Consider the following 112,893-nt stretch of genomic DNA (forward strand, 5'->3'; position numbering starts at 1 on the left):
TTTGGTAATCCATGAATCCACATTGTATGGCTTTCTAAGAATAAAATGCGCATAAGTACACTCCTTGCTCCTCTTAAGTTGGAAAAATCATTTTTAAAATATTAGTCTAGTAACATTGGTATCGTGACAATTTCATAACCTTCTCTTATTAACTTATCAATAATTTCAGGCAAAGCCTTTACGGATCCATCGAGCCTGCCTGGTGCACTTTTAAAGGAATGCTGTAATATAATTGCCCCTTCTGTTAAATCTCTATTTACAATCGACATAATCTCCTCATTTGTTAAACCAGACCAATCAAGTGTATCTACTGACCACATGATGATCTTATAACCTAATTCATTAATGATTTGAATATCCGAATTCGTAATAAAACCATATGGGGGACGAAGAAGTGTTGTTGATTTTCCTGTATGTGAACGAATTTCTGTTTCGGTGGATTTAATTTCATTTTTTAGCTCCGATGTTGATAGCTCTATAAAGTTTGGATGGCTCCAGCTATGATTACCGATTTCATGACCTTCTCGAAGAATTCTTTTAAAGACTTCAGGTTGCCACCTAACTTGTTGACCAACCACAAAGAAGGTTGCTTTGACTTTTTTTTCTTCAAGGATATCTAATATTTGAGGTGTATAGATTTCATCCGGTCCATCATCAAAGGTTAGAGCAGCCATTTTTTTATTTGCCGAACCTTTATAAAAAACTGCTCTAAGTGGTCTAGCCGAATGATTTGTCATCAGATTTATTTTATGGGGAGGAGAGTATTCTAAAATAGACATCCTTAGGTTTTGAACGACATATTGAAACGGTATAAAGATTTTCCCATCCAGATTCAAAGGTGCAACCGACAAAGTTTCATTTTTTATTAGACTATCATTTTGAACTAAAACTTCGTATTGATCTTTAAAGAAGGTGATGGTTGTGTTATTTTGTTTCAGTATTATAGTTTGCTGCTCCCTCTCGTAGTCTACTAAGACATTAGCATGCTTAAAGAATAAGGCTGAAATCATCATAACTCCATTACATTCATAAAAGTGGCTCTTCACCTGTTGACCGTCCAAATTAATATCAATTTGATGTACACTCATATTTTTTCACCAACTGTAAATTATTTTTAAGTCATTAGCAAACCTAAAAATATAGTATGTAAAAATTAGAAAGAGGGATGGGTTGATGTTCCACCATTGGAGGAATTGAGTTCACTTCTAAAAAATTAAAGAAGGTGACATATAATCCATGCATTTTGTTCTCGTTTACATATATTATATGAAACACGAAAATAAGGAGATAACCATATGAAAGATCAAAATACCTCGTTACCTATCTATCATGGTAATGAAACCATTCGGAATATTTCTTTTATGGTAAATGTAGCTTGGGGAAATGAGTATTTAATAGATTTATTAAAATTATTGAAAGAAAGAAATATCAATGTAACCTTTTTTCTCGAAGGAAGGTGGGTGGAGCAGTACCCAGAATACGCACTCATGATTAAAGATTCAAATCAGGAAATTGGAAATCACGCCTATTCACACAAGGATATGAGAACATTAACAGTAGAGGAAATTAATATGGAGATTACTAAAACGAATGAAAAAATTCATGAGGTATTAGGGGTTAAGCCTAAATACTTTACTCCACCATATGGATACTTCGATTCCAGAGTCCTTGAAATAGCTGAGAATCTTAAAATGGAGACTATCTTATGGTCACTGGATACGGTCGATTGGAAAATTGAAAATCCAAATGAGATTATTGATAAAATTGTCCCTAACATCAAAAATGGCTCAATCATTTTAATGCACCCAACTGAATCGTCTTTAACAGCACTTCCATCTATAATTGAAAAAGCTCTAGACCAAAATTATAAAATTAAAAAAATAAGTGAATTGTTAAACAATAACTGAAATCCATATTTTTGAATCTTAATTTATTGAGGGAGGCACTTATTATACTAGAAAGAGTTCAAACTATAAATTACCTGTAGAAAGAAAGGAGAGTATTTTTTATACAAATGAAAAAGTCAGAAAATAATAAATCCAAATTATATTATATTGTGAAACCCTCAGATACACTTTGGGGAATATCGAACAAATTCGGAGTCAGCATTAGGCAGCTAATGCAATTAAATAATCTCTCTTCTGATCAAATATTTGTTGATCAAGTTCTTAAAATCCAAGAAATTATCGAAGATGAACTATATTTGAGTGAAACCTTCAATGACATAATCCCTGATCAAGTTACAGAAGAAGACACCAAGCCCAAAAAATTCCAACTGCATATTGTGAGCCCATCAGATACACTTTGGGGAATATCGAACAAATTCGGAATCACCATTAGGCAGCTAATGCAATTAAATAATCTCTCTTCTGATCAAATATTTGTTGATCAAGTTCTTAAAATCCAAGAAATTATCGAAGATGAAATATATTTGAGTGAAACCTTCAATGAAATAATCCCTGCTCAACTTCCTGGAGGCATTCAAGCCAAAAGATGGGCAAAAGACATAATAGAAGCAGCTCAAAAACATGAAATTCCCAGTCAAATTCTCTACAGTATTATGGTAATTGAAAGCCGGGGAAATCCCAATAAAGTCTCTGCAGATGGTGGAATTGGATTAATGCAAATGCAAATTGAAACAGCAAATTTCCTTGACGTTAACCCGTGTATTCCAGAGGAATCTATTGACGGAGCTGCACGTTATTTGAAATTACTCTTTTGTGAATTTAATGATTGGACTCTTACAATAGCAGCCTACAATGCCGGTCCAGATAAAGTAAAAAAATATAATGGAATACCAACACTTGAGATAACTCAAGATTATGTAAAAAATGTACTTTCATATTGTAAAGCATTAAATTGGCTCGATAATAAATAAATTTAAAAAACATTTTGCAACACAAAATTAAGCACTAAAGCCATAAATCTATCTGACGAAGACCAATAGGTCCTGTTGGTCCTGTTGGTTTTTTACATTGGTAACATAGAAATAGTAATTTAATTAGGGAAACTAGTTAGTGAAAACAGGAATGGTAATCAAAACCTCATTTACTTATGATACGGTTCTCCTTGACAAATCTAAATGAGGTTTTTCCATTTTTATTTAGCTCATTTGCGGCTTATTTTTTTAATTTATATTTACTGGATGTATTTTGATCTTCTAAATTTTTATCCTGTTCTCTTAAATCCTTTATATTCTTTTACTTGTAGATGGTGATAATCCACGAAGCCTTTCGATTATTTTACGTGTTATATTTTCATTCTTTATTTCGGATGATTTCTCGCCCGTACCTGTCTAATCGTCAACTTCGAGCAAGAGGCTCATTGTAATCGTTCATAACGTCATGCACCAGCATAACGGATCACTTCCACCACAATGAGGGCAACACCCTCCTGTATAAGTAATTCTAATTTGATCTGAATGAAGTACATAATAATCAGTAATTGGTTCGACACCTGGGATCGCTATCCCGCCTGGAATCTCCGGCAATTTAACCTCCCGTACTGTCATGTCCGACCACTTTCCGCTCCAGCAACAATTACTGCACTTTAATATCTCTTCCGAAAAGTTTGGAGCATTTTGGATGACAATAATGCATTCCTTACTATAGGTATTACAATTAGGACAATCGTGTACTTTCATGAATCTCCACCTCTCATCAAATTTAAAACTTTTCACGTACCCCTAAAAACAATCTAATCAGAATGGGTCATATCCCAGCATAGCGGTCCGACGAAACTGCACACGATGGGGAATACAATATTCCACTAACAAATCTCTGCATAAATGGGTTCAATTTTAGGGTTCTGCTCAATAAATTAGCTTATAGAAAGGCAAAACTCGCCGCGGTAATTGGCGAGATTTTTGTTACTTATTCATTTTTATAATGAAGCATAGCGAGTTGACCTAACCTTTCAACAAACTGAACTTGTCGTGGAAATACCCGAACTCCTAAATTATTTATCAGACTATGTTATTTTAAGTACAGATTTCACAATCTCTTCTAAATTATAACCCAACAAATACAAATTTCATTTAAGATATTGCTCCACAATCTGGCCCTTATATGTAAAATAGCACTACCCTTGTTCAAGGATAGCGCCCGAAAACTGTTAGCCTTTTAATTTTACACTTCTATTTTAAATCGACGCTGTTGAAGAAACAGCTGCTTGATCAGCCTTCACACAATCAATTGCAACAACGAGTGCAATAATAATGGTTTCTATCTCTTCATCTATTATTTGAACCTTGTAGCTATCACCCCAAGTGAACCACTCTTTGCTCACTTTACCTACGATTTTACCATGATGTAAAACTTGGAAATCCATATCCCACCAATTACCCTGTACTTCAATACCTGCCGCATCAATTGTATACCGTGCTTTTAAGAAGGAAAATTCCTGCTTTATTGTTAATACCTCTCGACCATTTACATCAACCAAAAACTTTGGTAAAAAGCTGAACACCTTTTTCGTAATGAGTGCTACTTCATCTCCTGCTGTATTCATAATGGAGAAAGTCTTTGGGACTTGCATAAAACTTCCCTCTACATAATATATATCCTTCTCCTGATGATCCTTTACTGTATATTTCCCACTAAGACTCAATACCTTCTGCTTTATATAAAGCTGCCTCATACTTACGCCTCCTAGGTTAAATCTTTTACATTACTTACGTTTGAAATGGACATTGGTTCCAAACTTATGCATTAAATTAAAAATAATACTAAAAAACATTTCTATTTGTAATACGGTTCATCATCATTTATCCTTAGCTTATTTACCTTGTGTAAAGTCAGCAATTCTTCCTTCGCAATATGGCCCGATTGTTGAACAGAATGACTCTTTTTTTTAACAACTTTATTATTTTTAACCGACATATTATAAATTAAATAACTTTTTTGTCACTTAACATTAGTCTATTTCAGTGCAAGAGTTCCCAATCCATGATCTACTATTCTGCTCCGTTAGTTTAATAAAGAAAAAAAACGATCTTCTTTGTTGAGGGATTTCTCCCTTACTCTATATAGATTCTGTTCCTTTTTCCTTAAAGATACCCACCAATAACATAATAAGCCCTATGATGAAAATCACTGGAAACAAATACACCATAATCAATGCTGCCCATCCATTCCTAACTATAATTGCATAGGTTAAACCAATTGAAAAAGATAAGAATGGTGCAATTGCTATCATAGTAGTGATACCCCAAATGATATATTTTCTTTTTTTCGATTTATCTTTACTTAATAGGTATGCCGCAGCTGAACCCAGTATTGTAACCGCTAAAGCTACGATGATCGCCATTTCATACATCCCCTTTCTCTTCTGCTACAAAACTACACCTTAAGTAAACAACGTCTTCACTTTATTATAGAGATACCCCTTTTAGCATCCATGAAGCTCACTTCACCATAATATATGTAAGAACTACATTCGAAGAAGGAAAATCATCTATTTCTAGCAAATTCTCGTAATACAAATTTACGATGCCCGCTTCCTAATTGGGTATAAATAAATTCTTTTATTTCTTCTATACTAAATATTAGCTCATCCTGTTATTCAACTTACTTGAAAAAGTAAAAAGACGTTTCCATTTTAATGTAGAAACATCCCCGATAGATGATTAAGTATTTGTGCTTACCGAATGTAATGTTCCTTAAAAAACAGTTTAAAATTCGGCTTAAAGTCAATTTCAATCGTTTGTTGCGAATCTTCGTTTAGAACTGTTAACAGTACACTTGAAATGTCTTTTTTATCTGCTGTAATTTCAAATTTTTCGACCCGTTTTAAATCCAAAATTGATAACACTCTACTTGAAACACGTTGAGTTACTTTAATATTCACTTCACCGTAGGAGGGAGAAAGTGTAACAATAAAGTTTTCCTCTCCGTTAGAAAATTGATACGTTGCTTGATTATAATAAAATGGTAAACCTTCCGAAGTGGTATCAAATAATGTAGGTTCACACTCAAATAGCGAAAGAAAATCGTTTTCTTCTGGAAATATAGCCATTACCATCATCACCTTTCAATACTATTTTAACATTTCCTTGTTACTCTAAATTGCCTCGTTAGTACAATAAATTTAACGAAAAGAATATTAAATCCTTGTTGGATAGACGCTCCTTCATAGTTAAAAAGCGTTTCCACCTATTGTAGAAACGCCACCTTTAGTAATAAGAACTAATCCTTAATCACTACATATTTATGAAACCAAACTTTTTATTTCCATCTTATTTTATTTTGAAAAAATCGAGAATTTATAGGATTACACCTGAAAAATCCCCTTTTAAGACTTCTATCTCATTTTGATTTTTACATGAAAAAGAAGTATAAATAGAATTTCGATTTTTATCTTCTTGCCATTCGTATTTTTCTACTTTCACTTCACAAATAATTGTATCCCCAGTAAATACAGGTCTTAGAAATTCAAAATTCATATTGCGAGCAAGCACATTATTATCTCCACCTATTTTTGTTGGTAGAGTTGCCGTTAATAGTCCTTGAATAACAAGTCGCCCCTGCTCATCTAAGGTTCTATGGTGAATCCCTTCGTCACCTGAGATTTCTGTAAATATTTTTACATCACTTACTGTAAAAGTACGTTCAAACGAAATAATATCTCCTACTTTTAAGGACATATAAATCTCCCTCTCTTAAAGGTGTTATTTTCATTAAAAATCTGACAATTTTTATTTGTTAAGTGAATAAACCTTGAGTTTTCCAATCTTTTGGCATTATGTTTTTATCCAGCCATTCTTTTTGTGGTGCTTGGTATGGAGCGGTAGCGATTAAATGATTATTGTTCCAGCTTGCTGCTCCAGAACGAATCATTTCATCTAACAGGATTTGTATAAATTCTTCAGGCTGACACTGGAAGGAGTAGCGTGCAAAATCTTGGAACCAACCACAGTTTAGTAGGTAGTTATCTATTTCTTCTTTTGCCAATCCGTTTTTCATAATTAATGTGAATGCAAAAATCCTTTTTAGGGCATGCCATGAAACTTTTTCTGGAGTCTTAAGCCACTTTTCAAATCGTTTCCTTGCTGCATCAATAGAAGCAATAGGATTATCTATTTGAGGTCCATGTCCTGAATATGCTTTTTGAATCGGAAGCGTGGACAATCGATCTAAACTTTCTAGTGAACGTTGGATAGATGAAACACCCTCCCGGAAGATATTTAACCACCCGATATCACTTTTGTGAAAGAGATCTCCGCAAATTAAGATTTCCTCTTCAGGGTTATATAAAGAAATATGACCTAAAGTATGTCCTGGTGTGTGCAACACTTTCAAAGTTCTGCTTCCTGCATGAATCTCATCGTTATCTGATAGTTTTCTATCAACTCGATAAGGTTCTACAGGTTGATCTAACCATTCTGAACTACAAGATTCAGGGTCACAAGAATTAATTAATTCGGCGTCCCATTTATGAGCAGCAATCGGGACACCATAGTTTTTTTGAAGATAATAATTACCACCTACATGGTCACTATGATAGTGTGTGTTCACAATAAGATGTAATTCTTCGGGTGAAACGCCTTCATCTTTAACTAATTGCTCTGTATTTTTCACATCACTTCCAAAACCAGTATCAATAAGAATCGGGAACTGATCTTTAATAAGGATCATGTTTGCACTTGGAAATTGCCTTTCAAAGAAAATAATACTGGACTTTTTCATAAGCTATTCCTCCTAAAATGTTATGAACTATACAATATGATTGAACGTTCAATTATTAATTTTTTCTTTGTTTTTTATTTAGCTTTGTTAAATAGTTTTGTTGTTTTTCAGGTATAAAATATGGGAACTTCCGATTTGGACGGTCCCTCTCTTCCATTAAAGCGAACCCTATAATGGAATTACTGTAAAGCTAATGAAGCTTTTTTAAAAGCTGCGTTTCCCTGCCCAAGCTCCTTGCATTTTACTAAGGAATACAATTTGCCCAATATGATATGCGTCGTGCATTGCTAAACTCTTCAGTTCAAGCACTAATGAATTATCTTCACCTGGGACCTGTCTATACAAATCTTCATGTTCTGATTTTGCTAGTATTTTTTCAAGTTCACGATGAACATTAAAGTATTCTTGTTTTGTTTCCTTCCAATTTTCTAACGTCTCAGTTGGTAATCGAAATGTAGATTCATTATTTTCTGCCTGTGGTTCATTCGCTGTTTCACCAAGGAATCGCATCAGAAATCTCTTTTCATAGAAAAGTAAATGACAAACTAATTCCCAAATGGAATTCATTGCCCCATCAGCTGGTTTCCAAATTGCCTGTTCAAAAGTGATATTCTCTAGCACTTTTTCAAGTGGTGGAAACCAGTCTTCTTCATCTAAGCAGCTTGCCCATTGTTGTAACAAAAGTGTCTTTACATCCATTTTCTATTCCCTCCAATTTAATCCCATCACAAAACATTCCAATACATCCAATCCCTTGTTCAATTAAACTGTCCCTTAACGGATCAATAAACTTTCCGTTATTTTATATAAAACACCTTTGAACTCTAAATTTATGAATCTTCTTATTATTTTATCTTTAATTCGATATAGTAATTAATTAATCCTTCTTAATACAGATTGGTAAGCCTTTGTTGCTGCACAAATTGTTGCGGATATGTATGCATCTGAAATCAATCGAGTAAATTACAAAAATCAAGACGCAATTCAGTAATTAGGGTTAGGAAGGTTGTTTAATAAGGTGGATTCCGATGAAGAAGAATTTGAGGAATCATTTTGATCAAACTTTTTTTCAAAATGATTTCTTTTTATTTATTGTAAATATAGGCTAATAAGATGATGCTTCTTAAGCAAACACTCCCCTGCCCTATTAGTTTAACAAGCACCTTCTCCTATTACACATCATCTACGATATGTGCAGTAAGCTAATTCCTCCTCGTCTTTATGCTATAATCACAAGAAGCTAAATAATTTGTGACTTTATGTGAATAAAACATACTGGTGTGGAGGTATATAAAAATGAAAAAGAAAAAGGGAAAATATAAGTCTGAATACGTGCAAGTAATAAGCTATGAAGAAACAAGTAGTGATGAGTTTGACACTGAATCTGAAATAGTCGGAAATTCACCATGTCCTTGCTGTGGATTTATTACAATTCCGAATGATGCCATCGCTTACATCTGCCCAGTATGTTTATGGGAGATAGATGATTTTATTCAAAGTAATGATGAAGAAAGTGATCAAAACCATGGCTTAACACTGAATGAGGCAAGAAAAAATTATCAACAGTTCGGAAGTGTATTACCTAGGTTAAAAGGTAGGCCACCCAGAGAATATGAATATCCAACAAAATAAATAATAGGTAACTAAATGGCCCTATATTTTTAAAAATTTTAGGGCTATTTTTAATATTCATTGCTCAATTACTTATTGCACATCATCCTTCAACTGCGATATAAAAACTCCGTCTCTTCTTCAACTAACCTGCTCTCGTAGTTTAAGTACAATTCTTCACAATTTTTTTACCACTTTCAACATAAATATCCAATAAAAAAATCACCTCTAAGAAAAACTAAAGAGGTGATTTTTATCAAACTTTATTATAAAATTTCGTTCTTTCTATAAATGATCAATTTTTTTCAAAAGCTTCATCTTCTTTACAAACTGTATTTTTTATTTTCATAACAATTCGATAAAATAATCTAACACTTTATCAGCTTGTTTTAATTCTTCTTCCTGTGCAAAGTCAAAATTGACACAAATTGCAGTTAAACCATTTTCTTTTGCAGCCATGATATCTGATAATCGATCACCAATAACGGCGCCTGTAGTAATTTGATTTTCACTGACTATCATCTTAACCAAATCCGATTTTTGTCCTGAAGGAATCGATTGGATGCTATATACCTTTTTTATAAAACGATCCAAAGAATATGTATCAATAATCGACTTAAGATACTCTATTTGTCCATTACTTGCTATGTATAATTCATGATCCGCTCCTAGTTTTTCCAATACAAATTCCACATCTGGATACAAAGAGCCTCTTCTATTTTTTATTAATTCAATTAATTTCTTATGAAAAATCGCGTTACTCTTTTCGCGAACCTCCAATGAATGACTTGGACATAATGTTTCCCAAACTACTGGTAATGGTACCCCCATTATTTCTCTATACGTTTCGATTGGAGTATCTCCATCCCAAAGATTATTTTTTCTTAATACATCAAATGCTCCCTCTAATGCTTGTTCTAAAATTAAATTTGTTTGAAATAATGTACCATCCATGTCAAAGATTAATGCTTTCACCATACAAATTCCTCCTTTAGAAGCTTTATTATTAGTTGCCACCCTATCTCTTACGTTTTTCATTTTTTAATAAATGGAGATCGTCCGATTGGATACAATGAGCTGGAATGGATATTGGCTGAATTAAAAGAAGGAGCAATTGAATGCTCCTTTTTCAAGCTATTTCGTTTCGTATTAACTAAAAATTGCTCTCTATTATTATCGTTATTTCCATCTAGTTTACTTTTAAGATTTATACATTTTTTATCATCGTACTATTAATCACAAGTGCCAATAAAGCACATACAAGCATAACAATCGCCATCGGAAGTGCAGTAAGTTCCCCTGCAATCCCCACTAATGGAGATACGATCGAACCACCCAAGAATGGTAGTAAACCTAGCATTGCAGACGCACTTCCTGCATGTTGTCCTTGGTTTTGCATGCCTAGAGAAAACCCTGTTGGCGAGACAAGACCAACACTTGAGACAGTGATAAAGAAACCTAGCAAAATCATAAACAGTGGCAATTTAAAGATTGCAACCATGAGCAATAGTAAGCATCCAATCGTTGCTTGCCAAACTCCGAATTTTAAAATCGTTCGTTCATCATATTTCCCAACTAAGCGTCCTGTCAGTTGTGTCATCAGTACAATACCAAGGCCATTTAGCGCAAATGATGCTGAAAACCATTGAGGAGATAAGCCGTACATCTTTTGTAAGACAAATGGAGAAGCCGCTATGTATCCGAACATACACGTTAAAATAAAAGATTGGGTTAATGAATACCCCATGAATTCTTTATCTTTAATAATGATAGGAAATGCTTTAAAAGGTGTAAAAAAGTTTCCTTCTGTACGCTCCTGGACACGTAATGTTTCAGGAAGTTGCCAAAGTACACCAATCAGTAAAAGGGTACCTCCAAGTGAAAGTGAGTAGAAAATAAAATGCCAATCTCCAACTGCCAATAAGAATCCACCCAAAAGTGGTGCAACAATTGGTGCAATACCATTCACTAAACCAAGGATTGTCATAAATTTCGTCAGTTCTTTGCCACTATACAGATCTCGCGCAGCTGCTTTTGCAATCACAATTCCAGCAGCACCTGCGAAACCTTGCATAAATCGTAAAATAAGATGGATTATAATTGAACTGGTCAGGCCGCAAAGAAATGAAACAAGCGTGAACAAAATAAGTGCACTAATTAAAGGTTTTTTTCGTCCCGAAAGATCACTCAGTGGACCAAAAAACATTTGACCTATTGCAAGCCCAATAAAGCAAGCGGTCATACTAAATTGAGTAACTGATGTTGATGTATGTAAGTCATTAGCAACCATAGGTAAAGCGGGTAAGTATAAATCCATACAGAGTGGACCAAAGGCAGTTAATGAACCTAAAATGATCACAACCCAAAAAGTACTCTTTTTTTCTATCGCAATTGTGGTACTCATATAATCACCTTTCATTTTTTCATATATCCATAGTGTATAAATCTTAATGGATATTGTCTAGATGATTAAGATTATCAATCATATTAATTTCAAACTCATTAATCCTTTGATGCAAAATAATCTCGCTCAACTTTGGAAATTCTTACATGATAATTTTGATACCATTCTTCCTTTCCCCTTTTCTGAGCGATTTGATGTGATATATTATTTTTCCAATTCTTTATTGCCTCAAGTGAATCCCAATAGGAAACAGTAATTCCTAATTCATCATCCCTCGCACTTTCAATGCCTAGAAATCCTTCTTGTTTTAATGCCAGTTCTTCCATTCTTTTTGCCATTTCAGCATATCCATTGTCTGCTTCTGTACGCTGGGAAGTAAAAATAACCGCATAATAAGGTGGCTTCGGCGTTTTAGCTGTTAAATTCATAAATAACACTCCCTACTATTTAATGTAATTTAATTTCACTTGCTTTTATTTGGAACACCCTTTAATTATACGAAAATCCACATCCAAATAAAGGGAAATCATATTTGTAAATTTTTACATCCTAGAGAAAAAAATAAATAAAAAAAACTTAATAAAATTATTATGAAATAAATTCAATTCTCCTAATAATCATGTATAATTACTCGTAGTATATCGAAATGAGGCGAATGACAACATGCATAGTTTAGCAAAAGAATTAAATGAAACTATTCAACAAGAAAATCCTTATGTATATGACATGCTATCTGGTTTAGCAAAAGAATTGTATTTCCCGAAAGAGGGAATTTTAAGTCAATCAGCCGAAGCTGGGAAAAAAGCGAACAAGTACAACGCTACAATCGGCACAGCTTTAGAAAATGGTAAACCAATGCACTTAAAAGTAATTCAAGACACTTTATCTGCATATGAACCTTCTGATTTATACTTATATGCACCACCAGCGGGTAAACCTGCACTTCGTAAAGAATGGCGTAAAAAAATGCTTGCTGAAAGTCCTTCATTAGAAGGCAAAACTTTTAGTAATCCAATCGTTACAAATGCTTTAACTCATGGTTTAAGTATTGCAGCTGATTTGTTTGCAGATGAAGGTGACGCTTTAATCATTCCAGATAAGAACTGGGAAAACTATGACATGGTATTCGGTATCCGTCGACATGCGCATACTGTAACATATCCACTTTATAATGCTGATAACAAATTCAATGCAGAAGGTCTTCGTCAAGCCATCCTTAGTCAAAAAGACAAAGGAAAAGCTATTGTATTATTAAACTTCCCGAACAATCCAACTGGTTACACACCAGGTGCTGAAGAAGGTGCAGCAATCGTAAATGCGATTACTGATGCTGCTAATGCTGGAATCAATGTGGTGGCAATTACTGATGATGCTTACTACTCATTGTTCTTTGAAGATTCTTTACATGAATCATTATTCGGTGCATTAAGTAATGTTCACGAACGTGTACTTGCAGTGAAAGTCGATGGAGCAACAAAAGAAGAATATATTTGGGGATTCCGTGTTGGTTTCATCACTTATGGTAATACAAGTGAAGCGTTGTTAGCTGCTCTTGAAGAAAAGACAAAAGGTATTATCCGTGCAACGATCTCAAGTGGACCACATCCATCACAAACATTCTTACTACATGCACTTCAAAGTCCTGAATTTGAAGCACAAAAACTAGAAAAATTCAACATCATGAAAGGCCGTGCAAACAAAGTTAAAGCCGTTCTTGAAAACTCTGAATTCGAAAGTGCTTGGGATTACTACCCATTTAACTCAGGATACTTTATGTGCTTAAAACTAAAAACTGTTGATGCTGACAAATTACGTCTTCACCTTTTAGAAGAATATGGCGTTGGTACAATCGCACTAAGCGACACGGATCTACGTGTAGCCTTCTCTTGTATCGAAGAAGAAAGTATCGAAGAATTATTCGAATTAATTTATAAAGGTGTAAAAGATATCGAAGCGTAAGCTTATGAAACGAAGAAAGCTGGGTGGCAATTTAACTGCTATTCAGTTTTTTTATTTCATCGAAAACTTTACTGATTAAGTAGGCTCTTATAAGTGACTAACATTGAAAAAATAATTATATCGACGTATACTAAAATAAATAGCAACATAAATTAAAAAAAGACCGCCGATGTTAGTGCATCAAACGGCCAAATAGATAGTTGGTTCCCATAAGGGGATTGGCTGTAAAGGATAAGATAACCCACCCCGCAGAGCGCTCAACTCAAGGATGGGTTATTTTTTATGATTAAATGACAGAATTGTAATGACTAACGTTGCAAACGCAATTGCGAACATTAACGCTTCAAATACTGTCACGGCATCACCCCCCGGGCCCACACAATGTGGGTTATGCAAACGTTGCCGCAGTACGCGGCGATTTAAGTCTGCGAACCTATATTTGGAGTATGCCAACCACCCTCGAGTACCAACTATCTTATACATATTATACCAATTAATGATTCTATTTAAAACTCATGAGTTAGTAAAAGCAACAAGAACTTTCTAAGTATGTTTCAGTTACCTACTCATTGAGAATCAATTCTTTTAACGAATATCCACATATAGCTGTTTTCTCACCGAAACAAGAAGGTACTGGATCGTTTCGATATTTCTGAAAAATCTTGAATCATGACTTCATGAATAAGCTCTGAATTAGTTGATCCTTCATTAATAATGTTCATTCAGTTGACTAATTCTATTTCCAATCTCATATAACTGATCTTCAATTAGTTGTAATTCGTAAACTTGACTCACTGATTTCCAAGCAATGATAGATAGACTTACTGCTATAACAACTAAACACGCAACCTTAACGTATTCCAATTTGTCCTTTTTCATTACGCTATCTCCTTTTTTGTGAGTAGAATCTGATGAATTTTTCTATACATTCACTTTTCAGAACAATTACCTATTTTGAGTATATCATTCAATCGGATTTTTGGTTAAATTTTACAAACTTTGAATATTGATATTTGAGACCTGTTCGAAATACTTTTATAATGGTTTTAAGAATAAATATTTGGGAGGAAAAGGCATGAGTATAGCATTCCGCAACTTATTAAAGCATATTGACGCATTACCACATACGAAAAAAGAACAAGTGTATCAGTGTGTCAAACGCTATGTAGAGCCTTCTTCCTCTGTCGGGGGGTATGATTATGATTCAGGTAGTGATTGGCAAAGAAAATATAGACTGTATGGGGGGATTTATTGCCAAATATGCAGATGCGATTATGGCTCATATTAATCCAAGCAATTTACATAAACATGATATTGCCATTATCATTAAGGGTGATGGAACAATTTTTGGAAAAAGAGTAACTCAGCTAGACACAAATCAAAATCACGATGAATGGTTAGAAATTGCAAGGGATACTATAAAGCCCCAAAAAAGTCCGATTCTAAAAGAAGTATGCTTTTTCAAAATCAAAAAAGGCAACTTATATGGAACTTACATCATTTCAGAAGATTTCATTAAAAATGAACAATTTTCGGATGAACAATCTTATCTTAATTTCATCAAAAAATAAACTTATGGAAGTTAGTTATATTTTATTTAACGTTTTGTTATGGCTTATCACACTGGAGGGAACCACTGATTACGGTTCCCTCCAATTTTTATGCAATTATCAACAGCAAAGTTAAAAGTGCTATTTCTAATTAAAAGACCTGCCAACATTTTCATATTGTTGACAGGTCTTTTTTTGCTCATTTTTTTGAACTTCCTACTATTACTATCCCTAAGGCTATGATTTAGTATACTTTTTAATAGCAGGCATAATCTCTGTAGCGATTAATTCGATATTCTTCATAATTTTATCGAACGGTACGCCTCCAAAATCAATTTGTGCCATAAAACGTTGGTGACCATATAGCTCATACTGATATAGCATTTTTTCTATAATTTGTTGAGGACTACCTACCATCAATGCTTGGTGACGATCTGGTCCTTCTTCCACTTGCCATTTTGGATAGCCAGTTCCACGAATAAACTGCATTCCAGCATTTAGATGCGGATACATTTCTTCTACAGCATCTTGAGAATTCTCGGCTGTATAAAATAATGATGCCGTTGCAATTGGTAGTTCAGATGGATCATAACCACTACGTTCAGCCGCTTCTCGATAAGCATCAACAGAAACCTTAAATGTTTCTGCTGGACCACCTAAAGTCGTTAACATCATAGGAATACCAGCATAGCCTGCTTTAATAGCACTTCCTGGTGGCCCCCCTACTGCTCTCCAAATCGGAAGTGACCCTGTTTTTGTATGAGGCAGTATTTCTGCATTTTGTAGTGAAGGACGAAATTTGCCTTCCCAAGTAATATGACTATCTTTATTTAACTGTATTAGCAATTCAAGTTTTTCTTCAAATAATTCTTCATAGTTATTTAAATCGTATCCAAGCAAGTCGTATGCTCCAACACGTGAACCACGACCTGCAACAATTTCAGCTCGGCCATGTGAAATCAAATCAATTGTTGAAAAGTCTTCATATGTTCGAACTGGGTCTGCTACACTTATGACAGAGGCAGAACTAGCAATTTTAATATTTTTTGTTGCTTGAGCAATTGCCCCTAAAATGACAGTATGACCTTGTGAAGCAAAATATTTCTGATGACTCTCACCTACTGCAAATACATCGATACCTGCTTGGTCTGCTAATTTGCTAGCTTCAATGATTTCTTGAATACGTTGTTCTGCACTAAGATGTTCACCGTTTAAGGGATTCATCACGTGATCCCCTAATGTATATAAACCAAATTCCATTCCTTTTGAAGGATCGATACGATATTGTTCCATCATTTTACTCACTCCTTTTAATCAAGCGGTTCTAGTTTTGCTTCGATTAGTTCACGTTCGCCTTCTAAAAATGGCGGTAAATCTAATTTTTGCCCTAGTTCTTCTACTGCTGCATCTGCAGTAAAACCTGGTCCATCTGTTGCCAGCTCAAATAATATTCCATTTCTGTCACGTACATATAAACTTTGGAAGTAGAAACGGTCAATAATCCCAGATGTATGAAGCCCATAATCGATTAACTTATTGTTCCACATTTCAAGTTCCTCTTGATTTTCAACTCGAAGGGCTAAATGATGAATACTTCCACGACCTGGTTTTTCACTATCTGCTTCAAGCTCTTTCACGACAATTTCACCCGTACGTTCACCTTTAACAGATTGAAGACGAACAAAGTCAACTTCATTTTCAACAACTGTAAAGCCAAATAAATCTTTCAACAAATTAACTGTTTTATTTAAATAACGAACAGTAATGTCAATTGTGCCCATAGCGAAAATTTGATGCTCCTCTGGTACTTCTGATGAGGTAACAGGCTGCCATGTTGTCGGAATTCTAGCACCATTATTATTTAAAAGGACCATTCGCAAATCCTCATGATCTTCAAAGAACAATGCATCCTGCCCCATATATGTTGTAATATCACCGTGTTTTACATCTAGGTCTTCAAAGCGTTTTTTCCAATATTGTAAACTTTCATAGCTTGGTACTAATAAACCGATTTGTGTAATTGCATTCGTGCCTCGTTTCGTGCTTCCTGCAATTGGCATTTCAAAAAATGTAATATCAAGTCCAGGATTTCCTACTTCGTCTCCGTAAAATAGATGATACATCGATGGATCATCTTGGTTTACTGTTTTTTTCACGCGTCGTAATCCTAGAATATTTTGATAAAAATGATTATTCTTCTTTCCGTTTTTTGTTAGCATTGAAATATGGTGATGCCCTTTCATATAAATCGCTCCTTTTTCAGTTGATCAATCAAGTGATACCTTAAAAAAATTTACTCTGGTTGTAAATTTTTTTCATGTGTGTGTTTTTGTAACTTTGTTGTTAATTCATATAATTGCCTTAGCTCTTCTTCTGTTAATGCTTCATTGAAGAAGGAGGACTGGAATGCCACTTGCTCAGGTGTTGCAACTTTTAATATATCTTCACCTTTTTCGGTCAATGAAATCTTCTTTATCTTCCATTCCTGTTTACGCTCAATCAAGCCATCCTTTTCAAGTCGAGCTAACATTCGTGAAATTCCACCTTGTGTAACCGTTACTTTCTCTGCAAGTTCGGATTGTGTAATTGGCTGATAGGTTTGAATTTGAATCAGTACATCAAACTGCGCCACTGTTAAATCAAAGCGTTTTAAAAACTCATTCGATAACTGATTACTCTCTGTTACGAAGCGTGTCATTCGCATCCAAGTAAGTGATTCAAGTGTATTCTTTTTCAAATTGTTGTCCTCCTTTCTTTGTTCTTGTCATCACTTTACTACTCAAGTGATAAATTGTCAACTACTTAGAATGAAATTGCATAATAAAGATTTATGAATTTGTAGAATAAGTATCTATAACGAAAAAAGTTACCTCAGTTAAAAAAAATTACATTACATATTGATAAAGTGAATCCTTTACTTCTGGTATCCGTAAATAATTATAAGGAAAAGGAGGCTGATTCATATGTTATTTTTATTAATTGTAATCCATTTACCATTCTACGGATTAGCGATATGGGGATTATATGAACCAGAAGAAGCGATTTTATTTTTGGAAAAATGGCGTTATAAAGAAGAACCAGTGTTCTCTGATAAAGAAATGAAGTTATTTAAGTTTAGGAATATCTTAGCAATTGTATTGATGACATTAATTATTATTGTCTATGCTGTATGATACATTTACACAAATTCCTTTTAAGTTTTGCCCATTCTTATTAAACTGATGTACTAAATTCATTTAATAAGATATTTTTTAGATTTTGTGAATTTTCTTTATCCAATCTTCCAAATCCTTCTTTCTCATTATTGCTGATAATTATTGCAGTTTCATTTTTATTAAACCAAATTCTATATTCATAAATTTTCTCAGGTATATTTTTATCAATCATGTAGAATAGAGTTGCTAATATATCCTCTTTTCTTGCCATTTCAACTTTTGTTTTAGGTTCCCAACTCACATTTTCTAAATAGTTACTTATTAAATCTACCTTTTGTTGGTCCGTAATCATGAAAACATCTTCATAATTTCCTTCTTCGTTAACTTTTTGAACATCCACTCTTGTTAACAGTTCTTCTTTTTCAGAACAAGCTGCAAGTATAATTCCAAAAGCGAATAAAAAAATCACATACATAATTCTTTTCATTTATAAACACCCCCAAGCATTTATACAATGAACAGCTATACATTGAAATTTTACAAATAGTAATTGCTAAATGATTCTTTCATTTCAACCAAATTTAACGCTACCGTCCCAAAATCAACAGTCTTTCACAACAATATGTTTAGGATAATGAGTGATATCTTTAATTTCTGTTTTTATAAATTCAGGATATAGATCGACTTCATCAAGTTGAGCGATTGGGACCCATTTATATATCAAGCTTTCGCCTTCAATTCCGTAAAATTGGTTTGAATTAATCTCATAATCCTTATCTGTTGAGACTTGATAATAGAATCCTATTTCATGAAAGTTATCTTCATTGTATTTAAAGAAATTTTCTACTGACCATAGTAATCTCTCTATTTGAACATCAATGCCAAGCTCTTCTTGAAGTTCCCTTTGCAATCCGTTCTGAGCTTGTTCTAATATTTTTACCCTACCACCTGGTAGCGACCAATTAGAATCATTGACAGATTTATGTATTAAAATATGACCCTCTTTTACCAAAACTCCAACTACCCTATAATTGAAAATTCCTTGTTCTGTTTTAAATACGGCATCCATTTTAAATTACTCCCCTCATGTTTAAAGATTACTTTAGTTTATCGATACCCTTTTTAAGTATTAACTTTCTTCAACATCGACAACAATATCTCCGAATAATTGATCATCAATGTAAACCTTTAGCTTCCATAACCCCGCAGTGGGAAACTCCATTAAAGAAGGTACGTGTGTAGTTGCACCATTATTAGGACTTATACCAACACCTGGATAAGACCAAACTTTACTATCACCATCCGTTAATATCTTATGCTTCTCGCCTTTTTCATTGATGCCTACTACTTTTAAAGGTCCATCAAACTCGTCTTTATTTCCCCAAAAATGCCACATATACTTGTTTCCTTTTCCTTCAATAATTGGATCAATTGCAACATGATCCCCACTACCTGATCCAATTAAGAATCCCATTCTCCCTTCTTTTCCAATCAATACATATTTTCCTTTCTTACCATCACCGAAATTTACGGGAATATCGAAAGTTGGACTCACTTCCCATTTTGTTGAATGTACTTCCCCTTTTCCCTGAGTCGTTTGTTCTGAACATCCAACTAATAATACTACTAATAATAATGCACCCAGTAGCTTTTTCATAAAACCCTCCCTTTATAAATGTTGAATTGATAACGGATTGACCCGCTATTTTTAGTGAAGAAAAAATACACTTTCAAACAATGGATGCCGGGTAGTTTACGAGCAGACTTATGAACAAATACATCTGAGAATTTTTAAAACAAACGAAAAGAATCAGTAACGGAAGGCTATGACAAAGTGGATCGTATCAATGTACAAGTGGTTCAAAGGAAATTAAAATACACAAAATATTCCAAAAAAATAAAATCCAATTAATCTATATTTCTGAAATCTACTCATTTATATCCATTACTAACGTATCAAACAAATGATGATCAATATAAACTAACAGTGCCCATTTTCCGGATTCCGGTAAGACAACGTTTGAAGGCATACTCGCATCAGCCCCATTAATTTTGCCACCACCGAGTACATTCTTTGTCCAAACTGCATCGCTAAAAACAGGAGTGATTTTTGCAGTATCTTTGTTATAACCAATGACTGTTATTTCCCCTTTATCAATTCCCCAAAAATGCCATAACCACTTTTGCACTTGATTGGCCTTTAATTCTGGTCCTATGAATCCGATTTTATCTTTGTTACCAACCATATCGCTTCTTGATTCTGTATCAAATTGAGTAATTTTTTTGTCCCAATTTATTTTTTCAAAATCCTTATCCTTCACAAATTTTGGTATATCATGTGGCAAACTCACATTATTTGCACTTTGTTCATCTTGATTCTTTGCCAAATTGCATCCACTCACAACAAATAAACATAATAATAACAGTGCTATCAATTTAGTCTTAGAATTCAACTCCATCCCCCTTTAACATATTTCATTTTGTTTAATTTTAACATATTAAACCATTTATTATATAAAATTATATTTAGTGCAATTATATACAGTATAATGAAAATAAATCGATGTTAAGAATATAGAAAAAAGATTCAACAGTTATATATTTTCATAGGAGTGATGATATTGAATGAAATGCAGAAATTTTGGAACGGTGCAGCTGCCATCATTATGTCAGATAACAAATTACTAATGGTTAGAGGAAAAGATACTTCAAGCTGGAGTGTTCCTTCTGGAGGCATTGAAAATGGCGAAACTGCAGAAGAAGCATGTGTAAGAGAAGTGTGGGAGGAAACTGGTTATAATGTAGGGATAAATAAATTGTTACAGATCAAAAAAGCATTAATCGGAAATTATCATGTCACCACATCTTATTTTCTTTGCAACGTGATTGATGGCCAAATTACATACCACGATCCAGATGAAATAATTGAAGAAATTTCTTGGAAAACATTTAATGATTTTAAAAAAATTCAACACGATTATCCAGAAAATAGAGAAATGTTACTATCCTATTTCAATGATTAGAAGCATTGATAAAAAATCCAATGCTTCTTCTATTATTTCAATGTTTTTTCAGCTTATGTTTGTAGCACTTATTCTTTAGGGGGAGGCAAGAATAATGATGAAATTTTATTCTGCTTTAGTTTTTACGGTAACTTTAGTGATTTTAGCATTCGTTTATTGGGATTATACAGAAAGTACAATGAAGGGAAACTCTGAAAATGGAATATGGAAAGCAATGTATAAAGAACAAAAAATCGGCGGTAGCTCAATAGGGTGGTTAGCTTCCATTAAACAAAAAAACAAAGAAAAAATTACTGTAAAGAAAATCAAATTTTTAGAAGAAGATAAAGTATTAGTAGAGAGAACAGAGTTTTATGAAGGAAGAGATGATATTGATGGAACAGTATACTCCCTACATCCCTTTTCATATCCTGATATATATTTAGGAGATGCTCCTAAAGAAGGAAATTCATATCAGATTCAAATTATATGGGAAGATAGTAGCGGGAAAGAACATAATGATAATATTAAACTGGAGTAATATAAGATTAGGATTATTTACGTTTTTGGAATATTACTCCTTCTTTCCTTATCGAAAAAAAACGCACCCGATTAAATGAAGGTACGTTCTCTCTCTATAGTTCTTTCAATTTCCTTTTCGCTTCTTCATCCCCCTGCAAAGCAGCTTTTTGATACCAATACTTCGCTTTTTTCATGTTGATCGGGGTTCCGGTACCAGATTCATAGCAGAAGCCCAGATTGAATTCACCGTCAACATCTTGTTTGTCAGCAGCCATTTGGTACCAGTGAATCGCTTCTTCACCTCGATCATTCTGGAAGGCTTCATGGCCAAGACGATTGGCGGCAAACACATCGCCTGCTAATGCTGATTGTGTGAACCAATGGTTTGATTTTTCTAGGTCTTTTTCAATACCTACTCCATTTTCGTACATATACCCTAGTGTATACATAGATTCTGCCACACCTCGTTCTGCAGCAATTGAAAACAGTTCGTATGCACGCTTGTCATCCTTTTCTACATACTCACCGCGAAAATACATATCTGCGTAATTATTCATCGCATCCGCATGCCCTTTTAACGCTGCTTCCTTATAGCACTCAAATGTCTTCTCCCAATTTTCTTCTACAATCGTCCCATCATAATAGTAATTACCGAGCCAGTAGATCGCATCGAGATTCCCTTGATTTGCTGCTGCTTCATACCAAACAAATGCCCAATCATTATGTCCTATGAATTTATAAAATTCCCCAAGTTCTAATTGAGCATCGAAATCACAGTTCATCGCATTTTGATACATCATTTTGGCTTCTTGTAATTCATCATCTTCCATGAAAATGGTTACTAATTCATCAGATGGATTGATGATTTCTTGTATGATCGTTTGCAAGTCATGTAGTAAAATGTCATGATATTTTGGGTCGTACGTTGAGATACTTTTCACTTGTGTATAGAGGATACCTATATCATCAGAAAAGTCGATTGCTGAAGTATGACAATACTCAAACACTTTGGAAATATTTGATATAACTTCATTCCCTGTCTCAATTAATGGAATAAGATTTGCAGCCATAACATATCCATTTTCAGCAAGTTGTTGCTGCAGCTGTTGTAATTTCATGATGGTACACTTCCTTAATACGTTACTTAAAAATCATATTTTTTATTCTTAACTTCGTATTATTTTAAAATAAATCAAACACTGCGTATAGAGTAAAAACAAACTTTTTAAAACAAGTTATTTCCAAGTTTCATCTAATTTATTTGCATAAAATTCAATTGCATTCTTATAATCTAAAATATTGTGATCTTGTGATGTCTCAGCAATACAGTGTAAGAGAAGTTCCATTGCTTCGTGGTGTTGTTTTAGATTATATAATGTCATGGCGTAAAACACTTGAAGGGCCTTATTGTTTGGAAAGCATTCGATCGCTTTTAGAAGTGTCTTTTTCGCATTTCCATATTGACCAAGCGTTCTATATGTACTTCCTAATCCTAGTAATGCACCTTCAAGATCTTTATCAGCTAAGCCAAGTTGTATAGCTTTTTCATAATAAGGAACTGCTTTCGCTTCCTCCCCTAATGCATCATAGCTCCATGCACAATGGTAATTAATTAGAGCTTCATCTGGACATTCGCTAACTAATTCTAATAATAGTGAATTTGATTCAATTAATAGACCTTTTTCTCTTAAATTGATCGCTTTTTGTAACTGTCCATCCAATTTATTATAGCCCCCCTTAGGATTCCCTAATTATTTTTCTATTAAATTTCATCCCATGCATACGTTAATAAATTGGCTTGTCCTCCTGCAATTTGGATAGTACATTGATCAATCAGTTTTGCACCTAATTTTTCATAAAAGTAACGACTATTATTTTCTTCCAGTACTTTGACAATGGCGTTTTTAAAACCCTTTTGTTTAAATTTCTCAAGCAAATAACTAAGCAATTCCTTACCATATCCTTTTCCCTGATATTCTTCATAAAAATAAATGGATGTGACATCACCATCGTATAAGGGATACTCCTCCTCTTTCACTTTTGCCCCACATGAAAAACCAATTATTTTGTCATCGACTATTGCAACAATCACTATATCTTCAACACGTTGAATATTGCTTTTCCATAGGTCTGTCCTTTTTTCAACTGATAGATTTTGTAAAAACTCATCACTCATAATCCCTTTATATGTCGTTTGCCAGCTCCGAACATGAACTTTTGCAATTTCCTTAGCATCTTCTATTTTTGCTTCTCGAATCATCATTGTCATGATTTTCCCCCTTCACTATCCTTCATTCCGCTTATCATAGACATACATAAAACCACCGTTTGCAAGAAAAAAATAGTATAAAATATTATATTTGTCGCGCCTTATCGGGAATTGCTATGCTCGTTGTGACTCCCGGAAATAATTTGTTTTTGGGCTTTTTTTGTTAACTTTTCAAAAACTAAATTATAAGAATGTAGTATTAGATTTTCTATTAAGTCAGTGGGTAAACTTGAATCAATATAGATAGAGTTCCAGTGGGTTTTGTTCATATAATAGCCAGGGACAATACTTTCATAAGCCTCTCTTAACTCTTCAGCGTGAGTAGGTTCACATTTTAGAGTTATAATAGGTTTTCTTTCAGAATCTCCCCCCATCATCGCAAACATCTTTCCACCAATATGATAACGATCCGCTTGCCAATCTTCTTGATAATCATGTGTTGCCCCAAGTAGGTTTAAACAAAATGAGTGTAGTTTTACTTTTTCCATTAAAATCCCTCCTTTTTGATATTCCACTTCTATTCAACAACCGATACAAGGTAATTATTTGTACATTTTACCATTAAAAGATATAAATGTATGCAACGAACCCTTTTGCTAATACTCCATAGGATAAGGAATGAAACCAACAGTTTGTTATCAGAGCTTGTACTAGGTAAATCGGGAAAAGCTTATTTCCTCCCAATTATCAAAAAATGCCTCCTTTTACATCGTAGAAAAGAAGGCACTTTTTTATTAAATTATCTAAAACACTGATAATGTAATATATTACGTCTATTTACTACACGGAAACTCCATCTTCTATTTCGGCTACTCCAGCGATAACCAAATATTTGATCCCTTGTTACTGCGATTGGGAAAAACCAAAAATTAGCTCCATCGAATGTCCAGATATACGTATTAGAGAATAAGCAAGAGTGTATGCCAGTAGACCCTTGTTGTTGCCATGTAGGCATAAATGGTATTGCTTCTGGCGGTGCTGCTGTTGGCATTTGACCTGATGGTGGGCCTCCTCCCGGGAATCCTGATGGTGGGCCTCCCGGGAATCCTGATGGTGGACCTCCTGGGAATCCTGATGGTGGACCTCCTGGGAATCCTGATGGTGGACCTCCCGGGAATCCTGATGGTGGGCCTCCCGGGAATCCTGATGGTGGGCCTCCTGGGAATCCTGGTGGTGTTCCCATTGGTGGGAAGTTCTGTCCTCCTGGAAATTGTGGTAAATTCATTTGAAATCCTCCTTTCTTCATAACGTAATATATGAAGAAATAGATTTTTGCCCTCAACAATAGCCCGCTTTATTAACGAATATTAAATGAAATTTTCTAAATACTATCCTCCCCTATCCCTATCACGTACTGTTAAAAACTTAATAATAGCAGTTCCTGTCACTATGCCAAACTTTACTACTTGCCCTATTAATATTTTGATTAGCGTCACAAGAAACATGAAAAGGCAACGCCTACATGTACAAAGTCAGTGTGTTATTCGAACACTAATAGCTGTGTAGGTTCTATGAAAAAAAGTTGATAAGATCATTGAGATTAATAAAATGGCCAATAAATATTGAGTGAGTGCTCAATATTTATTGGCTCCAGGCAAGGATTTTCTATCCTTGTTTTCCACTTGCTTCTACAATTTGATCAAGAAACTGTTCAACCTCTTCCTGACTTTTTCCAAGTTTACTTACAAAGCGGTTCAGTTCCTTCCCTTCTTGAAAAACAATAAAGCTCGGGATTCCGTACACATCCAGCTTCTCTAATACCTCTGGAAAATCTTCTCGATTTACTGCAATTATGTCTACTTTTTCTTTATACGCTTCTTCCAAGATGGGCATAAATAAATCGGTATGCTGACAGTCTGGGCAATATTCGGCATAGAATTTGGCCATAACTGGTTTTGTTGATAAAATCGCCTCTTCAAACTCTTGTTTTGTTTTAATCTCTTTCATATTAAAACCCTCCCTATATTTGGTTATTTATGATAGATTGATTGTTTTCACTACATAATTCAATAGCATCAAGATATTTTTCACAATCCAGAGCAGCCATACACCCACTTCCTGCTGCCGTAATGGCTTGGCGGTATTTATGATCTTGAACATCCCCACAGGCAAAAACACCTGGAATATTCGTTTCGGTTGTACCAGGATTCACCTTGATATATCCCAAATCGTCCGTTTTGATTTGATTGTCTAAAAACGCTGTGTTCGGTTTATGGCCGATGGTAACGAAAACCCCATCTGTTTCCAGAACTTCCACTTTTCCCGTTTCGCTGTTTTTTACTTTCAAACCAGTAACGTGTCGATCCCCTGCAATCACTTCTTCAGGAATAGAATTTAATCTCCACGTAATTTTTGGATTCTTTTTGGCACGATCTTGCATAATTTGGGAAGCACGAAGCTCCTTTCGGCGGTGGACAACCCGAACCTCCGAAGCAAACTTCGTTAAAAAATTTGCCTCTTCCATAGCAGAATCTCCGCCACCAACAACGATAATTTTCTTTCCTTTAAAGAAAAATCCATCGCATGTTGCACAGGTGCTTACCCCACGTCCAATATTTTCTCTTTCCCCTGGAATCTCCAAAAGTTTCGCCGAAGCTCCCGTTGAAATGATTAAAGATTGCGTTTTAAGCTCCCCTATTCCTTCCACCGTTAAAGTAAAAGGGTTATCGGATAAGTCGACTTTTTTTACCCAGCCTCTTTTAAACTTTGCTCCAAAAACCTCAGCTTGCTTTCGCATGTTCTGCATCAACTCTCGTCCCAAAATCCCTTCTGGAAAACCAGGGAAATTCTCGACATCTGTTGTCAATGTCAATTGCCCCCCTGGTTCAGGCCCTTCAATAACTAAAGGACTTATGTTTGCACGTGCTAAATAGATGGCTGCGGTTAACCCAGCAGGCCCAGTCCCTAGAATAACGGCTTTATACATCACTTACCTCCTTTTCTCTTAGTCATAAATATATATTTGCAATATTCGTGCCAATCTTTAATTCCTTGTAAAATCACTATTTTTTCTGCCTCTTATAGGTTCATCATTCCTATTTCCTATCACGTTTGAGAAAAATTTCTTCAAGACTAAGAAAACATGTACCCACTCAAATTTCAAAACGTTTGATTAAAAGCCAAGAAAGTTTAAAAGGAAAGAAACAAGATAGTTGTTGTAACTACTTGAACAATAATTAGGAATTTATTTAATTCTTTCTAGGTAAAACAATATAAACTTCTTTACATGGAGCTACTTAAATGAGGATTTTTTTGAAAATTAATAAGTCATTATTTTGGAGAGTTATGAAAGAGTTTGAATGAGGCTAAATATTTAATTATTCCAAAGGAGGTTACATATCAAGATGTGACAGCCCTTCGCACAATCGAACCTGCCCCCCTATCCTTTACACTGGTCACCGATCGGATAGTAAACAGGTTTCTTCATATGAAAAGGCGATTCCTATAAATGTTATCAGGAATCGCCTATATAAAAACTCTCATTACTTAGATTGCTTTAGGTGTTATTTCAACATCCTCAAGCTTCTCATGCTTCTCAGGCTTTTCATGCTTCTCAGGCTTTAACTTCTTTATTGCAAATCCAGTGGCACCATAAACTAAATCGAATAATGGGACAAAGAAGGCTAGGAAGACATATGGGAAATAGGCATATGGTGATACCCCCAACATCTGAGAACAATAGATTGCGTTAGAATTCCACGGAATAACTGGTGCTCCCATCGTACCAACATCCTCGATATTACGCGAAAGATTTTCTGGTGCCAAATTATTATTTTTAAAGACATTTTTCATAAGTGAACCCGCTACAATTGCAGTTAATAACATCGATGAGCCAATCATATTTGTGATTAATGCGATTAACATTGTAGCTAGTGTTATTCTAAAAGTAGAGCCGTGGGTTCGTTGGACTAATGGCTCCACTAAAGAACTCAAAATCCCAGATTGCTCCAGCATTCCCGTTACACACATGGCTAAAAGGACAACAAGAAATGAGCTCATTAAACTGTAGAGCCCGCCTCTGCTTAGAATGGGGTCAACTAACGTACTGCCGCTTTTAATCACAAATCCATTGGTCATGATATCAAACATTTTTGTTAAATTATATCCCTGAGTAAAAACAGCGACTGCCATGCCGCTAAACACTCCCATTAATAGCGAGAGAATAGATGGAATACCCTTTATGAGCATCACTAGTACAACCAGAAGAGGAATCAATGAAATCCAGGATAAATTGAAATGCTTTGATATTACACCAGTGATTTGTTGAATCTCCTCCATATTCGATCCGTTTTTTCCATACTTTAAGCCTAACATGATAAATATAATTGCTGTTAGAATATACGCCGGGACAGTTGACCATAACATATGTTTTACGTGTGACATTACATTAGAGCCGGCAACCGTAGCTGCTAAAATTGTACTATCAGACAATGGCGACAACTTATCTCCGAAGAAGGAACCACAAATAATGGCACCTGCTGTCATTGCTTGGGGAACTCCAAGTGCATTACCCACTGTCATTAAAGCTAAACCCACTGTACCCAATGTCCCCCATGAGGTTCCGGTTGCAAGGGATGTCGCTGATGTAAGGAGCAAGGCCGTGATTAAAAAGTATTGCGGCGAAATGAATTCTAAGCCCCAATACATAATATAAGGGATTGTACCAGAAGCCATCCAGGTAGCAATCATGACGCCAACTACTAAAATAATCGTATTCGGCTCAAAAGATTGTTTCCCCGACTCCCAAGCCATATTTTGAACCTCATTATATTTGTATCCCAGTTTCATTACAAGCAATGCCACGACAATCCATAACAACAAGAACATTAATTCTAGGGATGCACCAAAAGCAAGTGTTCCCGTAAGCAGCAATCCGAAAAAGATTAAAACAGAAATCACTGCATATTTAAATGACACCGGAAATTTATAAGATTTTTCTTCCCATTCAGAAGGTGCTTTTCCCTGATTTTCAGGTTTGTTCCCCATACGCAAAACCTCACAGTTCAATTAGTTTTTAAAAACCATTTTTGTCATAGTTTAACTTAATCTGTTTCAATGCGCGCTCTAGTAAAGACCTTGTACAAGCAATATTTACTCTTACAAAGTTCCCACTATCTTTTCCATATGAACTCCCATCATTGACTCTAACCCCTGCGTCTGTAAAAAATTCAGCCAATTCCGTACCGGTGAGGCCCAGCCCATCACAGTCAATCCATAACAAATAGGAACAATCAGGATGCTGAACTTTTAACTTCGGTAAATGTTTATGGATATAATCAATCGAAAAATCAATATTGCTTCGTAAATAAGCATTTAATTCATCCACATAATAATCGCATTTATTATAAGCAGTGATTAAAGCCTCGACTCCTAAATAGTTATAATCAAAGTGATATTTTGCGTAAATATCATCAAATGCTTTCTTCATATTTTTATTTTTTATAATTACATAAGCACTAAAAAAAGATGCTAGATTAAAGGTTTTACTTGGGGAGTTCATCACTACAACATGTTGATCCTCTTCCTCACAAATCTCTAAAAAGGAGTGAAAAGGGAGCTCTTTATGAATCATGCCGCTATGAATTTCATCACTGATTATCATCACGTTATTCCTGCGACATAAATCATACATTTTCTTCATTTCCTCTATTGTCCATACCCTCCCAATTGGATTGGCAGGATTACATACAAGGAGTATTTTCACATCGGGCATCTTTAGTTTGGCTTCTAAATCTTCAAAATCAATCTGATAACCATCTCCATCGTGGTAAATTAATCGATTATCGATTGCTTTTCTATTAAAATTCTCAATTACCTTTTTAAAGGTGGCATAGACAGGAGGCTGTATCACTACTTTGTCTCCCGGATTGGTATAAGCATCTAAAAACATCCATAACGCCCCTGTCATTAATCCAGGCGCATAACTAATTTCGTCTTTTCTTATATCAATTTTATGATGGCGGCCATACCAACCTTTAATAGCATCAGTAAATCGATCACTAGGAAAATATCCATAACCAAATACGCCAAAATCCACCTTTTCCTTTACAGCATCTAATACTTCACGTGGTGCCTTGTAATCGGTATCGGCAATGCCCAGCGGAATTAATTTGCCGCCTTTCCCTTCATTGTCCCATTTATCAGAATCAGAACCTATTCGATTAATCGTTTCATCAAAGTTGTGAATCATGCATATCCCTCATTTTCCTAAAAATCGTATTGAATACGCTTACATTTCAAGTAGGCCATTATTTTTCCATTACCGCAACAACTTCTATTTCAACTAAGGCGTTTTTAGGAAGTTTTTCAACCGCAACAGCTGTTCTTGCAGGATAGGGAAAACTAAAAAATTCTTTATATACTTCATTCATGGCATTGAAATCATTCATATCATTTAGAAAAACGGTTGTTTTTAATATATCATCCATCGACGTGCCATTTTCTTTGAGAATTGCTTTTACATTTAATAGAGATTGTCTTGTTTGATCTTCAATTTTATTGCTGGGAAATTCGTTTGTTTCTGGGTCAATTGGAAGCTGCCCAGACGTATAAATCATATTACTTATTTTTCGGTATACCGAATAAGGACCAATCGCTTCAGGGTATTTTTCCATTAAAAACACACTCCTTAATAATTTTTTATTATCATGATAATATTATAATATTCTGACAATACAATTACAATAAAATTTTATAATGTTGAGAAAATTTTTTAAATTATATGTATATCTTAAATGATTTGGAGAAAATATAGCTATAATCACCGAACTATACTATTATTCATATAAGAATCCCCGGTATTATTTTATTGAATATCATTCTTCATCTGGAAAATTCATTTAAATATTGTTAAGCTTGTAAGATAAATAGATTTAGTTTCATACCTGTTTCCTTTTGATTTTTTAAGGACAATTATACAAATCGATTATTGTTAATGAGGAGTAATAATATGAATAAAAAAGTTAATAAAAAGGAAATTATTGATCACTATAAAAAACTGGTGGAATTTTTGGGTAAAGTCCTTGGAGAAAACTATGAAGTGATTTTACACATTATTGAGAAAGGCAATTCTTATGTTGGAGCTATCGCTAATAATCATATTAGCGGCCGAACAGTCAATGCGCCATTAACAGGACTTGCTCTTAAAATGATGAAAGACAAAACATATCTAGATAAGGACTATGTAACAAACTATAGAGGGTTTACAAAATTAGGTGCAGAAATTCGAGGTTCTACTTATTTTATCAAAGATGAAAATAATGAATTAATTGGAATGCTTTGTATCAATTTTGATTCTAGTAAACATAAGAAAATTACCAATGATATTTTAGATTTAGTTCAAACTCAACTAAACATGATTAGCCCAATAGTAGATGAAACAGCTATTTCAAATAAAGAAGAAATAGAAGAACTCCATGATCATGAAATTATCGAATATTTTTCAGACTCTATTAAAGAGGTTGTACACTCAATCGTCGACCCATCACTTTTAAATCCAAACATTGCCCTAAAGCAGGAGCAAAAAATAGAGATCATAAAACAGTTATACAAAAAGGGAATATTCCAGTTAAAAGGTGCCGTATCCGAAGTCGCTGAGTTACTGAATATATCTGAACCTAGTGTATACAGATATTTAAAAATGATTGATAAGGATAAAAAGTGAATAAGTAAATGATTTGGGGCATTACATGAGCATTGAAAAAAAACGTTTGATAGAGACTTCAAAGAAATTTGATACTTTGTCAGTTCAAACTAAAATTAACGTTAAAACGACAGCAAAATCGCTGTCGTTTTCTAGTATCATTCGAAGGCTATTTGTGATGTTTACTTCCCCTTTTACGGATAAAAAACCGAAAGGAATCATTGTTTTTTATCTTGACCACTATGTTCATGAGTCCGGAACGTCTATGTGACAGACCGGACCACACTATCACAATTTAATTGATTCTAAGCAGGTGAGTATTCAACCTGCTTTTCTTCTGCAAGATATAGTCCTTCTTCGTCTAAAGGAGAGAATACCCGAAATTTTCTCAATTGCTTTCCATAAACATGTATCGTAATAGCAGGTTGATCGCCTACCCCTTCAAGGATATGACAGTCTGCGGGAGGCAATAACTTTCCTGTATTCTGCTCGTTTACAACGATGGAATCCGTATGCTGTAACTTAACAATTTTCCCCCCTGATAATTCCTCTAATCGTATATAATTCGTCACTTTAACCTGTCCCGCGACAACTCCTTCTACTCCCCATGTTTCATCATGATCATGAAGAGTGGTCTTCTGGCCGGGCTTCCAGACTAGTGCGATCACTTCGAAGCGATCCTCTGGATCACAATACAGCGGATGCCGAGAGTATCCCTCATCACTTGGTCTTCTTTTCTCAGCAGGAAGCCATGATTGGGATTGAATTAATTTACCAATTAACTTTTCCGCTTCTACAACACATTCGTTTTCATTCTGACTCTGTTCCACCATAACCGTCATATCATGAACAAAATTTTTGAAATCATATTCATTCGTGTAATCCATCCTAATTCCTCCTCAATATTCTGATGCTTTACTTTCCAGTAGGGGAAAGTTGCTTAACCGCTTGTTCTAACTGAAGCAGAGCTTTTTCCATAGTAGCGCGGGGACATGCAATATTCATTCTCATAAAGCCTTCTCCCCCTGGACCAAAAATGTGACCTTCATTCAAGGCCAATCTTGCTTTTTGCAGCATAAACTGATCTAATTCTTCCATATTAAATCCAAGTTCCCGGAAATCCAGCCATAACAGGTAAGTCCCCTCTGGTTCGATAAGTTTGATTTGTGGGATATTATTTTTCAAATACGATTCAACAAAATCAACATTTCCTTTTAAATAATCCATCAGCTGATCCAGCCATTCTTCCCCGAATCGATAGGCACTTTCCAAAGCTGCTATGCCAAACGGGGTTGCCGATCCAATGCCTATACTGTTGATTTCACGATTATAACGTTCTCTCAAATCACGATTTGGAATAATGACAACAGCGGTTTGTACTCCCCAAATATTAAAAGTCTTACTTGGCGAAAAACATGTAATGGTCTGTTGTGCCAGCGCTTCTGAAATCGAAGCGATTGGTATTTGTTTATACTCTTTGTAGACGAGATCAAAATGAATTTCGTCCGAAACAATCAAAATATTATTTTTAAGACAGATTTCTCCAAGACGCATAAGCTCTTCTTGTCTCCATACCCTTCCCACGGGATTATGCGGGCTGCAAAGGATTAACATTTTAACCGAAGGATCAAGCTGAGCCTCTAAATCTGCAAAATCCATCGTGTATCGTCCATCCTTAAAGGAAAGAGGGTTATTCACAACCGTACGTCCTTGTGATTCAATCACTCGGAAAAACTGGTGGTAGACCGGTGATTGAACGATGATCTTATCACCCGGCTGAGTTAATGAACGCAGGAGTAATGCCAAAGCCGGAATAACGCCAGGGCTATGGGTGATCCATTCCTTTTTAATCGACCATTGATGCCTTCGTGACACCCAATCAACAATGGTTTCAAAATACGAGCTCGGGTGATAGGTGTAACCATATATACCGTGTTCTACCCTTTCCATTAAGGCCTCAATAACAGCAGGTGGTGCCATAAAGTCCATGTCGGCCACCCACATGGGCAGGACATCATTCACACCAAAGCGTTTCTCAAGGCCATCCCACTTATCGCAAGCCGTTTTCATCCGGTTAATTTCCTGATCGAAGTTGTATTTCATTTCGCTCCCCCTAACTAGTAACTCTTACACCAAACTATTATGCAAATATCATGCCAAAATAAAAACTTCCCTTAATCAACCAAGAATGGTGAAATTTTTGTTGATACAACACTGTTTGATTATTTTCATTTATGGGAATAACCCATTACTTTTGCTGAAATCTTAGCAAAAGTGAAAAAATTCATCTCACATTCGAAAAAAAATCCTTCCTTGTACATAAAAGTTAAGGAAGAATTTCCAGAGAATATTCAAAAAAAAGATTGCAAATGTGATTTGCAATCCTAGGGCCTTACCTATGAACAAAGTTTATTGAGAAATTGTAATGTCCGTTCATTCCCTGTATGTTCAAAAATTTGTTGAGGTGTTCCTTCTTCAACGATTACACCTTTATCAATAAATACAACTTTATCCGCTGCTTCTCGCGCAAAATTCATTTCATGTGTCACTACAACCATGGTCATTCCTTCTTTTGCAAGTTCCTTCATGACCTTTAGAACCTCACCTACTAACTCAGGATCTAACGCGGAAGTAGGTTCATCAAAAAGGAGGACTTCAGGTTCCATTGCCATCGCACGTGCGATTCCTACACGTTGCTGTTGTCCACCGGATAGTTGGGATGGATAGTGGTTTGCCCTTTCCGATAATCCTACCTTTTCCAGCAATTGAAGAGCCTTCGTACGAGAGGCTTCCTTGTCTTGTTTACGAACGTAAACAAGACCTTCCATAACATTTTCAAGTGCAGTCATATGAGGGAACAAATTGTAACCTTGGAAAACCATACCTGTTTGTTGACGGAACTTAATCACTTGATCTTTTGGAACTGGTTTTTTTTCCTGAAAATCCATAGAAAACTTTCCGAGCTTAATAGTCCCTTTTGTAGGCGCTTCCAATAAATTCAGACAACGTAACAAAGTTGTTTTCCCTGAACCTGATGGCCCAATTATACAAACTGTATTGCCTTCCTCAATTTTTAGATCGATTCCCTTTAAAACCTCTGTTTGTCCAAATTGTTTATGAAGGTTCTTTATTTCAATCATGTAATATTCCCCCTATCAAATTAGCCCACCACATAACGATCAAGTCTTTTTTCCATACGTCCTTGAGCGTTAGAAAGAACGGTACTGAAAATCAAATAAATAAATCCTGCTAGACAATAGAGTACCAATGGTTCATAGGTTGTTGCGGTAATTTGCTGAGCAACTCTAAACATTTCAGTCACCGTAATGGCAGCGGCCAAAGATGTATCCTTTACCAAGCTAATAAAACTGTTTGACAAAGGCGGGACAGATACCCTTGTTGCCTGAGGGAGAATAATTCTTTTTAATGCCTGCGGATAGCTCATCCCAATAGAATAAGCTGCCTCCCATTGACCTTTGGGAATGGAGAGTATAGCCGCACGAATAATCTCTGAATTATAGGCGCCAACACTAATCGTAAAACCGATAATCGCTGCAGGAAGGGGGCTAATCGTGATGCCTATACTCGGAAGGCCATAGAAAATGATAAACAACTGAACAAGCAGCGGTGTTCCTCTAATCACCCACACATAAAATCTTGCAATACCGTCTAGAAGTTTAATTCCCGAGATTCGGGCTAATGCCGTAAGTAAAGCAAGAAGGAGTCCCAGAAAAAAGGATACTAATGTCAAGGGAACTGTAAATGCAACCCCAGCTTTTAACATCGGTAAAAAGGAATTTACAATGATGTCAACAATTCGGACCATTCTTTCATCAGCAAACATGTAGACCCCTCCCTATTTTGAAACATCTTTTCCAAAGTATTTTTGTGAAATACTTAAATATTTTCCATCTTTCATCATGTCGGAAAGCGCTTTATTTATGCCCTCTACCATTTCTTTATTCCCTTTTCTCATCATGATTCCCATTTTTGCCGGATCATCAAGTTCTGCTACAGACTTAATCGGTGCATCAGGTTTTTGCTTTTTGAAATCTAGGTAGGATAGTCCGTCATTTACAACCGCATCCGCACGTTTTGAAAGTAATAAATCAATGGATTGATTAAAACCTTCTACTCCAACGATCTCAGCACCATAAGATGCTGCTATATCTTTATAGTTACTAGTTAATGTCTGACCTGATTTTTTTCCTTTCAAATCTTCAAATTTTTTAATCGTATTATTGTCCTTGTGAACAATTAAGAAAGGTTTTGACAAAATATATGGCTCGGAAAAATCGTATTTTTTTTGGCGGTCAGGAGTAATTCCTACGTTATTGGCAATAATATCGAACCGCTTTGAATCGAGCCCTGCGAACATACCGTCCCATTGGGTTTCAATGAATTCCGCTTTTACACCAAGTCTTTTTGCAACTTCCTCCGCTATTTCAACATCAAAACCGGTTAACTTCCCTGAAGAATCATGGTAGCTAAAAGGTGCAAAGGTTCCTTCTGTTCCAATTTTAATGGTCCCACTCGATTTAATTTGCTCTAGCAAATTCTTACTCTCATCTGCCTGTTTGCCTGATTGACTTGCTGTCTGCTTTTCGGTATTTCCGCATGCAGATAATACAAATGCTACCAGTATCGAAAAAGCGATGATGATAAAACTCTTTTTCATAAATAATTTCCCCCTAAACTTTTTAATAGAATGGATGATTTGTAAAATTCCAATTTCATTTTTCTATATAGTTTTAATATTCAGAAAACTTTACCTATATTCCTCCTCCTTTTCGTTTTCTTAATATGCAAGAGTTGTGCCAAAATTAAATCCTTGTTAATTCAACATTCTTACGATTGAACGAGTTGAGAAATTCCCATTTCCGCGAAGAATATAGTAAAGACCTACCGCTCTGCACTGTTTTTCGGTTCCCAAATTCGAAAAAATATTTCTAATTATTAGAAACATTCCACGTAAATACGAAAAAAGATTGCAAATTAAATTTGCAATCTTTGATAAAGTAATCAAACTTTTAGATTGTATCGTTCTAGCTTACGATAAAGTGTCGATAAACTAATTTTCAATTCTTCCGATACTTTTTCTTTTTCTTTTCTATCTTGACCACCTAGAAAGAAACTTTGGATAATGGATTTTTCATATTCGGCCACCATCTCATCTAAACTTAACCCGCCGGTATGAATAGGTGATTGAAATTGGTACAAATAATCCGGAAGATCATGAAAGCCAAGTACATCCGACTCCGCCATATTCACCATATACTCCACAACATTTTCCAGCTGTCTAATATTCCCGGGCCAATCATATTGGATTAGCCATTGTTCTAATTGTGGATCCATCGTTAAGTACGGTCGATTTAAGTTCGAACCATACTTACAAATGAAGTACTGGAGAAAGAAGGGAATGTCTTCCCTCCTCTCCTTCAATAACTTTGTATGCAGCGGGATCACATTGATTCGATAATATAAATCCTCACGGAAAGTACCGTTTTGAACCATTTCTTCTAAATTGCGATGTGTTGCCGTTATCAAACGAACATTTACAGGCAGTGGTTTGATTCCTCCCACTCTTTCAATCTGTCTTTCCTGTAATACCCTGAGAAGTTTAGGCTGCATGGAAAGAGGAAGATCTCCTATTTCATCAAGAAAGAGGGTTCCATTATTTGCCACCTCAAATTTCCCTGCTTTTCCTTCACGGTTTGCCCCGGTAAAAGCCCCGCCTACATAGCCAAATAATTCACTTTCTAGTAAACTCTCCGGTATTGCGGCACAATTAACCGCAACAAAGGGGTGGATATTCCGATTCCCTTCATAATGAATGGCCTTTGCCAATACTTCTTTCCCCGTTCCCGTTCCACCTCTAATTAAAACATTTGCCGTACTATTTACGATACGCTTGGCTTTACGTATCACATCTTTCATACCCTCATTTTTGCTGCTTAAGTTTTCAAAGGTAATGACTTTATTTGAATTTAAAGCATCTTCGTATAAATTGCATTTTCCTTGGAATCTACCATTCTGCGAGATTAACGGGGATTCAACTACAAGACTTAGATGTTGGAGAAATTCCTTGAGTGATTCAGCATTTTCGATCATCTTTTCTTTTTGTTCTATAGAAAAGCCCATGAGCCCTATGGCTCCTAATGTTTCACTTCCCTTGACGATTGGAAAACCAATGGTTGCTGTCTCTTTACATTCCTTAAAAAATTTACAGTTCATACAGTGGGAATCATTTTTAATGACATCATAGGTCATATCGGGTCTGCCAGTCTTCATTACAGCCCGCAATAAGGAGCCATCAGGTGCGGGTTTGCCAATTTGATGTTGATAACTTCCTGTTCCACTAACCCGATTACCGTTTCGATCAAGTATGGTTATATCAAAACCAAGTACCGCTGTAAGATTTTCTGAAAATATTTGAATAAATTCCTGATTTCGAGTGATCCCTCTCACGTTTTCTCCTCCTACGAGCTTCAAGTGCTTTTAAATTTTTCCTTGTGATATTTCTCTATGCAATTTTCAAGCCAACTTTAAATCCCCAAAAACATTATAAGAAAAAAAGAAAAACACCTATTATTTTGCCAATTTTTCTGTTTTTCCGTTATATTCGTTATATAAGAGATTATACTAAATTCCCAATAATGAAAATACTTTTCCGGAAGTTGATAAAATTTTCAGACGTTTGAGTAACTAAAACATCACTGAAAGAGCGAAGTTTTTGCATATAACGCTGGGGATCCTCCAGAATGCACAAATAGGATATTATCTTCCGGCTTAAAGAAGCCTTTTTGGATTAAATCAATGAGTCCCGCCGCAGCTTTACCAGTATAGACCGGATCCAGCAATATCCCTTCCGTTCTTGCCATGAGCTTGACCGCCTCCACCATTTCAGGCGTAGGTAAAGCATAGCCTGGTCCAACATACTCATCAAAACACATAATAGCCTCACGAGGGATTGAACTTGGGATGCCAATGTGTGCTGAAGTTTCTTTAACAAGCTGACAAACTTTCTCTTCTTGTTCTTCCTTACCTCTGCTTACGTTTATTCCAATTACCGGTATATTACTTCGGTTTCCATAAAAGCCCGTCACCAAACCTGCATGCATTCCTCCACTGCCGCTTACACAAACAACAGCATTCATGGAGACTCCTTGATCAAAGGTCTGTGCCAAAATCTCCTGAGCGCACGCAGCATATCCTGTTGCCCCAATACGATTCGATCCCCCAACCGGAATGATATATGGTGTATGTCCTTCTTCCGTTACCTCTTCCGCTACTTTCTGCATTTCTTTCATCAAGTCTGTCCCATTCGGTACAACCTTGACTTTTTCAGCGCCCAATAAATGATAAAGAAAATAGTTCCCATTAAAATCCGGATCAGTATCGGATAAAAGCCCCTCTTCCAATACAAGAATGCACTTCATTTTCTCTTTTACCGATGCAGCCAGCGTCAAACGGCAATGATTGGATTGAATGCCTCCACAGGTAATTAACGTATCCGCACCTTTTTCCTTTGCATCTGCAACAAGGAACTCCAGCTTTCTTGTTTTATTTCCACCAGCCGTGAGCCCAAGTAAATCATCCCGTTTCATATAGATGGAAGGACCTCCAAGAACCTCAGAGAAATGGGATAATTTTTCAATGGGTGTATAGGTGGTTGTATATCGCTTTCTAGGGAATTGTGCTAAATTCATATAAAATTTCCTCCTGTAGCCTCTGTTGAATGCTAATTATATTTAAATGAACGAAAAGAGTGATGGAAAACCGTCTGATATATCAAAGCTTTATATAACATTGATTCAATTCTTTACAAGACTGATAGATAAGTTCAAAAAGACAGTCTAGATCCTTTAATTCAACACAGGAAAATGCAATACGAAGGTCTGTTTTGGCAAGGGAGATGGTACCCACGCCGTACTGATTGAGCAAGTGGATCCTTAATGTTTCAGCATCGGAATGCTTTATACGAAGGCATACGAAATATCCAGAGTTGAATGGATAAGGTTCAAATTCATCCGCATATTTCCCGTCCGCTAAGATCTCTTTGACTCGTTTAGCCCTGTCTTCCATTACATTATTTCTCTCCTTGCGCTGCATATCAAATTCAGGATGTAACAAGGCATTCAAAATGATTGTTTGGGAAAGGTGCGGACTGCATGAGATGGTACTTCGAATGGAACCCATCGTCTTTTTCTCCAACGCTTCTAAAACCAGAGGATCCTGAACTCCAAATGTGAGAAATCCAACACGAAAACCCCAAGCATACTCTTCTTTCGTTGCCCCATCAATTTTAATGGGGAGGACACGCGGGTGTAATCCTACTAAACGAGCGAATATAGATTCCTTGATTGAATCTTCGTAATATAATCCAAAATAAGCATCGTCCATAACAGCAACAATATTAACCCCAAGATCCGCTGCCTGCTTGATGGCATCAAGAATTCCTTCTGCCTCTTTCTCCGTAGGTGTATACCCGGTAGGATTATGCGGAAAATTAAGCACAAGAATCGCTTTACCATTTTTGCAGGATAAAAGGGCATCCAGCAACCCTTCTACATTAAATTTGTTTGCTTTCGTAAATAAAGGATAGGTCACGGTCCCACAGTCGTGTCGGATGTTGAAAAGTATATGATAGTTATCCCAATACTTATCCGGCAGAATTATCGAATCGCCTTTTTCCACAAACAAGTCGGATACGATACTCAAGCCATGGGTCAGTCCATTCGTCACAATCGGGTTTCCAAATTCCTTTCCTTCAAGGGATGGATTATCCTTTAGAAGCTTTTTTCTCCAAACCTCACGCAACTCCGGTTTTCCCGCGGGTGGTGCATACGGATACAGGTCTTCCGGATTATATGAGGAAAGGTTTTTATGAATTACGTCTATATAAATGGGATGTCCACCCTCTGTAGCCATCCCGATTGTTGCATTGAATCGGTCCGCTTTCCCCCTTGCCTCTCCAGCTTGGCTGACAATCCCTTTTGGGAAATACAAGGATTTTCCTAACAATGAAAACATCTCATATACTGGTTTATTTCGTTCTTCAATTACGTGATTTAATTCTAATGCCAATGGGTTTAGCATTGTACACACCCTCTTTATCTAGTTAGATTTTTCTAGATCATATTTAACCTTAACACTCAACAAATTCCACAAGCCTCACCGCTATTCTAATGCCATTTCAAGATCCTTCCATATATCTTCTACATCTTCAATTCCAACCGAAAAACGAACGAGTCCATCATAGAGACCTGCTTTTTCTCTTTCTTCTTTAGGGATGATCGCATGTGTCATCGAAGCTGGATGTTGAATTAATGTACCTACATCACCAAGGGAAACTGCTAAAGTACACAGTTTCACTGAATTCATAAGTTTAACACCTGTTTCGTATCCCCCCTTCAAGACAAAAGAAATCATTGCTCCAGGACCTTTCATTTGTTTCTCCATGATATTTTTGTCTTCAAAACTTGCTAATCCTGGAAAATAAACCTTCTCTATAGCCTTATGTTTTTCCAAGCGTTCAGCCAAAATTTGAGCATTTTCTTGTGATCGATCCATACGAATGTGCAATGTACGTATCCCTTGACAGAGAAGCCAGGCATCCATAGGGGCCAAATTAGCTCCCATAGTCTTCTGCACTTCTTTTCTCATCGGATCAATAATTTCCTTGCTGGAAATCACTAGTCCACCGATAAGATATCCATGACCCGACAAATATTTTGTTGCACTGTGGACGACAATATCAATGCCGCACAGAATAGGATTTTGTAAATATGGAGATAAAAATGTATTATCAACAACAGTCAAGATCCCCTTTTGTTTAGCAATCGACGCTACACTCTTCATATCTACTAAGGAAAGCGTAGGATTGGAAGGAGTTTCAAAATATACCGCTTTCGTTTTATCTGTAATGTGTGGTTCAAGCTCATCCCCTGTCTTAAACGGTACAAATGTTACATCAATTCCAAATTTCTTTACCGTTTTGGTTAGAAAGGCGTGTGTCGCCCCATACAACGCTGTATGTGCAACAACGTGATCTCCTGCCTGCAAAATACCCAAAAGGCAACCAGTTATTGCAGCCATTCCAGATGAGAAAGCCAAACAGCCTTCACCAAATTCCAATGCCGCTACCTTCTCTTCCAGTTCTCTTACATTTGGATTTCCCAGACGTGAATACATAAATCCTGGATCTTCTCCTGCGAAGCGTTGTGCTCCTACTTCTGCATTATCAAAAACAAATGTTGAAGTCATATAAACAGGGGAGATATGTGAGCCATGACCTGGATCTTTATTTACTTTTACTAGTTTTGATGAATAGTTCATTTTTATTAACCTCCTAATATTAGTATTCTGAAATATTACATTTTTTATTTCTTCCTAATAGTTGTATATAAATCTTTACTTGCAAAATTCATGCCAACTCTGTAAACCTTATAAAATCTACAGTTTCTTTATTAAAATTCTTTAATTATTTTCATTTTTGCAAAGGTGCACTGCAAAACATAGTAATGTTCGAACTTACCACTTTAGCAATATTGATAATACTTTTCCAAAATTGGAGAGAATTTAGCTACCCTTCTAACTTCTTGGTATTTCATTTTGCTGGCAAGTCACTGTTCCTTCTCCTGCACTTCCCTATAAGATCACCAATCAATACCTTTGAAGCTATTAACTTAAAAGAGAATACTATTAAAATTTACCGTCAATGGCGCTATAAAGAAGATGGTGGATTTGGTCCGTTGGTTGATTAAAAGTGTTATCTGAAACCATATTATGTCCCACTAAGCGAAACCATAACAACGACAAAAATTAAGGAGGAAGCTAGTTAGTAATTCAAATTAGGGAATACCCAAATCAGAACGCAATTATGATCATCGTAAGGGAATTGCATGTATATATTAATGTAATTAAACTGCATATTAAAAATCATAATTTGAATAAACAAATAATTGTGAATATACTAATAATTACAAATTCACATTAATGAGCTTTCTTGTGTAAACGCTATCAATGTCGAATTTCAAAACTAACATTGGAAGAGGGGATTTTTAATGAGTAATGTAAAAGCTTTAGAAGTATATGATGCAGGTAATATCTGTCCAGATGATTTACCGTGGGTTCCTTATTTTGGGGTGGCTCATTTTAAGTTACTTAAGTGTAATCCAGTAACAGGCCAAACTATTACCCTTTTAAAAGTTCCTGCGGGGACACAGCTTCCTACCCATTTCCATCCGGGAACGGTTATTGTGTATACCATTAATGGCTCTTGGAGATATATGGAGAATGATTGGGTTTCTAACGCTGGGGACGTAGTTTATGAGCCTGCTGGATCCCAACACACACCTGAATCTCTAGGAGATGAAGAGGTTATTACGTTAAACATTGTTGAGGCAACATTAGACTACGTTAATGAGAATGGAGAAATTATTGCTAGAGATAATTGGCAGTCATTATTGCAAAAATACCACGATCATTGTGCGGCTGAAGGAATTACACCTATAGATGTGACTCAATTTTAATAGTTAAATTGAAAAAAGAGAAGCCCTTCCATAAGATGAAGTGGCAACTCTTTTTTTCTTATAATTTCGTAATTTCAGATTTTAGATAATGAATATACTTGTTTAGTAAAATAGATAAATGTTTATCTTCAGATAAAACTAATCCAAAAGAAATATTGAGACCACTATGATTTACCAAATCAACGGGAATGATATCTCCATTTATAACGGGAGGATAATTTTTCATTATAAAATCAGGAGCGAATGTAATAGCCAAACTTTCAATGATAGCCTGGAGAATGCCGTCCGAATTATTTGAGGTAAATAGGATTTTCATGGGCTGGTTTTTGTTAAAGAACTCATGAACAAAGTATTGCATAAATTCACCGTGATATGTAACGAGCGTTTGATCTAGTATCTCATGTGAAGATATGGCATCTGTAAACGCTAAGGGAGAATGTTTAGAAACATAAACTTTCTGCTTCCCTTCAAATAGTGATTCAAAAGCTATTCCTTCCATGTTTATGTTCCAATCTGGTGAATAGGCGATCAGTCCGATGTCGGTCTTTTGCTGGCGAACGTCTTCAATCACAGAAGAACCACTTTTTTCATTTATTTCTATATTTACTTGTGGATAATCTTGTTTAAAAGCAGCAAAAGCCTTTACTAGAACAGTCGTCAATCCTGGTATGGAAGATACTTTTAGTTCTCCTCCTACCATGGAATTAAGTGAGTGCGCTGTCTCCTTGATTTCCTCAAATTTTCTTAACACTTCGTAAGCTTGTTTTAGAATGATTTTACCTTCCTCTGTTGGTACAGCACCGTGTCCCCTTGAGCGATGTAAAATTTTAAGCCCCAATTCCTTTTCTAAACTAGTAATAGATTGGCTAATAGCAGATTGAGTCATATAAAGATTTTGTGCCGCTATAGAGAGGGAATTGTATTTTGCGACTTCAACAATATATTTTAATTGTTCAAAGTTCATAGTTTTTCTCCTTGTCTATTAAAAAATGCTTATCAAACTAACTATTGTGTTAGATTGGAAATGAGAACCAGTAACATATACAAGCTTTAAGGTATACCATCTTTGGCTATACCTCTTTTATGTATGAACTCGTAACACTAGGCTGTTTAGATAGTAGCTATACTCAAGTTAATTTCAGAATTTAGAGCCCTTGCTTCTATAAGCTTAAAATAACAAGAAAATAGAGCACTTCCCCAAATCCTGTAAAATGAGAGTTACGATACAAACATAAACAGACTAGAGAAATGCTCTATTCCTATTATACGACAAGAAAGTCTATTTGATATGCAAATTTTATATAATTTGGAACCTACCAACATATTCTGATCCCTATTCCCATAGTTCCTCTTGTAGTTTATCTGATAAAGAGAATTTATCTATATCAAGATTTACACCACAATCTTGACACCAAATTGGTCTGCCACAAAATCAGCATCGAATTTAAATGAAGTTTTTGCATTTTCTTTTTAGATTCCAAATCATGATTTATTCTCCGTTTCAAAATTTATTACTGTGAAATTACATATGTACCTATTTACTTACTATCGAATAAATAAGCCATTTTCTTTAACAATCTCCTTACACACCTTGAAACCTGCTTCTGTTTTACAATAAACAGGAAAACACAAATCCCAATTTCCGATTATCACTGTATCAATAGAAGGAAAGAAAAAATTTGCAAAATAACGTTCATTCACGGAAAGGTTTATTAAAAAGATAAGGGTTTCTACGTCTTCTATTCTGTAAATTCCCTTGCTGTCTGAAAATAACTTTCGAAAAAAATTAGCCTCTATTCGATTTAAAGTGCTTAATATATATCTGAATTCTTCTTTTCCTATTCCTTTTTTATTTAAGTGTACATACGCTTCCTTTTCTTCTATACGAAAAAGTTCCATAAATGTATTAATAAATTTTGCACTGTACTTTAAATTACGACTTCTCCCCACTAACTCACTTGCCTCTTCTTCTGTAAGAACACGATTATATACATCCATAATACCGATATGATTGTATAACATACTTGGTTCTTCAAGAAGATGGATATTAAATTTTTTAAACTTCGAATATAATATATTAATCTCTTCATTTGTTGCCAATGTTAACTTCATAATTTTACCTCGTTTGTTGATTTGTTCTCATAATATTTTATCATCATGTTACATTACCTGCCCCAGTGATGGAGAATTTTTATAAAAAAAGCCTATTAATTTGATTGCCTTCTTCACTCTTTAAATCAAACCAATAAAAAAGCACAATCCAATAAAAATTGGATCATGCTTTAGTTAAATTTCATGGTCGAATGTTTCAGTATCCGACTTTATTATCATTCGATACCGAATTGTTCAAAGACAAGATAGTCTGGAACAATGGAGTTCAGTCACCTTTGTTATTTTCTTTGTATTTTTCTTTTTGCTTTACTTTCCAACTAATACAAAGACATTTTCATCAGGTGCCTCCATTACAGCAACATGACCAGATTCAGTTGCAAATGGTGTTCTAATCCATTGGATTTCTTCGTTTTTGCTCAGTTCGGCATATACTTGTTTCACATCATCAACAAGTATTTCAATTTCTATAAAATTATTTTCTGGATGATTACTTAGAACAAGTTCAGAACTGTCTTTTTGAGGAAATTTTAAGCCGATCAAAGTCCAATTAACCCCGTTTTCTAAGACTCTTTCTATCTTCCAATTTTCCGTTAACCCCATTGAAGTATAAAATGAAATTGACTTTTCAATATCTTTTGTATGAATACAAACACACTCTAATTTCTTAAACATTTGACACATCTCCCATCGTTTTTAAAAGAAAGAACAAATGTTCTCTATATATAATTCTACTATTTACCATTTTAAAAAGCAACATTATGCAAGAAAAGTTCCTTTATCAATTGATTCCATTTAATAACTATGAATCACGCCCTAAGTAACAATTAGCATTTAGTAATGCATTCTAAGGAAATGGTGGTTCAGGAGTAAATGTATCAATTGCAACTACGATAAGAAATATGGTCCAAAAAATCATTGCAACTACACTTCCAATTCTAATTAATTTGATTTGGATTTCTGATAGCTCAGGAATTTCTTTGTATCTCCATTTTTCAAAATAAAAATAACTTTCTTCTGGGTCATAGAAACTCCAAATACCAAACAAGTAAATCGGAATCGAAAATACGATGCTTATAAATAACATTTCACGACCTCCATTGAACATTTAAAATATTTACGTATGTAATTCCTAATTAGATTCATTAAGCTATTCTTTTTTATCTAAGGTACCTTTTTCTTTTATAATACGAATATCCCAAATAGGATAATTATCTAATTAAAAAACCACTTTGAAAATCAATTCAAAATGGTTTCTTTTGGTTATTTTTATTTTGTGTACGATAATCCATTGCTAGTTATCTTGATTTTTCTCGACATATTCCTTAAGTGCAAGTATCTTTTCATCCCAATATTGTTCAAAAAAGATTAACCAATCTTTAATTTCAGTTAATGGTTGTGGATTTAGCTTATAACGATTTTCTCGCCCAACTCTTTGATTGCTTACAAGTCCTGCATCTAAAAGAACTTTTAGATGTTTATTTACAGCAGTTCGACTTATTGGGAATTGTTTTGTAATTGCAGAAATAGGAAGTTCATTGTTTGCAAGTAATTGTAGCAATTTACGACGAGTAGGGTCTCCAATTGCTTGAAAGACGTCATGTCGATCTTGCGATGAGTCCAATTTATGCCTCGATATACTTTGGTAGGCTGATATTTACTATTTTCTCCCAGCCGCCATCCATTATTCCGCGAATCATTGTATGCGGTTGTCCAAACTCGGTATTTTTTTCTTCATCCCAACCAGAGTGAATTAATGTGAATTCTGTTTTTCCTACTTCTAATTCTTTTAATTCCATTGTCAAATGCCAATCTTTGCCCCAGTCAAATCCCACTTTGTTAGGAGGATCTAGTTCCGTTACTTTACATGGGGAATCTCCAAATTGACTTGTATGAAGAGTGAAGTCACGACCTAATTCTGCTTCAAAAGTATTTGGCATCCACCATGCACCAATTCCTTCTGATGTTGCAATTGCTTTCCATACTTTTTCAATTGGTGCGTTCAATATAATTGTTTTTTTTATTTCAGGTAATGTATTTGCCATTTTAATTATGACCTCCGATATCAAATATAACACCTTTTAGTGTTACAATTATTATAACACCTTTTAGTGTTATTTTGCACACTAAAATTGAATTTATACATCCTTATTAGCTTTGAACTTTTAGTTGGCCTAAAGATATGACTTCTAAATAATTCACATATAAAGCTTTCAGTTTTTCAAATGCAGCTTCAAAATCTAATGAGATTACTGAAATTTGAGTTAATTGATGCTTTTTCAAATAGATACTTTCATCGTGCAAAAGTAAACCATTCAGTTTTGCATCATCACTAAAATATTCAAATTCCAATGGCAGTTTCATAGAAATAATCATTGGATAAGTGGATGTTTGAGCAATTCTAAATGTTGAAAATGACGATTTCAATACTTGCTCCATTCTTGCATGTAGTAATTCAAATCGCTTGGGATATTCTTGTAGTGCGAAAAGTAAATTTGCAACCAAATAGGCTGGCATTGTTGATGGAAGCGGATGATTATAATAATGCGCTAAATTGATATAAAGAGGTGCATCATTTTTTTGAGGTATTTCATTTGAAAATACAAATGCTAATCCACTCAATGCACCAATTGATTTTCCACTCAGAGCTGTTGCTAAATGTAACTGCTCCATTGAAAAAGAAAAAGAGCCAAATGAACTTATGCAATCCGCACACACTTTAACATTATATTTTTTGGCTAACTCGAGCATCGGTTCAAAATCGTTGCAAATTCCCGTCGATGTTTCACCGTGGACAAAGCAAATCCAATGGTAATTCCCCGTCCATAAACTTTGTTCAATCTCCATTAAATTAAAAGATTCTCCCCATTTAAAAGAGCAAATATCAAAGTTCAATTGCCAATTCTTTGCTTGTCGTATCAATCGTTCGCCAAATTCCCCATTCGAGATCACTAACCCTTTTGAGTCTTTAAATTCTGCTTTCATTTGACCAAGCATTACATCGTTTGCTAAAGTTCCTGTGCCTACAAATGTTGTGACATATTTTGCATTTGAAAGTTCTAGTAGTTGACTATTCATCTCATTATATAGAGAAAAAAATGCTGTAGAACGATGGGATGTTCCTGTATGTGTAAGTGGTTGTTCTTGTTCCACCGGTCCAGGAAAAAAAGTATGCTGTTTAAATCGTATACGCTCACTCATTGTGGATCCATTTCTTCTCGTTAATATCATGGGCAAAAATTTTGCATCCTCAGTACCAACTTCTTCTGCAAACTGCTGGAAACCTATTTGATTATAAAGCCTTTTTTCTCTCTTTATGCCTGAAATAACTGCCGCAGAGTAACCTCTATCATAAACATAAGAATAGATAGCTTTAGCTAGTTGACTAAATACTCGTCCATTTCGATATTCTTTCTTCACAGCTAAAAGTCGTATTTCACAAAGTTTTTCGCAAGCATCTTTCTCTAAGAACAACTCTACTTTTCCTATTTTTTCATCTAATGAGAATGGGCGCTGATCTCGAAAAGCAAGCATACCAACCATTTCAATGTCTTTGTATACAAGCAAATATGTATTTTCAGAATGGAATCGATCAATTAACCTTTTTTGTTCATTCGGTTGATGTTGTGCTATTTCCTCGACAAATGTTTCATAATTTAATTTTGCAATCTCATCATATTCCTTTTCAGTTCTAGCAATTTTGCACCAATACATATTCAAACCCCTCTATTCGTTAAGTTTTCTCGATGTTTCCAAGTAATCAATAAGAAACTAATCATGATTGGACTGTACATGGGTAGATGAAGTAAATAGATAGCAATACTACATGCTATAAAACCGAAAACCATACTAAATGTTAAGCTCTTGGTAAACGGTAATGTGAATACGGTTCCGCAAAAGAGTATTAAAAGCAAATATGGATTTAAGCACAATAATCCACCAATCATTGTTGCTACTCCCTTTCCACCCTTTAGACGCAACCAAAATGGAAAAAGATGCCCTAAAATACAAATAAATACTCCAAATGAAACCATCAACTCATCAAACGCCAGTAACCTACCTATATAAACAGTAATCGCACCTTTTAGAGCATCAAACAATAATGTTATGCAAAACGCCCCTTTTCCTAATGTCCTCCCTGCATTGCGAGCACCTAGGTTTCCACTGTTTTCCTTCTCTAATGCAACACCGTACCATTTTCCAACGAACCAAGCAGACATAAAAGTACCAATGAGGTAACATAACAAAAAGTAAAAAAATTTCTCCAATCAATCACCTACTTTCAGGAGTGTGAGTGTACAATTCCAAATGAGGAATAATTAATAATTCTCTACTATTTCCATTTTAGCCATTAATATCATTGTAGAACATATTTACCGATATGATAAATATCATTTTTCATATTAATTCTGTTCAACCTAATTTTTTTCTTCAAATTAAAAAGAATATTCGAGTTTTAGTTTTGAACACCCTTTTTCATTCCCATCTTCTTGACTATCCACGGAAAAAACGGTTCAATCCGCGAATCCATGAAAAAATGGATTTATAAATTTGATTCAACTAAATATCATTTGCAAAGTCGTTGCATATGCTACTATTGACGACTAATTTGAAGGTGGCGGTTCTTTGTTTATTTATGTCGTAAAGTATGGTGATTCAATCTTCTCTATTGCCAATAAGTTTCGAGTTACGATGGATAGTATAAGAATAATGAATGGTTTATCATCCGACTCGATCGTACCTGGTCAGGATTTACTAATCCCTACTGATCAATATATTGTCCAACCCGGTGATTCATTATTTTCAATTTCTCAAATGGCTATGATTCCTATTTCAACCATTCAAGCGTACAACGGTCTACAATCCACTACTTTGACTGTGGGAATGCGGCTTTATCTTCCACCTCGTAAAAAATATAGTGCTTATAGTTTTGGCTATATAACTGTTACAACCCCTGAAAACGATCAACTTCTCGTACAAAATTACGCACCATACAATACTTATTATGGTATTTTCGAACATCATATTAATAATGACGGAAGTTTAAGTGAGTTGGATGATCAGCAAATCATTCGAAATTCTAGACAATACTTTGTAGCACCAATAGCAGTTATCACCAATCTAACACCTACTGGGTTTAGCTCCCAATTAGTGAGGCAAGTCCTTTCTTCAGCTGCAGTAAGGCAACGGTTAATCGATAACATTTATAATTTGGTAAAAAGCAAAAACTATGCAGGGGTTAATATTGATTTTGAACTAGTCCCTGCTGAAGAAAGAGATAATTTTACAACCTTCTTGCGGGAGTTGAGCAGTCGATTAAGGCCTGAAGGATTATCCACTTCTGTAGCAGTACCTTACAAAACAGGTGACAATGAGCCTCCATACAATAGTGGCTTTGATTACGGCGGAATCGGTGCAGCGGTGGATTTTGTTTTCCTTATGGCATACGACTGGCATGAGTTGAGTAGCGAACCTGGTCCAGTAGCGCCAATTGGTGATGTGATCAAGACGGTAAATTATGCAATTGAAAAAATGGGACGAAACAAAATACTTCTTGGCGTTCCCCGCTATGGCTATGATTGGACATTATCGGATAGTGGCGATGTCATAACCGCTAAAGCACTTTCTGTGGCTGATGCTTATAAAACGGCGATGAGCCATAATGTACCGATTCAATATTCTACTCAGTATCAGCAACCTTTCTTCTATTATTACGATACAACTGGTAGAAGACATGTTGTTTGGTTTGAAGATGCTCGAGCACTCTCTAAAAAACTCCAACTTATTGTTGATCGCCGTTTAAGAGGTGTCGGATCATGGCAACTTGGTTTACCATTTACACAATCTGCTGTTTTATTTAATGAATTCTTTAGAATAAGAAAAATCCTATAAAAAGTAAAAATTAATTCTACACAAATAATACTAACTTACATATAAAAATCGGATGCTTATGCTAATATACAAAACAAATTTATCATTTTCATACAAAGAAAAGCCCGTTCAAATTATTGAACGGGCTTTTCAAATTGTCGGCAAATTGTTCGAGTGGACAACTTTCCAATACCTTTTTTTATATTTTTATTATAGCTTTGTAATAATTTTTGATGAATTTATCCTAACTTTTCATTAATAATTGCATTATCACTTGTATCGGCATCTTGATTATAAATCACTCGATTATAAAACGTAGCCTTTGCTGTTGAGACGTATGGTACTAGCCATAAAAATCCTATTCCTAAAGTAAATAGACAGAGAATTTCCCAACCAATAAAGCTAAGTTGCAATAAAAAATATTTCCATTTATACCCATGCATTTTTCTTCTACTCTCTGATATTGCTTCAAGAATAGTATATTCCGGATGATCACGTAGTATGTAAAATGTTTGTGAGTAAGCTAAGCCTTTTATAATTCCTGGAATAAATAATAATAAGGCCCATAAAAACACAAAAATACCTTGTAAAATAGTTGCTGCAATTAATTTTATTGGTGTTTTTCCGTTTTGATAGACTGAAAATACATTAGAAATCTGAGGGTTGTTTTTCCTTACTAAGGATAAATAGAACCAAAATACACCAATTGATAAAGGAATTAGTAAAATATGAAAAATTATATTTATAATTCCTACTCCTAGGTTTATCTCCTCTTGGTTAGACCAGGCATTAAGCCCACCAGTTAAAATAATATTAACCATAAAGAATAAAAAATAATTCAATATAAACATTATAAAAGTAAGTAATACAGCTAGTCCCCAATTTCCTTTTAAAGAATGTAAAGATTCTCTTTTAATTTCAGTAATTCTAATATTCAATAATATCCCTCTTTTGTAATATAATTTAAAACTTTAATTAAATCTTAAATGAATCAATTTATAAATCCATTCTCGTTTTTGAATACAATATTTCAACAAAATAAATCAATAATAGATACACTTCTACATTTAATATCATCTCCTCCAATTTTATCTTATTGTACGCATGTAAATAGAATATTGTACCTATGTAAAAATATTGTATAATAAACAAAAAGCCCTAAATCATATATATTGTATTTAATAAGAAGCACAGGATAAATTCCCTAGTTAGTAGAAGGAAGTAACCTAATTAATTGATAAATCGTAGCTGTTTTATTTGTGTTTTAATTCTGTCCAATCTTTTCCTGAATCTATTTCTGTTGTCATCGAGTAAAGGAATATCTAACATGGATGCAATTGTTTCCGCTACACTTTCAACAGTCATATTATCGGTTTCTATTCGATGTTTAAATGTATCATTTGATAACCCTTGAATACATCGATCTATTTGTTTTGCACCCCATGAATTTTTACCCTCCCCTCTGCTTCGTAACCTCTTTTGTAGTGTTCCCTTAGAGGCCCAAAGTACAAAATGATTGACTATCATTCCATCATCTCTTAGTTTTCCTACTAATTCTTCAAAATACTGTGGGTTTACTATGGTCATTGGAACAATAATAACTCCGTCATGTTCACTATCTATGTATTTTAAAGTAGTGTAATTTAACTCTCGCCAAATACTATAATCTTGGAAATCTCCTTTACTAATATCTTTGGGTATATTTTTGTTAATAAAAGAGCCCATATTTTCTGGATCATAGACAAAGGAATTAGGAATCCTTCTATTTAATTCGTATGAAGTCTGAGTTTTCCCAGAACCAAATGCCCCATTTATCCAAATAATCATTGAATCAACCCTCCAGGTATTACCAAAAGTAGTTTTAGCATAAATTTTCTCCTTTTCACATTATTTGTATTAAGATGTTTATTGTACCGTTTTATCAAATTGAATAATATAATGTATTTGTTTTTATTGGAAATTTTACAAATGATAGGGTGAATATATTGGCTAACAAATTCATATTTTTTTGATTACTACATTTTTTCTGCTTTCTGCCTGTAATAATGCTGACAAAGATAACCAAAAAAGCAAAGATAAATATGATACTTCAATTAATCAAGTTATTACCTTAGAAAATGAAAAATTAAAAAAAGAAAATAAAATGGAGATTAATAGAGAAGAAATAGGAATTGTTGTTTATTCTGATGGAGAACTAATTAATCTTATGTATGACTACAATAAGATAAAAATTAATTCTATATATCAAAAGAAAAAAGATGAATATGTTCTCTTACCAAACAATCAAACTACTTATACTAAAATAGATGAAGCTGGCGATAGTAATTATATTGAAAACTTAGGGACAAAATAAATAAGATCGAACCCAGTAAGCTACGTAGGATATTACATTGAAAAGCTTAATTCCAGTGGGAGTTTAACGATATCTTTAGGGATGTCTAATACGTTTCACAGTTACGACTATAAAAATTAAATTCAAAAGAATGAGAGTTCATAATTACATTGCCAAAATTTTATCTTAACAAATGTTATTGTATATTAGAAAAATTAGCCAAATCCTCTGTTTTTCCAATCAAAACCAATATATCTTTTTGGTGTATAACTTCATCTGCAGGTGGTGAAATAAGGATATTCTCATCTCTAATAAGAGCTATTGCAGTCACATTATATTGAGCTCGAATATCTAGTTCCTTGAGCGTTTTTTCAGCCAAATTAGAAGGTATCATAATTTCTTCTATATTATATTCTTTTGACAGCTCAATATAATTCAACATATTTGGTGATAGGAGTTGATTTGCAACTCTTTCCCCCATATCCCGCTCAGGAAATATAATCCAATCGGCACCTATTTTATCTAAGAGTTTTCCATGACGCTTTCCTAAAGCTTTTGCAATCAATTTCTTCACTCCAAGATCTTTGAGAAGCATTGCGGTTAATATATTTGACTGCAAATCATTGCCAATGGCTAAAATTACACAATCAAAGTTACTAATGCTAAGGGATGTTAGTGCTTTCTCTTCTGTTGCATCAGCTACTACAGCATGCGTTACGAATGATTCTGCTTCCTCTACCCTCTCTTCATCGACATCTATTCCAAGTACTTCTTGACCAGCCTCGACTAATCTTCTTGCTAAACTTATCCCAAATCTTCCTAATCCAATCACAGCATATTGACCCAATGAGGACACTCCTTTACTTTTAGTTATCCAATCATAATATTTCCCTTTGGATGTTGGTAAGCTTGCTGTTTTCGCTTCTTGGAAATAGCAAACCCAATCGTTAGAGGACCTAATCTCCCTGCAAACATTGTGATAATAATTATTATTCGACCAATAGTAGAAAGTTCTGGTGTTAACCCCATAGAAAGTCCTACGGTTCCAAAAGCAGAAGTTGCTTCGAATAGATAGACAATAAAGTCGTGTTTCTTTTCTGTAATACTAAGTATAAAAGTAACGAATACAACGATTGCTAATCCACTCATTGCAACACTTAGTGCTTTTAAGATTGTTTCCACTACTATACGGCGTCTAAATAATACAACATCTTCTTTTCCTTTCATTTGAGACCAAACAGTAGCTACTAAAACAGCAAACGTTGTAATTTTAATACCACCAGCAGTTGAACCTGAACCTGCTCCTATATACATAAGGAAAATGGTCAAAAATAAGGTAGCGTGTGTTAATTCGTTTAGTTGTAATGTATTAGCTCCTGCCGTTCTAGGAGTAATCGCCTGAAATATTGCACCTAACCCTTTTCCCTGTAGAGATAAGGGACCTAGTGTTTTCTCATTACCATATTCAAATAGCATAATTAGAAGAGTTGCACCTATTGTTAAAATAATAGTTGTCGTCAATACCACTTTCGTATGCATTGTCAATCGGTGTGTTTGATGATACTCATACAATTCATTGATCACAATAAAACCTAGACCACCTATTGTAATAAGAAAACAAATGGTTAAAACGACAATTGGATCATTTACATATGGAGTCAAACTTCGAAAATTCCCCATTAAATCGAAACCGGCATTATTAAAATTGGAAATTGCGTGAAAAAAACCATAATAGATGGCTTTGCCAATCGACATATCAAAAGAAAATCGAATAGATAAAATAATCCCACCTAAGATCTCAGCTATTGCAGTGAAAAGCAATATTCTTTTTACGAGTACTCCAGACTCTTCAAGAGTGATAACGTTAATTGATTCTTTTAATAATAACCGTTCTTTAAGTGTTATTTTTTTGCCTAACAACATAAATAAAAAGGTTCCGAATGTCATAAATCCTAAGCCGCCCACTTGAATTAGTATTAATATGACCAACTCACCAAACGTTGAAAATGTATCAGCTGTATCTACTACAATAAGTCCGGTCACGCAGGTTGCAGATGTAGCAGTAAACAAAGCATTTAAGAATGTGAGTCCCGTTCCATCTTCAGTTGCAATAGGAAGCCTTAATAAAAATGTACCTATTAGAATGAGAACTGCAAAACCCACTACAAGAATTTTAGAAGGATTGAGTTTATCTTTTACTTTTTTCATCTTTTTCTCATTATTGAGAGGATGATCTTTCATTTAACTCACTCCATTTAAAGGTCATATTTCACTTCAAAAATGACTAGTTTTTGCTAAGATTTGTCCATTATTTAATGTGTGAAAAATAGACCGCATTATACTCTTATCAATAAATTTTGTAATGAATACATCCTAACATTATTCTCCGTTTAACTTTTCTGTTGATTTTATATTTTTCAAAACCAAATGTAACATCATTTTTTTATTTCTATACCACATCTCTCTTTAACAAAGGCTCTTTTAGTATAGATAGTTGCTTTCATCTTTAAGAAAATAGTATATAAAAAAGAGCTTGGTAAATTACCAGGCTCTTTACGCTCTTTAGTTAATTCAATTTTTCACAGGTGGGATTACACCGTAAATAAGTAGTATAAAAAATACTAATCCAATTAAACAGAAAATCACAGAAGCATTAAATATGGGTCCTCTTTTAAAAACGAAAGATTCTCTTTTTTGAATGATTCCTGTTTGAGCGCTCACTTGAGATGATTGGAATCCTGAAATTGATCCACCACTACTTGTAAAGAAAAGTATACCCAAAGCAAAAATTAGACCAGCAAAAAACATTATTTCAATAAACCTTATGGAAAATAATGAGGCAATAGAATACGTAGTGATTGCTTCTATAGTAAACGCCACAATCATAATGATTAAATTTTTTTTACGAATTATTTTCCCCTCCCCTATGTTCAAAACAATATTTTTCCTTTATTATACCAAACTAACGTAATTTCCCAAAATTGAGTATTATAAAAAATTCAACTAGAGGAAACAGGTATACCAAAGTGGAATTTTAAATTTCATCACTAAATTGAATGAATATCTGAAACAAAATGTACAGTAAGCAACGAGGGAAAAATTAGAGGATAAGGAATAATAACATGAGATGTGGTTAAATATGTCGTAACTTCAATTGTGACAAAGCCTAAAGCAATATGGTCACATAAAAATAAGGCCTATCTCTCAATAAAGATATAGGCTGGAGAATTCTTAATCAATCTATTTTTAATAGCGAATACATATTGATGTCAATAAAGTTACCTTTAGATTTTTCGTACTGTCTAAGAGTTCCTTCAAATGTAAAATTAAGTTTTTGTAAAACCTTGATAGAATTCACATTCGCAGGTTCTACCTTTGCTTCGATTCTATTTAGTTTCAAAGTTTCGAAAGCATAATTAAGTAATGCATTGATACCTTCTGGAGCATACCCCATGCCCCAATAGGCTTTAGCGATATCATAACCAATTTCTGCCTTAGCATTTTCAAAGTCTAGAGAATTGAATCCACAAGTACCTATTATTTCGTTGGATTTTTGTTCAATCATGCTGAACCGAATAGCTTCACTAGCTTGAGCCAACTCCTCAAGAAGCTCAATCATTCCTTTAGCTTGTTCTTCTCGTGTAAAGCTAGAGATGTTCATGAATTTAGTTACATCTGGATCAGACCAAATTTTAAACAAGCTATGTGAGTCTGAAACTTCCATTCTTCTTAAATGCAATCTTTGGGTGTTTAGTTCTTTTATCAATACTTTTACCTCCAATATTTTTAATCAGTTAGATAAAAAATATTGCCATCTGCGCATAGTTCAGTCCCTTCAAGGTTGTATGGTCTAATGATACCAAGAGTAACAAAATAAAGGAAAATGTTCGAATACTCCGTTCATCCGTATCATCTGCAATGTATCAATCCAATTATAGATATATTTCCTAATTATCATAGTATTTCCACCTTTGTGTCAATAGTTTGACTTATAGATAAAATCAGTTACTTATATGACAAATATCACTATCTCTCATTCCCCCTCTATTGTAGGCTTAACGAAAATAGAAAGCGTTTTCAAAAAAAGTAGATGTAATATTTATTTTTATAGAAATGTTTTGAAGGGAAAACTTATACAATGACAAAGAAAATTGCTTGGGTTACAGATACAGCAGCATTATTAGATGAGGATTTTATCAAAGAGCATAACATTCACGTTCTACCATTAAGTGTGGTGTTTGAGGATGGCGCACTTAGAGAAACTGTGGATATGACCCAAGATGAATTTTATAACAAATTACGAAAAACAAAAGTACATCCCAAAACATCACAGCCTGCAATCGGCGAGATGGTAAGTTTATACGAAAAATTAAAAGAAGATGGATATAGTTGCGCAATCGCAGTACATACCTCTAGCCAGCTATCAGGAACATATCAGTCATCGATTGCAGCTGGTGAAATGGCCAATTTTAAAGTATATTCGATTGATTCAAAAATCGGCTCATACCCGATGATGAAAATGATTGAATACGGACAAAAGCTGATAAAAGAAGGTCAAGATGTGGAATCCGTCGTAAAAAAAATACAAGATGCTACAGATCAAACTGCATTATCTTTTATCCCTTCAAGTCTTTCTCAGCTTCATAAAAGTGGCCGCGTCACTGGTACTCAAGCATTATTAAGCAATCTATTATGTATTAAACTAGTTATTTCATTTGATAATGGGAAAGTTGAAATGAAAGAAAAAGTACGTACGTTTGGTAAAGCAAAAAAATACGTTACAGATCAATTCCTTCAAGAAATGCAAAAGAATCCGATGAAGGAAGTAGCAATCATTCATTGTAACAATGAAAAAGATGCCACATGCTGGCAAGCTGATTTACAAGAAGAATTTCCAAACTTAAATATTTTAATATTACCTTTAAGTGCAGCTGTTGGAGTCCATGCAGGTGAAGGCACGACAGGTTTAAGTTGGGTGACTTTTTAAAAGCTATGCGGGAATACTACATTACTTTCCTATCAAAAGAATAACGATAATCAATATCCATATTAGTCCATTTTCACCAAAATATCTTCTTTGCTTCACACCTTTACAATCGACTATTATATATATAAAGACATACATATAATTTTAATTATATATTGCAAAGAAGATGATTAATGGGAGAAGAAAAAATGAAAAAACTTATAAAGGACTTGTTGATTACTGCAATCGTTATAGGTGGCTGTGTATATGGATTCAAACATATTGATTACACACAATTAACTGAAAAAATTGTTACTGCCGAAAAAGAAATACAAAAAGAAACGTTGCAAAAAATAGAAAACCTCCAAGCGAAGCAAGAGGCTTCTAAAGAACAAATCAATGAAATAAAAGTGGATGAATTAGGAATTCCTAAAACAACGAGTGCTCCCAAAATGACCGTAGCAAGTGAATATAATAAAGATTGGAAAGTATATGAAGATCATTATAAAAACTTCACATTATCATTCTCAGATAAAAGCGGCGGATATGTTGCAGGAAATGGTCGTACAATATTTGATGCTACCATTGGCAAAACAACTTATAACGAAATAAAGCAAAAACTAGGTACACCCTTATCACAAATTCAAAAAGGGAACGTAATCTATCAGCTTTCAGGTAGTCAAGGTAAAGAACAATTAGTATATAACATTGATGGATACTATGTAACATACTTTATTGATAATCACAATAAAAACAAGCTCCGTTCAGTTCAATATATTAAAAAGAACGTAGAAATGCAGAAAAATGGTTATTATGGTCAAGGTACTACGAAATTAAGATCAGGATACGAAAAACTAATGGTTGAACTTATCAATGAGAGTCGTGTCGAATTTGGCTTAAAACCACTAATCTATGATCATGGGATAACTGCGCAAGCAAGAAACCATAGCCAAGATATGATAAACAATCATTACTTCTCTCATACTGGAAGTGATGGTAGCCAACCACAAAGTAGGATGAAAGCAGCTGGATATAACGAACATCTATATGCAGAAAATATAGCATCTGGACAGTTCAGTAGTATTTACGCACATGAAGCATTAATGAACAGTCTTGGTCATAGAGAAAATATTCTCAATACAGAACTTACACATGTAGGCGTAGGTGTGGCATTTGATTCAAAAAATGTACCTTATTATACAATTAATTTCTATACACCCTTCTAGTTTGTTACTATATAAATCTGTTCTGACTAGAAAATAAGACGTTAGTTGTATTAACTAACGTCTTTAAAATGCGAAGATTATTCTTAGTCTTATTGAATAATGCCTAGTTTCTCAATAATCAAAAATTCTATCTATTTATCGGACAACATTTTCCGTTTTAATCCCATACCATGCACACCCATTTTTATAAAGGATTTTTTCTACAATATCCGGTTCAAAACATTGTTTTACAATTTCAATATCATTCGGATGAAAGGGTCTCTTAGCTCGTGATGAGGGTAAATCGGTACCAAACATTAAAGCCTCTGAATTGATATCAATGATTTTCTTCATTGTATCGATCACATCAAGATGAACCCGCCCAAAGCCAGTTGCTTTCACTTTTATTCCTTTCTCTACTAACCTTAGTAAAGTAGGTACACCCTCCTGAGATAAGCCAAGATGATCAATCGATACTTTAGGTAATTTAGCAATAACTTGCTCCAACTCCCCTATTTCCTTTGCATCAATATACAATTCTGTATGCCATTCCGCTAACTCAAAAACACGCTTTGCTAACGTTTCAAGATTTGAAATCCCCTCTGAACCTCCCCTTTTTACATTAAAACGTATTGCACGTACTCCAATTTTGTCTAATCGTAATATTTCTTCGTCACTTGTGTCAAATGGTAATTGTGTAACACCTACATAATTTGGTCCTAACTTTTTTAAAGCATTCTCTAAATAACTTTGATCAAATTTTTGAAAAGAACCAGAAACTATTGCACCACCTTTAATATTTAAACTTGAAGTTACATTAAGATAATCCGTAACTGTAAATATAGGTGGCATATAACCGTTATTTTGGTAAATTGGAAAAGCATCATCGATTATATGAAAATGTGAATCAAAAATCATCATTATTACATCCCCTTTCAAATTCTATCGTAAACGAAATTGCACGATTATAGAATTTTAAATATTTTAAGTATTGCCATAATATTTTCTTATATAAAAAAACTCGACATTTCCTTTTCAGAAAATGTCGAGCATTTTAACGTTAATGTAATTTTAAAAATAGACCAACGATTGAATAAATAATAACCGTTGAAAAAAGGATGGTCATATGGAACAGTGAATAGACAAATAGTAATGTCGCCCACTTCTTCGGTTCCTTTTTATGATATCCATAAATATTCATCACTAGCCATGCAATACTCAATAGTAATGCAACTAACATTAAACCTTTACTTAAAGTTCCAAGTAAAAAACAGCTAGCAATTAACAGGATTAGGTAGATATTTGTTGTAATGTATGTCCGTTTCATCCCTTTTGCTACTGGTAACATCGGAACATTTGCTGCACGGTAATCGTCTTGTTTACGTATAGCAATTGCATAAAAATGTGGCATTTGCCAAATAAGCGTAATAACGAATAATCCTAAAATCGCAGGATGCATAATGTCTGGATGAATAGCAGCCCAGCCGATTAGTGGAGGCATTGCACCTGAAATACTACCGATTTCTGTATTGTATACAGTATGGCGTTTTGTCCATATTGTATAGGGAAAAACATAGAAGAATAGACCGGTAAATCCAAGTAATGCAGCTAGAGGTGTTGCGATATAAAGAGCCAACAGACCTAATATCGTAAACCCAATACCAATTGTCCATACATATTTTAATTTGATATCACCTGTTACAGTTGGACGCTTTTTCGTTCGCTGCATAATGGCATCGATATCTCTGTCATATATATTATTAAAGGCACCTGCAGCAGCTATAATTAGCGCTGAGCCAATAATAGCACAAATAATATCAAGTATTTTATCCAGCGGGTTTATTTCATACGTATAAAGTGCGAGTGTTAAACCAGCTATCATTGGAATAAGATTTGATTTTATAATACCTGTTTTAACCGTTTGAGCTAAAATATTTGATATAGATGGCTTTGATACAGTGACAGCTGTATCTTGTGTTGCCTGATCTCGTTTTGTGTCACTACCCATTATATTATTTTTCATTCCTTTTCATAGCAAGAGCGCCACTATATTATACCAACTATTTTGTAAAATTTCATAGTTGGTGATTTAAAATTGTTCTTCCTTTTAAAATAGCAAACAATACTACAATCATACCAAAATTTTATGAAAATATATATCATTCTATATGAATTCACAATAATGACATGATTCCATCCATACTAATATAAAAATTAGCTCTATTTTCTTGATTTCCTCATAATTTGTGTGCTTACCCATATACTTTTTTGTTATGAGCTTGCTTTGCTTTTACTGCAAAAATAGTAGGGTTCTATCCACGAAACTAAGCTTCCAATCCACGAAAAAATGGATTGTATCCACGAAACAGACAACTTAAGTCTTCAATATAGAAAATCTGAAATAGGAAATTTTATTGAAATGTTAACAACCATTAACACCGGAGCCTAGATATCTATATATGTTTACATTTTTCTTATAAGATGAAATATTACACAAAACCACAATTTCGTCTTATACTTAACATTGTTTGATTATTGTAATTCGTTAGGAGTGTACATCAATTGAAATATGGTTTTATCGGGCTTGGCAGTATGTCCACAGCCATTATTAAAGGAATGATTCAAAGTAAGCAATTTAATGCGAATGATATATTAGGATATAATCGTTCTTTAAATAAAACTGAGAAATTAGTAAATGATTATCAAATAACTGGCTGCACAACATTAGAAGAAGTGATGGAAGCAGATGTTATTATTCTGGGAGTTCAACCCCAATCTTTTCCTACTTTACTTCCAAAGGTAAATGAGTTATTAACAGAAGGACAAGTGGTCATCTCTATTGCTGCTGGAAAATCCATTGAATATTTGGAATCTGTCTTACCGAAAGCAACATCTATTATTCGAGTAATGCCGAACATCAATGCCATTGTAGGTGCTTCAACTACATGCTTTACTGCGTCTTCAAATACAACAGATGCAGATAAACAAATGGTCACTACTCTTTTTGAAACAATCGGTTCAATGATTGAATTACCTGAAGAACAATTCACTGTGTTCTCTGCAATCGCCGGTGCTTCTCCTGCATTTAGTTATCTTTATATTGATTCATTAGCACGTGCTGCTGTTCGTGCTGGGATGGATAAAAAACTAGCACTTGAAATTGCCTCTAGTGCCGTATTTGGAAGTGCAAAAATGGTAATTGAAAGCACTGAACATCCATGGGAACTAGTCGACCAAGTTTGCTCACCAGGTGGCACAACAATTGAAGGCGTAACTTCTTTACAAAATGATCACTTTGCTAGCACCATTTATGATGCTGTTAATGCCGTTATTGAAAAGGATCAAAAACTTTCATAATCATATTTAAAATAATTAAATAAAAAATCCATTCCAATATGCTATGTTAATTGGAATGGATTTTTTCATTTGCTTTTATCATTGTATTGTGCAATTTCCTTTGCGACAATTTTACATTGATTCATAAATTTCTTATAATCTCCTTCAATTGTTTCATTCGTATCCAAATTGGCATGAATTAATGCCTTTTCTAAAGCTAATGCATTTTGTTTATCCGCTTTCTTCCATTCAGCTAAAGTCTGACTAGTATTTTGAGGTAATGTTTGAAGTATTTGATTTATTTCGCGTAAATTTGATTTTTCTTCTTCTTTTAATTTTGAATGAGCAAAATGACGTTCCTGTAAGACAGCTCTGATAGCATTTTGAATTTTATCGGCTTGAAAGGACACTAATTCTGGATCTTTCCAATTATTCTCCTGTTGATTCCGAATCATACCTTGTAACACAACAAGAGGCTCCTGAATTTCCTCTATAAAGTAATTATTTTGTTGAAAATCCTTGTTAATAAACGAATATGCAAGAAAACAGAGTGTCAATAAATTTGAAATAATTAAAAAGGCAATGAGCTGTTTGATTTTCGACATAATAACCCCCTCACCTATTATTATACTTATCTTCATTATAATAAAACTAGATTTTCAAATATTTACAAATCCTTAAAAGTAAACGCTTTCATTTCAATCCAAAATCTGTTATCTTTACAATACATCAATCACTTAGAAAAAATGGAGGCGGTTTACCATGGAAATGAAATCAATTACTTCTTCTAAATTATCTTCAGTTGGCTATCAACCAAACGCTCTAATTTTGCGTATTGAATTTATTAAAGATGGTGTCTACGAATACTATGGTGTTCCCGAAATGTATTATCATGGATTAATGGAAGCTGACTCTCCAGGACTTTATTTTAAAAAATTTATCAAAGACAAATATCGCTATGTACGTTTGCAAAATCAATCGTAATTTTATTAACTGAATCAATATCATAAAGAGTCAACGAAAAACAATTTGATTTCGTTGACTTTTCTAATTTAGTAAAGGTACCGATCACTTAAACAATTCTGGAAATAGATTACTAAGTAATTCCTTAGTTCCTTTTATAGGAAGCAGTTGTTCGTTTGTTTTGTTACCAACTAAACTAAGCGTTAAATAAAATATTCTTTACTCTACAAAGTTAAACTATGAATTTACTTCTTCTTTCCAATATTATTGTATCTTGCCATTCACCATCAAGTTGAGCAATTTTCTCTCTAGTACCAACAACCCGAAACTCAAGTTTTTTGTGAAGGGCTATACTTGATTTGTTCTTTTTAAACACAGACGATTGTAATGTCCAGAAACCTTCATTCTCACTTTCTTGAATCATTTTTTCCATTAGTAATGTTCCTATACCCATTCCTCGAGATGAACCACTAATATATATACTAATTTCACCTACACCTCGATACACTTCTCGGGAAGATATTTGTGTTAAAGCAATCCATCCTACGACTTTTTGATCTAATTCTGCAACAAACCTTAAGTTTTTATGATGAGCCTTATCCCATTCTTCTATTGATGGGATAGCTGTTTCAAATGTCGCCATTTTCGTTTGCAACCCTTCACTGTAAATGTGAAGGACATTTTCTAAATCAAATTCTTGCATGCTACGTATCAATCCTATTTCCTCCTTCATAAGAAATAAGACTGTTAGTGAAAACTAACAGTCTTTAATTTAACAACAGCCACCTAAGCCACTATTGCAAACACCTGTCTCAGGTAGTTTTAATTCCAAATTGTTAGCACTTTCTATATCTCCTGACAAAAATGCAATTATAGATCGAACTTGCTCATATCCTGTTGCCATTAAAAATGTTGGTGCACGTCCATAGCTTTTAGCGCCTACAATATAGAAGCCTTGTTCTGGTTGTCGTAAAAGTTCCTCTCCATGCGCCTTTACAGTTCCACAACTATGTTCATTTGGATCAATTAGAGTCGCTAAGGCTGGTACACTTTCTGTAGTGGCATCAATATTCAGACGTAATTCTCTGTTTATAGAAAAATCAGGTCTGCTGCCTGTATTAACAATTAACCGATCAAAGCCTTTTAAAACTTTCTCCCCAGATTTATGCTTACCAATGATTTCGATTTTCTCAGTTCCTTTTAGAGATGAAACATAGAATGCTGTTACAACTTTAATTTCCCCTTCTTCAACAAGCTGGCGAATCCGTGTACCGAGCGCTCCTCGTGTAGCAAGCTCATCATTTTGTTCCCCACCATAAGCAATTTCAATATTTTCTTTTCGTAAAATCCATGTAATATCTGTATTAGGATTTTTTTCTTTTAGTTTAGCTAGATTTAATAACGAATTAATTGCTGAGTGACCTCCACCAATAACCGCAACCTTCTTATTTGCATAGAGGTTAGGTGAAGCTTCTATATTTGGTATATGATAATCAATTTTTTTATTTAATGCTTTTTCATCAGGAAGCCATACACTATTTCCCTGTGCAGGGTTTGGATTACCCCAAGTACCAGTTGCGTCAATAACCGCACTTGCCTCAAATTGTTTCACTGCTCCATTTGACTCTACATAAAGGATGAATGATTGTTGATTACGATTTGTAGTTTTCATTTTGTCGTTATTTTTACGTGTAATGGCAATTACTTTGTGATTTGTATAAATAAATGGTTTCATATCTTCAATTTCTGCTAAAGGTTGTAGATATTGGTCAATTAATTCATTGCCTGTAGGAATATCCTCATCATTTGGCTCTTGCCATTTGGTTTGTTTTAATAATTCTCTAGCCGTTGAATCGATATTAAATTGCCATGGAGAAAATAATCTAACATGTCCCCAATTACGTATGTTTGAACCTATTTCATTTCCTTGTTCAAAGAGTATAAAAGACTGGTTTCTCGAAATTGAGTGTGCACCTGCTGCTAATCCAATAGGACCTGCCCCAATGATCGCAATCGGCAACTTAGATTCAGAAGTACAGCAGCCCGTTGTTGGATTACAACAACTAGGTTGGTTTAAAATTTTAAATGTTGTTTTCATAAAAGTTCCCTCCATAAATAAGAATTTGCTTATATATCTATTAAATAAATAAGTAGCATTCGGCTACTTACTACTTATTTATTTTTTTCTACTTATTTAAAAATTAGGCTTTTAACAACTAGTCGGTGTATAACCAACTAATAGTAAACCCATTTCGCCGTTTTCTTCCTCTGCATGAATCGTTACGCCTTCTAGCTGAGAGCTGATAATTGGATCAATTGCTACTGTAATACCATCTATTGTTATTACTTCATCATTTAATTGTGCCTCATCTAAGCCGACACCTAAGTTAACATTACAACAGCCTGGAATTCCATAAAATCGAAGTGTTTTGACTTCTAAGTTTTCTATTACTTGTTTTAAATAATTTTTACCTTCAGTTGAAATATCCATTAGTCTAGCCCCTTTACAAATTGTTCTATACGAGATCCTATAGCATCTCGTACTTCTTTAAATACTTGCCATTTTTCTTCTTCTGTACCTGGTGCTTTAGCTGGATCTTCAAATCCCCAATGTTCACGTTTAACTTGTGGTGGAGTCATCGGACATTTATCGGCTGCGTCGCCACAAAGTGTTACAACCAATGTAGCGCTGTTCAATGTTTCCATATCGATTACATCAGAAGTATGATTAGATATATCGATTCCTACTTCCTTCATTGCTTTTATTGCTAAGGGATTCACTCCGTGCGCTTCAATACCAGCGCTTTTGACAACCCAATCATGAGGAAGTAATTTTCTTCCCCAGCCTTCTGCAATTTGGCTACGGCATGAATTACCTGTACAAAGGAAATAAAGTATTTTTGACATTGGATATCTCCTTATAACTTAATAGTCTTAAAATATTTTTTCTGCCATCGTAGAGCGACACCTACAAGCCCAATTAGTACTGGCACTTCTACAAGAGGACCTATGACAGCTGCAAATGCTGCTCCTGAATGTAAACCAAATACGGCAATCGCGACAGCAATGGCTAATTCAAAATTATTACTTGCTGCTGTGAAGGAAAGAGCTGCTGTTACGGGATATCCAGCACCTGCTTTTCTAGATGCAAAGAACGATACAATAAACATAATCAAGAAGTAGATTAATAATGGTACTGCAATACGTAGTACATCTAACGGTAATTCTACAATCTTGTCACCTTTTAACGCGAACATCATAACAATCGTAAACAATAATGCAACAAGGGTTAGTGGAGAAATTTTTGGTAAAAATTTTTCTACATAAGCTTCCTTCCCCATTATTTTGATTCCGATTAACCGTGTAAGTATCCCAGCTACAAATGGAATTCCTAGATAAATCAGTACACTTTTTGTAATTTCCCAAATAGAAATCGACACATTGAATGTATCGAGTCCGAACCACCCTGGCAAAACATTTAAAAACAACCATGCAAATACGGGATACATGATAATTTGAAAAATAGAGTTAAATGCAACTAAACCAGCCACGTATTCGGGGTCACCTTTAGCCAAGTCATTCCATACAATAACCATCGCTATACAACGTGCCAAGCCAATCATGATTAATCCTGCCATATATTCAGGATAATTATGTAAAAATATGATGGCTAAGAAAAACATTAAAAACGGCCCAAGTATCCAGTTTTGGAATAAGGATAACGCTAAAACTTTTACATCTTTGAAGACACGCCACATTTCTTCATATTTTACTTTAGCAAGTGGTGGATACAGCATAATAATTAATCCTATCGCAATTGGAATACTTGTTGTACCGACACTTGCCGCATCTAATACTTCTTTAAAATTAGGAATAAGTAAACTAATTCCAATCCCAATTGCCATTGCTACAAAAATCCAGAGAGTTAAATATCGATCTAAAAAAGAAAGTTGTTTTGTTAATGATTGTCTGTTCATGCTTCAACCCCACAAGTTCCACATTGGCAAGTTGGTTTATCATCTAATTCTTCAAGAACTTTTTGAATTATAGGTGATTGCTCTTCAACCAGTCGATAATGCTTCCACGTACCGACTTTTCGAGCTGTAATAATCCCCGCCTCTTCTAATTTTTTTAGTTGTTGGCTTACTGCAGGCTGTGATAACCCTAGAACATCTACTAGATCACAAACACAAACTTCACCAGACTTTAAACAGCTTAAAAGTGTTAAACGATTTGCATCAGCAACTGCTTTTAATTGCTTTTCTAAGTATTGAATATCCATAATTCACCTCTGTAAATTAATATATAAGAATATACTTATATTAAACTTCAATTTTTTATTTTTCAAGAGTAAAAATGCAATTCATTTCAAAAAGTACATCATACTTGCCGTCAGTTCTAAATTAGTAAATTGATTAATAAGAAATACTACTTAACTGGAATTATGTGAAAATGGCAAATAATATCGATTAAGTCGTATTTATGTTTTCTCTTTTGATGCAATCAAATGGCAGGAGAATTCTAACTGAATTGAAAAAATTATATCTGTTACCCATATTCCATTGGCATTCTACTATTCCTTGCTTAAGTCGCATATGTTTCAATCATATCCACCATTAACTCATCCAATTTTTTGCTTAATCTGTTATACAAATAGCCATATAGATTATGGATTGAGAATTTTTTTGTTTTTTGAATGATTTCTTTAAAGGTCATGAAACCAATATCTTCTAGTTTCTTTTTATGAGATTTCCAGACATCCCATTCTAGTAATGGATTTAGTTGCTTTTGGATTACGTCTACGAATCTCTTAGTCTCTTTTGGATTATCAGTAGTTGCTGCAAGATGATGGTATATACGATTTCTTAATGATGAATTTAAGATTGGATACGTATGTTTTTCATAATGATGTTTTTGATTAAGAGAATAAGATGGTTCCTTTTGAAATTTTGTTGGTTCTTCCCTACTCTCACAATCGTTATCAGCTTTTTCTTGATGTGACACGCTCGATGTGTCATGACTAGTTAAAATTGAAATAATGTTAGCACCTTTAATACCATTCATCTTTTTCGTATGAATGCGTTGAATGATTTCAAGTTCTTCTAGATGTTTTAAACATCGAAAAACTGTTCTTAACGAAATATCCAGTACCTCGGCAATCGTTTTCGCTTTTAAATGACATACCCCAGGATAATCAAGTGCATGTGATGCGATTTTATATAGAACTACTTTATCTGACTCTGTTAAATTATAAAAATGTTTTCGGATGTGACATTCCACATGCTCATCCATTTCTTGTACGGATTCAAATGTTACATGAGATGCTAAATAGTCAAAACGCGCCATAATCTCCCTGCTTTCTACTCTTTTATTAATTAAATAGAAAGTAAATGAACAAACAGGGACAATTCGCTAAAAAAAATTTATATAGCCACGAGGAGGCTTCTTATGAGAAAGATATTACAATGGCGCTGGGCCATATTTGCTGTCTGGATTGTCTCTGCAGTTTTGCTCACAGTTTTCCAACCGGATATCAATGCAATCTTAAAACAAAGAGGACAGGGACAACTAAGCGCTGACACCCCCTCCAAAATAGCGGAATCGATTTTAAATAAGATGCGCACAACAAAGGGGAATGAGGAACTGATTGTCTTCTATGACAAGAATAAATTGTCGGATGATGACATGAAGCAAATCCAGACGGGAATTCAAGAGATTCAGAAGAGTAAGACAGAGCTTGGCGTGGGTGACATCATTGATCCCTTTAGTAAACCAGACGCAAAAAGCTCCCTGCTTTCTAAGGATGGAACGACTTTATTGGTTTCTTTCAAGCTGGATGTAAAAGGTCGCGATATTGACAACATTCAAAAAGCATTGGACAAAAAGTTAAAGGATGTAAAAGTCACCTACTATCTCACAGGAACAGATTTTATCAACAATGATTATGCAAAATTATCCATCTCAGGTGTTGAAAAGAGTGGAGTTTTAACTGTTGGCTTCATTTTAGTCATCCTGGTAATCATGTTCCGTTCGGTCGTGACCCCACTGGCTTCTTTGCTAGCAGTTGGTCTTTCCTACCTCTGCTCTATGGGAATTGCAGCACAGCTCATTGAAAAGCTTGATTTTCCCGTTACAAGCCTGACACAGCTTCTGCTCATTTTGATTTTGTTTGGTGTCGGCACTGATTATAACATCCTGCTCTTCAACCGATTCCGGGAAGAAATGAGTCACGGTCATTCTGTAGACGATGCCATTATCATCACGTATAAAACAGCAGGTAAAACCATTTTTTACAGTATCCTCACAGTCTTTATCGCGTTTGTGAGTCTGGTCTTCGCGAAGTTTGACATTTATCAATCGGGAACTGTAGTGGCAATTGGTACAGCAATCTTCCTTTTGCAGATTTTAACGTTTACTTCTGTTTTAATGAAGGTTTTTGGCAACAAGTTGTTTTGGCCGTCAAAGACTTCTTCTGGACATAGAGAGAACAAATTCTGGGATAAAATCACCTCGGTTTCTGTGAAGTATCCTTTGATTGCTATATTGCTTATATTGGGACTCACGGCTCCTGTGATTTATTTTAATAAACAAAATATTTCCTTTGACTCGCTGAAGGAATTGGGGGCTTCATCTCCAGCCGCAAAGGGTTTTAACCTTGTATCGGAGCATTTTGGCAAAGGGCAGGCCATGCCGACTATAATTGCGATTGAAAACGACGAAGCACTCGATAACAATGAGGCTATGGCTGTTCTTGACAAACTAACAGAAGACATAAAAGACATTGCCGGTGTTGAAAAAGTTTCGAGTGTTACACAGCCGGCTGCTGAGCCGATTAAAGACTTCTATATCAGCAGTCAAACAGAAACAACTACCAAAGGTATGGATGCAACAAAGGATGGCGTGAACAGGATTAGTGATGGTCTAAATCAAATGAGCAGCAAATTAAACACTCCGGATTTTTCAAGTGTTAATGATCTTATTAATGGTACGGGTGGTATCGAAACTGGATTGGGCAGCATTACAGACGGTTTGTCACAAATTGACAATGGAATAGAACAAGGGGCAAGCGGTGCTGCCGGCCTCAGTGACGGCATTGGAAAAGTCAAGACTGGGCTGAGTACCATCAGTAGTAAAACCTCTGAAGTCGCAAATGGCTTGTCTAGTCTGCAAGGCGGATACGTGAAAGTGCGAAACGGTTATAAGAGCATCGAACAGCAGCTTCCCGCTATACAGCAGGGTCTAGGGGGTATGAATCAGTTAATTGGAGCATTAGGCAAAAAATATCCGGAACAGTTAGCCTCTGATGAGCAATATCTGACTCTAAAACAAACAGGTGCTTCGCTTGCCTCTGGATTAGCCCAATTAAACGGCGGCATTGTGGAATTAGGTAAAAACTATGACACCCTGAATTCTAATTTCCTGACGACAAATAAGGGCTTGAAACAACTCGCTGCCGCGCAAAAGAAAATGGTAAGTGGACTGGATGAGCTGCAAAAAGGAGCAGTAACGCTTTCCGATGGACTGAAGAAAGGGAGTGCCGGTCAGAAAACAATCATTACCAACATGGCAAAATTGAAATCGGGAGTATCCAAAATAAAAGATGGACAGCAGCAGTTGTCTGACGGTTTGTCAAAACTATCTGGCGGAATGGGCCATTTGAAGGACGGAATCAATAAAAGCAGCAATGGTCTTGGTGATATCTCAGATGGTTTAGAGAAAACAAACAAGTATCTCATACAACTAAAGGACTCCAAAACCTTCTTTATTCCGAAAGAAGCGTTAACCAGTGATGATTTTAAGAAAGCTATAAACAACTATATGTCCGCTGACAGAAAAATTACAAAAATCACGGTGGTGTTAAAGGACGATCCTTACTCTACGAATGCTCTCAAGACAGCCGAAAAAATCAATGATGTAGTCGTAAACGGACTAAAAGGAACAGCTCTTGCCGACGCCAAATTCGGTACAGGAGGGCCAAGTTCTTCATCCAATGATATGAGTAAGGTACTCAAGGATGATTTGAATCGTATGAGAGTTATTATTCTTGTTAGTGTGTTCATTGTACTTGTTCTTACTATCAGAAGTATCTCCATTCCAATCTATATCGTTGGGTCCATAATTGGCGCATATTACATTGGCATGACTGTAGCTAACTTCGTTGCCTATGATGTACTGAAATTAGATGGTGTGTCTTCCTATATGCCTTTCTTCACGTTCATTGTGATTGTCTCCATGGGAGTGGACTACAGTATCTTCCTGATGATGCGCTTTAAGGAATATCCTGATCTTTCTCCTAAGGAAGCCATCGTGCAAGCCTCCAAGCATATCGGTGGCGTTATCATGTCTGCCGGTATCATACTAGCGGGTACCTTTGCTACACTGATACCATCAGGTTTGGCGCTTCTGATTGAAATGGGGACTGCAGTGATTGTAGGTATTGTAGCATTGTGCATTATTTTTTTACCGATATTCGTTCCGGCACTGATTGCACTTCCTGATTTCATAAAACGCTTTACAAAGTGATTCAGTAGTTAAAACAAAAATAGCAGTTTAAAAACACAAAAATAAAAGGCTTAGAGTTGAAGTTCTCTAAGTCTTTTATTTATAAAATGAAGAATATTAGGTTGTAATAAATAGCCTATTCTAGGGTACTCTTGCTTTGTATATACTTATTTTCTAATGGTATTCCATATATTTCACAACCCAAGTTTATGCCAAATACTTTAGTTTCATTTGCTTATTTTTAGTATCTATCTGTAATAACTCCTATTGACGTTGCTTTAATAAATGGTAGACCTTTTAATTGGGATAGTGTTTTAGCGTTTCCTGTTACAATTGCACCGTAGTAATGTAAATCATCTTCTGTTAACTGACCGTCTTTCCCACTTAACGTCTCATCTAAGCGTTTAAATTCCCCTTGCCATCGCGTTTTATATTGTTTCCCTGACTCTATTGCACTAATAAAACTATTAACAGGCTCTTCTTTTGTATCGCCATTTTCATTGAGTAAGGATATCCCATAGACGGTCTTTTCCGAACGAAGAGCATTTTCTAATCCGATTTCTTTATTATTTTCATCAAACTTTGTAAATTTAAAATTATCTTTATCTTCATTGACATCATCCACCCAAAGCCAAGTGAGCGTCATTTTGCTTGGTATTAAAGACTGTATCTCTTTGAATGTATAACCTCGGTCAAAAGAAAGGGCGATTTCCATTACCTTATCTTTCCCAATATGATCAAGCGACGCTAAATCATTACGATATGTTTTATATTGTAAAAAAGGATAGAAAAAAACCATTTCACGTTGGCCTAGTTCGTTATAGTGCTGTTTTTGTAAATCCTTTTCAGAATAAGTATCACCAATAATGCTAGGTGACTCTATAGATATTCGATTTAAGTATTCATCACGAAAAAGTCCAAACCCGTACCTATCTTGTCCTGTATAAACGACTTTTCCTTCAATCATTTTATAAGTTGTATAATGATTTTCCCCTCCTAATATTCCTTGGTAACGTTCAAGTTTTCCAATAAATTCATTTGGTGCTGATATTTCATGAAAGTCATCAGAAGATATTAATACTGGCGTTTCTAACCAATAGTTAATTTCCCTATTTCCAATTAAACCTACGACTGCGACGACAATTAGAACTATAAGCGTAATTAATACAGTTTTCCAATTGGCACGTCGCTTTGCTCTTTTAATGGTTTTTTCCATTTTAGTTATATCAAAAACTTCATCTATCTTATCTTTGCTCATATCCTTTATCCTCCCAAATCTTTTTGAAACTTTTGCGAGCACGTTGTAAATAAGTCTTTACATGCGTTTCTTTGACACCAAGAATCTCACCAATTTCTTTATACGACAGTTCCATATAATACTTTAAAATGAGTAGTTGCTGATAGGTCTGCTGAAGTTCCTGTAGTACTTCAGCCAATTCGTTCGCCTTCTCTTTTGTCAATAAGTCACTCTCTACCTGATCAAGAATAGGACTTAAAAGTTCTAAATCATCATCTTCTAACTTAACAACTAATTTACTTTTGTTATAAAGAGAATAATAACGATGAATCGCCACCTTAAACATCCAAGCCCGCATTTTATCCGCTTTAATTTGTTGGAGACATTCAATTGCTTTTATAATCGTTTCTTGCGTAACATCTTCTGCATCTTCTTTAGCAGCCCCTATTTTAATCAAATATTTAAAAATAATTTTTGCATGTTCAAGAAGTAATTGTTCCCATTCATATTTCAAAACTTCACCAACTTTTGGATATCCATTTTTATAATTAGTGATCACTCACCTATATAACAATTTTACTGTAAAAAAGTATACAGCTTTTGAAATATTTTCTTCTTAAATAAAAAAACCGCATATAATCCAATGCGATTCCATGGTTCTACAAATTAACTACATAATAGTCAAGGCAAATATTGCTGTTTTTAATAAAGAACTTTAATAACTTTTAAAAGTAAAAGGAAAAGGCTTAGAGTAGAAACTTCTCTAAGCCTTTTACAATTAATTTATTTGATCATATTGGATTTACTTAACACCAAAAATTATAATTTCCGCATTTTCTTACCTGATTTCATGATAATATTTACCCCCATTGCATTACCACCTGTTATGTGATTCTTTATCTTTGATACATCTATATTTGTCTCAATCTTCTCAGTTTTTCTCTGATTCCCCTTTAACACCACTTCATAAGGACCATTGATGTTCATAAGTGTTGTAATTTGTACGCTATCATCATATTTCTCATAAAACTCAATACTGAATTTGACATCATTATTACTATAATTTTTGAAAGGAAGCTTACATTCTCCATGTAAAGTTTTTTTATTGACCATTTCGAAATCACAACTACTTGATGTATGTTCAAAGGATACTGCGTAAATACCTGTAGCAAATGTTTTTTGGTATATACCGATTATCATTGACGGTGCAAAAATAGCGGCCATAATTACAATCACGATTGTACGAAAATGATATTTATTAATCGAATTGTTAAGGAGAAATAAGCTTGCCATCAATAAGGTGAATGAAGTAATTCCCACATATAGAAGTCCATCGGTAGATTTAACGGGAATATTCAAAACTACTGCAACTGTCTCACCTAACGGACTCTCGTTTGGAAAAGGCAAGTTCAATATTAATGATGTAACAAAAAGAATAATTGCAGTATAGAACATTTTTTTATTTTTTATCATATGTATTACATCCTTTTTGATCCTATAAATTTTAGTGTTTCACATCAACTTTGACAATATCATGGTTCCATTACAACTGCACCATATATCGTGATTGTTTACACTTACTTGGTATTCTCTTTATCTCATTTTAAATCACTTTGAATCGCCGTAATTTCTTTACAAAATTTTGAAAATACTTTTTAAATTAATTATAGCAAAGTATTTAAACCTATATAATTCTAATTTATGAAAAAATATGTGATATATACTTATCGAATTTGAGGTTTTATACGAATATAAATTTTTTGCAATAAAAGATGAGCGCCCCTTTCGCTTTAATAGAAAATGGTTGTCCAACCAAATTCAAAAGCAAAAGGAGCGCTCTATCTATTTCCACTCTATATAATTTATTTTCAAACTAGTTAATGAAAAATCTATTATTAACTATCTATATAAAAAAATCACATTGATTCTTTTGTTTGAGAAGATTCTTTTAACATTGGTAATTCTTCGTACCACCAAAGAGCTTCTTCTGGATCCTGTTTCATGACTTCACGAACTTCTTTTTTCGTTTCGACTGTAGGGTAAGAACCTTTTAAAGCACGACCTGAAGTTTGAACGAATAATAGACTAAAGACGATTAAGCCGATAACACTTATAGCAGCTAAATAATAAGCTGGTGCTAGTGGATCGCCAGTGATGTGCACCAAATAAGAAGCTACAAGTGGTGTTGTACCACCGAAAATTGAGACAGAAACATTAAATGTTAAAGCTAGGGCACGATAACGAACGTCTGAAAAGAACAGACTTGGTAATAGAGAAGGAAGTGTCCCTTCATAGAAACTTAATAAGAAACCAAGTAAGAAGACACCAGCAAAAATAAAACCAATGTGTTCATTCCCCATTAACATAAAGGCTGGAATTGATAAGAATGTTAAACCAATTAAGCCGATTTGAACGATTCGCTTGTTACCATGTTTGTCAGAAAGACGACCAGCAAACAATGCTAACGGAATCATTAGTGCCATAATAATCAATAGAATTATTAAGCTTGTTGTATTATCTACACCTAATACTTCTGTTAAGTAAGTTGGCATATAAGACAATACCATATAGTTTGTAATATTAAAGAACGCGACGATTACAACACTTAAAAGTAAATCTTTTTTATAATGTTTTAAGATTTCTTTAAATGTAAGTGGTTCTTCCTCACCTTCTTGTTGCGCCTGTTCCATTTCTTCAAAAACAGGAGATTCATCTAAATGGCGACGTAGATATAGGCCAACAAGACCAATTGGTGCAGCGATTAGGAATGGAATACGCCAGCCCCAAGCGTGCATTTGTGCATCAGATAATGCAAAAGTTAAAATCGTTACTAAACCAGAAGCGGCAATGAAACCAGCTAATGTACCAATTTCTAAACCACTACCAAGTGTACCACGTTTCTTGTCGGGAGAAGATTCAGCGATATAAACCATCGCACCTGAATATTCACCACCCGTTGAGAATCCTTGAATCAAACGAGCAGCCAATAATAGAATTGGTGCCCAAACGCCAATTTGTTGGTACGTTGGAAGTAAACCAATTAATAAAGTTGAAACAGCCATCAAAATGATCGTTGTACTTAACACAATTTTTCGACCGTATTTATCACCAATTTTAGCAAAGAATATACCACCAAGAGGTCTTACTATGAAGGCGGCAGCAAACGTACCGAATGTAAAGACTAATTGAAGTCCACTGTTATCAACGCCAGCAAAGAATAGCTTACTTAGAATAACAGCTAAATATGCATATAGACCAAAGTCAAACCATTCCATCGCATTACCAATCCCTGTTGCGACGACAGCCTTACGCGCTTTCTTGGAACTCACGATATTAATATCTTGCGGTTCAATTTCTAAATTGTTTTGTTGCATACTCTAGAACAGCTCCTTTTATGGTTTGCTATTTTCGAGGACTGCAAAAGATTTAAAAAACATTGTTGGATAAAAAAATAGCGGAAAAAACAACAATTTAATCTTTTAAAAGCCCAAATTATTTTGTTGTCGACGTATTGATTACCTGAGGTTTTTTAATGTGGAGTAAAAATTTTTACACTCTAAGTATAGTAAGTTTGGTTGTATTATGTCAACTAATTAACATAGAACCACAAATTTTTAGTATAAGGTGAAGCCTTTCGCCGAGAAAAACATCTTAAAATAAACGTGTTATTCACTAATATATTTTAAGTATTATTGATTCATTTTTATTTAATATTTTTGATTCATATTACTATTCTATTTTTGGAATGAAGAGTTTTCTTAAATCAATAACTTCTATTATCAAATAAATCTTCTTCTACACAGAATACAATCAATTTCTTGCCTGAATTCTTGCAATTAAAAACAATTGAACTACAATTATCTTTATGAACAAATGACAGGACTACTATGAGTAGAGTGGTAAGCGATTGCAAAGAACAATACTACCTACACCATCATTATTTTATTGGATTAAGCAGATCGTTCTGTAATGTATCCATACTTGAATTGGATTAATCGAAAGGAGTAAGAATTGAATGCAGGATAAACAAAATAACATACCAGATCATACCGCTGTGCGTGTTGCTTTATGGAGAGCTTTACATGTACAGATAGATATTCACTACCTCATGTGCTTGAAGACGAGGTTGGTTTAAAGCTAGTTGCTCCAGAAGATGAATGGCATAAGCGCCCTGATATGGACCCGAAATTTACAAGTGGCTTCCGAGCATCCATCGTTGCACGTGCTCGCTTCATAGAGGATCTGGTCACTGAACAACTTGACAAAGGCGTTAATCAATATGTGATACTCGGTGCCGGTCTCGACACCTTTGCAGAACGTCGTCCGAAGATTGCATCTCGTATAAAGGTTTTCGAGGTTGATCAGTCAGAAACACAAAACTGGAAGAAAAAACGCTTAATTGAGCTCGGCTACGGTATCCCTGAATGGCTACAACTTGTGCCAGTTGACTTCGAAGCTGGCTCATCTTGGTGGGAGAAACTGAAGGCTGCAGGATTTGATGCAAACCGTCCAGCAGTAGTGGCATCCACAGGCGTCTCTCAATATCTCACAAAAGAGGCGATATTGGCGACACTTCGCCAAGTAGCACAGCTCGCTCCCGGCTCCATTCTAGCCATGACGTTCTTGCTGCCATTTGAACAAACTGAATCCAAAATTAAAAATGAAGTTAAAGAGGCAGAAAAAGGTGCGAAATCAAGTGGTACACCATTCATTAGTCTCTTCACATCAGATGAAATGATCGAACTTTCACGCGTTGCAGGTATCCGAGAAGCAAGACATGTATCATCCGCTGAACTTAACCAACGCTATTTTAGTGGCCGAACAGATGGTCTTTCGTTACCAAAAGGTGAGGAATTCTTAATTGCGACTACTTAGACACTCACAAAATGGTGTAAGCCCCTTAAACATTCGATTCCTGCATAAAAACATCAGTAGCCGTTTAGACTACTGATGTTTTTTATTGCTTTTCTTCATTCATCCTCAAAATCCCCCTAATCATTCCAATCAAATGAATAATATATATCATAGATTGAATCATAATATACCCAACCAATTCCTCCAGATTCTCCAACAATAGCATAAAGGAGATCTTTAAAAGTATTAAAAGCAACCTATATTTATATTGCATTCAATTGCAACCTTGCCATACATTTTCGCCAGTCGTTAACGTTCAATATACTCGGTAACCAAAGTCATCTTCCTTGCATCATCTAATGTTAAAATCTTCATTTCAATGGTAATCCTTGATACAATAAATCCATGAAACAATTAATTGGAAAATTTGTATATTTCCAGTTAATGAAACTATCAGTAATTATGGAGTGCACTATAGATTGAAAAAAGGAGTAATGTTGTTGAAGATTTTAAAAGACTCTACTGCTGTGACTTTATTTATCTTTATTTTTAATATTGTTATTAAACTTATTTTTAATCCTGGTTCTATAATAGAAACGTTCGAGGAAGGAGTTTGGATGGGATTAGGAATATATCTAACTTCTTTGGTAATGTTATTTGTTATTGTTTTTCTAATAATTTTTACAAGAAGATTTATTTTTAAACCTAAAAACTCTTAGAATAACTTAACTCAAAGTATGAAACAAATATGTTTTCATTTCTGTAAAAAAATTTATGATTATGGTGTACTTTGTAGCATATAAACGGTTATAAAACCCATTATCATTGGAATTTGAATAATAATGCCTATTAAACTAAAAACTAACCCAGTAATTCTAATCCCCTGCCCTTTTTCTTTTCGAGAAATAATTTCTTTATTACTGATATTTGAAAATATTACTCCTAATACACCTAATATTAGACCCAAAATCGGTACAAATATTGAAAGTATTCCTAGGATTAAAGTAATTATCGCTTTTCTATTTGTTGAATTATTATCTATCATCAAATCACTCCCTTAATATAAAACTATTTATTTATTCATACTTAACACTTATATAAAATATTCATTATTTACATAAAAATTAGGAAAATATTAACACATTTCCTTTTTACATTATAACTAGTAGATAATTCAATCAACACGTATACTAAAGTTATTAAAATATAAATAGCAAAGACTTAAAAAGGAGTTAATCATATGTATATGAAATATTCAATCATATCTTTATTATTTGGAGTATCATCCATTTTTTTTATTCAAGTTTTAAATGAATTCAAAAAAATTATGCTAACAATTACTGTAGTGGATACTGATGATTCTATTTTACCAGATTCTTATTTTTCAACTTCTCTAATTTTTATGCCAATCATATTTTTTGTTCTTAGCGGGATTTTTTTCTTTATGCATACAAAAAGAAACAATAAAGAATAGTTTCTTTTTGTATGCTCACTGGGCTTGTACCCATGTATTAAATCCATCTTGTTTTCTTACAGTAATAACTCTAGTTCCGTCAAATTCTCCCTGTATTCCAATCCATATATTTTCGTTTTTGAGTAACTTTCCATTTTAGTTGCCAAACGGTCCACACTCCACACTCTCCGAATGCATATAAATATTATTTTCTGTACTTCCTGACCAGCTTATTTGAATGACTCTCCCATCAATTACATTGTAGAAGTATTTGGCTTTTGGTTCATCGTTAAAGACTACTTGTACAGTCCATTCATTCTTATAGGGTAACCAAATACCTGAGAGTGTGTGTTTGACAGTAATACTTTCCATATCACTTTCGTAATACTCTCGATCGTTCATTAAATAATCTAATGTATCTTCGTATTTTTCTATTTTTTTATAATGAAAATAAATTGGGGTTGCGATTACGATTAATAGGACAATAGCTGTTATGATCTTTATTTTTCTTTTTATCGCCATATGTCCACCTTCCAATTTTAAAAATTGTAAATAGATATTATAAAAAGATGATGTTTGATTACATTTTTTCTTCATTTAAGAATTTTTAAACAAACTTATATTTCCTCCCTATTTTTTCTGAAAGTACTGTAAATTCTATCAATAATAGTGTATTCTTATTAGAATATAATTTTTACAAGAGGTGATTTTTTGAATACGCCTACGGAAACTGTCGATAAAATCCGGTTCCATGAGGAGGATTCTTTTCTACAGGGTATTAAAGATTGTATACCAACTTTATTAGGGTACATAAGTATTGGATTAGCATTTGGTGTTGTTGGCTCAGCATCTGGATTAAGCCTTTTTGAAATTGCACTTTTAACAGTGCTAGTCTATGCTGGCTCTGCACAATTTATTTTTTGTGCGTTAATTATTGCTGGTACTCCCCCATCCGCAATCATATTCACCATTTTCATCGTTAATTTAAGACATTTCTTGATGAGTTTAACCATTGCACCGCATTTCACAAAGTACTCTTTGATGAGAAATATTGGTTTTGGTACTTTACTAACTGATGAGACCTTTGGAGTTGCAGTTACTAAATTAATGCAAACGAAAAAGTTAAGTGGTAAGTGGATGGATGGATTAAACTTAACTGCTTATTTAGTGTGGATTGCTGCATGTGTTGCTGGAGCTTTTTTAGGTCAATGGGTAGCAAATCCGGAAAAATGGGGTCTCGATTTCGCCTTAACTGCCATGTTTGTTGCATTACTTGTCTTACAGTTGCAAAGTGTTGGAAAAACAAAACTTGCAAATAATTTAGTGCTTATCGGATTAATCGCTTTATGTATGTATGTTTTTTCATACTTTATGCCTTCACATTTAGCAGTGCTTTTTTCAACGGTTATTGTAGCAACAGTTGGGGTGGTGATTGATCGATGAACATGACGACTATTATTTGGATTATTATTGGATGCGCAATTGTGACGTGGCTTCCGAGGATCGTTCCTTTTATATTTGTCCGTAGCGTTAAGTTGCCAGATGTCGTCTTAAAATGGCTTTCATTTATTCCTATTTGTATACTAACTGCATTAGTTGTCGAAAATTTACTAAATACAGAAGGATCATTCGTAACACTCGATTGGCCAGTTTTTGCTGCATTTATTCCTACCTTGATTATTGCAATTTGGACTAAAAGTTTATCGACTACAGTTGTGGTTGGCGTCATTTCAATGGCTGCTATTCGACATTTTTTATGATGATACTTGAGTAGAATGCAAGAAGTTAAAAAACGCATAGAAAAGGGGTTATCTCATAAGTGGTTGACTAGCTTATGAAATAGCCCCTTTAATTTTATCCAATGTAATGGCTAATGAAGATCAGAAGAGCAACGGTTAGTAGCATGAATATCATTTCAATGAAACTTAGATCTTTCTCTTTTTTGTTGCGCATTTGCTCTCGATAAAGCTTCTGAATTTGTTTCTTATTTCCAAACTTCATCTATTTCCCCCCTGTACATTTGGACAGAAGAATATTTGTATTAAATTATTTAAAATGGTTTTCCATATATATAGTATGCAAAACATTCTGTAAATTGTTTTCTTAATAAATAAAACTCAATTTTTTTCTAAATTTACACGACATAGAAAAAGTAACGGATCGTTTTATACATTTTTTTGCAATAAAACTTTTATTAATCGAACATTTAGTAGTTTTATTAAACTCTTTTCAATAAAATGTGGTAGTATAGTAACATACTGTTTAGAAGTTGGTAAAAATCCATTATTTTATATATACTAAATGGTGTTATATAGCTCTAAATTATTGGAATTTTTCAATTTCTTTTCTTTTGTGCTATTGGAGGGCGTACTTATGGAGTTACTTATTCAGCTAGTTATTATCATCTTAGCAACTAAAATTGCCGGATATATAGCTACAAAATTTGGACAACCTAGTGTTCTAGGTGAAATTATAGTAGGGATTATTATTGGTCCTGCTATCTTGGGGCTTGTAGAAAGTAACGGTAAAGATGATTTAATACATACCTTCAGTGAACTTGGGGTAATCTTCCTTATGTTTTTTGCAGGTCTTGAAACCAATCTTAAAGATTTAACATTGAATTTAAAGTCAGCCTTAACTGTTGCCTCATTTGGTGTGGTTCTTCCTCTTATTGGAGGATATTTAGTAGGGATTGGATTTGGAATGGATCCATCTCATTCATTGTTTTTAGGGATCGTTTTAACAGCTACTTCTGTTAGTATTTCTGTTCAAACATTCCGCGAACTGGGTCAGATGAATACTCGGGAAAGTGCAACTGTCCTTGGCGCTGCAATTGCGGATGATATTATTGGTTTAATCTTACTTGCGATTGTTATGAGTATTACTGTAGGTGGGGATACTTCAATACCAATGGTGTTGATGAAACAAGTAGTTTTCTTTGCAGCCATCGTTATTTGTAACTGGAAGGTTGTCCCTGCTATTTCAAAAACAATTGATAAATTTAAAATTCCTGATCTTTCAATGGTATTTGCTGTAGTTCTTTGCTTTTCATATGCTTATTTCGCTGAGTTTATGGGAATCAGTAATATTATCGGTGCATTCTTTGCGGGCCTATCTCTTGCAAATGACAAACATCGCGAACAATTCGAAGACAAACTATTACCTTCAGTTAGTGTAATCTTCATTCCAGTATTCTTTACAAGTATCGGTCTATCTGTAACGTTTAAAGGAATCGGAGATCATATTTGGCTGATAATCATTTTATGTGTAGTGTCTGTTCTTACGAAAGTTATTGGCGCAGGATTTGGTGCGAAAATCACAGGATTTAATATGCTATCTTCTACATTAATTGGTACAGCAATGGTATCTCGAGGTGAAGTTGCATTAATTACTTCATCCATAGGTTTCTCTGCTGGATTATTCTCTCAAGAATATTACACCCCAATGATCATTGCGGTTGTCTTTACAACGATAGTAACACCGCCATTATTAAAAATATGTATCACCAAAAAAGATCAACATGCTGCAAAACATGCTCATGTAACTCACTAAAAGAAAAAGCTCGTTTCAATATTTAGAAACGAGCTTTTCTTTATGCCTTTTTCGGTATACTTAATGTTTTCCATTGTTCTTTTTTAATCAGTTTACCAATATACATAATTTGCCCAACATGTGTTGCATAATGTGCTAATTGTCTATGCAATGCCTCAACAACTGAAATTTCTTTCCCTTTTAACATTACGTTTTTTTCTAAATCTGTTGGTGATAACTGTTCAATAGTTTGAAATAATAAATTCCATGATTTCTCCCATGAAGCTATCAATTCTTCTTTTGAAAATGAATCATCTACAAATTCATCATCTCTATTTCTTGAAGACTTTTCACCATCAGTTGTAAGAAAATCCGTACTTCTAGAATCAATATTTCCACAAATATGTTTCATTAAAATCGCTATACTATTTGAATCTGAATTTGGAATCCATTGCATTTCTTCAATCGATAATTGTGAAATTGTACCATCGCCCTGTTTTTTTATATCTGTAAAACGTTGTTGGATTGAATCAATAAAAAGCTTTTCTATCATTATGTCTCCTCCTAGCAAATGAATATTTTTATCCAATTTTCATCCATTTTCCAATAAAATGTGAAACAACACCTTGCAACTCCGGCATTACTTGTCGGAATTTTAATGCGAAATAAAAAGTTTTCATAAAATGAAGGGTTTGAGTTCTTGCTTTTAATAATGATGGACTGTAGCCGCTACTTTGCTTACAATACTCTAATGAGTCAAATACTTGTTCCACCCATTCAATAAGTAGTTTTTCATCTATGCCTTCTCGAATAAGTGCTTCAATGATTTCCACAAACCGTTCTTCTTCATCATCAACATAAACTGTATCTTTCCAGAAACAATCTCGAATACTCTGCAAAATCGGTGCAGCTTGATATATATCGAATTTTGGATGTTGAATAAGTGCTAGTACTAGATCAGCTCCATTGGCAATACCATATGCCCACCCTTTTCCATCAATATATCCTCTTGTATCTTTCTCCTTTGATAAATAACTAGTGGTAAGCTGCAAAATTTCATCATATTGGTCTTTTGTTAAGAATGCTCCTTCCGCATCACTTCTGATTAGGTAAGTAAGCCACATAGCAGATAAGGAACGTTGGAAAATAGAATCTGTGTCCTTATCTCCAATATTAAAGTGAAAATACAGTGATTGTGTTAGTTGTGAAACTAAATACTGTTTATCGTCGGAGGACAATAAGTCATATTGAATAAGCTCTAAAAATAATCGTAAATTTTGATGATCACGAATATTTTCATCAGGATGCCCTATATGTAGTAACATTTCTTTTAAGATAGGAGTTGAACCCTCTTCTATTATCATTTTGCGCTCTGTATTCGACATTGTTAGAATTTCGGGAATTTGATATTTCAAGTACAGCTTCCTTTCTATGCAGCAATATAAATCCTCTTCTTATAGTAACACATGAACCAACTATAAAAATTTCTGTAAAAAAAATAAAAACCCATCCAATATTGATGAGTTTTCAAAGTTTCTATTAAAATGGCAAATCTGAAGAATGTTCTTTTATATAAAAATCAACAAGCTTTTTGAAATCTTTATATTTAATTGTTACGAATTCTTCACCGTCTCTATTTTCAATCGGTAGTTGAGTGTATACTTCTTCCATTTCTTTACGAAGATGTTCAGTGCCATCTATCATAAATGTCCATTCCTTCTCCAAAAGACCCACTCCTTATACAATCATGTTGCCATTATATAATTTTATAAGATTGCGGTCAAAGATTCTGAATACTATAATCCATAATTGGAGGTCTATCAAAATAAACATAACAGCTTGCTAATAATTGATATTGGTCTTCTAATGCGATTCTTGGATTTACCTTTTTTATGGTCTGCAGATAATGTTTGCTTTCGTTTGCTAATGCTTTTAAAAACTCTTCTTTTGGGTAAGTATATTTTTGAATGACCTTCTGTTTTATAAGTTCTTTTATCATAATTTCTCCGGTATCAGACTGTAAGGAAATTTCATATATATGAGGCTCGCCAATGGATTTCACTTTTTGTTCCTGTCCAGTTTTCAAGATTTCAATTATCGCTTCACCTAAATTTAATAAAAATTTACCATGCAAAGCTGATTGAAAAAGCTTGTTTTTTTCATACTTAGCAGTTTTTACGAATATTTTTATATTCTCAAAGAAAAAGTCATTATAATATGGCGTTATTAATATTTCTTCATTTTCTATACAAAACTTTAGTTCCACACTTCGCACCTCCATATTTTCTATTATATGCATACATTTCCTTTGTTCAATGCTATTTTCTCTATTTCCGAACCAAGAACGATGAATTGAAACAAAATGGTCACAATTAAAGAGTACAATTAGAGGAAACTAGATGTGGATATAGCGGGAATATAACTTTAAAGGTTTGAATTTGAAGGATATTTGGTGAATTTTTGATAAACTTGGATCAGTTTTTAATTAATCTAGGCAGATTTTTTCTCATTTTAAATATTTTGCTTTACTCGTGGGGGGCTTTTGCTTCACTCGCGGGTTCTTTCGCTTCACTCGTGAATTCTTTCGCTTCACTCGCGAGTTCTTTTGCTTCACTCGCGGGTTCTTTTGCTTCACTCGCGAATACTTTTGCTCCACTCGCGGATACTTTTGCTCCACTCGCGGATTCTTTTGCTTCACTCGTGAACTCTTTTGCTCCACTCGCGAACTCTTTTGCTCCACTCGCGAACTCTTTTGCTCCACTCAATCCATGTAAAAAAGCTATTCATTCGAATAGCTTTTTTACAGATTCTTCTTATGTTTTTTTGCGTAATCGTCGATGTAGAAAAAAGCTGCAAAGGCTGCTAATGATAACAAATAATAGTAACTTGCTCCTTCTTTCACTTGCACCATATAAATTCCTATGATAAAAATAATAATGGCAATAATTCTGAGGAGAAATACTTTTATATTCATCTTTAAAACTTCCTTTCTATATAAAAAATAGCTGATTTAAGAAAGTTGTCAAGAAGATAGTTATCGTATATTATTTTTTTAATGACAATCTATTATTCAAACAGTACCAGATAATACTTTTAATTTCTTTTAATAATTCACATGCGTTATCCTCTTAAATTTGAGAAAATACACTTAGAACGATTACATTAAGGCAAGGTGAAATTGATGCTAAATAATTCAAAAATAGACAGTGAGCAATTGAAAAAGTTCCGACATGAAGTTACTCGTTGCATGTTACTTTATAAATTTGCGCTAGCTGAAATCAGCACGAAGGTCAATATTTTACAGGAAGAATTTCAACTTATTCATGAATACAATCCAATCGAACATGTGAATACACGTGTGAAATCACCAGAGAGTATTTTAAAAAAAGTTCAAAAGAAAAAGCTTCCCCTGTCGATTCCATCCATTCAAGAAAACATTCATGACATCGCTGGAATTCGTATCATTTGTTCTTTTGTATCAGATATCTATCGTATTGCAGATATGATTCAATCACAAGAAGATATCGATGTGATTGAAGTAAAAGATTATATTAAAAATCCTAAACCAAATGGGTATCAAAGCCTTCATATTATTATTAAAATTCCTGTATTTATGACTTACGGTGAGGAATACGTCTTTGTTGAAATGCAAATTCGTACAATTGCTATGGATTTTTGGGCTAGTTTAGAGCATAAAATCTACTATAAATATAATAAAAAAGTGCCTAGCCACTTAACAGATGAGCTAAAAGAAGCCGCAGAAGTTGCTGCTCATCTTGATCAAAAAATGGAAAAGTTAAACAATGAAGTAACGCTATTAAAAGAAGCTGAAGCAGATGAAGAAACAATTGAAGATCCAAGTGACACCGTAAAATTACTATATAACGAAATTAAAAAAATAGAATTACGTTATAGACAGTAATATTTTAATGAGCACAAACCAATACAGTTTAATCTAAAAATTGTTGGTTTAATTTAAAAAATTGAGTTGGTTCTACGAATGTGTAAAATCAACTCTTTTTTCTTATTGCAATCATTGCCCTTTTAAATAAGAGAGTCCGTATATCTTTTTTATTCGTTTGCTTTAAATTGAATCCCCTGTTCTTCCATTTCTTTCTTCAATACCTCTAAAGTCCTTTTCCCCATGCCGTGTAATGTCATTAGTTCTTTTTCCTCGATTTTTGATAAATCAGCAATTGAATATAATCCTGCAGAATTTAATGCACGGATTCCTGGCTTTGCGATACCTTTTGGCCATTCGTTCATTAAGACACACTCCTTTTTTAGCAAAACTACTCTATCCATATAATATAGCTGTACTGGCTTTTCCGCTAGATTTATGTTAGCATAAAGTCTATATGAATATGAGGACGTGAATTTTTTTGATTAAAATTGAAATGCCAAAACCAGATGTAGTTATTCGCCAACGCGAACAAAAACCAGTAGAAGGAGAAGCAATAATCCCTTCTGTTTTCGGATTTATCGATTTCCATAAAATCCCACGCGATAAAGGTGGCCTACTTCTTTTCTTCAACAAAGACAATGTATTACTTTTTGTAGGGAAAGCACGTAAAATGCGCCCACGCTTAAAAAAACACTTTGAAGATAATGTATCACCATTAAAGAACCATCGTGACGAAGTACACAAAATCGAAGCATTTATCGTAGAAGATCCAATGGAACGTGAAATTTACGAAACATATGCGATTAACGTATTACGTGCAAAATACAATACAGATAAAGTTTTTTATTAAAATACAATATGTACTCGACTCAAAAGTTCTATAGGAAATTTATTTTTCTTTAGAACTTTTTATTTTGTATTCATTTCTCCCCTTATCCGCCTACAAATCTGAATTTTCAATCAATTATTTCTCGGGAAATTTGTGTTAAAAACAACTATTACGCTACTTTCTCTATTTGGATCCATTTCATAAATCCATTTTAGGTTTTTAAATAGGAACATTTCAACACATTAACTTTTCACTATTCAGATATGCATGTTCCGATACAAACGGCGCTTTCCACGGGCTTGCCATCAATTTACTCGTCATAACATTTTGGGAACTGAATAAGTGTTTAATGTCATATATCAATAGTATTAATCTGTTTTCTGTATGATGTGGAATTAGCTTCGCTTTCCGCGGGCGAGCGTTGAGCCTCCTCGGCACCTCCTAGCTGTCTGCGGAGTCTCACCTTTCTCGCTTTCCTGCAGGAGTCTTCGCTAATTCCACATCAACTAAGATAGCTATACAAGATTTTTTTATAAATTTTCATCTATTTTTACTTTTCCAGTCCATTCACTATGTTCCTGCGTGCCTTTCAGCTCAAGCTTATACTGGTCTCCCCATCTTTAACTCCACAATGAATAAAATTGAATCTAATAAAATATTTGTATATTTCATATGAATTTCTCATGATGAAATTGACTCATTTTCTATTATTTAGAAAAAGTTCATGTAAAATAAAAATATTCTGAACGAAATATCTATTCAAACGGTCTAATAAGTACAAGGAGGTGGAAGTGTGGAAAAAATTGAACTTGCAAAACGAGCGATTGCTGGAAATGATGAGGCAATATTAGCATTACTTAAAGAAAATGAAGATTCACTCTATCGAATAGCCTTTGCTTATTTACGAAATGAACATGATGCAATAGATGCCATTCAAGAGTTGACATATCGTACTTTTAAAAAAATATATACCGTTGAAGAACCTGCTTATCTCAATACATGGCTAGTTCGGATACTCATCAATATTTGTCTTGATATGAAAAAGAAGCAAGAAAAACTTATATATAATACGCAACTTGAAATGACAAGTGCTTCGGATGAGAATCATTTTGAAATCATTGATTTTATAGAAAAGCTTCCAAATGATCAACAGGAATTAATCTATCTTAAATACTTCCAAGACTTAAAAAATCAAGAAATAGCACAAATTAAGCAAATTCCAGAAGGTACTGTTAAATCTAGATTACACTCAACTTTGAAGAAATTACGAACGCTTATTGGAAAGGAGGAATATTAAATGCAAGATTTTAATGATCAACAAATGCAAAAACTTATTCAAGAGCTTAATCAAATTGAAGTACCAAAAGATGCGTTGCAAATTGCTCGAAATGAAGGATCAAGAAAATACCAAAAAACAAAGCGAAAAAAACACCATTTCTTTACAGCAGCAAGCATAGTTGCCCTTTTAACATTGTTCTTTGTCACATGTATACGATTATCCCCTACTTTTGCACAAACAATTGAAAAGATTCCAGGTTTTGCACCTTTAGTTGAAATGATACGGTTTGACAAAGGTGTTAAAGATATATTGAAACAAGATTACTATGAGACATTAAATATTACCGAAACCAAAAACGATCTTACATTTACTCTACTGGGTACCGTTGCGGATGAAAGTGGAATGATTTTGTTCTATCAAGTAGAAGCGCCATACGATATCTCAAGATTAAAAACTGAGAAAGCAAATCTGTTACAAAATGGTAAAGAAGTAAAAAAAGCATCAATTAGTTATGGATGGACTTCTGGTCCTAAATCAAAAACCATTAAAAATAAAATAGAAATCGTATCAAATAATTCCATTTCATATGATCATCCAAACTTTGAACTAAATCTTTCATTTGATGATAGCAATCAAACAAAATTTTCGATTCCATTTACATTACAAAAACAAATACAGCCCACTAAAACGTATAATTTAAATGAAAATCCAAGAGTAGATGGTCAAATGATTCATTTAAAAAAATTAAAAATTTCTCCTTTAAGAGCAGAGATTCAGTTAGCTGCGGATAAAAACAACACTCAAGAAATTTTAAGAATTGGTACTGCTAAGCTAATTGATGAAAATGGAGAAAAATGGGGTAACATTGTGAATGGCACTAGCGGATTTGGTTCACTATCTGATGGAGACTTTAGTTTATTTATTCAAAGTAATTATTTTAGGAAACCTAAAGAACTTACCTTAATACTAGACAATGTTGAAGCTTTACCAAAAGGTGAAGAATATATTGTGGTCGATTTTAAGAAAAAGAAAATCCTTAACAAGCCAAAATTGGCCAAATTAGATTTTTCCTTTTATTCACCTGATACCATAGCTGTAAAGTATCGAACAAAAGATACAAGTGTCATCAACCATTTCTTTTCTTCTGCAGTTGATGCTCAAAATAAAACATTCAATTTAGAAAGTAGTTCTAGTTCATTTAGTGAGAATGAGAGTTTTATACAAACCACTTATTCGTTTGATGCAAATAAAATGCAAAATCCAGTACGAATTTATTTTGATAGCTATCCAAATTATTTAGATGGAAAAGTAAAAATGAAAATTCCATTAAAATAAAAGTTCTTATTTTCAAAAAAATTAATGAATCTTCCTAATAGTTCAACCGTAAATATTGTAGACAAGGAGGTGAGATTGTGAAAAACTTCATGATCTTTATCATCAGTTTTATCGTTTTGTTTTGTATGACTCAAGTATTATCAGGGTTTTTCCTTACTTCTATATACCACCCAAATCTTTCTGAATCCTGGTTAACAAGTAGTTATTTACTTCAAGAAATTAGCTTTGGCAACACGACATTTCTACCATCTATAATCATGGCAGTCTTTTCTGTCATTATTGCATACTTCATGACTCAGCTATTCAAAAGATTTTCAAATAGTTAAAAGGAGCGCTTAAACAGCGTCTCCTTTTTTTATAATCAACCTATGAGATTTTCTTCATTCTTTGTAATTCGTATTTTGTATAACTATCCAAATCTCTATCTGAGTAATCATAGTAATGTTCCAAATATCTTACCCACTCATCTGTTACATTGTTATTTATATTTTCATCTATTTTCTCCTGATTCCAAACATCTATATAATATTGGTCTGCTAGTTTTTTTGCATCTTCGGTCATTTTCGAAGCAGTTACCAAAATGCATTGATCGCAATCAAAATACGCCTTCCCAATAGCTATTTTATGGACATCATCCATTGTGATTACCAGTTCACCTTTTACGATGCTGATTGAATTTTTTCCATGTTCGTTCTCTGCAAATAAATGGATGTCAAATGAATCAAAATGATTATTAATTTGAATATTTTTGTATCCTAATTTTTTTAAGGATTTTACAACAAAAACCTGTAACTCACGCATCGACATTTGAGACATCGGTACCTGTTTTAAGTAGTTCTGGTCAAAGCGATTCCTTAATCCTTGAATTAAATCATCTATGATTTCAATTCTTTCAGAAGACAAAAATTGATTTAAAATGTCTGTTATTTCATTAGTAGTTTCAATAAGCTTCTCCCTTTTCTGTTGAATGGAGGAAATTTTTTTTATTGCTTGAACTATATAATATAATCCAATAATGAGAAAAATACCAACCAATAAAAAGCTTATGATATGTAAATAAAAGGTTCGAAAAATGAAGGCTACACGATCACTATAATATTCACTGTAAGAAAGTGGATAAATTAAACCAATAACAAAAGGAATCAATAGCAAATAGACACTTAGTACGATTCCTTTCCAAAGATCTGAAAAGACTATCTTTTTCTCATGATTTAACCAAGTAATTTCTTCAGAAAATTTTATCTGGTTTTCTAGAGTTACAATCTTATCCATATTCTTCCTTGCACATTCTGGACAAAAAATTATAATTTTTTGCTCCATAACTACCCTAGCTGATTTTACTTTATGTAATGTACATATTGGATAATCCAATTCTACACCCTCTTATTTCATGCATATTTCTATTTAATTAAATTATTTCCATATACATTATATAAAAATAAGCTAGACAGATACATAAGAGATAGTTATCACGTTTTTGGAAAATATTATAAGATGAATTATAACTTTTTATCCCTAAAAAAAGATGCCCATTACGGACATCTTTTTTTACTGAATTATTTATAGGTAGAAATCGCTAGATTCTTGAAAATACCGTATACGTATTGTTCACCTTTTTAGAAAACTATATATAATCTAGGTTATTGATTATTTATTTTCACTAATTTTGGTGGTTCCTCGTAATGTGCAACCATATCATCTACCGTCATTTCAAGTGGGTAGAATGGATTTTTTTCTGCTACCATCGACTGAATTTTATTATTACTTAACGGACTCGCTTGTTGATATTGATCGATATATGTTTGATAATCAAAATTTGCATTTTTGATGATTTCCAATGTATGTTCTAATTGTTTCTTTTCTTCTTTAGACATGATGAAATCATCTAGTAAAACATAATCGTTTACAAATTTCATGATGAAGGATTGTGCTTCTACAATACTATCAAATCCCTCTAATTTCTTAATTGCAAATTGAATTTTAGAGTTTTGTGAATTTCTTTGAAATTCGATTGTAGTGAATTCTTTCGAAAAAGATGCTAATTTATTTTGAACAACTTGATTTAACAATTCTTTTGTATCATTAAATAAATTTGATAGCTTTTCTTCCTCTAATTTAAGTAAATCATATTCTTTTTCTAATTTTTGCTGTTTTTCGTTTAATAGTTCAATTTTTTCTTTAAAATACGTATCTTCATCTCGTTTACCAAATATATTTTTTAATAAACTCATTCCATTTATTTTCCTGTGCTTTTTATCGATTTCTTGATATTCAACATCGTATTCATGATGTAGTTTTCGATATTCCCTCACAGATGAAAGATAGTGTTCTGCTTGTTCTTTAAAAGTAATTATTTCATGTTTATCACTAAACGGTTTTGTGTTAATTTCTTTGAGTAGCTGATACAAAGTACCGACTTCTTTAAAAACGATACTTTGTTTTTCATAAAGTGATACCAATTCAACAAGATGCTTATTTTGTTCCACTTCTCTAATCTCAATATTTTCTAAATCTTCCACATAACCTTTAATGACTGAGTAAGATGTAAAGTATGGTTCTCTTTCCTTAATAATTTCTATTTCTGTTTGGAATCTTTTTAACCAATGAAGAAATCGTTCTGTAATATAGGATAGCCTTTTGGCATGATTGTTGGCTGTTTTTTCCAATTCAGATAGAAGTAAATCCATTTGACTCTGTATCCATTTTTCATTATTTTCTTCTAATATAGCCTCTGATGCCTCTTTTGCAGATACTCCTACTACTTTTCGGATATACTTAGACACTTGTTCTTCATACATTGAAATTTCAACATCTGTGTTTCCATCAATCAAATCAATTCCATTTAAGATACCAATAGGAATAACATTATTTCCTTTTAATTTTTCAAGTAATTTTATCTCAGCTGGTTCAATTTTTTGCCCATATTTAAATATCCAAAAAACATCATCTGCTCTATTTAATATAGTCTCTTTTATGTATGCAGACTCATTTCCTGAAACATGTAAAGGAGTTGTATCTATTAATGTAATCATTTTCAAGAGATCGTTTCGTAAATATATTTCAATGAAATCAAGACCTTCTCTCAAAATTTGTGCACTTGATGTATCTAAAGTAGTGAACAACTCCACTTTATCAATATCAAATGTAGCAACTTGACCGTCCAAAAAATGAGCACGGACTTCTTCTTTTTCACCAAAACAAATAATGGAGTTAACAGCAGTAGTTACTTTTAAATTATGACTCATAATAGGTCTTCTTAATAAGGCATTGACTAAACTTGTTTTACCTGTCCCGGTCATACCTGCAAGTAAAACCATTGTGCTATTTGTCGCATCCTTAATAATATAATTCAATACTTTAGCTGTTTCTTTTACATATGAATTTTGTGAAAGTAATTCATTTAAATATTGTAGTTTTGCAACAAAATTTTGCAAAAAATCTCCTGTTTCTTCACTTGACCAATGAATAGGTATTTCTTCTTTTAAGTCATCAATCGCAGTTAGGTCTTTATTCATTCATGCCATTCTCCTTTATACTCCTTATTCATTAGTATACATGAAAAACAAGTTTGGAGTTTGTTAATTCTTTTATTTTCGTTAAATTTTTTTTGGTATTTAATTGATATACTAAAGAAGTTACCATTTATTCTATTATTTAGAAGTAATCCACGAAAGTTGGAACACCTGTCGGAATAATATTCTCTAATAATGCGATGGATGTTGCATCACCTTTAAGTCTTTCGATATTATGAAGATAAGTTGGTCTTAAATATCCGAGCAACATCGTAATTAACGTTTGCACAGTCATTTTCACAGCATTATCTTCTAATGCATTATTCACTTTCTGTATTTGAACTACCCCTTCCTTTGAAATAATTTCAAAGGTTCCATGATTCCACTCAGCCAAAGGATCACTAACAGCCCAACGCATTTGAAATTCTTGACTTGAAAACGGGAATTGTTCCACAAATGCCTTTAAATCAACTATTCTTGCCATAAAATATGGTGATAAACTTTGTTTAATTTCGCTGTCTTGCATTAAAAATGCAACTGCTTCATTTCCTGTCGTTTTACCAAATACTTTATATACCATTGATTGATGTGCATAAACGAAATTCCAAAGTGCTTTACGAGCCACTTCCTTTAACGTAATTAATTCATCAATATAGAAGTCTTCCTCCATAATACGGTAAAACATATATCCAAGTGCATTGCCTTCTTCATCGTAGTAAACTGCAGCCTGTAAGTTTGCATCACTATCAATAAATTTCTCTTCCCAATAATCTTCTTGATATTTTTCATTCCATGAAATGTCATTTCTAATCATCGCACCATGAGTACGCATAGCAAATTGATGATATACATCTTTTACATCATCATGTGTAGTTGATAATCGTCTTACTTGTCCAGGAATATCATCATAATGGGGAATTTGCGTATCTCGTATTTGATACTCTACAATATCACTCATAATTTCAAATCCTTTTTTGCGATAATAAGGAATGGAATAAGGAAACAAATAGGAAATAGAATAGCCATCTTTTTTCATTTGCTCAAGGCTTGCATAAATCAGTTTGTGCATCAAACCATGCCTTGAATATTCAGGGTAGGTACCTACAGCCGTCATACCTCCCATTTTGTATACTCGATTATGGATATTTACTTCGAAAGGTAAGTTCAATATTTGAGCTACTAGTTGATCTCCATCAAACCAACCAAGTGCAGCCCCCTCATCAAATTGAGTGGATTTTGCGGATACAAATAAACGATCTTTGTTTATGGATAAATTAACTTGAAAGACATAATTCAGTAGTTCTATGGATTGAGATATCTCTGTTTGTTTGATTTCTCTCATATGTAAATCTGATTTCATATTTCTTCCCCTTTAGATATGACTATTTTCTTTATTTTTACCATATGTCTTAAAATTACACAAAAAATTGCCTAAAGAAAACTCAAAGGGCAATTAATATCTATTGTATTCTAATTTTCATAGTACAAACTTGAATTGGAATTGGAATCGGTTTCTCTTTCCGCGGGCGAGCTGACGAGCCATCTTGGAAGCTCTTGCGGGGAGGACCTCAAGTATATCGCTTTTTGGCCTCTGAAATCAGTGTAGTAACACAAAATTTTATAGTATAGATATGCTATTAAATGAAGTGGAATTAGCTCCGCTTTCCGTGGGCGAACTGACGAGCCTCCTCGCTTCGCTCCGGGGTCTCGTCTAGCTCGTATTCCCACTGGAGTCTCCGCTAATTCCACTTCAACTAAGATGGCAATAAAAGATTTCCATCATAAAAATCTAACTTTTTTTTCCGGTGGCCACATCGTTTCCATACAAGAGTTTACGCCGATTCCACTTAAACTTTTCAGCAACGTTAAAATTCTCACTTTGCTTTTAAACATTATTATTTTTGTAATGTTTTGAGCGCTTGAGTTGGATCTGTTATTGCCAATTGACAGCTATAATTTTGGCATAGTTGCAATTCAAAGGTGCCTTCCTTTTCTATATGCCAAACATCAAATGGGCGATATTGAGAGAATAGTTCGCTTCTAATTTCACCTGTTGGGTTTGTCAGATGAATTTCACTTGATTCTGTTTGGTGGGCCAACATCAGTTGCAATAACCATAATGTTGCTGCAGGATAGCGATTAATATCTGCTGAAAAAGCATTCAGTAGTTCATCAGCAAAATGGATATACTCCTCTTTTTCAGTTAACTTTCCAAGTCTCCAAAGTTGCATTGCTGCTGTACTATTACCTGCTGGATAGGCATTATCAAGTGCTGTTTTTTCACGAACGATTAATGTTTCTGCACCATGATTTGTTAGGAAGAATCCACCATTTTCATCATCATGGAACTGGTCGATCATTTGTTGAACCATTTTTTCAGCACGATTCATGTATTCTTTTTCACCAGTTGTTAAATAGAGCTCATTTAATGCCCATAAATAATTGGCATATTCGTCTATAAAAGCAGTTTGTTTTGCTTTCCCATCTCGGTAGCTAACCAAAAGTTGATTTTCCTTTACTAAATTCTTTTGTAGAAATGTATCAATCTTCTTAGCTAGGTCAATAAAGGATTCTTCTTCAAAAACTGCTCCTGCTTTTGCTAATGCGCTCATTAGTAATGTATTCCATGCTGTTAATATTTTATCATCTAAATGAGGGTATACTCGTTTCTCTCGATATTGAAGTAATTTTTGTCGGCATTGTTCAAGTTCATCTTTGGACAATTTATGAAAATCCGGTTCAATTAAGTTCGGAATATTTTTCCCTTCAAAATTCCCCTCATGTGTAATATCGTAGGTTTCAGCATATTTTTCACCTTGCTTTTCCCCGAGAATCTCTAGGATTTCTTCATAATCCCACAAATAATATTTTCCTTCTACCCCTTCACTATCAGCATCAATCGCACTATAAAATCCACCCTCTGGATGTTGCATTTCTCGTTGTAAAAAGCGAATGGTATTGTAAACAACTTTCTTAAATGTATCACTTTTGTTTATTTGATAAGCCTCTGTGTAGCAATGCAATAAGAGCGCTTGATCATACAGCATTTTTTCAAAATGAGGTACTAACCAAATTTGGTCAGTTGAATAGCGTGCAAAACCAAAACCGATATGATCATAAATTCCACCAAGATGAATTTGCTCTAACGTTTTAGTAGCCATAAGTAATGCATTTTCTTTTCCTGTTACTTTGTAATAGCGAAGTAAGTATAAAATTTGATTTGCATTTGGAAATTTCGGTGCAGTCCCAAAACCGCCATATAGTCCATCAAATAGAGCTTGCAAGTTTTGGAATGCGTCTTTTGTTCTGGTTGATGGTATTGAAGCTACTTCTTGCTGTACCATTTCATTAAGCGCTGTAACGACTCTCTCCCCAATTGTTGCGATTTGTTGCTTATCATCATGATAAACCTTCGCCAAATTTGGAATAACCTCCATCATTCCGGGTCTTCCATACTTACTATGTTTAGGAAAATATGTCCCGACATAAAATGGAATTTGATCCGGTGTTAAAAAGACATTCAATGGCCAGCCACCTGACCCCGTCATCATTTGACAAACATTCATATAGATCGAATCAATATCTGGTCTTTCTTCACGGTCTACTTTAATGCAAACAAAATGTTCATTTAATAAACCTGCTACTTCTTCGTCTTCAAATGATTCATGCGCCATAACGTGACACCAGTGACATGTTGAATATCCAATGCTTACAAGAACCGGTTTATCTTCTTGCTTTGCAATTTTGAAGGGTTCTTCCCCCCATGGATACCAATTTACTGGGTTATATGCGTGTTGTAATAGGTATGGTGAAGTTTCGTGAATGAGTTTATTAGGTTTATTTGTATTAGGCATTGGATCACCCTCTTTCATTTATTAATTACTTCAAATTAATTTTAACCATAATAAATTTTATTTAATAATGTACACTCGATATTTTTCGCTATGATAGAAGTTTTTAATAGCTTGCGCACCTATGTGACTAGAATAACAAGTATGATTACCATTTGGTCCATTTAATCGATTGCAGTGGACATAATATCCAACTACACCTTTTTGGCCTCCAGAACTACATCCACCCTCTGATGGTGGAGTTTGATATCGCGCGCCTAATATCTTTAAATACATTCAAGCTATAATATAAGACAAATAATACATTTAAGATAAAATTCAACAATATTTGAAATAAAACTGTAAAGATTTACAAGAGATTTAACAGATATAATGAATTTGATGTAAAAAGGAAGTTTATCACGAAAAAAGTCGTAGAAAAATGATAGAAATGATGTTTAAAAAATACCTGAATGGTATCGTAGCTCTAACCAAAATGAATATCAAAAATCACTATATCTTGGAACAATCAGTACGGGTAAATCAGCATTTATTAAAATAATGTAGCGCGAAGAAAAAGCAACATCAGGTGAATTAATTGTCATTGATACGAGGCAAATAGGTAGGGGCTTGCAGACTTCAACCTTTTTTGAAGGTATCTTATACGCAAAACTACATAGTACGCTACAATCAAAACTGGAAGGTAAGATACTCCAATCGATTGATGTCACACAGTTTATTATGGGTAGTTACATGTCAGTATGGAAGTTTTTAAAAGTTTAATAATTTTCTAACTTGAGGTGAGTTATTAATTGAAAGCACAAGCACAGCATTTAAGAAAAATAATTGTGGCAACATTTGCACTAACAGTAGCGATTCCATCGGTTAGTGTCGGGGCAGAATCTTTAAATGATTTGAAAACCCAGCAACAAGAAGTAAATCAAAAAAAATCAGATTTATCTTCTAAAATCAAACAAAAATCTTCCACAATCAATCAAAACGAATCAAAAATTGATGGATTTATGAATCAAATCAAGAAACTGGATACTAAAATTAATAGTACCGATGTAAAAATCAATAGCATTCTTGCAGATATTGAAGCTACTACGAGTGACATAGATAAATTGAACAAATCTATTGCAAAATTAGAAAAAAACATAGATGAACGTGATGCTTTATTAAAAGATAGAGCGCGTTCTATTCAAGAAAGTGGCGGCTCGGTTAGTTACATAGATGTATTATTAGGTACAAATAGTTTTGTTGATTTTATAGACAGAATATCAGCTGTAAATACATTAATGGAAGCTGACCGTGATATTATAAACGAACAAATGAATGATAAAAAGAAACTCGAAGAACAACAAAATGAGCTTAAACAAAAACTTCTAAAACAACAAGAAAATCGTGATAAATTAAAGGCTTTACGGAGTTCATTAGATAATCAAAAGAAAAATAAAAATAAAGTTATTGATAAACTAGAAGCTGAACAATCAAAATTAATATCCGAAAAAAATTTAATAGAAAAAGAATATTCAGAAGCACTAACAATTAGCAAAGAAGTTCAAGCTAGTATTGAAAAAGAACAAGCTCGTCTGGCTGAAGTTGCTCGTAAAGAAGCTGAAGTAAAACAAAGAAGTGCCAGAACAACTTCTGTTTCCAATTCTAGTAATTCAACGAAAACTCCTAATGTATCTAGTGGAACATGGACAAGACCTACAACTGGCCGAATAACATCTAACTCTGGTGTCCGTGATATTGGTGCAGGTACTGAAGTGCACTATGGGACTGACATTGCAAATGCGCAAGGTACACCAATAGTTGCTGCTGCTGATGGCGTTGTATTCCGTGCAAGCCCATTATCAACTTATGGAAATGTGATTATGATTACACATTCAATTGAAGGAGATACTTGGACAACTGTATATGCTCATTTAAGTGGTTATAATACTAGTGTTGGACAATCTGTTAAAAAGGGTCAAGTAATTGGCTACATGGGATCGACAGGTCGTTCAACAGGTAGTCACTTACATTTTGAAATGCATAATACTACTTGGCAAGGTCAAAAAGTTGGTCTAGTTAATCCTTTACGTTATATATCATTTTAAATGCATAGAGAAGAGGTCATAATAAATTATGACCTCTTCTTTTTTTAATATTTTAATATTTTATTATTTTACTCTTCCAAATTCCAATATTAAATGCAAAATTGGAACTAACTGTACATGATGATTTACTAGACAGTTTATTCTACACTTTTAAGAGCTTCAGCCATATGAATTTTTTTAATTTTTGAAATAACAGTTAGATTAACTATTATTACAATTAATAAAACGAAAATTACAGCTATACAAATGCTAGATTTTTCAATTATAATGCTAAAATCTAATTCATCGCCCATTCCAGCGGATTCAAAGATTTTAGAATGAAGGTAGTGTCCACCAAATATCCCCAAAATTATTCCTAAAATTGAAAATAATATGTTTTCAAAAGAAATGAAACTTTTAAGTTCTTTTTGATAAAAGCCAAGCACTAAGAATGTTGCTAGATCTCGTTCTCTTTCTGCAAAATTCAACATACCTAAATTATATAGTACAAGGAATGCCAAAATAGCAGCAGCGGCAATCATCAAAACTGCCATTGATAAAGTACTACTCATGCTAGTAGTAAAATCTTTCTCTTGTAAGCTAGTTTTTACTTTATGGGAAATCATATCATCAGAATATTCGTTTTTATCTTGCTTACTTAATAAAGCAGTAGGTATAAATTTACCATTTAGATCTTTCCATGTACTTTCACTAAGATAAATTCCTTGACCAATATTTACTTTTGATATATCTGTTACCTTTAATTTAACCGAATTTCCAGAATTTAATTTTAATGTTAAATCGTCACCTGCGTTTACTTTGTAAATATCTGCCGTTTTTTGAGTAACTAAAACTCTTCCATTATCTAAAGGAATTTTCTTTTCATTCTCATCATAAAATTTAATATATTCACTTTCGTTTTCCAAAACATGCAAATTGGTCATTTTCGTTTTGTTTTTGGAGGACACTTCGGTAACAACTTCCATGATTCTTTCATCATTATTATTATCTAATAGTACTCTAAGTTCCTCAAAATCTATATTTTCTTTTAAATATATTTTAGTTGCATAAAGGTATGTTTTTTCGTATACAGAAGAGGCGACATTTTCAATTGTATCTTTCATTCCAAAAGCTGTGATTAATAAAGTAGTACTCCCCAATACACCGAAAAGAGTCATAAATAATCTAATTTTATTGGTAAAGATTTGTCTGCTTATTAATTTTTTTGTTGTGCTTAATTTCTCCCATACAAACGGAAATGATTCGAGTAAAATATTACCGCATTTTTTAGAGATTTTAGTTCTAATTAATTCAGCAGGTTGTTCAACTTCTGTTTTTAAATAAACATATATTGTCGGAATTACTGTACTTAAAATTGAAATTATTAAGATTAATATCACTTTAGGCCAATATAAAATAATTTGTGCATCTGGTAAAACAAACAACTCTTCAAATAGTTTCCAAATAGATTGAGGGACTACCTTCCATCCTACAAATAAACCTAACAAACAACCTATAATACTAATCCAGATACCATAAGACATGTAATGTAAAATTATCTGTCTACTATTGTAACCAAGAGCTTTTAATAATCCTATTTGTTTTCTTTGATTATTCATTAAACGTATCATTGTAGTAAATGTCATTAGAATAACTACTGCAAAAAATATTAACGGAAAAATATTACCAATAGACTTATATTGTGTTATTTTCTGTTGTATTGCTAAATAATTTAGTGTTTCTTCATTTTCTACAATACCTTTTAACTTATTATTTAAAACTCCTCTTATTTCTTCTTTTATTTTTTGATTATTTACCTCTTGATTAGTTGTTACTAAGGCCTCATTAAAAAATACTTCACCTATGATTTTTGTAACATCTTGAGGTGTTACTTGTATAAATCCATATTCTTTATGATTAGGTATTACTGAAGTAGCGTTAGGAACTGTATAAATATATGATGCACTGGTTGCCAAACCCGCCACTTTTAACTTAATTTGTTTTTTATTATATGAGAGTGTTATATAGTCTCCAACTTTAATCCCATTCTCTTCAGCAAAATTTAGATCTAGGATACTTTCACCAGAGTTTAAATTAGATGTACCATTATGAATATTCAATTTATTGATTTTATCAGATTCTGTAACATTTACTTCAAGTTGAGCTTCATATTCAGGAACATTCGCTTTAAATGCTAATCTTTTTTGAACATCCTTCACGCCCTCAATTTGACTAACTTTTAACAAATCATCCTCACTAAATGAATCTGAATATAATCTATAATCTGCGATATTGTCACGGCGACTTATACTATCTGTATATTCATCCAAGCTTCTCCATGTACTATCGAGGCCAATGAATACACCAACTCCTAAAATCAACATTACTATAATAGATATAAATTGAGAAAACGAACCCTTTATATCTCTAAGTAGCTTTTTTTTTAATACAGATTTCACCATTCTATTACCTCCAACTCCAATGGTTCATCTATTTTTTGAATTTTAGTTACCTCTCCACTGTTCATATGAATTGTTTTATCTGAACATTTCGCTATTTCTGCATTATGTGTAACGATTATTAGAGTTTGCCCTAATTGTTTAGAAACATCACATAATACTTGCATAACTTGCTTACCAGTAACTGAATCCAAGGCACCAGTAGGTTCATCACATAAAATTAATTTAGGATTTTTAGCTAAAGCCCTTGCTATTGCTACACGTTGCTGCTCCCCTCCAGATAATTGACTAGGAAAATTATTCAATCGATTACCTAATCCTACTTTTACTAACATCTCTTCTGCATCAAGAGGATTTTTACAAACTTGTGATGCTAATTTAACATTTTCGATAGCTGTTAAGTTAGGTACCAAATTATAAAATTGGAATACAAATCCTACATCATTTCTTCTATAACAAGTTAATTCTTCTTTATTGAAAGAGGAAATATTTTTATCGGCTATATTAATTAGTCCCTCTGTAGCCGTATCCATTCCCCCTAGTAGATTTAATATTGTTGTTTTACCTGCTCCACTCGGTCCTAATATAACTGTAAATTCTCCTTGATCTATAGTGAGATTCACTTTATTTACAGCATTAATAGTTATTTCACCAGATTTATATTTTTTAGAAACATTCTCAAATTCTATATATGACATAATTCAACATCCTTTACTTGTGTTTGAATAGAAATTAAATTTTTATTAATACTATTAGCTAAACCGATTACATTTTCATTATCAAAAATAGTAGTATGATCCCCGTTCACATGCTCCTCTAACAAGATCCTTTCGGTATGGTCAGACCAAGAATAATAGTCATCTACAGGTTCATTTTTTGCTCCAATATATATAATCGGAACATTAATTTTTTTTGATGAACTAAACATAAACCTTACCGTTTCAAAACTTCTGAAAAGATTAATATAGTAAACTAATTCTCTAGGTTTATTACTACCGAAATGTGGTATCAATCTTGATAGTTCAGGTGGAACAATCTTTACTAATTTAGGCATTAATTCCAATCTATTCTCCAACATTAAAATTATTTTATTCCACAATTCTAATGTATTATTTACATCTGAAACCTTCATATCAAATGATTCCTCAATCATTTTCATTTCAGAAGTAAGAGATTGCTCAAATCTAACAACTTTTTCATTCACCGGTGGCATAGAATTTATTAACAATAAACCTTTTATATTAGGATTTATTTTTGTTATTTCAAAACCTATTGTTCCACCAATACACCATCCTCCAATATAATCTACTGAATCTAATTCCTTAATTATTTCATTATATTTTCCGGCAAGTATTGATAAATCAATTGAACGCATTGCAACATCCTTATAATTCTTTTCAAACTTTATAGCGTATACATTATAATCAGCGTCCAAATTCTGAGCTAATTTATTATAAATCGCAATTTCTCCACTTCCTGCATGTATTAGAACTATATTTTTATTTGTCTTACCTTTCTTAAGTTGAATTAACTGTTTGTGAATATTAATATTATTAGAACTTTTTCTATCATTAACCTTCTCATTGATCAATTTTGCCTGCTCTTTAAGTGAAAAATTATTTAACAAGTCTTCAATTGATATTTCTATTTGGTATCTAATACAAATTTCATGTAGCAATTCAGGTAGCTTAATTGAATCTCCACCAATATCAAAGAAATTTTCACTTATATTATTTAACTCAGAATAGTTATTCCCAATAATCTCTTCCCATAAGACTAGTAATTTTTCTTCTTGTTGATTTAATTTCAAAGGTTGATTAATTTCTATCATCTTATTAAGTTGTTCAATATCAACTTTTCCATTTGCTGTTAAAGGTATATCTTCTACGTTGACAAAAGTAGTAGGTATCATATAAGATGGCAAATGTTTTTTTAGTTCCTCCCGAATGTAAGCAGATTCTAGTTCTTCACCTTGTTCAGATATATATACAGCAACAATTATGCTTCTATGACTATTCTTTTTCACATATACTTTAGATTGCTTGATATTATTTAAATTGTTGAAAATGTTTTCAATCTCTAATAGATCAATTCTATAACCATTAACTTTTAATTCAGATTGCATTCTACCAAGAATATAAATACAGCCTTCGTCTGACATATAGCCTTTATCACCTGTTTTATATAAACGTCCAAATTTATTATGGTTAATAAATGCCTTATTTGTATTTTCCATATCCAAATAGCCATTTGCTAAACCTAATCCCCCAATAAAAATTTCTCCACTAACAAAATTTTCTACAGTATTATAATTTTCGTCTAAAACATAGATAGTTTGATTTGAAAGCGGATAACCATAAGGTATCTTTGTTTTATTAAATTTTTTTGTTATTGGGTAGTAAATTGACCAAATTGATACTTCAGTAGCCCCTCCTAAACTATATATTACAAGATTCGGATTTTGGTATTTTTCTTGTATAGAGTTTACTAATTCTGAAGGAATGAAATCCCCACTCATTAATACACAGCGAATAGACGTCATTAATCTACTATATTTAAGAAGAAGTTGTGCTAGTCCTGGTGTTGAGTTCCAAATCGTTACTTCCTTAAACAGACTTGTATAGTTTTTTACTTGCTCTATAGATTCACATAAAACAGTCTTAGTTCCTACTAATAATGGTGTCAAAATATCAAAAATGGATAAATCGAAAGAAAGTTCTGAAATATTGAAAATAACGTCTGTTGAATCTATATTTAACTTTTCTACTAAATCATAAATTGTATTAAGAACCGCATCCTCATTTATACTAATACCTTTAGGCTCACCAGTTGTACCAGAAGTAAAAATTACATACAATTCATCCATAGGAATTTTATTATTAGGTTTTAAGATAAACTCAATAGTTCCATTTTCTATAATTAATGAACATTCACATATTTCCTTTATTTTATCTTGTCTTCCTTTAGGTAACGATTTGTTAATAAAACAGAATGAATCTCCAGCTTTTATAACACCTAACATTTCAGCAATACAATTATTACTTTTACTAGTATTAATACCAATTCTGATTTTATCTAAATTATGTTTTTGTTTTAATTGAATTATTTTTTCCTTTATTAATTCACTTTTTTGATCTAACTCTTTAAAAGTTATTTTCCCTGAAACATCTTCAAAAGCAATTTCATGCATCTTTTCATTTAAAACATCAGTTAACTTACATAATATTCTGTTACTTTCTAATTTTCTAATAGCCTGAGCATTATACATATCATAGACTATATCTGATTCTTGGATATATTTTTCATTCATTATTCGTAAAGCTTCTTCAGAATTTGTCATATACACTCTAAAAGACTCTATAAAATCGGAAAACATTTTATTAATTTGAGAACATTCAAAGATATCTTCTATATAATCCCAACTAATATTTAACTCACCGTTAATTATCTTTAATTGGCAATCTAAATAAACTTGTGGCGTTTCTGAAACCCAATAATCTATTTTTGTAAAAGAATCGAAATTTTTAAAATCAAACAACATTGATGTAAAAACAAAGGGCATAATACTCAAGCGATCATTGTCTTTAGCTAGCTCTCTTAAAACTTCTACCCCTTCAAATGCTGAATATCTAAAAGATTCGTTTACTCTTCTCTGTAATTTTTGTACATTTTCAGTTAAGTTATCTTCGAGATTTATATCTGTATTAATAAGAGTAGTACTTGTAAAATCTCCTATTACACTCATATACTCCTCTTTTCTAGGGCGTTTAAATGTAGTCATATTTATTGTAAAGGTTTTATTTGTAGACACCCTTTGAAGCACTGCAGCGTAAAGTGCAAGGAATACAGTGTTAATAGATATTTTCTTTTCTCTAGCTATCTCCTGCATTTTTAAAAAATCGGAGTTAGAAAAGCTATACTCTAATCTCTTAAAGTCACTTTTCTCTACTTCTTTAAGATTTAGCATTAATTGAGGGGCTTCGGGTAATGTCGAAGTGTTACCTAACCAATAATTCTTTGCCTTTTTATACCTATCTGATTTTTTTTCCTCATGATATTTATCATTTATGTATAAAAGATTTTCTGTCATATCTTCTAAAGGATAATTTTCATTTTCATATAAGTTTCTCCATTGATCAAACAGTTGGAATATACTCATACCATCAGCTATTAATAAGTCTAAGCTAAAGAAAATTATATGCTGTGAAGCATCTATAGATAGGCAATCAACAGTGAAGTAAGGAAAATTCTCCGCCTTATATAATTTATGGGAAAGTTCATTTCTTTTTTGAATTTTTATATTTTCAATGTCTCTTTCATTCAACACATTTTCTATTTTAAATTTATAATCAAGCGTTTCATAAATTCCAAAGTATTCTAAATCTAACACTTTAGCTCTCAACATAGGTTGTTTTAATATTAATTTATTAAATGCTTTGTTTAATTTCTCAATATCCCCATTAAAACTAAGTTCTATATAAACATGCGTTCCAGTTCTACCACTAAAAGCATCGTTTCTACCTAATAAATAAGCTTTTTGTACTTCTGTCATTTTAATTTTCATAATTTACATAACCCCTTTTAATGTTTCAAATTTTATTACACACTCTTCATTCGAAGAAATAGAAATTATTGTATCTGTTGTTGTTAATATTTTTGCTTTAATTTGATCAAAATCAGGGTGTTTCACATTAAATAAATCATTTTTCAACCAAGAAATATAAATTTTTTTAAAATCCAATTTCAAACCTTTATTGTAAAATTTCGAATATGATTCTTTTATAGTCCATATCTGTATTAGTGAAATTCCTCTTTGCATTAAAACCATATCTTTTTCATTAAAAGAAAAATTAATTAATGCTTGTTGATGTGTATTAGATAAAATTCGTTTCTTTTCGATATCTATTGAGATCCGTTTTTTTGAATATGCGTAAATACCATAATTAAATGAATAAGATTTTGATACAAAGAACTTTTTACAGCCTTCAATTTCTTTTTTAATAAATTTTTTCATTTCTTTACGATTTGTATTGTCATTGAATGTATATTTCTTCACCTTAACTAATATTATTTTTACCATCCTCCAAACCTTAAATTACTTAATTTCTCCTAAATTCTGACTATACTATACATCTTTTGGTAAAAAAGGTATAATACTTTGTATATATTACCAGTTAATTAGAAATATGTGTATATTTTTCACATAAATTACATATTTATGGATTATTTTGTTTAAAAGATAATAATTTAACAATTTTAACCAAATATTATTATTGATTTGTTTAGGTTTATAGATTTAGAATTGTTGCATAATAAAAGACCTCAATACCAGGTATCATATTATTTCAAATCGAAACTTATTTTGATTATTTAAATATTGGAGGGATTATTTATGAGTTTAGATTTATGGTTCAATAATGAATTATCAACTATTGCTAAAAAAATTGAGGATATTGACAAAGAATTGATTTTTAATAGAAAGGCACTTAGGTTAGATGGGAAAGAAAAAATTAAAGAAATATTAAAAATATATAAATATTTAGTTTTTCCAGAGTATTACCATAAAAATTCTAAAGAAACATATCAAACATCTACTTATTTCTATGAAAATTTACAAAAATTCCTTTTAGAATTGCGAAATCAAGTAAAGATTATCTTTGAAATCATTGATGATAGTTCTTGCTATTGCAAAAAAATAGAAGAAATTATTATTGGGATTACTAATAAACTCCCTTTAATCAAAACTAAGATTCAAAATGATATAAAAGCAGCTTATTTTGGAGATCCTGCTGCGTTTTCATTTGAGGAAATACTATTATGTTATCCTTCTATTGAAGTAATCAGTATACATAGATTAGCACATGAATTATATGCTATGAATGTACCTATCTTACCGAGAATCTTGTCAGAATATGCGCATCAACTTACAGGAATAGATATTCACCCTGGAGCAACAATTGGTGACTACTTTTTTATAGATCATGGAACTGGGGTTGTAATTGGTGAAACATGCATTATAGGTAATAATGTAAAACTATATCAGGGAGTAACTTTAGGAGCCAAAAATTTCCCTCTAGATAATGATGGCCATCCAGTAAAAGGAATAAAACGGCATCCTAATATTGAAGATAACGTGATAATTTATGCCGGAGCAACAATTCTAGGTGGCGATACAACCATTGGACATAATACAATAATAGGAGGTAACATTTGGGTTGATAGATCTATCCCCCCATACTCCTCAGTTTATGGAAAACAAATCTCATTGAATATTAAAAATAAAGCTACTATTAACGAAAAGAAAAGGGAACTATCTGTTTCTACTGATTACTGAATACAATTGATAATCTTCTGGAGAATGAGAAGAAAGAGGCGCTTTGGAACTATGTTCGTAGAGCAAAGAAGGATACAACACTAGTTGCCGGACCGAGTAAAGATTTACTTGAGGCAGTAGAAAGTCACGTATTGATAAAATTGTAGGGAAATTAGCTGCAAACTGCTAATTTCCCTACAAGCTTTCAGAGCTTTGGGATTGACTACATCTTTAAAAGAAATAAAAAATGCTACGCCTTCTGCTAAAGCACTATAATTTCTCCAGTTTTAAACGAATGTAATTTTTCCTTTAAAATGGGTTTTAGGATTTTATACCCACTTGTTCCAGTGCAGTGGCAAGAATAAATAAGATTTATTGGCATTGTATTTAGCACATTACCAATTGAAATTACTTCTTCTTTTGTTTTTCCTATTGTATTAATTATAGGAATTCCTATTAAATGAAACCCTCCGATAATTGCATGGATGTTTTTATTTGGAAATTTTGTTAACACAGTTTTAGCTATATTAACAATTCCATGATGACTACAACCGCTAAATATTACTAATCCTTTTTTATTTTCAACTACTAATACAATTTCATGATTAAAATCATCTAACTCCTTTATATCTCCTTTAAAAAGATTTTTTGTATATTCACTTGTCGGTTGCAAATGAATAATGTGTATTCCTTTTGTAATTTCCATATCAGTATTAACAAATTTCATACGACTATTGAAAACTTGAGGTAAAGTATTGTTTGCTCCAACATTATGATAGTAGGGTCCAATTTTTAACCAATGTGGTTCAAATGAATTCGACGATAAAAAAATGCTTCCATGTTTATTTACTTCATTCAAATGACTTAATCCACCTATATGATCCGAATGACCATGTGAAATAATTATTGTATCTGCACTATTTAAATCAATACCTAAAGAATGAGCATTTTTAATATAGGAGTTATCTGGCCCTAAATCAAAAATAATATTTATTTCTTCTGTTTCTATGTAAAGTGATAAACCATGCTTTGAGATTAAGCTCTTTTCTAACTTTGAATTTTCTAGAATAGCTGTAATTTTCAAAAGAATACCTACTTTCTAATAATTTATATATTCGAGTAATAATATTACCTAATTATGTGTAATAAAAGAATTCTTTTAATAGAAATATATAACAACAAAGTATGTATTTGAGACCTTGTAATATCTAAACTTTTTATCATACCCTATCATCTAAATAGTAACCATAACTTTTTAATACCAACTGTATATTTTCTATACTATATTTGCCTACATAGTTAGATGATTCTTCACTAAAAACATCTACTCCTCTTACTAAATTTAACAAGGCTAGTATTATTTTTCCCCTGAATCATTATTGTATTCAAATGACCATCTCAAAACCGACTTAATTCTCTTTGCTTTTCCCACACTCTGTCCCCTTTGTTTTGGGTCACCTAGATAAAATCTGTAAAGACCAAATCTCTTTTAAATAAGAGGAACATGAAATTGATTGAGCTTCCACCAAGAACAATCCAGCAAAGATAAGCAATGCGATAAATAAACTAAACTTTAATTCTTCAATCATTCTGTTCCCCCTTTTAATACCTACACATATCAACATACGCGAAACGTTTTCTGCTTAGACGGATTTAATGTTTTCAGGGTTCAAAAATAAAATCAACTAATTTTACTTATTACTATTTTTCTGTACATTCCATTCATCATTACTTTTTCATCCTCATTTATGGTTAGATTTGCATTATTTTCATGGTATAATTTTTCAAAATTCAATCCAATATCTGTTCCTAATACTTTAATTAGTGGTCTAAGTAATTTTTTTTGTAAGGATAACTTTTGACCTTTAGATGCAAATTTGTCAAAAATAATGATCTTCCCAGTTTTTTTTAATACTCTCGTCATTTCTGCGAAACACTTATCCGAATCAGGTACAACAGAAAGAATTAGACTAGCAACCACATAATCAAATGTTTCATTTTCAAATGTCATATTTTGAGCATCCATTTCTAAGAACTCTATAGAGGAATCCTTAAATTTTTCAGTTGCCCGATGTAGCATATCAGGTGAAAAATCAATCGCAGTTATATTCAAGTCCGAAGGGTTAATTAACTCCAAATCTGCACCTGTTCCTACACCCACAAACAAAACTTTTTGACCACTTTTGAAAGGCGTTTGCTGAAAAATTTGTCTTCGCGCTTTCAAGAAAACACCAGAATTAAAGATTCTATCATAAATTGGCGACCAGAATCTATATATTATTCGATTCCAAGAATTATTCATAGCTTCTCCCTCCTCCATTTAAAACAAAAAAACAGCAATTGCTACTAGTAATCACTGTTTTTCTCATGATGTTATACCTTAGTATCAGATTGTAATGAACAGTTATAAGTGCCTTTTTCAATTTGAATTGTGGCATGCTCAATATCGAATTCATCATGTAATTCTCTTGTTAATTTTTGAAGAAGTTCATCATTATCTCCAATTTCAGAACAAATTAAATGAACCGTTAAAGCTGCTTCTGTCGTGCTCATTCCCCAAACATGAAGGTCATGAACTTCTAAAATCGTAGGTAATCCACTTAGATATTCCTTAATTTTATGAATGTCTATGCCCTCTGGTACAGCATCTAGTGATAAGTTAATAGACTCTTTTAACAAACCCCATGTACTAAAGAAAATTACAATGGAAATCACAAGACTTACCATAGGATCAATCCATTGCCATCCCGTCCAAAGGATAATAAATCCTGCAATTACAACCCCAAGTGAAACTAAAGCATCAGCAGCCATATGCAAGAAAGCCCCACGGATATTTAAGTCGTTTTTTCTTCCTGCCATAAAAAGTAACGCCGTTAAACCATTAATCACTATTCCCACGATTGCCACAATAATTACTGTTTTTCCAGCGACTGGGGCAGGTGAAGAAAAACGATTTATAGCTTCCCATGCAATTGCGCCAATGGCTACTAGTAAGAATATTGCATTAAATAAAGCTGCTAGTATAGAACTTCTTTTATATCCATATGTCCGTTTTTTAGTTGGTTCTTTTTTTCCTAACCAAACAGCAATCCATGCAATTATTAAACCCAGAACATCACTTACGTTATGTCCTGCATCCGCTAGAAGTGCTAATGAATCTCCTATTATTCCGTAGATAATTTCAACAATAATAAATAGAGTGTTTAAGATAATTCCAAATCCAAACGCAATTCCATAATTGGCAGGGGCATGAGTATGTCCATGTCCGTGATCGTGATCGTGACTGTGATTATGTCCCATTTTTATCTCTTCCCTTTTCAATTAATTTTGCCAAACATGTAAAATCACTTGTCTGTATTTCTTTTGTATTTTCCAATATCCTTTATTATCCTTAATAATTTTAATATATGCGCATATGTTCATATTGTCAATAATTGAATATTCTAGAATTTATAAAGGAATTTAAAATACGGAACAGTACGTAGTAAAAATTAAATCTAATTCTCCGAGTCAGAGAGCAATCAAAATAAAAGAAAAACATAGGGAGAATTAATCTTCCTATGTTTTCATTCATATTATTTATCTGTCTGTTTTTGCTTTTTTTTCAAATACTCCGCACGTATTTTTTCAAGTTGCTGCTTTTTATCAAATTTGGC

At 33.5% G+C, this 112,893-nt stretch carries 118 protein-coding genes and 1 pseudogene (1 of these 119 cut by a window edge); 30 read left to right on the plus strand and 89 right to left on the minus strand.

The genetic code is table 11. The annotated features are described in order from the left end of the window. Window positions 1–53 carry the beginning of a polysaccharide deacetylase family protein gene (locus tag ABE048_RS02200; protein WP_430308845.1) on the minus strand. 1,918 nt of this gene lie to the left of the window's left edge, so only the first 53 of its 1,971 coding nucleotides appear in the window; it begins with the start codon at window positions 51–53; the stop codon falls past the left edge of the window. Between the two features lie 48 nt (window positions 54–101). Then, a complete protein-coding gene (locus ABE048_RS02205; protein ID WP_430308846.1) occupies window positions 102–1,088 on the minus strand; it encodes a polysaccharide deacetylase family protein in 987 nt (328 codons plus the stop codon). 207 nt (window positions 1,089–1,295) lie between these two features. Between ABE048_RS02205 and ABE048_RS02210 the strand changes: the two genes are divergently transcribed. Both ABE048_RS02210 and ABE048_RS02215 read left to right on the plus strand, forming a co-directional pair. After that, window positions 1,296–1,907, plus strand: coding sequence for a polysaccharide deacetylase family protein (locus ABE048_RS02210; protein ID WP_430308847.1), 612 nt, complete (start codon window positions 1,296–1,298; stop codon window positions 1,905–1,907). A 107-nt stretch (window positions 1,908–2,014) separates the two neighbouring features. Beyond that, window positions 2,015–2,878, plus strand: a complete 864-nt coding sequence (locus ABE048_RS02215) for a lytic transglycosylase (RefSeq protein WP_430308848.1) — start codon at window positions 2,015–2,017, stop codon at window positions 2,876–2,878. 456 nt (window positions 2,879–3,334) lie between these two features. Here ABE048_RS02215 and ABE048_RS02220 read toward each other — a convergent pair whose 3' ends face one another. From ABE048_RS02220 to ABE048_RS02250, 7 genes are all read right to left on the minus strand, one after another. After that, window positions 3,335–3,511, minus strand: coding sequence for a hypothetical protein (locus ABE048_RS02220; RefSeq protein ID WP_430308849.1), 177 nt, complete (start codon window positions 3,509–3,511; stop codon window positions 3,335–3,337). A gap of 629 nt (window positions 3,512–4,140) precedes the next feature. Beyond that, entirely contained in the window at window positions 4,141–4,638 is a 498-nt protein-coding gene (locus ABE048_RS02225) for an LURP-one-related/scramblase family protein (RefSeq protein WP_430308850.1), read from the minus strand. Between the two features lie 384 nt (window positions 4,639–5,022). Beyond that, entirely contained in the window at window positions 5,023–5,307 is a 285-nt protein-coding gene (locus ABE048_RS02230; protein WP_430308851.1) for a hypothetical protein, read from the minus strand. A 333-nt stretch (window positions 5,308–5,640) separates the two neighbouring features. Then, window positions 5,641–6,015: a hypothetical protein gene (locus tag ABE048_RS02235; RefSeq protein WP_430308852.1), complete on the minus strand. Its 375-nt coding sequence runs from the start codon at window positions 6,013–6,015 to the stop codon at window positions 5,641–5,643. A gap of 247 nt (window positions 6,016–6,262) precedes the next feature. Continuing rightward, window positions 6,263–6,643 carry a hotdog domain-containing protein gene (locus tag ABE048_RS02240; protein ID WP_430308853.1) on the minus strand — a complete coding sequence of 127 codons (381 nt, stop codon included), beginning with the start codon at window positions 6,641–6,643 and terminating at the stop codon, window positions 6,263–6,265. Between the two features lie 58 nt (window positions 6,644–6,701). Next, window positions 6,702–7,685 carry an MBL fold metallo-hydrolase gene (locus ABE048_RS02245; RefSeq protein ID WP_430308854.1) on the minus strand — a complete coding sequence of 328 codons (984 nt, stop codon included), beginning with the start codon at window positions 7,683–7,685 and terminating at the stop codon, window positions 6,702–6,704. 204 nt (window positions 7,686–7,889) lie between these two features. Then, the gene (locus ABE048_RS02250; protein ID WP_430308855.1) at window positions 7,890–8,384 is read right to left on the minus strand and encodes a DinB family protein; all 495 of its coding nucleotides are present in this window, start codon (window positions 8,382–8,384) and stop codon (window positions 7,890–7,892) included. Window positions 8,385–8,981: 597 nt separating this feature from the next. Between ABE048_RS02250 and ABE048_RS02255 the strand changes: the two genes are divergently transcribed. Next, entirely contained in the window at window positions 8,982–9,317 is a 336-nt protein-coding gene (locus ABE048_RS02255; RefSeq protein ID WP_430308856.1) for a CPCC family cysteine-rich protein, read from the plus strand. 324 nt (window positions 9,318–9,641) lie between these two features. Here the strand turns inward: ABE048_RS02255 and ABE048_RS02260 are convergent, their stop codons facing one another. The 3 genes from ABE048_RS02260 to ABE048_RS02270 all read right to left on the minus strand — a co-directional run bounded on the left by ABE048_RS02260 (window position 9,642) and on the right by ABE048_RS02270 (window position 12,128). After that, window positions 9,642–10,274, minus strand: a complete 633-nt coding sequence (locus ABE048_RS02260; protein ID WP_430308857.1) for an HAD hydrolase-like protein — start codon at window positions 10,272–10,274, stop codon at window positions 9,642–9,644. Window positions 10,275–10,503: 229 nt separating this feature from the next. Next, the gene (locus ABE048_RS02265) at window positions 10,504–11,700 is read right to left on the minus strand and encodes a multidrug effflux MFS transporter (protein WP_430308858.1); all 1,197 of its coding nucleotides are present in this window, start codon (window positions 11,698–11,700) and stop codon (window positions 10,504–10,506) included. Window positions 11,701–11,798: 98 nt separating this feature from the next. Then, window positions 11,799–12,128 (minus strand): antibiotic biosynthesis monooxygenase family protein, encoded by a 330-nt coding sequence (locus ABE048_RS02270; protein WP_430308859.1) that lies wholly within the window; start codon window positions 12,126–12,128, stop codon window positions 11,799–11,801. Between the two features lie 235 nt (window positions 12,129–12,363). Between ABE048_RS02270 and ABE048_RS02275 the strand changes: the two genes are divergently transcribed. Then, window positions 12,364–13,659: an aminotransferase class I/II-fold pyridoxal phosphate-dependent enzyme gene (locus ABE048_RS02275; protein ID WP_430308860.1), complete on the plus strand. Its 1,296-nt coding sequence runs from the start codon at window positions 12,364–12,366 to the stop codon at window positions 13,657–13,659. A gap of 708 nt (window positions 13,660–14,367) precedes the next feature. Here ABE048_RS02275 and ABE048_RS02280 read toward each other — a convergent pair. Further along, the gene (locus tag ABE048_RS02280; RefSeq protein WP_430308861.1) at window positions 14,368–14,538 is read right to left on the minus strand and encodes a hypothetical protein; all 171 of its coding nucleotides are present in this window, start codon (window positions 14,536–14,538) and stop codon (window positions 14,368–14,370) included. 196 nt (window positions 14,539–14,734) lie between these two features. Here ABE048_RS02280 and ABE048_RS02285 point away from each other — a divergent pair. Both ABE048_RS02285 and ABE048_RS02290 read left to right on the plus strand, forming a co-directional pair. Further along, window positions 14,735–14,855, plus strand: a pseudogene (locus ABE048_RS02285) (IS1595 family transposase); the annotation flags it as partial. A gap of 3 nt (window positions 14,856–14,858) precedes the next feature. Further along, window positions 14,859–15,230, plus strand: a complete 372-nt coding sequence (locus ABE048_RS02290) for a hypothetical protein (RefSeq protein ID WP_430308862.1) — start codon at window positions 14,859–14,861, stop codon at window positions 15,228–15,230. A gap of 216 nt (window positions 15,231–15,446) precedes the next feature. Here ABE048_RS02290 and ABE048_RS02295 read toward each other — a convergent pair whose 3' ends face one another. The 3 genes from ABE048_RS02295 to ABE048_RS02305 are packed head-to-tail and all read right to left on the minus strand — an operon-like array spanning window position 15,447 to window position 17,946. Continuing rightward, on the minus strand, window positions 15,447–16,502 hold the full coding sequence (locus ABE048_RS02295; protein WP_430308990.1) for an LLM class flavin-dependent oxidoreductase: 1,056 nt from the start codon (window positions 16,500–16,502) through the stop codon (window positions 15,447–15,449). A 17-nt stretch (window positions 16,503–16,519) separates the two neighbouring features. Then, window positions 16,520–17,452 (minus strand): ring-cleaving dioxygenase, encoded by a 933-nt coding sequence (locus ABE048_RS02300; RefSeq protein ID WP_430308863.1) that lies wholly within the window; start codon window positions 17,450–17,452, stop codon window positions 16,520–16,522. A 50-nt stretch (window positions 17,453–17,502) separates the two neighbouring features. Continuing rightward, window positions 17,503–17,946 (minus strand): MarR family winged helix-turn-helix transcriptional regulator, encoded by a 444-nt coding sequence (locus ABE048_RS02305; RefSeq protein ID WP_430308864.1) that lies wholly within the window; start codon window positions 17,944–17,946, stop codon window positions 17,503–17,505. Window positions 17,947–18,172: 226 nt separating this feature from the next. On the opposite strand from ABE048_RS02305, the gene ABE048_RS02310 reads away from it, so the two are divergent. Beyond that, complete coding sequence (locus ABE048_RS02310) at window positions 18,173–18,382, plus strand: hypothetical protein (RefSeq protein ID WP_430308865.1); 210 nt, start codon at window positions 18,173–18,175, stop codon at window positions 18,380–18,382. 40 nt (window positions 18,383–18,422) lie between these two features. On the opposite strand, the gene ABE048_RS02315 is transcribed toward ABE048_RS02310, so the two are convergent. From ABE048_RS02315 to ABE048_RS02330, 4 genes are all read right to left on the minus strand, one after another. Further along, window positions 18,423–18,851: a hypothetical protein gene (locus tag ABE048_RS02315; RefSeq protein ID WP_430308866.1), complete on the minus strand. Its 429-nt coding sequence runs from the start codon at window positions 18,849–18,851 to the stop codon at window positions 18,423–18,425. 114 nt (window positions 18,852–18,965) lie between these two features. After that, on the minus strand, window positions 18,966–19,433 hold the full coding sequence (locus ABE048_RS02320) for an NUDIX hydrolase (RefSeq protein ID WP_430308867.1): 468 nt from the start codon (window positions 19,431–19,433) through the stop codon (window positions 18,966–18,968). Between the two features lie 60 nt (window positions 19,434–19,493). Then, window positions 19,494–20,021, minus strand: a complete 528-nt coding sequence (locus ABE048_RS02325) for a hypothetical protein (protein WP_430308868.1) — start codon at window positions 20,019–20,021, stop codon at window positions 19,494–19,496. A 271-nt stretch (window positions 20,022–20,292) separates the two neighbouring features. After that, window positions 20,293–20,817, minus strand: coding sequence for a DUF4871 domain-containing protein (locus ABE048_RS02330; RefSeq protein WP_430308869.1), 525 nt, complete (start codon window positions 20,815–20,817; stop codon window positions 20,293–20,295). Window positions 20,818–20,994: 177 nt separating this feature from the next. Between ABE048_RS02330 and ABE048_RS02335 the strand changes: the two genes are divergently transcribed. Beyond that, window positions 20,995–21,387, plus strand: coding sequence for an NUDIX hydrolase (locus ABE048_RS02335; protein WP_430308991.1), 393 nt, complete (start codon window positions 20,995–20,997; stop codon window positions 21,385–21,387). A 94-nt stretch (window positions 21,388–21,481) separates the two neighbouring features. Beyond that, window positions 21,482–21,907 carry a hypothetical protein gene (locus ABE048_RS02340; protein WP_430308870.1) on the plus strand — a complete coding sequence of 142 codons (426 nt, stop codon included), beginning with the start codon at window positions 21,482–21,484 and terminating at the stop codon, window positions 21,905–21,907. A gap of 94 nt (window positions 21,908–22,001) precedes the next feature. Here the strand turns inward: ABE048_RS02340 and ABE048_RS02345 are convergent, their stop codons facing one another. The 10 genes from ABE048_RS02345 to ABE048_RS02390 form a co-directional block, all read right to left on the minus strand. Then, entirely contained in the window at window positions 22,002–23,006 is a 1,005-nt protein-coding gene (locus tag ABE048_RS02345) for a tetratricopeptide repeat protein (RefSeq protein WP_430308871.1), read from the minus strand. A 117-nt stretch (window positions 23,007–23,123) separates the two neighbouring features. Further along, window positions 23,124–23,609: a tetratricopeptide repeat protein gene (locus ABE048_RS02350; RefSeq protein ID WP_430308872.1), complete on the minus strand. Its 486-nt coding sequence runs from the start codon at window positions 23,607–23,609 to the stop codon at window positions 23,124–23,126. A gap of 41 nt (window positions 23,610–23,650) precedes the next feature. Further along, complete coding sequence (locus tag ABE048_RS02355) at window positions 23,651–24,157, minus strand: N-acetyltransferase family protein (RefSeq protein ID WP_430308873.1); 507 nt, start codon at window positions 24,155–24,157, stop codon at window positions 23,651–23,653. A 101-nt stretch (window positions 24,158–24,258) separates the two neighbouring features. After that, window positions 24,259–24,645, minus strand: a complete 387-nt coding sequence (locus ABE048_RS02360) for an MmcQ/YjbR family DNA-binding protein (RefSeq protein WP_430308874.1) — start codon at window positions 24,643–24,645, stop codon at window positions 24,259–24,261. Window positions 24,646–24,896: 251 nt separating this feature from the next. Continuing rightward, complete coding sequence (locus ABE048_RS02365) at window positions 24,897–25,382, minus strand: hypothetical protein (protein WP_430308875.1); 486 nt, start codon at window positions 25,380–25,382, stop codon at window positions 24,897–24,899. Window positions 25,383–25,762: 380 nt separating this feature from the next. Then, the gene (locus ABE048_RS02370) at window positions 25,763–26,104 is read right to left on the minus strand and encodes a thioredoxin family protein (RefSeq protein WP_430308876.1); all 342 of its coding nucleotides are present in this window, start codon (window positions 26,102–26,104) and stop codon (window positions 25,763–25,765) included. A 13-nt stretch (window positions 26,105–26,117) separates the two neighbouring features. Beyond that, entirely contained in the window at window positions 26,118–27,083 is a 966-nt protein-coding gene (gene trxB / locus ABE048_RS02375; RefSeq protein ID WP_430308877.1) for a thioredoxin-disulfide reductase, read from the minus strand. Between the two features lie 560 nt (window positions 27,084–27,643). Beyond that, the gene (gene nhaC / locus ABE048_RS02380; protein ID WP_430308878.1) at window positions 27,644–29,143 is read right to left on the minus strand and encodes a Na+/H+ antiporter NhaC; all 1,500 of its coding nucleotides are present in this window, start codon (window positions 29,141–29,143) and stop codon (window positions 27,644–27,646) included. A gap of 28 nt (window positions 29,144–29,171) precedes the next feature. Next, window positions 29,172–30,347 (minus strand): MalY/PatB family protein, encoded by a 1,176-nt coding sequence (locus ABE048_RS02385; RefSeq protein ID WP_430308879.1) that lies wholly within the window; start codon window positions 30,345–30,347, stop codon window positions 29,172–29,174. Window positions 30,348–30,405: 58 nt separating this feature from the next. Then, window positions 30,406–30,771, minus strand: coding sequence for a RidA family protein (locus tag ABE048_RS02390; RefSeq protein ID WP_430308880.1), 366 nt, complete (start codon window positions 30,769–30,771; stop codon window positions 30,406–30,408). A gap of 335 nt (window positions 30,772–31,106) precedes the next feature. On the opposite strand from ABE048_RS02390, the gene ABE048_RS02395 reads away from it, so the two are divergent. Beyond that, complete coding sequence (locus ABE048_RS02395) at window positions 31,107–31,820, plus strand: helix-turn-helix transcriptional regulator (RefSeq protein ID WP_430308881.1); 714 nt, start codon at window positions 31,107–31,109, stop codon at window positions 31,818–31,820. 284 nt (window positions 31,821–32,104) lie between these two features. Here the strand turns inward: ABE048_RS02395 and ABE048_RS02400 are convergent, their stop codons facing one another. The 9 genes from ABE048_RS02400 to ABE048_RS02440 all read right to left on the minus strand — a co-directional run bounded on the left by ABE048_RS02400 (window position 32,105) and on the right by ABE048_RS02440 (window position 42,137). Continuing rightward, the gene (locus ABE048_RS02400; RefSeq protein ID WP_430308882.1) at window positions 32,105–32,686 is read right to left on the minus strand and encodes a cysteine dioxygenase; all 582 of its coding nucleotides are present in this window, start codon (window positions 32,684–32,686) and stop codon (window positions 32,105–32,107) included. Window positions 32,687–32,714: 28 nt separating this feature from the next. Then, a complete protein-coding gene (locus ABE048_RS02405) occupies window positions 32,715–33,902 on the minus strand; it encodes a MalY/PatB family protein (RefSeq protein WP_430308883.1) in 1,188 nt (395 codons plus the stop codon). Window positions 33,903–34,195: 293 nt separating this feature from the next. After that, the gene (locus ABE048_RS02410) at window positions 34,196–34,939 is read right to left on the minus strand and encodes an amino acid ABC transporter ATP-binding protein (protein WP_430308884.1); all 744 of its coding nucleotides are present in this window, start codon (window positions 34,937–34,939) and stop codon (window positions 34,196–34,198) included. A gap of 20 nt (window positions 34,940–34,959) precedes the next feature. Next, window positions 34,960–35,643, minus strand: a complete 684-nt coding sequence (locus ABE048_RS02415; RefSeq protein WP_430308885.1) for an amino acid ABC transporter permease — start codon at window positions 35,641–35,643, stop codon at window positions 34,960–34,962. A gap of 12 nt (window positions 35,644–35,655) precedes the next feature. Then, window positions 35,656–36,477 (minus strand): amino acid ABC transporter substrate-binding protein, encoded by an 822-nt coding sequence (locus ABE048_RS02420; protein WP_430308886.1) that lies wholly within the window; start codon window positions 36,475–36,477, stop codon window positions 35,656–35,658. A gap of 344 nt (window positions 36,478–36,821) precedes the next feature. Then, the gene (locus ABE048_RS02425) at window positions 36,822–38,267 is read right to left on the minus strand and encodes a sigma-54 interaction domain-containing protein (protein WP_430308887.1); all 1,446 of its coding nucleotides are present in this window, start codon (window positions 38,265–38,267) and stop codon (window positions 36,822–36,824) included. Between the two features lie 245 nt (window positions 38,268–38,512). Further along, window positions 38,513–39,508 carry a D-cysteine desulfhydrase gene (locus ABE048_RS02430; RefSeq protein ID WP_430308888.1) on the minus strand — a complete coding sequence of 332 codons (996 nt, stop codon included), beginning with the start codon at window positions 39,506–39,508 and terminating at the stop codon, window positions 38,513–38,515. An 82-nt stretch (window positions 39,509–39,590) separates the two neighbouring features. Next, a complete protein-coding gene (locus ABE048_RS02435; protein ID WP_430308889.1) occupies window positions 39,591–40,898 on the minus strand; it encodes an aminotransferase class I/II-fold pyridoxal phosphate-dependent enzyme in 1,308 nt (435 codons plus the stop codon). A gap of 81 nt (window positions 40,899–40,979) precedes the next feature. Continuing rightward, window positions 40,980–42,137 (minus strand): trans-sulfuration enzyme family protein, encoded by a 1,158-nt coding sequence (locus tag ABE048_RS02440; protein ID WP_430308890.1) that lies wholly within the window; start codon window positions 42,135–42,137, stop codon window positions 40,980–40,982. A gap of 728 nt (window positions 42,138–42,865) precedes the next feature. On the opposite strand from ABE048_RS02440, the gene ABE048_RS02445 reads away from it, so the two are divergent. Further along, complete coding sequence (locus ABE048_RS02445) at window positions 42,866–43,333, plus strand: 2,4'-dihydroxyacetophenone dioxygenase family protein (RefSeq protein WP_430308891.1); 468 nt, start codon at window positions 42,866–42,868, stop codon at window positions 43,331–43,333. A gap of 58 nt (window positions 43,334–43,391) precedes the next feature. On the opposite strand, the gene ABE048_RS02450 is transcribed toward ABE048_RS02445, so the two are convergent. From ABE048_RS02450 to ABE048_RS02485, 8 genes are all read right to left on the minus strand, one after another. Further along, the gene (locus ABE048_RS02450) at window positions 43,392–44,297 is read right to left on the minus strand and encodes a LysR family transcriptional regulator (protein WP_430308892.1); all 906 of its coding nucleotides are present in this window, start codon (window positions 44,295–44,297) and stop codon (window positions 43,392–43,394) included. Window positions 44,298–44,878: 581 nt separating this feature from the next. Continuing rightward, complete coding sequence (locus ABE048_RS02455) at window positions 44,879–45,445, minus strand: hypothetical protein (RefSeq protein WP_430308893.1); 567 nt, start codon at window positions 45,443–45,445, stop codon at window positions 44,879–44,881. 306 nt (window positions 45,446–45,751) lie between these two features. Next, window positions 45,752–46,117, minus strand: a complete 366-nt coding sequence (locus ABE048_RS02460; RefSeq protein ID WP_430308894.1) for a VOC family protein — start codon at window positions 46,115–46,117, stop codon at window positions 45,752–45,754. A 172-nt stretch (window positions 46,118–46,289) separates the two neighbouring features. Beyond that, entirely contained in the window at window positions 46,290–46,529 is a 240-nt protein-coding gene (locus ABE048_RS02465; protein ID WP_430308895.1) for a hypothetical protein, read from the minus strand. A gap of 207 nt (window positions 46,530–46,736) precedes the next feature. Further along, the gene (locus ABE048_RS02470; RefSeq protein ID WP_430308896.1) at window positions 46,737–47,066 is read right to left on the minus strand and encodes an ArsR/SmtB family transcription factor; all 330 of its coding nucleotides are present in this window, start codon (window positions 47,064–47,066) and stop codon (window positions 46,737–46,739) included. Window position 47,067: 1 nt separating this feature from the next. Next, window positions 47,068–47,487: an SRPBCC family protein gene (locus ABE048_RS02475; RefSeq protein WP_430308897.1), complete on the minus strand. Its 420-nt coding sequence runs from the start codon at window positions 47,485–47,487 to the stop codon at window positions 47,068–47,070. Window positions 47,488–47,593: 106 nt separating this feature from the next. Further along, window positions 47,594–49,156, minus strand: a complete 1,563-nt coding sequence (locus tag ABE048_RS02480) for an aminotransferase class V-fold PLP-dependent enzyme (RefSeq protein WP_430308898.1) — start codon at window positions 49,154–49,156, stop codon at window positions 47,594–47,596. 2 nt (window positions 49,157–49,158) lie between these two features. After that, window positions 49,159–49,710 (minus strand): glycerol-3-phosphate acyltransferase, encoded by a 552-nt coding sequence (locus tag ABE048_RS02485; RefSeq protein WP_430308899.1) that lies wholly within the window; start codon window positions 49,708–49,710, stop codon window positions 49,159–49,161. A 358-nt stretch (window positions 49,711–50,068) separates the two neighbouring features. Between ABE048_RS02485 and ABE048_RS02490 the strand changes: the two genes are divergently transcribed. Further along, window positions 50,069–51,334 carry a glycosyl hydrolase family 18 protein gene (locus tag ABE048_RS02490; protein WP_430308900.1) on the plus strand — a complete coding sequence of 422 codons (1,266 nt, stop codon included), beginning with the start codon at window positions 50,069–50,071 and terminating at the stop codon, window positions 51,332–51,334. A 218-nt stretch (window positions 51,335–51,552) separates the two neighbouring features. Here ABE048_RS02490 and ABE048_RS02495 read toward each other — a convergent pair whose 3' ends face one another. Both ABE048_RS02495 and ABE048_RS02500 read right to left on the minus strand, forming a co-directional pair. Next, on the minus strand, window positions 51,553–52,251 hold the full coding sequence (locus tag ABE048_RS02495) for a DUF975 family protein (protein ID WP_430308901.1): 699 nt from the start codon (window positions 52,249–52,251) through the stop codon (window positions 51,553–51,555). 292 nt (window positions 52,252–52,543) lie between these two features. Next, a complete protein-coding gene (locus ABE048_RS02500) occupies window positions 52,544–53,140 on the minus strand; it encodes an AAA family ATPase (RefSeq protein ID WP_430308902.1) in 597 nt (198 codons plus the stop codon). Between the two features lie 181 nt (window positions 53,141–53,321). Here ABE048_RS02500 and ABE048_RS02505 point away from each other — a divergent pair, with 181 nt between their 5' ends. Beyond that, window positions 53,322–53,666 (plus strand): hypothetical protein, encoded by a 345-nt coding sequence (locus tag ABE048_RS02505; protein ID WP_430308903.1) that lies wholly within the window; start codon window positions 53,322–53,324, stop codon window positions 53,664–53,666. Window positions 53,667–53,841: 175 nt separating this feature from the next. Here ABE048_RS02505 and ABE048_RS02510 read toward each other — a convergent pair whose 3' ends face one another. The 4 genes from ABE048_RS02510 to ABE048_RS02525 all read right to left on the minus strand — a co-directional run bounded on the left by ABE048_RS02510 (window position 53,842) and on the right by ABE048_RS02525 (window position 57,411). Further along, complete coding sequence (locus ABE048_RS02510; protein WP_430308904.1) at window positions 53,842–54,501, minus strand: potassium channel family protein; 660 nt, start codon at window positions 54,499–54,501, stop codon at window positions 53,842–53,844. Window positions 54,502–54,515: 14 nt separating this feature from the next. Continuing rightward, a complete protein-coding gene (locus tag ABE048_RS02515) occupies window positions 54,516–55,853 on the minus strand; it encodes a TrkH family potassium uptake protein (RefSeq protein WP_430308992.1) in 1,338 nt (445 codons plus the stop codon). A 363-nt stretch (window positions 55,854–56,216) separates the two neighbouring features. Further along, window positions 56,217–56,579 (minus strand): hypothetical protein, encoded by a 363-nt coding sequence (locus ABE048_RS02520; protein ID WP_430308905.1) that lies wholly within the window; start codon window positions 56,577–56,579, stop codon window positions 56,217–56,219. Between the two features lie 301 nt (window positions 56,580–56,880). Continuing rightward, window positions 56,881–57,411, minus strand: coding sequence for a GNAT family N-acetyltransferase (locus ABE048_RS02525; RefSeq protein WP_430308906.1), 531 nt, complete (start codon window positions 57,409–57,411; stop codon window positions 56,881–56,883). Between the two features lie 372 nt (window positions 57,412–57,783). Here ABE048_RS02525 and ABE048_RS02530 point away from each other — a divergent pair, with 372 nt between their 5' ends. Together ABE048_RS02530 and ABE048_RS02535 are read left to right on the plus strand one after the other, a co-directional pair. Continuing rightward, entirely contained in the window at window positions 57,784–58,632 is an 849-nt protein-coding gene (locus tag ABE048_RS02530) for a DegV family protein (RefSeq protein ID WP_430308907.1), read from the plus strand. 188 nt (window positions 58,633–58,820) lie between these two features. Further along, window positions 58,821–59,837 (plus strand): CAP domain-containing protein, encoded by a 1,017-nt coding sequence (locus ABE048_RS02535; RefSeq protein ID WP_430308908.1) that lies wholly within the window; start codon window positions 58,821–58,823, stop codon window positions 59,835–59,837. Between the two features lie 135 nt (window positions 59,838–59,972). Here ABE048_RS02535 and ABE048_RS02540 read toward each other — a convergent pair whose 3' ends face one another. Together ABE048_RS02540 and cyoE are read right to left on the minus strand one after the other, a co-directional pair. Continuing rightward, complete coding sequence (locus ABE048_RS02540; protein WP_430308909.1) at window positions 59,973–60,737, minus strand: amidohydrolase family protein; 765 nt, start codon at window positions 60,735–60,737, stop codon at window positions 59,973–59,975. A 139-nt stretch (window positions 60,738–60,876) separates the two neighbouring features. Continuing rightward, window positions 60,877–61,824: a heme o synthase gene (gene cyoE, locus ABE048_RS02545; protein WP_430308993.1), complete on the minus strand. Its 948-nt coding sequence runs from the start codon at window positions 61,822–61,824 to the stop codon at window positions 60,877–60,879. Between the two features lie 554 nt (window positions 61,825–62,378). On the opposite strand from cyoE, the gene proC reads away from it, so the two are divergent. Next, the gene (gene proC / locus ABE048_RS02550) at window positions 62,379–63,173 is read left to right on the plus strand and encodes a pyrroline-5-carboxylate reductase (protein ID WP_430308910.1); all 795 of its coding nucleotides are present in this window, start codon (window positions 62,379–62,381) and stop codon (window positions 63,171–63,173) included. Window positions 63,174–63,238: 65 nt separating this feature from the next. On the opposite strand, the gene ABE048_RS02555 is transcribed toward proC, so the two are convergent. Then, window positions 63,239–63,757 carry a hypothetical protein gene (locus ABE048_RS02555; protein ID WP_430308911.1) on the minus strand — a complete coding sequence of 173 codons (519 nt, stop codon included), beginning with the start codon at window positions 63,755–63,757 and terminating at the stop codon, window positions 63,239–63,241. A 157-nt stretch (window positions 63,758–63,914) separates the two neighbouring features. Here ABE048_RS02555 and ABE048_RS02560 point away from each other — a divergent pair, with 157 nt between their 5' ends. After that, a complete protein-coding gene (locus ABE048_RS02560) occupies window positions 63,915–64,136 on the plus strand; it encodes a KTSC domain-containing protein (protein WP_430308912.1) in 222 nt (73 codons plus the stop codon). A gap of 211 nt (window positions 64,137–64,347) precedes the next feature. On the opposite strand, the gene ABE048_RS02565 is transcribed toward ABE048_RS02560, so the two are convergent. From ABE048_RS02565 to ABE048_RS02595, 7 genes are all read right to left on the minus strand, one after another. Next, entirely contained in the window at window positions 64,348–64,830 is a 483-nt protein-coding gene (locus tag ABE048_RS02565; protein WP_430308913.1) for an N-acetyltransferase family protein, read from the minus strand. Between the two features lie 57 nt (window positions 64,831–64,887). Continuing rightward, window positions 64,888–66,213, minus strand: coding sequence for an NAD(P)-binding domain-containing protein (locus ABE048_RS02570; RefSeq protein ID WP_430308914.1), 1,326 nt, complete (start codon window positions 66,211–66,213; stop codon window positions 64,888–64,890). Between the two features lie 111 nt (window positions 66,214–66,324). Further along, on the minus strand, window positions 66,325–66,606 hold the full coding sequence (locus ABE048_RS02575; protein WP_430308915.1) for a Fe-S cluster assembly protein HesB: 282 nt from the start codon (window positions 66,604–66,606) through the stop codon (window positions 66,325–66,327). Beyond that, complete coding sequence (gene arsC / locus ABE048_RS02580) at window positions 66,606–67,022, minus strand: arsenate reductase (thioredoxin) (RefSeq protein WP_430308916.1); 417 nt, start codon at window positions 67,020–67,022, stop codon at window positions 66,606–66,608. Before arsC ends, ABE048_RS02575 begins: the two co-directional genes overlap by 1 nt. 11 nt (window positions 67,023–67,033) lie before the next feature. Continuing rightward, window positions 67,034–68,092 carry an ACR3 family arsenite efflux transporter gene (gene arsB, locus ABE048_RS02585; protein WP_430308918.1) on the minus strand — a complete coding sequence of 353 codons (1,059 nt, stop codon included), beginning with the start codon at window positions 68,090–68,092 and terminating at the stop codon, window positions 67,034–67,036. Then, complete coding sequence (locus tag ABE048_RS02590; RefSeq protein ID WP_397538979.1) at window positions 68,089–68,397, minus strand: ArsR/SmtB family transcription factor; 309 nt, start codon at window positions 68,395–68,397, stop codon at window positions 68,089–68,091. Before ABE048_RS02590 ends, arsB begins: the two co-directional genes overlap by 4 nt. Window positions 68,398–68,699: 302 nt before the next feature. Beyond that, on the minus strand, window positions 68,700–69,461 hold the full coding sequence (locus tag ABE048_RS02595; RefSeq protein ID WP_430308919.1) for a helix-turn-helix domain-containing protein: 762 nt from the start codon (window positions 69,459–69,461) through the stop codon (window positions 68,700–68,702). Window positions 69,462–69,563: 102 nt separating this feature from the next. On the opposite strand from ABE048_RS02595, the gene ABE048_RS02600 reads away from it, so the two are divergent. Then, window positions 69,564–72,638, plus strand: a complete 3,075-nt coding sequence (locus ABE048_RS02600; protein WP_430308920.1) for an MMPL family transporter — start codon at window positions 69,564–69,566, stop codon at window positions 72,636–72,638. A 220-nt stretch (window positions 72,639–72,858) separates the two neighbouring features. On the opposite strand, the gene ABE048_RS02605 is transcribed toward ABE048_RS02600, so the two are convergent. From ABE048_RS02605 to ABE048_RS02620, 4 genes are all read right to left on the minus strand, one after another. Continuing rightward, on the minus strand, window positions 72,859–73,875 hold the full coding sequence (locus ABE048_RS02605) for an anti sigma factor C-terminal domain-containing protein (RefSeq protein ID WP_430308922.1): 1,017 nt from the start codon (window positions 73,873–73,875) through the stop codon (window positions 72,859–72,861). Further along, window positions 73,862–74,368 (minus strand): RNA polymerase sigma factor, encoded by a 507-nt coding sequence (locus ABE048_RS02610; protein ID WP_430308924.1) that lies wholly within the window; start codon window positions 74,366–74,368, stop codon window positions 73,862–73,864. Before ABE048_RS02610 ends, ABE048_RS02605 begins: the two co-directional genes overlap by 14 nt. A 305-nt stretch (window positions 74,369–74,673) precedes the next feature. Beyond that, window positions 74,674–75,327, minus strand: a complete 654-nt coding sequence (locus ABE048_RS02615; RefSeq protein ID WP_430308926.1) for a hypothetical protein — start codon at window positions 75,325–75,327, stop codon at window positions 74,674–74,676. A gap of 443 nt (window positions 75,328–75,770) precedes the next feature. After that, entirely contained in the window at window positions 75,771–77,228 is a 1,458-nt protein-coding gene (locus ABE048_RS02620) for an MFS transporter (RefSeq protein ID WP_430308927.1), read from the minus strand. 694 nt (window positions 77,229–77,922) lie between these two features. Between ABE048_RS02620 and ABE048_RS02625 the strand changes: the two genes are divergently transcribed. Further along, entirely contained in the window at window positions 77,923–78,729 is an 807-nt protein-coding gene (locus tag ABE048_RS02625; RefSeq protein ID WP_430308928.1) for a class I SAM-dependent methyltransferase, read from the plus strand. Between the two features lie 458 nt (window positions 78,730–79,187). After that, a complete protein-coding gene (locus ABE048_RS02630) occupies window positions 79,188–79,427 on the plus strand; it encodes a hypothetical protein (RefSeq protein WP_430308930.1) in 240 nt (79 codons plus the stop codon). 59 nt (window positions 79,428–79,486) lie between these two features. Here the strand turns inward: ABE048_RS02630 and ABE048_RS02635 are convergent, their stop codons facing one another. Together ABE048_RS02635 and ABE048_RS02640 are read right to left on the minus strand one after the other, a co-directional pair. Then, entirely contained in the window at window positions 79,487–79,753 is a 267-nt protein-coding gene (locus ABE048_RS02635; protein WP_430308932.1) for a DUF4190 domain-containing protein, read from the minus strand. Window positions 79,754–80,317: 564 nt separating this feature from the next. Further along, window positions 80,318–80,683 (minus strand): hypothetical protein, encoded by a 366-nt coding sequence (locus ABE048_RS02640; protein ID WP_430308934.1) that lies wholly within the window; start codon window positions 80,681–80,683, stop codon window positions 80,318–80,320. 189 nt (window positions 80,684–80,872) lie between these two features. Here ABE048_RS02640 and ABE048_RS02645 point away from each other — a divergent pair, with 189 nt between their 5' ends. Both ABE048_RS02645 and ABE048_RS02650 read left to right on the plus strand, forming a co-directional pair. Beyond that, entirely contained in the window at window positions 80,873–81,604 is a 732-nt protein-coding gene (locus ABE048_RS02645; RefSeq protein WP_430308936.1) for an AzlC family ABC transporter permease, read from the plus strand. After that, entirely contained in the window at window positions 81,601–81,921 is a 321-nt protein-coding gene (locus ABE048_RS02650; protein WP_430308937.1) for an AzlD domain-containing protein, read from the plus strand. Before ABE048_RS02645 ends, ABE048_RS02650 begins: the two co-directional genes overlap by 4 nt. A 94-nt stretch (window positions 81,922–82,015) precedes the next feature. Here ABE048_RS02650 and ABE048_RS02655 read toward each other — a convergent pair whose 3' ends face one another. Next, window positions 82,016–82,162: a hypothetical protein gene (locus tag ABE048_RS02655; protein WP_430308939.1), complete on the minus strand. Its 147-nt coding sequence runs from the start codon at window positions 82,160–82,162 to the stop codon at window positions 82,016–82,018. Window positions 82,163–82,534: 372 nt separating this feature from the next. On the opposite strand from ABE048_RS02655, the gene ABE048_RS02660 reads away from it, so the two are divergent. Continuing rightward, window positions 82,535–83,713, plus strand: a complete 1,179-nt coding sequence (locus tag ABE048_RS02660; protein ID WP_430308940.1) for a cation:proton antiporter — start codon at window positions 82,535–82,537, stop codon at window positions 83,711–83,713. Between the two features lie 40 nt (window positions 83,714–83,753). On the opposite strand, the gene ABE048_RS02665 is transcribed toward ABE048_RS02660, so the two are convergent. From ABE048_RS02665 to ABE048_RS02690, 6 genes are all read right to left on the minus strand, one after another. Next, on the minus strand, window positions 83,754–84,245 hold the full coding sequence (locus ABE048_RS02665) for a DUF1572 family protein (protein ID WP_430308941.1): 492 nt from the start codon (window positions 84,243–84,245) through the stop codon (window positions 83,754–83,756). Window positions 84,246–84,273: 28 nt separating this feature from the next. Then, on the minus strand, window positions 84,274–85,107 hold the full coding sequence (locus ABE048_RS02670; RefSeq protein WP_430308943.1) for a DUF2785 domain-containing protein: 834 nt from the start codon (window positions 85,105–85,107) through the stop codon (window positions 84,274–84,276). 124 nt (window positions 85,108–85,231) lie between these two features. Then, complete coding sequence (locus ABE048_RS02675; RefSeq protein WP_430308944.1) at window positions 85,232–85,417, minus strand: hypothetical protein; 186 nt, start codon at window positions 85,415–85,417, stop codon at window positions 85,232–85,234. A 55-nt stretch (window positions 85,418–85,472) separates the two neighbouring features. Continuing rightward, entirely contained in the window at window positions 85,473–85,958 is a 486-nt protein-coding gene (locus ABE048_RS02680) for a hypothetical protein (protein WP_430308946.1), read from the minus strand. Between the two features lie 259 nt (window positions 85,959–86,217). Then, entirely contained in the window at window positions 86,218–86,457 is a 240-nt protein-coding gene (locus ABE048_RS02685; RefSeq protein ID WP_430308947.1) for a hypothetical protein, read from the minus strand. A gap of 35 nt (window positions 86,458–86,492) precedes the next feature. Beyond that, window positions 86,493–86,666, minus strand: a complete 174-nt coding sequence (locus tag ABE048_RS02690) for a hypothetical protein (protein WP_430308948.1) — start codon at window positions 86,664–86,666, stop codon at window positions 86,493–86,495. A 207-nt stretch (window positions 86,667–86,873) separates the two neighbouring features. Here ABE048_RS02690 and ABE048_RS02695 point away from each other — a divergent pair, with 207 nt between their 5' ends. After that, window positions 86,874–87,614, plus strand: a complete 741-nt coding sequence (locus ABE048_RS02695) for a GTP pyrophosphokinase (RefSeq protein WP_430308950.1) — start codon at window positions 86,874–86,876, stop codon at window positions 87,612–87,614. Window positions 87,615–87,763: 149 nt separating this feature from the next. On the opposite strand, the gene ABE048_RS02700 is transcribed toward ABE048_RS02695, so the two are convergent. Then, window positions 87,764–87,958 (minus strand): hypothetical protein, encoded by a 195-nt coding sequence (locus ABE048_RS02700; protein ID WP_430308952.1) that lies wholly within the window; start codon window positions 87,956–87,958, stop codon window positions 87,764–87,766. A 116-nt stretch (window positions 87,959–88,074) separates the two neighbouring features. On the opposite strand from ABE048_RS02700, the gene ABE048_RS02705 reads away from it, so the two are divergent. The 4 genes from ABE048_RS02705 to ABE048_RS02720 all read left to right on the plus strand — a co-directional run bounded on the left by ABE048_RS02705 (window position 88,075) and on the right by ABE048_RS02720 (window position 91,365). Beyond that, window positions 88,075–88,446 (plus strand): nucleotide excision repair endonuclease, encoded by a 372-nt coding sequence (locus ABE048_RS02705; RefSeq protein ID WP_430308954.1) that lies wholly within the window; start codon window positions 88,075–88,077, stop codon window positions 88,444–88,446. A 772-nt stretch (window positions 88,447–89,218) separates the two neighbouring features. Further along, window positions 89,219–89,722 carry a sigma-70 family RNA polymerase sigma factor gene (locus ABE048_RS02710; protein ID WP_430308955.1) on the plus strand — a complete coding sequence of 168 codons (504 nt, stop codon included), beginning with the start codon at window positions 89,219–89,221 and terminating at the stop codon, window positions 89,720–89,722. Next, on the plus strand, window positions 89,723–91,039 hold the full coding sequence (locus ABE048_RS02715) for a DUF4179 domain-containing protein (protein WP_430308956.1): 1,317 nt from the start codon (window positions 89,723–89,725) through the stop codon (window positions 91,037–91,039). 77 nt (window positions 91,040–91,116) lie between these two features. Next, entirely contained in the window at window positions 91,117–91,365 is a 249-nt protein-coding gene (locus ABE048_RS02720) for a hypothetical protein (RefSeq protein ID WP_430308958.1), read from the plus strand. A 40-nt stretch (window positions 91,366–91,405) separates the two neighbouring features. Here the strand turns inward: ABE048_RS02720 and ABE048_RS02725 are convergent, their stop codons facing one another. The 4 genes from ABE048_RS02725 to ABE048_RS02740 all read right to left on the minus strand — a co-directional run bounded on the left by ABE048_RS02725 (window position 91,406) and on the right by ABE048_RS02740 (window position 98,405). Continuing rightward, window positions 91,406–92,359, minus strand: coding sequence for a restriction endonuclease (locus tag ABE048_RS02725; RefSeq protein ID WP_430308959.1), 954 nt, complete (start codon window positions 92,357–92,359; stop codon window positions 91,406–91,408). Window positions 92,360–92,679: 320 nt separating this feature from the next. Then, window positions 92,680–94,554 carry a dynamin family protein gene (locus ABE048_RS02730; RefSeq protein WP_430308960.1) on the minus strand — a complete coding sequence of 625 codons (1,875 nt, stop codon included), beginning with the start codon at window positions 94,552–94,554 and terminating at the stop codon, window positions 92,680–92,682. Window positions 94,555–94,693: 139 nt separating this feature from the next. Continuing rightward, a complete protein-coding gene (locus ABE048_RS02735; protein ID WP_430308961.1) occupies window positions 94,694–95,911 on the minus strand; it encodes a GNAT family N-acetyltransferase in 1,218 nt (405 codons plus the stop codon). A 535-nt stretch (window positions 95,912–96,446) separates the two neighbouring features. After that, window positions 96,447–98,405: a thioredoxin domain-containing protein gene (locus tag ABE048_RS02740; RefSeq protein WP_430308962.1), complete on the minus strand. Its 1,959-nt coding sequence runs from the start codon at window positions 98,403–98,405 to the stop codon at window positions 96,447–96,449. 788 nt (window positions 98,406–99,193) lie between these two features. Here ABE048_RS02740 and ABE048_RS02745 point away from each other — a divergent pair. Beyond that, the gene (locus ABE048_RS02745; RefSeq protein WP_430308963.1) at window positions 99,194–100,486 is read left to right on the plus strand and encodes a murein hydrolase activator EnvC family protein; all 1,293 of its coding nucleotides are present in this window, start codon (window positions 99,194–99,196) and stop codon (window positions 100,484–100,486) included. 137 nt (window positions 100,487–100,623) lie between these two features. Here the strand turns inward: ABE048_RS02745 and ABE048_RS02750 are convergent, their stop codons facing one another. The 4 genes from ABE048_RS02750 to ABE048_RS02765 are packed head-to-tail and all read right to left on the minus strand — an operon-like array spanning window position 100,624 to window position 108,004. Next, window positions 100,624–102,927 (minus strand): FtsX-like permease family protein, encoded by a 2,304-nt coding sequence (locus ABE048_RS02750; RefSeq protein ID WP_430308965.1) that lies wholly within the window; start codon window positions 102,925–102,927, stop codon window positions 100,624–100,626. Next, entirely contained in the window at window positions 102,921–103,622 is a 702-nt protein-coding gene (locus tag ABE048_RS02755) for an ABC transporter ATP-binding protein (protein ID WP_430308966.1), read from the minus strand. The genes ABE048_RS02750 and ABE048_RS02755 overlap by 7 nt, the downstream gene beginning before the upstream one ends. Continuing rightward, window positions 103,610–107,488 carry an AMP-binding protein gene (locus ABE048_RS02760; RefSeq protein ID WP_430308967.1) on the minus strand — a complete coding sequence of 1,293 codons (3,879 nt, stop codon included), beginning with the start codon at window positions 107,486–107,488 and terminating at the stop codon, window positions 103,610–103,612. The genes ABE048_RS02755 and ABE048_RS02760 overlap by 13 nt, the downstream gene beginning before the upstream one ends. Before the next feature lie 3 nt (window positions 107,489–107,491). Then, window positions 107,492–108,004, minus strand: a complete 513-nt coding sequence (locus ABE048_RS02765; protein WP_430308969.1) for a 4'-phosphopantetheinyl transferase superfamily protein — start codon at window positions 108,002–108,004, stop codon at window positions 107,492–107,494. A 312-nt stretch (window positions 108,005–108,316) separates the two neighbouring features. Between ABE048_RS02765 and epsC the strand changes: the two genes are divergently transcribed. Continuing rightward, window positions 108,317–109,258 (plus strand): serine O-acetyltransferase EpsC, encoded by a 942-nt coding sequence (epsC, locus tag ABE048_RS02770; protein WP_430308971.1) that lies wholly within the window; start codon window positions 108,317–108,319, stop codon window positions 109,256–109,258. 241 nt (window positions 109,259–109,499) lie between these two features. Here the strand turns inward: epsC and ABE048_RS02775 are convergent, their stop codons facing one another. The 4 genes from ABE048_RS02775 to ABE048_RS02790 all read right to left on the minus strand — a co-directional run bounded on the left by ABE048_RS02775 (window position 109,500) and on the right by ABE048_RS02790 (window position 112,537). Next, window positions 109,500–110,321 (minus strand): MBL fold metallo-hydrolase, encoded by an 822-nt coding sequence (locus ABE048_RS02775; RefSeq protein WP_430308973.1) that lies wholly within the window; start codon window positions 110,319–110,321, stop codon window positions 109,500–109,502. Window positions 110,322–110,691: 370 nt separating this feature from the next. Next, on the minus strand, window positions 110,692–110,826 hold the full coding sequence (locus ABE048_RS02780) for a hypothetical protein (protein ID WP_430308974.1): 135 nt from the start codon (window positions 110,824–110,826) through the stop codon (window positions 110,692–110,694). A 92-nt stretch (window positions 110,827–110,918) separates the two neighbouring features. Further along, window positions 110,919–111,539 carry a class I SAM-dependent methyltransferase gene (locus ABE048_RS02785; protein WP_430308976.1) on the minus strand — a complete coding sequence of 207 codons (621 nt, stop codon included), beginning with the start codon at window positions 111,537–111,539 and terminating at the stop codon, window positions 110,919–110,921. Between the two features lie 71 nt (window positions 111,540–111,610). Continuing rightward, the gene (locus ABE048_RS02790; protein ID WP_430308978.1) at window positions 111,611–112,537 is read right to left on the minus strand and encodes a cation diffusion facilitator family transporter; all 927 of its coding nucleotides are present in this window, start codon (window positions 112,535–112,537) and stop codon (window positions 111,611–111,613) included. Window positions 112,538–112,893: the final 356 nt, after the last annotated feature.

It is taken from the genome of Rummeliibacillus pycnus, assembly GCF_050459865.1.
In the GTDB taxonomy this organism is placed as follows: Bacteria; Bacillota; Bacilli; order Bacillales_A; family Planococcaceae; genus Rummeliibacillus; species Rummeliibacillus pycnus_B.

Coding starts and splice junctions, on each gene's coding strand:
- ABE048_RS02205 (WP_430308846.1), bottom strand. CDS start 1,088: ATGAGTGTACATCAAATTGATATTAATTTGGACGGTCAACAGGTGAAG.
- ABE048_RS02210 (WP_430308847.1), top strand. CDS start 1,296: ATGAAAGATCAAAATACCTCGTTACCTATCTATCATGGTAATGAAACC.
- ABE048_RS02215 (WP_430308848.1), top strand. CDS start 2,015: ATGAAAAAGTCAGAAAATAATAAATCCAAATTATATTATATTGTGAAA.
- ABE048_RS02220 (WP_430308849.1), bottom strand. CDS start 3,511: ATGACAGTACGGGAGGTTAAATTGCCGGAGATTCCAGGCGGGATAGCG.
- ABE048_RS02225 (WP_430308850.1), bottom strand. CDS start 4,638: ATGAGGCAGCTTTATATAAAGCAGAAGGTATTGAGTCTTAGTGGGAAA.
- ABE048_RS02230 (WP_430308851.1), bottom strand. CDS start 5,307: ATGGCGATCATCGTAGCTTTAGCGGTTACAATACTGGGTTCAGCTGCG.
- ABE048_RS02235 (WP_430308852.1), bottom strand. CDS start 6,015: ATGGCTATATTTCCAGAAGAAAACGATTTTCTTTCGCTATTTGAGTGT.
- ABE048_RS02240 (WP_430308853.1), bottom strand. CDS start 6,643: ATGTCCTTAAAAGTAGGAGATATTATTTCGTTTGAACGTACTTTTACA.
- ABE048_RS02245 (WP_430308854.1), bottom strand. CDS start 7,685: ATGAAAAAGTCCAGTATTATTTTCTTTGAAAGGCAATTTCCAAGTGCA.
- ABE048_RS02250 (WP_430308855.1), bottom strand. CDS start 8,384: ATGGATGTAAAGACACTTTTGTTACAACAATGGGCAAGCTGCTTAGAT.
- ABE048_RS02255 (WP_430308856.1), top strand. CDS start 8,982: ATGAAAAAGAAAAAGGGAAAATATAAGTCTGAATACGTGCAAGTAATA.
- ABE048_RS02260 (WP_430308857.1), bottom strand. CDS start 10,274: ATGGTGAAAGCATTAATCTTTGACATGGATGGTACATTATTTCAAACA.
- ABE048_RS02265 (WP_430308858.1), bottom strand. CDS start 11,700: ATGAGTACCACAATTGCGATAGAAAAAAAGAGTACTTTTTGGGTTGTG.
- ABE048_RS02270 (WP_430308859.1), bottom strand. CDS start 12,128: ATGAATTTAACAGCTAAAACGCCGAAGCCACCTTATTATGCGGTTATT.
- ABE048_RS02275 (WP_430308860.1), top strand. CDS start 12,364: ATGCATAGTTTAGCAAAAGAATTAAATGAAACTATTCAACAAGAAAAT.
- ABE048_RS02280 (WP_430308861.1), bottom strand. CDS start 14,538: ATGAAAAAGGACAAATTGGAATACGTTAAGGTTGCGTGTTTAGTTGTT.
- ABE048_RS02290 (WP_430308862.1), top strand. CDS start 14,859: ATGATTCAGGTAGTGATTGGCAAAGAAAATATAGACTGTATGGGGGGA.
- ABE048_RS02295 (WP_430308990.1), bottom strand. CDS start 16,502: ATGGAACAATATCGTATCGATCCTTCAAAAGGAATGGAATTTGGTTTA.
- ABE048_RS02300 (WP_430308863.1), bottom strand. CDS start 17,452: ATGAAAGGGCATCACCATATTTCAATGCTAACAAAAAACGGAAAGAAG.
- ABE048_RS02310 (WP_430308865.1), top strand. CDS start 18,173: ATGTTATTTTTATTAATTGTAATCCATTTACCATTCTACGGATTAGCG.
- ABE048_RS02315 (WP_430308866.1), bottom strand. CDS start 18,851: ATGAAAAGAATTATGTATGTGATTTTTTTATTCGCTTTTGGAATTATA.
- ABE048_RS02320 (WP_430308867.1), bottom strand. CDS start 19,433: ATGGATGCCGTATTTAAAACAGAACAAGGAATTTTCAATTATAGGGTA.
- ABE048_RS02325 (WP_430308868.1), bottom strand. CDS start 20,021: ATGAAAAAGCTACTGGGTGCATTATTATTAGTAGTATTATTAGTTGGA.
- ABE048_RS02335 (WP_430308991.1), top strand. CDS start 20,995: ATGCAGAAATTTTGGAACGGTGCAGCTGCCATCATTATGTCAGATAAC.
- ABE048_RS02340 (WP_430308870.1), top strand. CDS start 21,482: ATGATGAAATTTTATTCTGCTTTAGTTTTTACGGTAACTTTAGTGATT.
- ABE048_RS02345 (WP_430308871.1), bottom strand. CDS start 23,006: ATGAAATTACAACAGCTGCAGCAACAACTTGCTGAAAATGGATATGTT.
- ABE048_RS02355 (WP_430308873.1), bottom strand. CDS start 24,157: ATGACAATGATGATTCGAGAAGCAAAAATAGAAGATGCTAAGGAAATT.
- ABE048_RS02360 (WP_430308874.1), bottom strand. CDS start 24,645: ATGGAAAAAGTAAAACTACACTCATTTTGTTTAAACCTACTTGGGGCA.
- ABE048_RS02365 (WP_430308875.1), bottom strand. CDS start 25,382: ATGAATTTACCACAATTTCCAGGAGGACAGAACTTCCCACCAATGGGA.
- ABE048_RS02370 (WP_430308876.1), bottom strand. CDS start 26,104: ATGAAAGAGATTAAAACAAAACAAGAGTTTGAAGAGGCGATTTTATCA.
- trxB (WP_430308877.1), bottom strand. CDS start 27,083: ATGTATAAAGCCGTTATTCTAGGGACTGGGCCTGCTGGGTTAACCGCA.
- nhaC (WP_430308878.1), bottom strand. CDS start 29,143: ATGGGGAACAAACCTGAAAATCAGGGAAAAGCACCTTCTGAATGGGAA.
- ABE048_RS02385 (WP_430308879.1), bottom strand. CDS start 30,347: ATGATTCACAACTTTGATGAAACGATTAATCGAATAGGTTCTGATTCT.
- ABE048_RS02390 (WP_430308880.1), bottom strand. CDS start 30,771: ATGGAAAAATACCCTGAAGCGATTGGTCCTTATTCGGTATACCGAAAA.
- ABE048_RS02395 (WP_430308881.1), top strand. CDS start 31,107: ATGAATAAAAAAGTTAATAAAAAGGAAATTATTGATCACTATAAAAAA.
- ABE048_RS02400 (WP_430308882.1), bottom strand. CDS start 32,686: ATGGATTACACGAATGAATATGATTTCAAAAATTTTGTTCATGATATG.
- ABE048_RS02405 (WP_430308883.1), bottom strand. CDS start 33,902: ATGAAATACAACTTCGATCAGGAAATTAACCGGATGAAAACGGCTTGC.
- ABE048_RS02410 (WP_430308884.1), bottom strand. CDS start 34,939: ATGATTGAAATAAAGAACCTTCATAAACAATTTGGACAAACAGAGGTT.
- ABE048_RS02415 (WP_430308885.1), bottom strand. CDS start 35,643: ATGTTTGCTGATGAAAGAATGGTCCGAATTGTTGACATCATTGTAAAT.
- ABE048_RS02420 (WP_430308886.1), bottom strand. CDS start 36,477: ATGAAAAAGAGTTTTATCATCATCGCTTTTTCGATACTGGTAGCATTT.
- ABE048_RS02430 (WP_430308888.1), bottom strand. CDS start 39,508: ATGAATTTAGCACAATTCCCTAGAAAGCGATATACAACCACCTATACA.
- ABE048_RS02435 (WP_430308889.1), bottom strand. CDS start 40,898: ATGCTAAACCCATTGGCATTAGAATTAAATCACGTAATTGAAGAACGA.
- ABE048_RS02440 (WP_430308890.1), bottom strand. CDS start 42,137: ATGAACTATTCATCAAAACTAGTAAAAGTAAATAAAGATCCAGGTCAT.
- ABE048_RS02445 (WP_430308891.1), top strand. CDS start 42,866: ATGAGTAATGTAAAAGCTTTAGAAGTATATGATGCAGGTAATATCTGT.
- ABE048_RS02450 (WP_430308892.1), bottom strand. CDS start 44,297: ATGAACTTTGAACAATTAAAATATATTGTTGAAGTCGCAAAATACAAT.
- ABE048_RS02455 (WP_430308893.1), bottom strand. CDS start 45,445: ATGAAGTTAACATTGGCAACAAATGAAGAGATTAATATATTATATTCG.
- ABE048_RS02460 (WP_430308894.1), bottom strand. CDS start 46,117: ATGTTTAAGAAATTAGAGTGTGTTTGTATTCATACAAAAGATATTGAA.
- ABE048_RS02465 (WP_430308895.1), bottom strand. CDS start 46,529: ATGTTATTTATAAGCATCGTATTTTCGATTCCGATTTACTTGTTTGGT.
- ABE048_RS02475 (WP_430308897.1), bottom strand. CDS start 47,487: ATGGCAAATACATTACCTGAAATAAAAAAAACAATTATATTGAACGCA.
- ABE048_RS02480 (WP_430308898.1), bottom strand. CDS start 49,156: ATGTATTGGTGCAAAATTGCTAGAACTGAAAAGGAATATGATGAGATT.
- ABE048_RS02500 (WP_430308902.1), bottom strand. CDS start 53,140: ATGATTATTTGGATAAATGGGGCATTTGGTTCTGGGAAAACTCAGACT.
- ABE048_RS02515 (WP_430308992.1), bottom strand. CDS start 55,853: ATGAAAAAAGTAAAAGATAAACTCAATCCTTCTAAAATTCTTGTAGTG.
- ABE048_RS02530 (WP_430308907.1), top strand. CDS start 57,784: ATGACAAAGAAAATTGCTTGGGTTACAGATACAGCAGCATTATTAGAT.
- ABE048_RS02535 (WP_430308908.1), top strand. CDS start 58,821: ATGAAAAAACTTATAAAGGACTTGTTGATTACTGCAATCGTTATAGGT.
- ABE048_RS02540 (WP_430308909.1), bottom strand. CDS start 60,737: ATGATGATTTTTGATTCACATTTTCATATAATCGATGATGCTTTTCCA.
- cyoE (WP_430308993.1), bottom strand. CDS start 61,824: ATGGGTAGTGACACAAAACGAGATCAGGCAACACAAGATACAGCTGTC.
- ABE048_RS02555 (WP_430308911.1), bottom strand. CDS start 63,757: ATGTCGAAAATCAAACAGCTCATTGCCTTTTTAATTATTTCAAATTTA.
- ABE048_RS02560 (WP_430308912.1), top strand. CDS start 63,915: ATGGAAATGAAATCAATTACTTCTTCTAAATTATCTTCAGTTGGCTAT.
- ABE048_RS02570 (WP_430308914.1), bottom strand. CDS start 66,213: ATGAAAACAACATTTAAAATTTTAAACCAACCTAGTTGTTGTAATCCA.
- ABE048_RS02575 (WP_430308915.1), bottom strand. CDS start 66,606: ATGGATATTTCAACTGAAGGTAAAAATTATTTAAAACAAGTAATAGAA.
- arsC (WP_430308916.1), bottom strand. CDS start 67,022: ATGTCAAAAATACTTTATTTCCTTTGTACAGGTAATTCATGCCGTAGC.
- arsB (WP_430308918.1), bottom strand. CDS start 68,092: ATGAACAGACAATCATTAACAAAACAACTTTCTTTTTTAGATCGATAT.
- ABE048_RS02590 (WP_397538979.1), bottom strand. CDS start 68,397: ATGGATATTCAATACTTAGAAAAGCAATTAAAAGCAGTTGCTGATGCA.
- ABE048_RS02595 (WP_430308919.1), bottom strand. CDS start 69,461: ATGGCGCGTTTTGACTATTTAGCATCTCATGTAACATTTGAATCCGTA.
- ABE048_RS02600 (WP_430308920.1), top strand. CDS start 69,564: ATGAGAAAGATATTACAATGGCGCTGGGCCATATTTGCTGTCTGGATT.
- ABE048_RS02605 (WP_430308922.1), bottom strand. CDS start 73,875: ATGAGCAAAGATAAGATAGATGAAGTTTTTGATATAACTAAAATGGAA.
- ABE048_RS02615 (WP_430308926.1), bottom strand. CDS start 75,327: ATGATAAAAAATAAAAAAATGTTCTATACTGCAATTATTCTTTTTGTT.
- ABE048_RS02620 (WP_430308927.1), bottom strand. CDS start 77,228: ATGCAACAAAACAATTTAGAAATTGAACCGCAAGATATTAATATCGTG.
- ABE048_RS02625 (WP_430308928.1), top strand. CDS start 77,923: ATGGAGAGCTTTACATGTACAGATAGATATTCACTACCTCATGTGCTT.
- ABE048_RS02635 (WP_430308932.1), bottom strand. CDS start 79,753: ATGATAGATAATAATTCAACAAATAGAAAAGCGATAATTACTTTAATC.
- ABE048_RS02640 (WP_430308934.1), bottom strand. CDS start 80,683: ATGGCGATAAAAAGAAAAATAAAGATCATAACAGCTATTGTCCTATTA.
- ABE048_RS02650 (WP_430308937.1), top strand. CDS start 81,601: ATGAACATGACGACTATTATTTGGATTATTATTGGATGCGCAATTGTG.
- ABE048_RS02655 (WP_430308939.1), bottom strand. CDS start 82,162: ATGAAGTTTGGAAATAAGAAACAAATTCAGAAGCTTTATCGAGAGCAA.
- ABE048_RS02660 (WP_430308940.1), top strand. CDS start 82,535: ATGGAGTTACTTATTCAGCTAGTTATTATCATCTTAGCAACTAAAATT.
- ABE048_RS02665 (WP_430308941.1), bottom strand. CDS start 84,245: ATGATAGAAAAGCTTTTTATTGATTCAATCCAACAACGTTTTACAGAT.
- ABE048_RS02690 (WP_430308948.1), bottom strand. CDS start 86,666: ATGAATATAAAAGTATTTCTCCTCAGAATTATTGCCATTATTATTTTT.
- ABE048_RS02695 (WP_430308950.1), top strand. CDS start 86,874: ATGCTAAATAATTCAAAAATAGACAGTGAGCAATTGAAAAAGTTCCGA.
- ABE048_RS02700 (WP_430308952.1), bottom strand. CDS start 87,958: ATGAACGAATGGCCAAAAGGTATCGCAAAGCCAGGAATCCGTGCATTA.
- ABE048_RS02715 (WP_430308956.1), top strand. CDS start 89,723: ATGCAAGATTTTAATGATCAACAAATGCAAAAACTTATTCAAGAGCTT.
- ABE048_RS02725 (WP_430308959.1), bottom strand. CDS start 92,359: ATGGAGCAAAAAATTATAATTTTTTGTCCAGAATGTGCAAGGAAGAAT.
- ABE048_RS02730 (WP_430308960.1), bottom strand. CDS start 94,554: ATGAATAAAGACCTAACTGCGATTGATGACTTAAAAGAAGAAATACCT.
- ABE048_RS02735 (WP_430308961.1), bottom strand. CDS start 95,911: ATGAAATCAGATTTACATATGAGAGAAATCAAACAAACAGAGATATCT.
- ABE048_RS02740 (WP_430308962.1), bottom strand. CDS start 98,405: ATGCCTAATACAAATAAACCTAATAAACTCATTCACGAAACTTCACCA.
- ABE048_RS02750 (WP_430308965.1), bottom strand. CDS start 102,927: ATGGTGAAATCTGTATTAAAAAAAAAGCTACTTAGAGATATAAAGGGT.
- ABE048_RS02755 (WP_430308966.1), bottom strand. CDS start 103,622: ATGTCATATATAGAATTTGAGAATGTTTCTAAAAAATATAAATCTGGT.
- ABE048_RS02760 (WP_430308967.1), bottom strand. CDS start 107,488: ATGAAAATTAAAATGACAGAAGTACAAAAAGCTTATTTATTAGGTAGA.
- ABE048_RS02765 (WP_430308969.1), bottom strand. CDS start 108,004: ATGGTAAAAATAATATTAGTTAAGGTGAAGAAATATACATTCAATGAC.
- epsC (WP_430308971.1), top strand. CDS start 108,317: ATGAGTTTAGATTTATGGTTCAATAATGAATTATCAACTATTGCTAAA.
- ABE048_RS02780 (WP_430308974.1), bottom strand. CDS start 110,826: ATGATTGAAGAATTAAAGTTTAGTTTATTTATCGCATTGCTTATCTTT.
- ABE048_RS02785 (WP_430308976.1), bottom strand. CDS start 111,539: ATGAATAATTCTTGGAATCGAATAATATATAGATTCTGGTCGCCAATT.
- ABE048_RS02790 (WP_430308978.1), bottom strand. CDS start 112,537: ATGGGACATAATCACAGTCACGATCACGATCACGGACATGGACATACT.